Origin of the sequence: Desulfuromonas acetexigens (assembly GCF_900111775.1) — a bacterium.
In the GTDB taxonomy this organism is placed as follows: domain Bacteria; phylum Desulfobacterota; class Desulfuromonadia; order Desulfuromonadales; family Trichloromonadaceae; genus Trichloromonas; species Trichloromonas acetexigens.
Map to the genome: position 1 here is coordinate 1 of NZ_FOJJ01000041.1, position 112883 is coordinate 112883.

The 112883-nt window shown below is 61.2% G+C and carries 111 protein-coding genes and 1 riboswitch (1 of these 112 running past the window's edge); of the genes, 52 read left to right on the forward strand and 59 right to left on the reverse strand.

Features of this window, described 5'->3' with window-relative positions; translation table 11 throughout:
- Nucleotides 1-287: 287 nt before the first annotated feature.
- The 4 genes from BQ4888_RS16475 (at nt 288) to BQ4888_RS16490 (ending at nt 7069) form a co-directional block, all read left to right on the forward strand.
- The gene (locus BQ4888_RS16475) at nt 288-4451 is read left to right on the forward strand and encodes a DEAD/DEAH box helicase (RefSeq protein WP_092058675.1); all 4164 of its coding nucleotides are present in this window, start codon (nt 288-290) and stop codon (nt 4449-4451) included.
- Between the two features lie 62 nt (nt 4452-4513).
- Complete coding sequence (locus tag BQ4888_RS16480; RefSeq protein ID WP_092058677.1) at nt 4514-4924, forward strand: UPF0158 family protein; 411 nt, start codon at nt 4514-4516, stop codon at nt 4922-4924.
- A 203-nt stretch (nt 4925-5127) separates the two neighbouring features.
- A complete protein-coding gene (locus tag BQ4888_RS16485; protein ID WP_092058679.1) occupies nt 5128-6078 on the forward strand; it encodes an ABC transporter ATP-binding protein in 951 nt (316 codons plus the stop codon).
- A 1-nt stretch (nt 6079) separates the two neighbouring features.
- Nucleotides 6080-7069 (forward strand): ABC transporter ATP-binding protein, encoded by a 990-nt coding sequence (locus BQ4888_RS16490; RefSeq protein ID WP_092058681.1) that lies wholly within the window; start codon nt 6080-6082, stop codon nt 7067-7069.
- Nucleotides 7070-7248: 179 nt separating this feature from the next.
- On the opposite strand, the gene BQ4888_RS16495 is transcribed toward BQ4888_RS16490, so the two are convergent.
- Both BQ4888_RS16495 and crcB read right to left on the reverse strand, forming a co-directional pair.
- A complete protein-coding gene (locus BQ4888_RS16495) occupies nt 7249-7596 on the reverse strand; it encodes a DUF190 domain-containing protein (protein ID WP_092058683.1) in 348 nt (115 codons plus the stop codon).
- A gap of 10 nt (nt 7597-7606) precedes the next feature.
- Nucleotides 7607-7984, reverse strand: a complete 378-nt coding sequence (crcB, locus tag BQ4888_RS16500) for a fluoride efflux transporter CrcB (protein WP_092058961.1) — start codon at nt 7982-7984, stop codon at nt 7607-7609.
- A 42-nt stretch (nt 7985-8026) separates the two neighbouring features.
- A riboswitch (Fluoride riboswitch) is annotated at nt 8027-8090 on the reverse strand.
- Nucleotides 8091-8168: 78 nt separating this feature from the next.
- Here crcB and BQ4888_RS16505 point away from each other — a divergent pair.
- Nucleotides 8169-8636 carry a GreA/GreB family elongation factor gene (locus tag BQ4888_RS16505; protein ID WP_092058685.1) on the forward strand — a complete coding sequence of 156 codons (468 nt, stop codon included), beginning with the start codon at nt 8169-8171 and terminating at the stop codon, nt 8634-8636.
- 6 nt (nt 8637-8642) lie between these two features.
- Here the strand turns inward: BQ4888_RS16505 and BQ4888_RS16510 are convergent, their stop codons facing one another.
- Together BQ4888_RS16510 and BQ4888_RS16515 are read right to left on the reverse strand one after the other, a co-directional pair.
- Entirely contained in the window at nt 8643-9437 is a 795-nt protein-coding gene (locus BQ4888_RS16510) for a general secretion pathway protein GspB (RefSeq protein WP_092058687.1), read from the reverse strand.
- Nucleotides 9438-9443: 6 nt separating this feature from the next.
- Nucleotides 9444-11081: an ExeA family protein gene (locus BQ4888_RS16515; protein ID WP_092058689.1), complete on the reverse strand. Its 1638-nt coding sequence runs from the start codon at nt 11079-11081 to the stop codon at nt 9444-9446.
- Between the two features lie 400 nt (nt 11082-11481).
- On the opposite strand from BQ4888_RS16515, the gene BQ4888_RS16520 reads away from it, so the two are divergent.
- Together BQ4888_RS16520 and ptsP are read left to right on the forward strand one after the other, a co-directional pair.
- The gene (locus BQ4888_RS16520; protein WP_092058691.1) at nt 11482-13785 is read left to right on the forward strand and encodes a sigma 54-interacting transcriptional regulator; all 2304 of its coding nucleotides are present in this window, start codon (nt 11482-11484) and stop codon (nt 13783-13785) included.
- Between the two features lie 385 nt (nt 13786-14170).
- A complete protein-coding gene (ptsP, locus tag BQ4888_RS16525) occupies nt 14171-16510 on the forward strand; it encodes a phosphoenolpyruvate--protein phosphotransferase (RefSeq protein WP_092058693.1) in 2340 nt (779 codons plus the stop codon).
- 84 nt (nt 16511-16594) lie between these two features.
- Here the strand turns inward: ptsP and BQ4888_RS16530 are convergent, their stop codons facing one another.
- The 8 genes from BQ4888_RS16530 to BQ4888_RS16565 form a co-directional block, all read right to left on the reverse strand.
- Complete coding sequence (locus BQ4888_RS16530) at nt 16595-18568, reverse strand: (Fe-S)-binding protein (protein ID WP_092058696.1); 1974 nt, start codon at nt 18566-18568, stop codon at nt 16595-16597.
- A gap of 29 nt (nt 18569-18597) precedes the next feature.
- The gene (locus tag BQ4888_RS16535) at nt 18598-19944 is read right to left on the reverse strand and encodes an FAD-binding protein (protein WP_092058698.1); all 1347 of its coding nucleotides are present in this window, start codon (nt 19942-19944) and stop codon (nt 18598-18600) included.
- Between the two features lie 51 nt (nt 19945-19995).
- On the reverse strand, nt 19996-20808 hold the full coding sequence (locus BQ4888_RS16540; RefSeq protein WP_092058700.1) for an electron transfer flavoprotein subunit beta/FixA family protein: 813 nt from the start codon (nt 20806-20808) through the stop codon (nt 19996-19998).
- Between the two features lie 339 nt (nt 20809-21147).
- On the reverse strand, nt 21148-23805 hold the full coding sequence (locus tag BQ4888_RS16545; RefSeq protein ID WP_092058702.1) for a valine--tRNA ligase: 2658 nt from the start codon (nt 23803-23805) through the stop codon (nt 21148-21150).
- Between the two features lie 141 nt (nt 23806-23946).
- Complete coding sequence (locus tag BQ4888_RS17665; RefSeq protein ID WP_092058704.1) at nt 23947-25506, reverse strand: response regulator; 1560 nt, start codon at nt 25504-25506, stop codon at nt 23947-23949.
- Nucleotides 25507-25935 (reverse strand): chemotaxis protein CheW, encoded by a 429-nt coding sequence (locus tag BQ4888_RS16555; RefSeq protein WP_170232924.1) that lies wholly within the window; start codon nt 25933-25935, stop codon nt 25507-25509. It lies immediately after the preceding gene.
- An 11-nt stretch (nt 25936-25946) separates the two neighbouring features.
- Nucleotides 25947-26384 carry a chemotaxis protein CheW gene (locus BQ4888_RS16560; RefSeq protein WP_092058708.1) on the reverse strand — a complete coding sequence of 146 codons (438 nt, stop codon included), beginning with the start codon at nt 26382-26384 and terminating at the stop codon, nt 25947-25949.
- Between the two features lie 125 nt (nt 26385-26509).
- Nucleotides 26510-27550 carry a deoxyguanosinetriphosphate triphosphohydrolase gene (locus BQ4888_RS16565; RefSeq protein WP_092058710.1) on the reverse strand — a complete coding sequence of 347 codons (1041 nt, stop codon included), beginning with the start codon at nt 27548-27550 and terminating at the stop codon, nt 26510-26512.
- Nucleotides 27551-27804: 254 nt separating this feature from the next.
- Here BQ4888_RS16565 and BQ4888_RS16570 point away from each other — a divergent pair, with 254 nt between their 5' ends.
- Nucleotides 27805-28242: a Ros/MucR family transcriptional regulator gene (locus BQ4888_RS16570; protein ID WP_092058712.1), complete on the forward strand. Its 438-nt coding sequence runs from the start codon at nt 27805-27807 to the stop codon at nt 28240-28242.
- Nucleotides 28243-28304: 62 nt separating this feature from the next.
- On the opposite strand, the gene BQ4888_RS16575 is transcribed toward BQ4888_RS16570, so the two are convergent.
- Entirely contained in the window at nt 28305-28682 is a 378-nt protein-coding gene (locus BQ4888_RS16575) for a DUF2914 domain-containing protein (RefSeq protein ID WP_092058714.1), read from the reverse strand.
- Nucleotides 28683-28799: 117 nt separating this feature from the next.
- Here BQ4888_RS16575 and BQ4888_RS16580 point away from each other — a divergent pair, with 117 nt between their 5' ends.
- Nucleotides 28800-29537 carry a PilZ domain-containing protein gene (locus BQ4888_RS16580; protein WP_170232925.1) on the forward strand — a complete coding sequence of 246 codons (738 nt, stop codon included), beginning with the start codon at nt 28800-28802 and terminating at the stop codon, nt 29535-29537.
- Between the two features lie 12 nt (nt 29538-29549).
- Here the strand turns inward: BQ4888_RS16580 and BQ4888_RS16585 are convergent, their stop codons facing one another.
- The 8 genes from BQ4888_RS16585 to BQ4888_RS16620 form a co-directional block, all read right to left on the reverse strand.
- Nucleotides 29550-30707: a phosphopentomutase gene (locus BQ4888_RS16585; protein ID WP_240746373.1), complete on the reverse strand. Its 1158-nt coding sequence runs from the start codon at nt 30705-30707 to the stop codon at nt 29550-29552.
- A gap of 20 nt (nt 30708-30727) precedes the next feature.
- Nucleotides 30728-31399 (reverse strand): deoxyribose-phosphate aldolase, encoded by a 672-nt coding sequence (deoC, locus tag BQ4888_RS16590; RefSeq protein WP_092058721.1) that lies wholly within the window; start codon nt 31397-31399, stop codon nt 30728-30730.
- 69 nt (nt 31400-31468) lie between these two features.
- Nucleotides 31469-32668, reverse strand: coding sequence for a bifunctional glutamate N-acetyltransferase/amino-acid acetyltransferase ArgJ (gene argJ, locus BQ4888_RS16595; RefSeq protein WP_092058723.1), 1200 nt, complete (start codon nt 32666-32668; stop codon nt 31469-31471).
- A 41-nt stretch (nt 32669-32709) separates the two neighbouring features.
- Nucleotides 32710-35397 (reverse strand): preprotein translocase subunit SecA, encoded by a 2688-nt coding sequence (secA, locus tag BQ4888_RS16600; protein WP_092058725.1) that lies wholly within the window; start codon nt 35395-35397, stop codon nt 32710-32712.
- 186 nt (nt 35398-35583) lie between these two features.
- Nucleotides 35584-36453 (reverse strand): M23 family metallopeptidase, encoded by an 870-nt coding sequence (locus BQ4888_RS16605; protein ID WP_092058728.1) that lies wholly within the window; start codon nt 36451-36453, stop codon nt 35584-35586.
- 112 nt (nt 36454-36565) lie between these two features.
- On the reverse strand, nt 36566-37033 hold the full coding sequence (locus tag BQ4888_RS16610) for an N-acetyltransferase (protein WP_092058730.1): 468 nt from the start codon (nt 37031-37033) through the stop codon (nt 36566-36568).
- A gap of 27 nt (nt 37034-37060) precedes the next feature.
- Entirely contained in the window at nt 37061-38728 is a 1668-nt protein-coding gene (recN, locus tag BQ4888_RS16615; protein ID WP_092058732.1) for a DNA repair protein RecN, read from the reverse strand.
- 10 nt (nt 38729-38738) lie between these two features.
- Nucleotides 38739-39593, reverse strand: coding sequence for an NAD(+)/NADH kinase (locus BQ4888_RS16620; protein ID WP_092058734.1), 855 nt, complete (start codon nt 39591-39593; stop codon nt 38739-38741).
- Between the two features lie 164 nt (nt 39594-39757).
- Here BQ4888_RS16620 and BQ4888_RS16625 point away from each other — a divergent pair, with 164 nt between their 5' ends.
- From BQ4888_RS16625 to BQ4888_RS16645, 5 genes are all read left to right on the forward strand, one after another.
- The gene (locus tag BQ4888_RS16625; protein WP_092058736.1) at nt 39758-41155 is read left to right on the forward strand and encodes a replication-associated recombination protein A; all 1398 of its coding nucleotides are present in this window, start codon (nt 39758-39760) and stop codon (nt 41153-41155) included.
- 90 nt (nt 41156-41245) lie between these two features.
- A complete protein-coding gene (locus BQ4888_RS16630) occupies nt 41246-43447 on the forward strand; it encodes a DUF1156 domain-containing protein (RefSeq protein ID WP_092058738.1) in 2202 nt (733 codons plus the stop codon).
- Nucleotides 43448-43461: 14 nt separating this feature from the next.
- Complete coding sequence (locus BQ4888_RS16635) at nt 43462-44514, forward strand: hypothetical protein (RefSeq protein ID WP_092058740.1); 1053 nt, start codon at nt 43462-43464, stop codon at nt 44512-44514.
- 75 nt (nt 44515-44589) lie between these two features.
- Entirely contained in the window at nt 44590-45645 is a 1056-nt protein-coding gene (locus BQ4888_RS16640) for a DUF2157 domain-containing protein (protein WP_092058742.1), read from the forward strand.
- On the forward strand, nt 45642-46481 hold the full coding sequence (locus BQ4888_RS16645) for a DUF4824 family protein (RefSeq protein WP_092058744.1): 840 nt from the start codon (nt 45642-45644) through the stop codon (nt 46479-46481). Before BQ4888_RS16640 ends, BQ4888_RS16645 begins: the two co-directional genes overlap by 4 nt.
- Nucleotides 46482-46490: 9 nt before the next feature.
- Here BQ4888_RS16645 and BQ4888_RS16650 read toward each other — a convergent pair whose 3' ends face one another.
- The 5 genes from BQ4888_RS16650 to BQ4888_RS16670 all read right to left on the reverse strand — a co-directional run bounded on the left by BQ4888_RS16650 (nt 46491) and on the right by BQ4888_RS16670 (nt 53645).
- Entirely contained in the window at nt 46491-47882 is a 1392-nt protein-coding gene (locus tag BQ4888_RS16650; RefSeq protein WP_092058746.1) for a formylglycine-generating enzyme family protein, read from the reverse strand.
- 66 nt (nt 47883-47948) lie between these two features.
- Nucleotides 47949-48980, reverse strand: a complete 1032-nt coding sequence (locus BQ4888_RS16655; protein WP_092058748.1) for an ABC transporter substrate-binding protein — start codon at nt 48978-48980, stop codon at nt 47949-47951.
- Nucleotides 48977-50824, reverse strand: coding sequence for an SLC13 family permease (locus tag BQ4888_RS16660; protein WP_092058750.1), 1848 nt, complete (start codon nt 50822-50824; stop codon nt 48977-48979). The genes BQ4888_RS16655 and BQ4888_RS16660 overlap by 4 nt, the downstream gene beginning before the upstream one ends.
- Before the next feature lie 429 nt (nt 50825-51253).
- Entirely contained in the window at nt 51254-52483 is a 1230-nt protein-coding gene (locus BQ4888_RS16665) for an EAL and HDOD domain-containing protein (RefSeq protein ID WP_092058752.1), read from the reverse strand.
- Nucleotides 52484-52664: 181 nt separating this feature from the next.
- A complete protein-coding gene (locus BQ4888_RS16670; RefSeq protein ID WP_092058754.1) occupies nt 52665-53645 on the reverse strand; it encodes a class II fructose-bisphosphate aldolase in 981 nt (326 codons plus the stop codon).
- Between the two features lie 430 nt (nt 53646-54075).
- On the opposite strand from BQ4888_RS16670, the gene BQ4888_RS16675 reads away from it, so the two are divergent.
- Nucleotides 54076-55521 carry a glyceraldehyde-3-phosphate dehydrogenase gene (locus BQ4888_RS16675; RefSeq protein ID WP_092058756.1) on the forward strand — a complete coding sequence of 482 codons (1446 nt, stop codon included), beginning with the start codon at nt 54076-54078 and terminating at the stop codon, nt 55519-55521.
- 76 nt (nt 55522-55597) lie between these two features.
- Here BQ4888_RS16675 and rpsU read toward each other — a convergent pair whose 3' ends face one another.
- Nucleotides 55598-55792, reverse strand: coding sequence for a 30S ribosomal protein S21 (gene rpsU, locus BQ4888_RS16680; protein ID WP_092058758.1), 195 nt, complete (start codon nt 55790-55792; stop codon nt 55598-55600).
- A 110-nt stretch (nt 55793-55902) separates the two neighbouring features.
- Nucleotides 55903-57015, reverse strand: coding sequence for a THUMP domain-containing class I SAM-dependent RNA methyltransferase (locus BQ4888_RS16685; protein ID WP_205748038.1), 1113 nt, complete (start codon nt 57013-57015; stop codon nt 55903-55905).
- Between the two features lie 138 nt (nt 57016-57153).
- Here BQ4888_RS16685 and BQ4888_RS16690 point away from each other — a divergent pair, with 138 nt between their 5' ends.
- The 3 genes from BQ4888_RS16690 (at nt 57154) to BQ4888_RS16700 (ending at nt 59254) form a co-directional block, all read left to right on the forward strand.
- Entirely contained in the window at nt 57154-58083 is a 930-nt protein-coding gene (locus tag BQ4888_RS16690; RefSeq protein WP_092058762.1) for an ATP-binding protein, read from the forward strand.
- A 67-nt stretch (nt 58084-58150) separates the two neighbouring features.
- Nucleotides 58151-58465 carry a cytochrome c3 family protein gene (locus BQ4888_RS16695; RefSeq protein ID WP_092058764.1) on the forward strand — a complete coding sequence of 105 codons (315 nt, stop codon included), beginning with the start codon at nt 58151-58153 and terminating at the stop codon, nt 58463-58465.
- 60 nt (nt 58466-58525) lie between these two features.
- Nucleotides 58526-59254, forward strand: a complete 729-nt coding sequence (locus BQ4888_RS16700; RefSeq protein ID WP_092058766.1) for a PilZ domain-containing protein — start codon at nt 58526-58528, stop codon at nt 59252-59254.
- Here BQ4888_RS16700 and aat read toward each other — a convergent pair.
- The 5 genes from aat to BQ4888_RS16725 form a co-directional block, all read right to left on the reverse strand.
- On the reverse strand, nt 59251-59967 hold the full coding sequence (aat, locus tag BQ4888_RS16705) for a leucyl/phenylalanyl-tRNA--protein transferase (protein ID WP_092058768.1): 717 nt from the start codon (nt 59965-59967) through the stop codon (nt 59251-59253). The two genes, BQ4888_RS16700 and aat, sit on opposite strands and share 4 nt — an antisense overlap.
- 49 nt (nt 59968-60016) lie before the next feature.
- Nucleotides 60017-62272 (reverse strand): ATP-dependent Clp protease ATP-binding subunit ClpA, encoded by a 2256-nt coding sequence (gene clpA, locus BQ4888_RS16710; protein WP_092058770.1) that lies wholly within the window; start codon nt 62270-62272, stop codon nt 60017-60019.
- Between the two features lie 61 nt (nt 62273-62333).
- Nucleotides 62334-62648 carry an ATP-dependent Clp protease adaptor ClpS gene (locus BQ4888_RS16715; RefSeq protein WP_240746374.1) on the reverse strand — a complete coding sequence of 105 codons (315 nt, stop codon included), beginning with the start codon at nt 62646-62648 and terminating at the stop codon, nt 62334-62336.
- A gap of 102 nt (nt 62649-62750) precedes the next feature.
- Nucleotides 62751-63548, reverse strand: coding sequence for an alpha/beta fold hydrolase (locus BQ4888_RS16720; protein WP_092058772.1), 798 nt, complete (start codon nt 63546-63548; stop codon nt 62751-62753).
- 54 nt (nt 63549-63602) lie between these two features.
- Entirely contained in the window at nt 63603-64304 is a 702-nt protein-coding gene (locus tag BQ4888_RS16725) for a YkgJ family cysteine cluster protein (protein ID WP_092058774.1), read from the reverse strand.
- Between the two features lie 217 nt (nt 64305-64521).
- On the opposite strand from BQ4888_RS16725, the gene BQ4888_RS17670 reads away from it, so the two are divergent.
- From BQ4888_RS17670 to dinB, 4 genes are read left to right on the forward strand one after another with little or no spacing between them, the layout of a single operon-like run.
- Nucleotides 64522-64698 carry a hypothetical protein gene (locus tag BQ4888_RS17670; RefSeq protein WP_170232926.1) on the forward strand — a complete coding sequence of 59 codons (177 nt, stop codon included), beginning with the start codon at nt 64522-64524 and terminating at the stop codon, nt 64696-64698.
- A complete protein-coding gene (locus BQ4888_RS16735; RefSeq protein ID WP_092058778.1) occupies nt 64679-65884 on the forward strand; it encodes a glycoside hydrolase family 3 N-terminal domain-containing protein in 1206 nt (401 codons plus the stop codon). The genes BQ4888_RS17670 and BQ4888_RS16735 overlap by 20 nt, the downstream gene beginning before the upstream one ends.
- Nucleotides 65885-65939: 55 nt before the next feature.
- Nucleotides 65940-66446 carry a shikimate kinase gene (locus BQ4888_RS16740; protein ID WP_092058780.1) on the forward strand — a complete coding sequence of 169 codons (507 nt, stop codon included), beginning with the start codon at nt 65940-65942 and terminating at the stop codon, nt 66444-66446.
- A gap of 6 nt (nt 66447-66452) precedes the next feature.
- Entirely contained in the window at nt 66453-67616 is a 1164-nt protein-coding gene (dinB, locus tag BQ4888_RS16745; RefSeq protein WP_092058782.1) for a DNA polymerase IV, read from the forward strand.
- 102 nt (nt 67617-67718) lie between these two features.
- Here the strand turns inward: dinB and BQ4888_RS16750 are convergent, their stop codons facing one another.
- Together BQ4888_RS16750 and BQ4888_RS16755 are read right to left on the reverse strand one after the other, a co-directional pair.
- Nucleotides 67719-68096 (reverse strand): type II toxin-antitoxin system VapC family toxin, encoded by a 378-nt coding sequence (locus BQ4888_RS16750; RefSeq protein WP_092058783.1) that lies wholly within the window; start codon nt 68094-68096, stop codon nt 67719-67721.
- Nucleotides 68093-68335: a type II toxin-antitoxin system Phd/YefM family antitoxin gene (locus BQ4888_RS16755; RefSeq protein WP_092058785.1), complete on the reverse strand. Its 243-nt coding sequence runs from the start codon at nt 68333-68335 to the stop codon at nt 68093-68095. Before BQ4888_RS16755 ends, BQ4888_RS16750 begins: the two co-directional genes overlap by 4 nt.
- Before the next feature lie 300 nt (nt 68336-68635).
- Between BQ4888_RS16755 and BQ4888_RS17450 the strand changes: the two genes are divergently transcribed.
- The 6 genes from BQ4888_RS17450 to BQ4888_RS16780 all read left to right on the forward strand — a co-directional run bounded on the left by BQ4888_RS17450 (nt 68636) and on the right by BQ4888_RS16780 (nt 72725).
- On the forward strand, nt 68636-69028 hold the full coding sequence (locus tag BQ4888_RS17450; RefSeq protein WP_140396695.1) for a DUF6680 family protein: 393 nt from the start codon (nt 68636-68638) through the stop codon (nt 69026-69028).
- Nucleotides 69029-69242: 214 nt separating this feature from the next.
- Complete coding sequence (locus BQ4888_RS16760) at nt 69243-71006, forward strand: tetratricopeptide repeat-containing serine protease family protein (RefSeq protein ID WP_092058787.1); 1764 nt, start codon at nt 69243-69245, stop codon at nt 71004-71006.
- Between the two features lie 236 nt (nt 71007-71242).
- Nucleotides 71243-71524: a toxin-antitoxin system TumE family protein gene (locus tag BQ4888_RS16765; protein ID WP_170232927.1), complete on the forward strand. Its 282-nt coding sequence runs from the start codon at nt 71243-71245 to the stop codon at nt 71522-71524.
- Between the two features lies 1 nt (nt 71525).
- Nucleotides 71526-71867, forward strand: a complete 342-nt coding sequence (locus BQ4888_RS16770; protein ID WP_092058791.1) for an HVO_A0114 family putative DNA-binding protein — start codon at nt 71526-71528, stop codon at nt 71865-71867.
- Between the two features lie 167 nt (nt 71868-72034).
- On the forward strand, nt 72035-72520 hold the full coding sequence (locus tag BQ4888_RS16775) for a DUF4112 domain-containing protein (RefSeq protein WP_092058793.1): 486 nt from the start codon (nt 72035-72037) through the stop codon (nt 72518-72520).
- 46 nt (nt 72521-72566) lie between these two features.
- Entirely contained in the window at nt 72567-72725 is a 159-nt protein-coding gene (locus BQ4888_RS16780) for a YqaE/Pmp3 family membrane protein (protein ID WP_092058795.1), read from the forward strand.
- A gap of 140 nt (nt 72726-72865) precedes the next feature.
- Here BQ4888_RS16780 and BQ4888_RS16785 read toward each other — a convergent pair whose 3' ends face one another.
- Nucleotides 72866-73234 carry a molybdenum cofactor biosynthesis protein MoaE gene (locus BQ4888_RS16785; protein WP_092058797.1) on the reverse strand — a complete coding sequence of 123 codons (369 nt, stop codon included), beginning with the start codon at nt 73232-73234 and terminating at the stop codon, nt 72866-72868.
- Between the two features lie 64 nt (nt 73235-73298).
- A complete protein-coding gene (locus BQ4888_RS16790; RefSeq protein WP_092058799.1) occupies nt 73299-74381 on the reverse strand; it encodes a CsgG/HfaB family protein in 1083 nt (360 codons plus the stop codon).
- Nucleotides 74382-74455: 74 nt separating this feature from the next.
- Between BQ4888_RS16790 and BQ4888_RS16795 the strand changes: the two genes are divergently transcribed.
- Nucleotides 74456-74677 carry a DUF1232 domain-containing protein gene (locus tag BQ4888_RS16795; RefSeq protein WP_092058801.1) on the forward strand — a complete coding sequence of 74 codons (222 nt, stop codon included), beginning with the start codon at nt 74456-74458 and terminating at the stop codon, nt 74675-74677.
- A gap of 15 nt (nt 74678-74692) precedes the next feature.
- Here the strand turns inward: BQ4888_RS16795 and BQ4888_RS16800 are convergent, their stop codons facing one another.
- On the reverse strand, nt 74693-75613 hold the full coding sequence (locus tag BQ4888_RS16800) for an MBL fold metallo-hydrolase (protein ID WP_092058802.1): 921 nt from the start codon (nt 75611-75613) through the stop codon (nt 74693-74695).
- A 96-nt stretch (nt 75614-75709) separates the two neighbouring features.
- Here BQ4888_RS16800 and BQ4888_RS17675 point away from each other — a divergent pair, with 96 nt between their 5' ends.
- Nucleotides 75710-75874, forward strand: coding sequence for a hypothetical protein (locus BQ4888_RS17675; protein WP_170232928.1), 165 nt, complete (start codon nt 75710-75712; stop codon nt 75872-75874).
- A gap of 158 nt (nt 75875-76032) precedes the next feature.
- Here the strand turns inward: BQ4888_RS17675 and BQ4888_RS16805 are convergent, their stop codons facing one another.
- Nucleotides 76033-76638 (reverse strand): YajG family lipoprotein, encoded by a 606-nt coding sequence (locus BQ4888_RS16805; protein ID WP_092058804.1) that lies wholly within the window; start codon nt 76636-76638, stop codon nt 76033-76035.
- 59 nt (nt 76639-76697) lie between these two features.
- The gene (locus tag BQ4888_RS16810) at nt 76698-77393 is read right to left on the reverse strand and encodes a hypothetical protein (RefSeq protein WP_092058806.1); all 696 of its coding nucleotides are present in this window, start codon (nt 77391-77393) and stop codon (nt 76698-76700) included.
- Between the two features lie 208 nt (nt 77394-77601).
- On the opposite strand from BQ4888_RS16810, the gene BQ4888_RS16815 reads away from it, so the two are divergent.
- Nucleotides 77602-79272 (forward strand): P-loop NTPase fold protein, encoded by a 1671-nt coding sequence (locus BQ4888_RS16815; RefSeq protein ID WP_092058808.1) that lies wholly within the window; start codon nt 77602-77604, stop codon nt 79270-79272.
- A gap of 3 nt (nt 79273-79275) precedes the next feature.
- On the opposite strand, the gene BQ4888_RS16820 is transcribed toward BQ4888_RS16815, so the two are convergent.
- The 4 genes from BQ4888_RS16820 to BQ4888_RS16835 are packed head-to-tail and all read right to left on the reverse strand — an operon-like array spanning nt 79276 to nt 82919.
- The gene (locus BQ4888_RS16820) at nt 79276-80553 is read right to left on the reverse strand and encodes a TRAP transporter large permease (protein ID WP_092058810.1); all 1278 of its coding nucleotides are present in this window, start codon (nt 80551-80553) and stop codon (nt 79276-79278) included.
- The gene (locus BQ4888_RS16825; protein WP_092058812.1) at nt 80544-81047 is read right to left on the reverse strand and encodes a TRAP transporter small permease; all 504 of its coding nucleotides are present in this window, start codon (nt 81045-81047) and stop codon (nt 80544-80546) included. Before BQ4888_RS16825 ends, BQ4888_RS16820 begins: the two co-directional genes overlap by 10 nt.
- Complete coding sequence (locus BQ4888_RS16830; RefSeq protein ID WP_092058814.1) at nt 81044-82039, reverse strand: TRAP transporter substrate-binding protein; 996 nt, start codon at nt 82037-82039, stop codon at nt 81044-81046. Before BQ4888_RS16830 ends, BQ4888_RS16825 begins: the two co-directional genes overlap by 4 nt.
- A 43-nt stretch (nt 82040-82082) precedes the next feature.
- Entirely contained in the window at nt 82083-82919 is an 837-nt protein-coding gene (locus tag BQ4888_RS16835) for a TRAP transporter TatT component family protein (protein ID WP_170232929.1), read from the reverse strand.
- A gap of 221 nt (nt 82920-83140) precedes the next feature.
- On the opposite strand from BQ4888_RS16835, the gene BQ4888_RS16840 reads away from it, so the two are divergent.
- From BQ4888_RS16840 to BQ4888_RS16880, 9 genes are all read left to right on the forward strand, one after another.
- Nucleotides 83141-84280 carry an exonuclease SbcCD subunit D gene (locus tag BQ4888_RS16840; protein ID WP_092058817.1) on the forward strand — a complete coding sequence of 380 codons (1140 nt, stop codon included), beginning with the start codon at nt 83141-83143 and terminating at the stop codon, nt 84278-84280.
- A gap of 1 nt (nt 84281) precedes the next feature.
- Nucleotides 84282-87185, forward strand: coding sequence for an SbcC/MukB-like Walker B domain-containing protein (locus tag BQ4888_RS16845; RefSeq protein ID WP_092058818.1), 2904 nt, complete (start codon nt 84282-84284; stop codon nt 87183-87185).
- Nucleotides 87186-87315: 130 nt separating this feature from the next.
- The gene (gene aqpZ, locus BQ4888_RS16850) at nt 87316-88005 is read left to right on the forward strand and encodes an aquaporin Z (protein WP_092058820.1); all 690 of its coding nucleotides are present in this window, start codon (nt 87316-87318) and stop codon (nt 88003-88005) included.
- Between the two features lie 31 nt (nt 88006-88036).
- Nucleotides 88037-88867 carry a tellurite resistance TerB family protein gene (locus tag BQ4888_RS17890; RefSeq protein ID WP_092058822.1) on the forward strand — a complete coding sequence of 277 codons (831 nt, stop codon included), beginning with the start codon at nt 88037-88039 and terminating at the stop codon, nt 88865-88867.
- Nucleotides 88868-89062: 195 nt separating this feature from the next.
- Complete coding sequence (locus BQ4888_RS16860; RefSeq protein ID WP_092058824.1) at nt 89063-89653, forward strand: LemA family protein; 591 nt, start codon at nt 89063-89065, stop codon at nt 89651-89653.
- A 3-nt stretch (nt 89654-89656) separates the two neighbouring features.
- The gene (locus BQ4888_RS16865) at nt 89657-90373 is read left to right on the forward strand and encodes a TPM domain-containing protein (RefSeq protein WP_092058826.1); all 717 of its coding nucleotides are present in this window, start codon (nt 89657-89659) and stop codon (nt 90371-90373) included.
- 97 nt (nt 90374-90470) lie between these two features.
- Complete coding sequence (locus BQ4888_RS16870; protein WP_240746376.1) at nt 90471-91106, forward strand: TPM domain-containing protein; 636 nt, start codon at nt 90471-90473, stop codon at nt 91104-91106.
- An 18-nt stretch (nt 91107-91124) separates the two neighbouring features.
- A complete protein-coding gene (gene msrB, locus BQ4888_RS16875) occupies nt 91125-91622 on the forward strand; it encodes a peptide-methionine (R)-S-oxide reductase MsrB (RefSeq protein WP_240746377.1) in 498 nt (165 codons plus the stop codon).
- Between the two features lie 79 nt (nt 91623-91701).
- Entirely contained in the window at nt 91702-93072 is a 1371-nt protein-coding gene (locus BQ4888_RS16880) for an MFS transporter (RefSeq protein ID WP_092058827.1), read from the forward strand.
- 64 nt (nt 93073-93136) lie between these two features.
- On the opposite strand, the gene BQ4888_RS16885 is transcribed toward BQ4888_RS16880, so the two are convergent.
- The 10 genes from BQ4888_RS16885 to serB all read right to left on the reverse strand — a co-directional run bounded on the left by BQ4888_RS16885 (nt 93137) and on the right by serB (nt 100745).
- Nucleotides 93137-93487, reverse strand: a complete 351-nt coding sequence (locus BQ4888_RS16885) for an MliC family protein (RefSeq protein WP_092058829.1) — start codon at nt 93485-93487, stop codon at nt 93137-93139.
- A gap of 26 nt (nt 93488-93513) precedes the next feature.
- Entirely contained in the window at nt 93514-93981 is a 468-nt protein-coding gene (locus BQ4888_RS16890) for a Crp/Fnr family transcriptional regulator (RefSeq protein ID WP_092058831.1), read from the reverse strand.
- Nucleotides 93978-94601 carry an MlaC/ttg2D family ABC transporter substrate-binding protein gene (locus BQ4888_RS16895; RefSeq protein ID WP_170232930.1) on the reverse strand — a complete coding sequence of 208 codons (624 nt, stop codon included), beginning with the start codon at nt 94599-94601 and terminating at the stop codon, nt 93978-93980. The genes BQ4888_RS16890 and BQ4888_RS16895 overlap by 4 nt, the downstream gene beginning before the upstream one ends.
- Nucleotides 94602-94630: 29 nt before the next feature.
- Nucleotides 94631-95344 (reverse strand): MlaA family lipoprotein, encoded by a 714-nt coding sequence (locus BQ4888_RS16900; protein WP_092058835.1) that lies wholly within the window; start codon nt 95342-95344, stop codon nt 94631-94633.
- Nucleotides 95345-95352: 8 nt separating this feature from the next.
- Nucleotides 95353-95799, reverse strand: coding sequence for an outer membrane lipid asymmetry maintenance protein MlaD (mlaD, locus tag BQ4888_RS16905; RefSeq protein ID WP_092058837.1), 447 nt, complete (start codon nt 95797-95799; stop codon nt 95353-95355).
- The gene (locus BQ4888_RS16910) at nt 95786-96586 is read right to left on the reverse strand and encodes an ABC transporter ATP-binding protein (protein ID WP_092058838.1); all 801 of its coding nucleotides are present in this window, start codon (nt 96584-96586) and stop codon (nt 95786-95788) included. The genes mlaD and BQ4888_RS16910 overlap by 14 nt, the downstream gene beginning before the upstream one ends.
- Nucleotides 96587-96595: 9 nt before the next feature.
- Nucleotides 96596-97321, reverse strand: coding sequence for an MlaE family ABC transporter permease (locus BQ4888_RS16915; protein WP_092058969.1), 726 nt, complete (start codon nt 97319-97321; stop codon nt 96596-96598).
- A 226-nt stretch (nt 97322-97547) separates the two neighbouring features.
- Nucleotides 97548-98783 (reverse strand): nucleotidyltransferase, encoded by a 1236-nt coding sequence (locus BQ4888_RS16920; RefSeq protein WP_092058840.1) that lies wholly within the window; start codon nt 98781-98783, stop codon nt 97548-97550.
- Nucleotides 98784-98829: 46 nt separating this feature from the next.
- The gene (sfsA, locus tag BQ4888_RS16925; protein WP_092058842.1) at nt 98830-99552 is read right to left on the reverse strand and encodes a DNA/RNA nuclease SfsA; all 723 of its coding nucleotides are present in this window, start codon (nt 99550-99552) and stop codon (nt 98830-98832) included.
- Entirely contained in the window at nt 99549-100745 is a 1197-nt protein-coding gene (gene serB, locus BQ4888_RS16930; RefSeq protein WP_092058844.1) for a phosphoserine phosphatase SerB, read from the reverse strand. Before serB ends, sfsA begins: the two co-directional genes overlap by 4 nt.
- Before the next feature lie 169 nt (nt 100746-100914).
- Between serB and ppnP the strand changes: the two genes are divergently transcribed.
- Together ppnP and BQ4888_RS16940 are read left to right on the forward strand one after the other, a co-directional pair.
- Complete coding sequence (gene ppnP, locus BQ4888_RS16935) at nt 100915-101244, forward strand: pyrimidine/purine nucleoside phosphorylase (protein ID WP_092058846.1); 330 nt, start codon at nt 100915-100917, stop codon at nt 101242-101244.
- A gap of 20 nt (nt 101245-101264) precedes the next feature.
- Nucleotides 101265-102089: a CvfB family protein gene (locus BQ4888_RS16940; protein ID WP_092058848.1), complete on the forward strand. Its 825-nt coding sequence runs from the start codon at nt 101265-101267 to the stop codon at nt 102087-102089.
- Nucleotides 102090-102167: 78 nt separating this feature from the next.
- Here the strand turns inward: BQ4888_RS16940 and BQ4888_RS16945 are convergent, their stop codons facing one another.
- The 3 genes from BQ4888_RS16945 to BQ4888_RS16955 all read right to left on the reverse strand — a co-directional run bounded on the left by BQ4888_RS16945 (nt 102168) and on the right by BQ4888_RS16955 (nt 104466).
- Nucleotides 102168-102518, reverse strand: coding sequence for a cytochrome c3 family protein (locus BQ4888_RS16945; RefSeq protein ID WP_092058850.1), 351 nt, complete (start codon nt 102516-102518; stop codon nt 102168-102170).
- 125 nt (nt 102519-102643) lie between these two features.
- A complete protein-coding gene (gene pgi / locus BQ4888_RS16950; RefSeq protein WP_092058852.1) occupies nt 102644-104290 on the reverse strand; it encodes a glucose-6-phosphate isomerase in 1647 nt (548 codons plus the stop codon).
- On the reverse strand, nt 104287-104466 hold the full coding sequence (locus tag BQ4888_RS16955) for an SAP domain-containing protein (RefSeq protein ID WP_092058853.1): 180 nt from the start codon (nt 104464-104466) through the stop codon (nt 104287-104289). Before BQ4888_RS16955 ends, pgi begins: the two co-directional genes overlap by 4 nt.
- 287 nt (nt 104467-104753) lie before the next feature.
- Here BQ4888_RS16955 and BQ4888_RS16960 point away from each other — a divergent pair, with 287 nt between their 5' ends.
- The 5 genes from BQ4888_RS16960 to BQ4888_RS16980 are packed head-to-tail and all read left to right on the forward strand — an operon-like array spanning nt 104754 to nt 108745.
- Nucleotides 104754-105023, forward strand: a complete 270-nt coding sequence (locus BQ4888_RS16960; protein WP_092058855.1) for a FeoA family protein — start codon at nt 104754-104756, stop codon at nt 105021-105023.
- Nucleotides 105020-105247 carry a FeoA family protein gene (locus BQ4888_RS16965; protein WP_092058857.1) on the forward strand — a complete coding sequence of 76 codons (228 nt, stop codon included), beginning with the start codon at nt 105020-105022 and terminating at the stop codon, nt 105245-105247. Before BQ4888_RS16960 ends, BQ4888_RS16965 begins: the two co-directional genes overlap by 4 nt.
- Nucleotides 105244-107451, forward strand: a complete 2208-nt coding sequence (gene feoB, locus BQ4888_RS16970) for a ferrous iron transport protein B (protein WP_092058859.1) — start codon at nt 105244-105246, stop codon at nt 107449-107451. Before BQ4888_RS16965 ends, feoB begins: the two co-directional genes overlap by 4 nt.
- A gap of 1 nt (nt 107452) precedes the next feature.
- The gene (locus tag BQ4888_RS16975; protein ID WP_092058861.1) at nt 107453-107578 is read left to right on the forward strand and encodes a FeoB-associated Cys-rich membrane protein; all 126 of its coding nucleotides are present in this window, start codon (nt 107453-107455) and stop codon (nt 107576-107578) included.
- A 42-nt stretch (nt 107579-107620) separates the two neighbouring features.
- A complete protein-coding gene (locus tag BQ4888_RS16980) occupies nt 107621-108745 on the forward strand; it encodes an LbtU family siderophore porin (RefSeq protein ID WP_092058863.1) in 1125 nt (374 codons plus the stop codon).
- Nucleotides 108746-108807: 62 nt separating this feature from the next.
- On the opposite strand, the gene BQ4888_RS16985 is transcribed toward BQ4888_RS16980, so the two are convergent.
- Complete coding sequence (locus tag BQ4888_RS16985; protein WP_092058865.1) at nt 108808-109011, reverse strand: GSU3473 family protein; 204 nt, start codon at nt 109009-109011, stop codon at nt 108808-108810.
- A gap of 163 nt (nt 109012-109174) precedes the next feature.
- On the opposite strand from BQ4888_RS16985, the gene corA reads away from it, so the two are divergent.
- The 5 genes from corA to BQ4888_RS17010 all read left to right on the forward strand — a co-directional run bounded on the left by corA (nt 109175) and on the right by BQ4888_RS17010 (nt 112324).
- A complete protein-coding gene (gene corA / locus BQ4888_RS16990; RefSeq protein WP_092058867.1) occupies nt 109175-110242 on the forward strand; it encodes a magnesium/cobalt transporter CorA in 1068 nt (355 codons plus the stop codon).
- A 97-nt stretch (nt 110243-110339) separates the two neighbouring features.
- The gene (locus BQ4888_RS16995) at nt 110340-110573 is read left to right on the forward strand and encodes a type II toxin-antitoxin system ParD family antitoxin (protein ID WP_092058869.1); all 234 of its coding nucleotides are present in this window, start codon (nt 110340-110342) and stop codon (nt 110571-110573) included.
- Nucleotides 110570-110860, forward strand: a complete 291-nt coding sequence (locus BQ4888_RS17000) for a type II toxin-antitoxin system RelE/ParE family toxin (protein ID WP_092058871.1) — start codon at nt 110570-110572, stop codon at nt 110858-110860. The genes BQ4888_RS16995 and BQ4888_RS17000 overlap by 4 nt, the downstream gene beginning before the upstream one ends.
- A 153-nt stretch (nt 110861-111013) precedes the next feature.
- Nucleotides 111014-111649 carry a cytochrome b/b6 domain-containing protein gene (locus BQ4888_RS17005; protein ID WP_092058873.1) on the forward strand — a complete coding sequence of 212 codons (636 nt, stop codon included), beginning with the start codon at nt 111014-111016 and terminating at the stop codon, nt 111647-111649.
- Between the two features lie 42 nt (nt 111650-111691).
- Nucleotides 111692-112324, forward strand: coding sequence for a cytochrome b/b6 domain-containing protein (locus tag BQ4888_RS17010; protein WP_092058875.1), 633 nt, complete (start codon nt 111692-111694; stop codon nt 112322-112324).
- Here the strand turns inward: BQ4888_RS17010 and BQ4888_RS17015 are convergent.
- A protein-coding gene (locus BQ4888_RS17015; RefSeq protein ID WP_092058877.1) for a glycosyltransferase crosses the window boundary here: on the reverse strand, nt 112321-112883 show its 3' portion. Its footprint extends 442 nt past the window's final position; the window shows 563 of its 1005 coding nt (coding positions 443-1005); its start codon lies beyond the right edge, outside the window — the gene reads right to left on this strand; it ends in the stop codon at nt 112321-112323. The two genes, BQ4888_RS17010 and BQ4888_RS17015, sit on opposite strands and share 4 nt — an antisense overlap.

The window sequence follows — 112883 nt, forward strand, 5'->3', positions numbered from 1 at the left end:
TGGGAACTTACGACCCCTGATTACTCAGACGCCGCTCCCTTGAACTACCGGGGTGAACGGACAACTCCCCGGACGGGACTTTAACCCGTTTGATCCACAGTTGTTACTGCGTACGGTCGCGTCTTGCGCCGCGACAAACACACACTCATTTCATCGGGTATCCCCCGCTCTCGCCTCCCCTTCGCATAATCCCCCGAAGCGCCGCCGCGCCATCAAGACCGTCGACACCTCTTCCCGCGGGTGCTATCATCCTTGGCCGATTCGATTTCCTCCCGGAGGTCCGCCCCGTGTCCAACATCGATCCCGCCACCGAAAAACTTCTGTCATCCTTCCGCAAGCGCCCCCCCGCGGAACAGCAGCTCGCGCAGATGCTGGCCTTTTTCCTGGCGCCGGTAGCCCGTAGCAACCTCGCCGCATGCCTGACCCGGGCCGGGGTTCGGCACGACACGGGGCGCGCCATTTATGGTCCCAGCCTTCTGCCGCTCTTGCAAAACCTGAAAAAAGCCTGGCTGGTTACTGAGGTTCAGGGGGGATTTCTGCTGCGCCAGGAATTGCGGCATCCCCTGCTGCGCGAACTGGACCGGCAAGGGAAGCTCCCCGCCTTCGCCGAGGCGGTCAAGTTAAGCATCCGCAACATTTACTACAACAGCCTGGAGCATTGCCTTCAGGATCTGCAACGGGCGATCTATCTGCGCGATCTGTCGGAAGTTTCGCGGATTCTGGATTTTTACCACTCGCGCTTCGACGGTTCTCCCTATGGTCTGCTCTTCGACCGGGCGATGGACGGTGACTGGTTCAAGTCCCTCCCCCCCAACCTCTGGGCCACCATTCTGGTCGACCTGACCATGCGGGATTTCCTGCGACTGGCTCCGTCGGACGCGTTTAACATCCTCGACGCCTGTGTCGGCGACAATCCGGAAGCGCCGCTCGACGCGAAATACCATGTGGTTTTCTATAGGATCATGCGCGGCCGACTGAAAGAGGCGGAAGCGACCATCGCGCAACTGCGCTTAGAGCCCTTTACCGAACTGGCCGGGATCATCGCCCTGGCGCGGGGGCAGGTCGAGGAAGCGGTTCGCCTTTTCGAACAGGGCCTAGCGCACATCAAAAAGGAAACGGGCAAGCGCAAGGTCTTTTTCCACGGAATGCTCGGCATCTTTCACCAACTGGCGCTGCTTCGCGCCGGTCTCCCGGAGCATCTGAAGAATGCCGTCCAGTTGGCCGCCCTCGGCCTGAAACAGGATAAGGGAAACGTGCGCTTTCTCCTCGACCTGTTGAGCCACTTAGCGGAGGCGAAACAGGGGAGCAATCGCTGTGCGACGGTACTGAAGGATTTTCTGCGCCGGGAGGACAAGCTAAAACCCTTCGAACATCTCATCCGCTGCCTGGTCGCCTTTGAACTCAAGGCCGACCTGATTCCCCCTCATTGCAAGGCGCTGGCCCAGGTCGCGGAAGCCGCCCATGCCTCGGGATTTCTCTGGCTGGGGGGCGAAGCGCTGCGGCTGCTCGAAGCCTTCGAGCCGAAAGCGAAGGTTCGACCCGAGTGGGCGACGAAACTTTTCGCCGAGGAAGGGATCGCCGGTCTGACCGGAGGCGGGACGGGCGAACAGAACTGGCAGCGCTCCCTCAAGGCGCTGTTGGCTCTGGGCTCCGGCGCGACCGCCGCCGGGACATCCCCGACCGTCGCCGCCAAGACCTCGCGGCTGATCTGGCTGCTCCAGGGGAACAACCGCCAGATCGCCATCCAGCCCATCGAGCAGAAACTGGGGGCGCGGGGCTGGAGTAAGGGGCGCAACGTCGCCCTGAAACGACTGGCGGAAGAGAGCGCGAGTCTCGACTTTCTGACCCCCCAGGACCACAAGGCCATCGCCTGCATCCGCAAGGAACGAGCCTATAACTACGGCTATTATGCCCAGATGGTCTACGAGTTCGACGTTGCCAAGACCCTGCGCGCCCTGATCGATCACCCGCTGGTTTTCAACGCCGGCCACGAAGATGAGCCGCTGACCCTGGCCAAAGGGGAGTTCACCCTGGAAGTGCTGCGCGTCAAGGGAAAACTGAATGTGCGCCTGACGCCCCTGCCCGAGCCTTCGGTCAATTTCTTCTGGTACTGGGAGGGTTCGACCCGCTTGCTGCTCTTCGAGCCGACGGCGGAACAGCGCCGCATCGCCGCCATTCTCGGCGAGAAGCTGACCGTGCCCGAAGCGGGGGAAAAGGAGCTGCTCGCCGCCATCACCGCCGTTTCACCCCATGTGCTGGTCCACTCCGATCTGGCCGGGGAGAATCTCGCCGCGGAAAGCGTGGCTGCCGATGGCCGCCTGCATCTGCTGCTGCGCCCGTCGGGGGCGGGGATCAGCGTCGAGGCGCGGATTTTCCCCTTCGGCGAGCACGGCCCCCGCTTTCTCCCCGGCCAGGGGGGCGCCGTGGTGATCGCCGAAATCGAGGGGAAAAAGCGGCAATGCCGGCGGGATCAGATTCTGGAACGGCGGCGCCAAGAAACGCTGCTGCAAAGTTGGAGCGGCTTCGAGTTCCATGAAAACCACGACGGATTCTGGCGGCTGGAAGAGCCGCAAGAGGCGCTGGAACTGCTCGAAGCGCTGCACGAGATCCTGCGCGTCGAACCCGAGGTCTATGTCCTGCGCTGGCCGGAAGGGGAAAAGCTCAGGCTGCGCGGCACGGCTTCGTGGGAACGGCTGAAGCTGGCGGTGCGCTCGGGCAAGGACTGGTTCTCGCTGGAGGGGGAAGTCACCCTCGACGCGGATCAGGTGCTGTCGCTGCAACGGTTGCTGGAACTGGCAGAGCAGGAAAAAGGCCGCTTCATCCAACTGGCCGACGGCGAATTCGTCGCCCTCACCGAGGAGTTCCGCCGCCGGCTGGACGAACTGCGGCGGGTGGTGGACCGGCACGGCAAGGAGCCCCGTTTCCATCCCTTGGCGGCAACCCTGGTGAACGAGACGCTGGGCGGCGCCGGCGGCATCAAAGGGGATAAATCCTGGAAAGCGGCGCTGAAACGGTTCCGCGCGGCCGAAGCCTTGCAACCGGCGGTGCCCGCCACCTTGCGCGCCGAGCTGCGCGACTACCAGCAGGAAGGCTTCGAATGGCTCAGCCGCCTGGCCCATTGGGGGGTCGGCGCCTGTCTCGCCGACGACATGGGCCTGGGCAAGACCGTGCAGGCGCTGGCGCTGCTCATCGACCGCGCCCCAGCGGGACCGGCGCTGGTGCTGGCCCCGACCTCGGTCTGTCTCAACTGGGAAAGCGAGGCCCGCCGGTTCGCGCCGACCTTGCGGCCGCGCCTGTTCGGCGGCGGCGACCGGCAAGCTTTCGTCGAATCGCTGCAACCTTTCGATCTGGCGATTTGCAGCTACACCCTGTTTCAGCAGGAAGCCGAACGGCTAACCGGCGTCCGCTGGGAAACGGTGGTACTCGACGAAGCCCAGGCGATCAAGAATATGACCACCAAGCGCTCCCAGGCGGCGATGCAGCTCAACGCCGGGTTCCGCATCGCCACCACCGGCACCCCGGTGGAAAACCGCCTGGACGAACTCTGGAATCTCTTCCGCTTTCTCAATCCCGGCCTGCTCGGCTCGCACCAATCCTTCACCACCCGCTTCGCCAACCCCATCGAACGGGAACGGGACAAGGGGGCCCGGACCCTGCTGAAAAAACTCATCCGCCCCTTCATCCTGCGGCGCACCAAGAGCCAGGTGCTGGAGGAGTTGCCTCCGCGCACCGAAATTGTCCAGCGGGTGGAACTTTCCTCGGAAGAAGCGGCCTTTTACGAAGCGCTGCGGCGCAAGGCCCTAGAGAGCCTGGGCGAGGCTGGAGAGCAGGCCCCCGGCGAACGGCAGATCCGCATTCTCGCCGAAATCATGCGCCTGCGCCGGGCCTGCTGTCATCCGCGCTTGGTGCTGCCGGAGAGCACCCTGTCCAGCGCCAAACTCGCGGCCTTCCGGGAGATTGTCGACGAACTGCGGGCCAACGGCCACCGGGCGCTGGTCTTCAGCCAGTTTGTCTCTCATCTCGATCTGTTGCGCGAGGAACTGGATAAGGACGGCATCGTCTACCAGTATCTCGACGGCTCCACCCCGGCCAAGGAACGCCAAGCCCAGGTCGCCGCCTTTCAGGCCGGCCGGGGCGAGCTCTTTCTCATCAGCCTCAAAGCCGGTGGCGTCGGCCTCAACCTCACCGCCGCCGACTACGTCATCCACATGGACCCCTGGTGGAACCCGGCGGTGGAAGATCAGGCCTCCGACCGCGCCCACCGCATCGGCCAGCTCCGCCCGGTCACGGTCTATCGCCTGGTCGCGGCCAACACCATCGAAGAAAAGATCGTCGCCCTCCACGGCCAAAAACGCGAACTGGCCGACTCCCTGCTCGAAGGAACGGAAACGGCCCTGCGCGTTTCGGCGGAGGATCTGCTGGAGTTGTTGCGGGAGGGGGTAGAAAAATAGAGATCGCATCAGCGACCGGTTGGAACCGGTCACCGCACGCATAGAAGAGGAGATTTCTCGCTATGACCTACGAAACCCTTGAAGAGGCCTTCCTTTTTGTCAGCGCGGCACCGCACAGCGAAAACAGCGCGGTGATCAACCGTAAAACGGGGGAATTGTTCTTTGCTTCGGAGGAGATGACAGATCTTGACGAACTGCCTGAGGATGCGGACGAGAACGATGACTACATCTACATCCCCCACCAGAATGACCTCGATTTGGGCAAGCCGGTGGTGATGGACTTCGTTCGCAACCGCTGCCCGAATCTGATCGACAGGGTGCAGGCGATCTTCCGGCGTAAAGGGGCTTACGGCCGGTTCAGGGATCTGCTGATGGAGAAGAATCTGCTGGACGATTGGTACACATTCGAGCAGCAGCGAATCCGCGAGGCGTTGCTCCAATGGTGCGAAGAAAACAAAATCGTGCTCGATTGACGGTGAAAGGCAACCAGAAGTCGGGTCGGACAGATGGGGGGTTCGCGCCTTAGCTCCCCTCTCCACCATATCCAACCTCCTTGCCATGCCGGATGGCGACGATGCGGCTCACGCCTTGATACCTTGACCTCCCTCGCCGATCCATGTAGAGTTTCCGCCGTTCGGTTGTTTTTCATCCCTCTCGATTTCAATCCCGGATGCCCATGCCGCCACTGCTCGACGTTCGCAATCTGATGACTTATTTCTTCACCGCCGGCGGTTTGGTCAAGGCCGTGCGCGGGGTCGATTTCACCATCGAGACCGGGGAGACCTTGGCGCTGGTGGGGGAGTCGGGATGCGGCAAGTCGATGACCGCCCTGTCGTTACTGCGACTGGTGCCGGAGCCGGGGCGGATTGTGGAGGGGCAGATTTTCTTCGCCGGCAACGATCTGCTGCACGTCCCCGACGAGGAGATGCGCCGGGTGCGCGGCAATCAGATCGCCATGATCTTTCAGGAGCCGATGACCTCGCTCAACCCGGTGCTGCGCATCGGCGAGCAGATCGCCGAGGTGCTTCGTCTGCATAAGGGGCAATCCCCCGCCGAGGCGCTGGAGACCGCCGCCGACCTGCTGCATCAGGTGGGCATCCCTTCACCGAAACAGCGCCTCCGCGAATATCCCCATCAGCTTTCCGGCGGCATGCGCCAGCGGGTGGTGATCGCCATGGCGCTGGCATGCGACCCGCGCCTGCTCATCGCCGACGAGCCAACCACCGCCCTCGACGTCACCATCCAAGCGCAAATCATGGATCTGCTGCGACAGCTCAAGAGCGAACGGGAGATGGCGACCCTGCTCATCACCCACGATCTCGGGGTGGTGGCGGAAAACGCCGACCGGGTGGCGATCATGTACAACGGGCTGATTCTCGAATACGCCCCGGTGCGGGCCATCTTCAACGATCCCCACCATCCCTACACCAGCGGCCTGCTCGCCTGCATCCCCAAGCTCGGCGAGAAGCGCCGCCGGCTGACCACCGTCAACAATCAGGGCGGCGGCGGCAACGGCGCCCTTTCTTTTCTCGACCGCTGCCCGCCGGAGTATGCGCCGCGCCAGGGGCATCTGCCCCGGTTGCGGGAAACGTCGCCGGGGCACCTGGTCCGCTGCTGGGAGGACTGACATGGAACCTCTGCTCGAAGTCCGCAATCTCAGCAAGGCTTTTCGTTCAGGCGGCGGGCTGCCCGGCGCGCCGTCACGCCGATTGCAGGCGGTCGACCGGGTTTCCTTTACCCTGTTCAAGGGGGAGACATTGGGATTGGTGGGGGAATCGGGCTGCGGCAAGTCGACCGCCGGGCGGCTGATTCTGCGCCTGCTGGAGGCCGATGAAGGACAGGTGCTCTTTCGCGGGCAGGATCTGCTGAAGCTCTCCCCCGGCCGGATGCGCCCCCTGCGCCGGGATTTGCAGATGATCTTCCAGGACCCCTACTCTTCCCTGAATCCGCGCATGAAGGTCGGCGACATCGTCGGCGAGCCGCTACGTATTCACGGTCTGGCCAAGGGCCGCAAACTGCGGGAAGACGTGACCGCCCTGCTCGAGCGGGTCGGGCTGGGGGCCGAGCATTACGACCGTTACCCCCACGAGTTTTCCGGCGGTCAGCGCCAGCGCGTCGGCATCGCCCGCGCCCTGGCCGTGCGCCCGAGCCTGATCATCGCCGACGAGCCGGTGTCGGCCCTCGATCTGTCGATTCAGGCCCAGGTGGTCAACCTGCTGCAGGACCTGCAACAGGAGTTCGGTCTGACCTACCTCTTTATTGCCCACGACCTCTCGGTCATCGAGCACATCAGCGACCGGGTGGCGGTCATGTATCTCGGCCGCATCGTCGAACTCGCCCCGGCCGAGGCCCTCTATCACGCCCCCCGACATCCCTACAGCGAGGCGCTGCTCAACGCCGTGCCGGTCCCCGATCCCGACCGTCCGCGCAACCGCCCCTTCGTCAAAGGGGAAGTCCCCTCGGCCTTCGACCCGCCCCCCGGCTGCCACTTCCACCCCCGCTGTCCCTACGCCCAGGAGATCTGCGGCCGCGAGCGCCCGGCCTTCGTCGACCAGGGCAACGGCCATTTCGCCGCCTGCCATTTCAGCGATCAGGTCGGCAAATTCCGGACGTTCTGAGATCCGATTAGAACAAATCTCGGGCGCAACGCAATGATGCGGTTCCTTTCGTCACCGCATCCTACGGGCTGATCAAAAATGCCCGGATGCAAGGCGCGCGAAATTAGAGGAGCGAGTCGTACCCATAGGTACGTCGCAACGACGAGGATGAGGGAAAACGCCGCGGACGGGCGTTTTCATCAGCCCTGCTCATGTTTATGGGTGTAGCGGATGACATGGACCTTTTCCAGGGTAATCATGCCGCTACCGACCATCTCGTCGATTTTGGGCATGACGGCGTCGATCTTTTCCTGGGAATCGACGACTTCGATCACCAGCGGGAGATCGGCGGAGAGGTCGAGGAATTTCTGGGTGTGGAAGACCCGATGAGCACCGAAGCCGCAGACGCCGCGCAGCACCGTCGCCCCGGCGAAGCCCTCTTTCAAAAAGAGGTCCGTGAGCGCCTCGTACAAGGGCCGATGGCCGTGGCGCTTGGCTTCGCCGATGAAGATGCGCATCAGAACTTTTTCGCCGACAAACTTGGACATGGGAGCCTCCCTAGGATAGTTGCCGGGCCAGGGCGATACCGAGCCAGGTGCAGATCAGACAGACCGTCACGCTCGCCAGGATATTGCCGAAGGCGGTGAAAAACTGGCCGTCTTCCAGCAACTTGAAGGTCTCGAAGCTGAAGGTCGAAAAGGTGGTCAATCCGCCCATGAAACCGATGGTCAGCCCGACCCGCAGCGCCTGCGGCAAGAGGGTGCTTTTCAGGCTGAACTCCATCAACAGACCGATGAGAAAAGCGCCGATGACGTTGACCACGAAGGTGCCGTAGGGAAAGCCCCGGCCCAGCAGGTTGTAGACCCAGCCCGACAGATAGTAGCGGGCGAGACAGCCCAGCGCCCCGCACCCCGCGATGAAAAAGGCGGTGGTCATGGAAATGCCTCCTTTGGTGATAAAAAAACTCCGGCCTTCGGGATGAAAACAGGAGTCATCAGCTTGTCGCCAAACGCTTTCGGCGAACGCCATCGCCTGCGAACGTGTTTTTCACTTACTCCCGAACCGGCGTGATGTCAAGGCTTTATCAGCTCACCCGCGCCCCGTACCCAGGCCGACGCCCATGAACAAAACCGCGCTGCTGCAACAGATCATCGCCCGCCTTGCCCACGACCTGGAACTGCTGCTCGCCGCCGCCAAGTCCGCTCACGCCGCCGCGACCCACGCGGAGAATATTCCCGACAACAAGTACGCCACCCTCGCCCTGGAAGCCTCTTACCTCGCCCAGGGGCAGGCCAACCGAGCAAGCGAAATCCGTCGAGCGCTGGATGCGTTCAAGCAGCTCAACGGCCGACCGAGCGCGGACGGAACCGTTCGCCTCGGCGCACTGGTGGTGTTGGAGGACGAGGAAGGCGCGACCAAAGTCTTTTTCATCGGGCCCGTGGAGGGAGGCCTGAAAATCACCCACGAGGAGCGGGAGGTGCTGGTCATCACCCCGGCCTCCCCCTTGGGCCGAGAGCTACTCGGCAAAACCATCGGCGAGGGGGTGAAGTCGGGGAGCTCGGAGTATGAAATCCTCAGGATTGTTTGAAGGCTCCTACATCTCCTTCGGTACCCGGAAGCGGAAACCTTCGAAGGTGAAGATCAGCTCGCGCGGGGCGATCTCTTCGAGGCGCAGGCCGACGTCGAGATAGCTCCCTTCGCGGAGGATGCGGTTGTTGATCCGCACCAGACGGGAAGCCGGGACGGCGGAGTAGGCGTAAACGGAAATCGTCATCTCCGGCACACGGGTGCGAACATCTCCAGGGAGATCCTCCAATTCCAGCACCGGCGGCGGGCCGACCTCGATGGGTTGCGGCGGCGAAACCGGTTCCGGAACCGGCGCGACCACCGGAGCTTCCGGACGGCTCTCCACGGGGGGGGGAGGAGGTACCACGACCTGGGCGACCTCGGCTTCCCGCACCGGCACCGTCGCGGGTTCGGGACGCGGAGGCGGAACGGGGGCGGGCGGCGGCGCGACTTCGCGAACAACGGTCGCGGGAGTCGGAGCGGGAACAGGCTCAGGAGCCGGTTGCGGTGAGGCGACCACCGGTTCCGGCGCGACCACAGCCGGAGGCGCGGGAGGCGCGGGGGCAAGCGGCGCGGACTCGGCAATCAGCGCCGGTGCCGCCTCGGTCACGACGGCGGCGACCTGGGGTTCTTCCCGGAAGAAGACATACCAGAGCAGCACCCCGGCGTTGAGCAGCAGCACCGCGATCAGCAGATAGGGCCAGAGAGGCCGGCGTTTTCGGGGGGGCGGCGGACCCTCGCCGTGCACCGTATGCAGATTGGGCACCTCGGCCGTTTCCCGTTTTTTTTCCGATTTTTTCAAGGCATCGAGAATAAAGGACATGCCGCATTACCCCTTCGGTGTTGCGCTGAGCCGGGGCTGGGCGCCGCCGGTGCGGTTGTTGAGACGGATCAGGGTGAGCGGCCCGACCAGCCCGTCGGCATCCAAGCCCTCGCCAGCCTGAAATTCGCGGACCTCGCGATACAGGGCCTCGTCGTAGACCCGCCCGGCGACAGGACGATCCGGCCGCTGATGGAGCAGGTCGAGGCGCCGCGCCAGCCATTCCACCGTCACCCCCCGGTCGCCGGGAATCAGCGCCCGCCGGTAACCGGGCGGGGGCTGCCAGAGCAACTCGTACTCGCCGAACCAGTGACGCACCAATTCCTCCACCGGCACCGGGTAGTCCTCGGCGCCGGAGCTTAACATAGCGGTCTGCTCGTCGAGGGCAGTCAGCGTCGCGTGGAAGGATTCTCCGCGCGGACCCGTCAACTTGAGCAGCACCGGGCGGTCCAAGGCCCGCAGATCGTTGATACTCCCCCGCAATGACAAATAGGACAGACCCTCATCCCGAGCCAGGACAGCCGGATCGGCCGTTTCATCGGCCGGATAATCCAGCGTCCAGGCCGCGAACAGGGCGTGCAGGGCGGCAGCCTTGCCGGCTTCCAACGCCAGGACATCCAACCAGTTTTCGCGCTCGGCTTCGACAACCGGGGCGGCCGTCTCGGCCGGCTCGGTTGCCGGGGAAGCCTCCGTCTCCACCACCGGCGCGGTTTCCGGGACGACGGGGGGGGCTTGGCGGAAGAGTCCCGCGCCCAGCACTACGCCGCCGCCAACCAGGGCCAGGGCGAGCAGCAGCTTGAGCGGCAGGGCGAAACGGGAACGGCCACCGCCGCCGGAATCGCCCGACAGGACTTCTTCGGCTGCCTGCTCCAGCAGCGCCGGGCGCACCCGGTTTTCTCCCTTGACGTAAGCGCCGAGCAGGGCACGGCTACAGAGCACGTTGATCAGGCGCGGTACGCCGCCAGTCAGACGGTAGATGCGACGCAGACTCGCCGGGGGGAAAATCGGCCGGTCGACTCCGGCGACCGCCATACGGTGACGGATATAATCCCCGACCTCGGGCTGGGACAGCGGCGCCAGATGATAGCGGGCGGTGATGCGTTGCGACAGCTGACGCAATTCGGGGCGTTCGAGCATCTCTTTCAGTTCGGGCTGGCCGAGCATGATGATCTGCAAGAGCTTGTAGGTGTTGGTTTCCAGATTGGTCAGCAGCCGAATCTGCTCCAGCACCTCGACATCGAGATTCTGTGCCTCATCGATGATCACCACGGTGCGCCGCCCCTGGGCATGGACAGCGAGGAGGAAGCCATTGATGGCATCGACCAGCAGCTTGATGCTCGTCGTCCCCGGAGGATAGGGAATGCGCAGTTCGTCGCAGATATTGGCCAGCAGTTCGGCGGCGGTCAGCTTGGGGTTGAGGAGCAGGGCGACTTCCGAGTCTTCCGGCAACTGTTCGAGCAGACAGCGGCAGATGGTGGTCTTGCCGGTGCCGATATCCCCGGTCAGAAGGACAAAGCCCCCTTCGCTCTTCATCCCGTAGAGCAGATGGGCCAGGGCCTCCCGGTGCCGCTCGCTCATGAAAAGAAAACGAGGGTCGGGACTTATGGAAAAGGGTTCACTTTTGAAGCCGAAATACTCCAGGTACATAACCAGGCTCCCCGGTGTCCGATCGGATAATGGCACAGTTTGACGGCCGGCGCCGTCTGCGTTGAAAAATCGCTGTTTAATATGATGCTTTCGCAAAAAGCATCTTAGCTGGATGGCTAAGCAAAAAGCGCCAAATGCAAGGCGCGGAATCGGCGAGCAATGAGGCGTACTTACGTACGTCGAAGCAGCGAGCCGGTTGCAGCAACGCAGCAGTTGGTGAGTTTTTGCTTAGCCATCATCATATTAAAAGCCCGGCGAATTGCCCAGGCTTTTTTGCTCCACGCCCGGCCCATTTGGTGACAACGGCCCGGAAGTCTTTGCCGTTGACAGAAACGTGCCACCAATGGCACAATTGGCCCAGTTTTGCCCGCCTATTTAATTTCGCGCCGGAGTTTGCCCCATGGGTCCCATCCAAACCGTCGAAGAACGCTGCCGCAAGTGTTATTCCTGCGTGCGCAACTGCCCCGTGAAGGCGATCAAGGTCAAGGAGAACTGGGCCGAGGTCATCCACGAACGCTGCATCGGCTGCGGTAAGTGCGTGAAGGTCTGCGCCCAGCAGGCGAAGATCGTCACCGAAAGCACCGGCAAAATCCTGCGCATGCTCGACGGCGAACAGCCGGTGGTGGCGGTACTCGGCTGCTCCTTCCCCGCCTTTTTCCACGATATCCGCCCCGGGCAACTGGTTTCCGGCCTCAAGCGCCTCGGTTTCGAGGAGGTGCACGAAGGCTCTTTTGGCGTGGAACTGCTGGTCGATACCTATCGCCGACTGATCGACACCCCGGCGGATTTTCCCCGCATCACCACCCATTGCCCGACCATCGTCGATCTCATCGAGCGCCACTATCCCCACCTGCTGAAAAACCTCATGCCAGTGGTCTCGCCGATGGTCGCCATCGGTCGTTTCATCAAGGAGCGCAAGGGGGCGAAGACCAAGGTCGTCTATCTCAGCTCGTGCATCGCCGGCAAGTTCGAAATCGAAGCAGAGCCGGTAGCCGACGCCGTCGATATGGTGCTGACCTACCAGGAACTGGCCAAGCTATTCCGCGCCGGCTCCATCGACCTCCCCCGCCTGCCGGAAACCCCTTTCGATGGCGTTCCCCCTGAGCGGGGACGGCTCTTCGCCGTGACCGGTGGGCCTTTCCAGGCCTTCGGCATCGAGGCCGACTTCTTCAATCCCGACTTCCTCGCCACCGAGGGGCAAGAAAATGTCCTGGAAATCATCCGTGACCTGGCGGCGGGACGCATCACCCCGCGCATGGTCGATCTGCGCTTCTGCACCGGCGGCTGCGTCGGTGGACCGGGCAAGAGCAACCGCCTGACCCCCTTTTCCAAGCGCAACCTGATCCACAAGTACTACCAGAACCCGCAGGCCCCCTACGCCACCGCCGCCTATTATCAGGCCCCCGGTCCGATTCCGCGTCTCGACCGCCGCTTCAGCAACAAGTATCACCGTCTGGACACGCCGAGCGGCCAGAGCATCCGCCAGATTCTCCAGTCGACCAACAAGTTCGTCGAGCAGGACGAACTGAACTGCGGCGCCTGCGGCTACGACACCTGCCGGGAGCACGCGGTGGCGGTCTACCAGGGGCTGGCGGAGAACGACATGTGCCTCCCCTACTCCCTCAAACGGCTGGAGGAGGACCACGTCAAGCTGGCGCAGAAATACGAACTGGCCCAACGCGCCCTGCAGCAGGAGTACGGTGATACGGCGATCATCGGCCGCGACGGCAGCACCCTGGAGGTGCTCAATCTCATCACCCAGGTCGGCCCGACCCCAACCACCGTCCTCATTCGCGGCGAGAGCGGCACCGGCAAGGAGCTCACCGCCCGCGCCATCCACCAGAAGAGTCAACGATCCGACAAGCCGCTGGTCTCCGTCAATTGCACGACACTGACCGACAGCCTGCTCGAAAGCGAGCTCTTCGGCCATAAAAAGGGCGCCTTCACCGGCGCCGTCGGGGACAAAAAGGGGCTGTTCGAGGCGGCCAACGGCGGCACCATCTTCCTCGATGAAATCGGCGACATCACCCCCAAGTTGCAGGCGGAACTGCTGCGGGTGCTCGACATCGGTGAAATCAAGCCGGTGGGCGGAACGACACCAATCAAGGTCGACGTGCGCCTGATCGCCGCCACCAACAAGAACCTGGAAGAAGGCGTAAAGGAAGGCTGGTTTCGCGAAGATCTCTTTTACCGCCTCAACGTCTTCACCATCACCATGCCGCCCTTGCGCAACCGCATGGAATCCTTGCGGGAACTGGTGCATGTCTTTCTCGATCGGGCGAGCAAGCGGGTCAACAAGACCCTGGTCGGGATCGACGAGCGGGCCATCGCCTCCATGCTCCGCTACCCCTGGCCGGGGAACATCCGCGAGTTGCAGAACATCATCGAGCGGGCCGCGGTCCTCACCCAGGACAGCATCATCCGCCTGGAAAATCTGCCGGTAGTCTTCAGTCAGCTCATGCCCGAATCGGCCGATGGAACAAGCACCCCCGCCGACAACGGTTTCCGCTCCCAGCGGGAGAAACATCTCAACCAGGTGGAGAAGAACCTGATCAAACGCTACCTGGAGGAAACCGGCGGCAATGTCTCGCTGGCAGCGCGCAAGGCCGGCATTCCCCGCCGCACCTTCTACCGGATGCTTACGCGCTATGACCTGCAGGGCGCGGAATTTCGCGGCAAAAAACCGACACATCCCACCCCGTGAGTCAAAATTGACACAAAGACTGTCAAGCTGAGCCACATCTGGCGCACTATTTTAAGATATCCGCTATTTTTCACCATAAACTATTTTAAGAGCCCTCAAATATTGAAGTTTTTTTGTTCAGAAATCCGCGCCAAAAGGGATTAAACCGCTGAAAAACAGGAACAAACCACAGAGAGAGAAAAAATGGCACGCGCTTTGCTTATTCATAAAGTCATTGACGGGGATACAGATCCTTCACATAAGGAAAACTGCCCACCCCTTTGCGCCGACCGGGACCTCTCTCCCCCGTTCGGCGCTTTTTTATTCCCCCTTCCATGAAAATTTCGTTATTATTTTCCCATCGTCAATCCCACCTCACAATTTTTACCCTTAAAGGTTGAAGACCATGGGCACAGGCAACGACCGACTGGGCGTCACCATCTTGGAAGATATCAGCACCCTGATCCTCCAGTCCCACGATCTCGATGAAACCTTGCGTAATATCGTTACCCTGGTGGCTCGCCGCATGGGGACGGAGGTCTGCTCCATCTACCTGCTCGACGAGGATCGGGAAACCCTGCGCCTCTGTGCCAGTATCGGCCTCTCCCCCGAGGCGGTGGGCAAGGTCAGCCTGAAAATCGGCGAGGGGCTCACCGGCCTCGCCGCCGAAGAGGGGCAAGTGGTAGCGATCCTGGAGCCGAAGACCCACCCCCGCTACCGTTACTTCAAAGAGACGGGCGAGGAACGCTATCATTCCTTTCTCGGCATCCCCCTCTTCGACCGCAAAATCCCCATCGGGGTGCTGACGATCCAGACCGTTGCCCCCCGCCAGTTCAGCGCCGACGATATCAGCACCCTCTCGACCATCGCTTTCCAGGTTTCTTCCATCGTCATCAACGCCCGCCTGCTCGACTCCATCCGCAAGAAGGAAGAGGAAAAGAGCGCCTTTGCCCGAGAGCTGGAAAAGACCCGTCAGAGCCTGATTGACAAGGAGCGACCTGCGGCCGGACAGACCAACGGCGCCCTGCGTGGCACGGTGGCCTGCCCCGGCCTGGCCTCGGGCGTAGCCTATGTGCTCGACGACAACCTGGGCTTTCCCGAAACGCTGGAAGATGAACCGGTCGAGGTCGCCTCAGAGTTGCAACAACTCGAACTGACCCTGGAAAAGACCCGCATCCAGACGCTCTTCCTGGAGAAACGGGTGACCGAACGGCTTTCCCAGAGCGACGCGGCGATCTTTCACACCCATTTGATGTTTCTCGAGGATCGCAGCTTTCTCGAAAAACTCCGTCGGGAAATCCACGCCGGGCACAGCGTCGCCTTCGCCCTGAAAAAGGTCGTCGGTGAATACCTCGAAGCCTTCGAACGCATGGAAGACCCCTACCTGCGGGAACGGGCGGCCGACATCAAGGACATCGGCCGCCGCCTGCTGGCCAACCTCGGCGACACTCTGCACAATCCCCTGCAGCTCAAGCATCCCGGCATTCTCGTCGCCCGCGAGATCCTCCCCTCGGACATGGCCACCCTCGACCACGAGCACATCCGCGGGATCGTCACCGAAACCGGGGAACGCAACTCTCACGCGGTGATCATGGCCAAGGCCCTAGGCATCCCCGCCCTCGTCGGAGTCAAGGCGGCGGTGCGCTCGACCCCGCCGGAAACCCAGGTCATCCTCGACGCCAATTCCGGCTGCTTCTACGTCAACCCGGCGCCCCACGTCACCGAGGAATACCGGCGACTGCAGGCGGACGCCAGTCGCGAACTGCACCGGCTGGAAGAGTTCCGCGATCTGCCGGCGGCCACCCGGGACGGGGAAAAGGTCATCCTGCGTGCCAACATCGGGTTGATCAGCGACGTCAACATCGCCCTGCGCAACGGCGCCGAGGGGGTCGGCCTCTACCGCACCGAATTCCCCTACATGACCCGGGGGAGCTTTCCCGATCGCGACGATCAGTACCAGCTCTACCGCAAGGTGGTGGAGAACTTCCCCGACTATCCCGTTACCATCCGCACTCTCGATATCGGTGGCGACAAGGGCCTCCCCTACTTCAGCCCCCCCCGGGAGGACAACCCCTTCATGGGCTGGCGCTCGGTGCGGGTCTCCCTGGACAACCGCGACATTTTCCGCACCCAGATCGAAGCGATCCTCATGGCCGGCGCGCACGGCCCGGTGAAGTTGCTCTTCCCGATGATCTCGGGGATGGAGGAAGTCCATGCCTGCCGGGAGGTGATCGAAGAGGCGCGGGCCAACCTGCGCCGGGAAGGAACGCCCTTCGCCTCCCATGTCCCCACCGGGATCATGATCGAAGTGCCTTCCGCCGTGCAGATGGCCGAACAACTGGCGCGGGAGGTTGACTTCTTCGCCCTGGGGACCAACGACCTGATTCAGTACATGCTCGCCGCCGACCGCAACAACCCCCTGGTCAACAAATATTACGACCCGCTCCATCCGGCCGTGCTGCACGCACTCGCCCAGGTGACCGACGTCGCCCGGCGACAGGGTATAGGCCTGTGCCTGTGTGGCGAAATGGCCTCCGATCCAATGAACTTCCTCGTCCTCTACGGCCTGGGCATGCGCGAGTTCTCCATGCCCGCCCCCTTCATCCCGCGCATCAAGGCCTTCCTCCGCGACCTCGATTCCGCCGTCGCGATCAAGGCTGCCCGCGATGTCCTGACCCTGAGCGAAAGCGCCAAAATCCGCGCCTATCTGATCGAAGTGCTGAAGGAGATCGAACAGCTGGACTGATTCCGAAAAGAACCGGAAACACACAAAAAGGGCAGCCTCTGACGGCTGCCCTTTTTGTGTGTTTGTTGCAATGGAGGGAATCGGTTATCCCTGTTCGAGAACCTCGGCCACCAGTTCGGCCACATCCTTCACCTGGACATTCTCGGCCTTCTCATCCTTGAGGCCGTCAACGAGCATGGTCATGCAGTAAGGGCAGCTGACACAGAGGGTATCGGGGGCGACGGTCAGCGCTTCCTTGACCCGCTCGCGATTGATGCGTTCGCCGGTGTGTTCCTCCATCCACATGCGTCCGCCGCCGGCGCCACAGCAGAAAGAGTTTTCCCGCTTGCGCTCGAATTCCGCCGGGGGGAAGCCGGTAGCCGCTTCGATGAGTTGCCGGGGAGCCTGATAGGTGTCGTTGTGCCGGCCCAGGTAGCAGGAATCATGGAAGATGGTACGGCCAAAGTTCATCGGTTTGGGCAGCTTGAGACGACCGTCGGCGATCAGCTGGGCGATCAGCTGGCTGTGGTGGACAACTTCGAGTTCGAGACCGAACTGGCGGTAGTCATTCTTCAGGGCGCTGAAGCAGTGAGGACACTGGGTGATGACTTTTTTCACCCCCCGGGCTTGCAGCAGCTCGACGTTTTTCAGGGCCATGCGCTCGAAGACAAACTCGTTGCCGAGGCGGCGGACGCTGTCGCCGCAGCAAAGTTCATCCTTGCCGAGAATACCCCAGGAGACCCCAGCGGCGTTGAGGATGGTCGCCACCGCCACGGTCACATGCTTGTTACGGGTATCGAAGGCGCCGGCGCATCCGACAAAAAAGAGGTATTCGGTCTTGTCCGCCGCGAACTCCTGGGGATCGAGCAGCGCGGCCCACTTGCCACGCTCGGCCGGGGCCATGCCCCAGGGGTTGCTGCGCTGTTCCATGTTCTCGAAGAGATTGAGAAGCTCGTCGGGGAATTTGGCCTCCATCTGCACCAGATGGCGGCGCATCTTCACCAGCTTCTGGGGGTGCTCGATGAAGACCGGGCAGGCCTCCAGGCAGGCGCCGCAGGTGGTGCAATCCCAGATCGCCTCTTCGCTGCAACTCCCCTCCCCGACCTCGCCGATCAGCGGCAGGCGCGGTTCGCCGCCGCCCTTAAGGGCCGGGCCGTTCTCCAGCAGGTTGACCTTGAGATCGTGCACCACCTGGCGGGGATTGAGTTTTTTACCGGTGTTATGGGCCGGGCAGACATCCTCGCAGCGGCCGCACTCGGTGCAGGCGAAGCCGTCGAAAAGATCCTTCCAGGTCATCCGTGTGGGCCGATCGGCGCCTAGGGGAAGATCAAGGGCGAAGGTTTCGCGGGGCTGGGTGTTGGGCTTTTCCAGGCTGCGGAAGAAACAGTTACCGATGGCGGTGAAAACGTGCAGATGTTTGCTGTAGGGGATCAGATAGTTGAAGAGGATCAGCAGGGCAAGGGCGTGAACCAGCCAGAAAAAGCCGTGGATGCGTTCCAGACCGACTTCGCCGAAACCGGAAAAGGCCTGGGCGAAGGCCGCCGACACCGGCATCCACCCCGCCGCCCGCTCATGGCCGAGGGCCACTTCGGCGCCGCTGATGCCGAAATAGGCGAGCATGTGCACGGCGATGACGGCGACGATGAAATAGCCTTCGAAATTGCGCGCCTCGGGATAGAGGGGGAAGAAAGTGCGATGGATGAGGGCGGCCAACACCGCGCAAAGAGTCAGCAGGCTAAACACGTCGGAGACGAAACGGATGGGGAAGTAGAAGAGCCCCGGCAGTACCGACAGGCGCGCCCCGGGAAAGATGCCGCCGAGCACGAACTCGACATTGACCGCCACCAGCAGCACGCAGGCCCAGAAGAAGATGGCGTGGTTGATGCCGAAGGGGCGGGCCAGCACCCGCTTCTGCCCAAAAACATAGGTGAGAACGCTGCGCAGTCGCTCGTCGACGCGATCGAAGCGGTTCTCGTCACGACCGAGTCGCACCAGTCCGAGTCGCTGATAGAGGCTCCACAGAAAAAAGCCGCCGGAGGCGCCAAAGAGCAGAAGAACGATGAATCCACTGAAGGTCATAGGATTTCCCCGCGATGCGAAAAAGTAGGCTAGGAGGCGGCCCGCTCGGGGCGGCCGGCGGTTTTGCGCAACTCACGCAGGCGCCGGGTCAGCGCCGGCACGATCTGGAAGAGATCGCCGACGATACCGTAGGTGGCGATCTGAAAGATCGGCGCGTCCTTGTCGCGATTGATGGCGATGATAATGTCCGAATCCTGCATGCCGACCATGTGCTGAATCGCGCCGCTGATGCCGCAGGCGATGTAGACCTTGGGCCTTACCGTCTTGCCGGTTTGGCCGACCTGACGATCATGGGGCATCCAGCCGGCATCGACCGCGCTGCGCGAAGCGCCGACCACAGCGCCGATTTCATTGGCGAACTGTTGCAAGAGAACGAAGTTCTCGCGGTTGACCATGCCGCGGCCGCCGGAAACGATGAACTCGGCGCCGGCGATATCGACATGATCCTGCCCGTCCCGGTCACTGATGACTTCGAGCACCTTGGTCAGTATGCTCTCCTCAACGGGGGCGAAATCTTCCCGCACGACCGTTCCGGTGCGGCCTTCGACAAAGTCGGGCATGGCCATGACATGGGGGCGCACTGTGGCCATCTGCGGCCGGAACTTGTCGCACATGATGGTGGCCATGATGTTGCCGCCGAAGGCCGGCCGGGTCTGCATGAGATTGCGTTTGTCATCGATGCTCAGCCCCGTGCAGTCGGCGGTCAGACCCGTCTTGATCACCGTCGCCACAGCCCCGGCAAGATCCCGGCCGAGACCGGTGGCGCCCATGAGAATGACTTCGGGCTTATGTTTGGCGATGAGATGACAGATCGCCTCGTTGTAAGGCTGGGTGCGGTAATGGCGATAAACGGGAGCGTCGAGCAGATAGACCTTGTCGGCGCCGTAAGCGAAGGCCTCGCCGCAGAGCGGTTCGACCCCGCTGCCGATGACCAGAGCACAGAGTTCGACTTTCAGCTGCTTAGCCAACTCGGCGCCAGTGCCGAGGAGCTCCCAGGATACCTTGGCCGCCTCGCCGTCGGTCTGCTCGATAAAGACCCAGACGCCGCGATAGGCGGAGAGCATCTTCTGCAGGCGGGCGGTCTCCTCGTCCACCTCTTCTTCAGCGGCCGAGTCCCCCTTCTGCTTGGCCAACTCGTCGAGAATTTTCTGCTCCTCGGGGGTGAAGTACATTTCCAGGGCGCTGGCCGGGCAGATCTTCACGCACTTGACGCAGCCAATGCACTTGGGAGCATCGATGATCGGCGCCCCCTGCTCGTCCATGACGATGGCGTCGACCGGACAGACGCTCATGCAGCGCTCGCCGCAGGCGATACAGCGTCCTTCGATGAGGCGAGCAACGCCGCGCGGCTTCTTGACTTTCGCTTTTTTTTCCATTGCGGAATCCCCAGGATGAACATCCGCCGAAAACCGGCGGAAATGAGTGATTTACAGAACCAGAAGATCCTTGCTCAGGAGCTTGTCGATGAGCTCATTGGCGGTGCCGACGGGATCGTTCAGGCCGTCGCCGATGATTTCTCCCTTGGCCCGTTCCGGGGAGAAAATCTTGCTGACCCAGGTCGGCGACCCCTTCAGCCCGACGGTCTTTTCATCCAACTGCAAGACCTGATTGTTCCACAGGGTGATCTCCGCTTCGGCTGCCGCCAGACGCATGGGGACGGTGGGATAGCGCGGCCGGTTGAGTTCCCGCACCACCGTGATCATCGCCGGCAAGGGCGCCTCGACGATTTCGTGCCGCCCTTCGAGCTTGCGTCGTACCCGGACCCGGCGGTTCTCGAGATCGAGATGTTCGATGCGGTCGACCAGGGTCAACTGGGTGAACCCGAGGCGGGTGGCGATGCCGGGGCCGGTCTGGGCGGTATCGCCGTCGATCGTCTGCTTGCCGCAGAAGACCAGGGCCACCTCCTCCGTTTGCCTAAGGCGCTCGATGGCCGCCGCCAGCACCCGACTCGTCGCCAGGGTGTCGGCGCCGCCGAAGCAGCGGTCGCTGAGCAGGATCGCTTCATCCACCCCCAGGGCGCGGGCTTTGCGCAAGGTGGCTTCGGCATTGGGCGGGCCCATGGAGAGGGCGGCGACGCGCACACCGAAACGATCCTTGAGCCGCAGGCATTCCTCCAGCGCATGGGTATCGTAAGGGTTGACGATAAAGGGGATCCCTTCGCGCACCAGGGTGTTGGTGACCGGATCGATCTGCACCTGGGTGGTGTCAGGGACCTGCTTGATACAGGCGACGACAAGCATGGGGGTTCCTTTGGCGTGGGGGACAAGAAGACTTCTGGATAAAACAAACAAAACAAGAGACAAAAATCCAGGGGATCAGGGACCCCCATGGATGTTGCCGACCGCCGAAGAGGGGGCCGATCCAAACCATTCCTCCAGAGAATGGATTGGGATTATAAAGGATAAGCCGGCGAGGGTCCAGACTTAACAGCCGGGCATCCTCGGATAATCGTCATTTTATCGCATGGTTGCCGATCACTTGCACACTCCGGGGACAAGACGGCCCAAAAGACCGAAGATCCTTTGGGCCGTCTTTTTAAGCACCGAGGTGCGAAAAAATCCACCGCACCCGCTACGGGGTCAGCGCAACGCCTGAATCTTTTTCAGGCTCTCCTGCAAAATGGTGCGTTTTTCCTCGGCTTCGGCAAGCTTGGCCCGGTCCTTTTCGAGGACGTGGCGGGGGGCGTTGGCGACAAAATTCTCGTTGGCCAGCTTTTTGGCGAAGAGCTCCACATCCTTCTCGACCTTGGCGATCTCCTTGAGCAGGCGTTTTCCCTCCTCCTCAACATTGATCAAGCCGGCCAGGGGGAGCAGAATCTCCACATCCCCGGCGACCTGGGTCGCTGCCTGGGCGGGACGCTCGACACCGACGCCGAAGGTCAGTTCGCCGACCCGAGCCAGGGTCTTGATGTAACCGGCGCCGTCGCGCAGCACCGTCGCCGAAGCTTCGCTCTTGCAGTCAAGCACCGCCTGGATCTGCTTGCTCGGCGCCACATCCATCTCGCCGCGAATGTTGCGGATGCCCCTGATCACTTCCATGATCAGCTCCATCCCGGCCACGCTCCGCTCCGCGTAGGGCAGACCCTCGCCATCCGGATAGGGGGACTCGACCAGGAAGGTCGTAGGGCGCTGGCCCGGTAGCGCCTGCCAGATTTCCTCGGTGATGAAGGGCATCAGCGGATGAAGCAGGCGCAGCAGACTTTCCAGCACCAGAAAGAGCACGCTCTGAGCGCGGCGCTTCACCGCCGGATCATCACCATAGAGATCATCCTTGACCAGTTCGATATACCAGTCGCAGAAGCTGTTCCAGGTAAAGGCGTAAAGGACACTGGCGGCATCGTTGAACTTGTAGTCGGCCAAAGCCTGATTGGTCTCGCGGGCGGCCTCAGCCAAGCGACAGAGAATCCAGGTGTCGGCCGGCGACAGGTCGAGCCGGTCGGGATCGATCCCCTCGGGCTCGAAGCCCTCCAGATTCATCAGGGTAAAGCGGCTGGCGTTCCACAATTTGTTGGCGAAGTTGCGGTAGCCGGCGATGCGCTCGGTCGAAAGTTTGATATCGCGACCCATGGCGGCGAAGGCGGCGAGGGTGAAGCGGAAGGCGTCGGTGCCGTACTCGTCGATGACGCTCAAAGGGTCGATGACGTTCCCCTTGGACTTGCTCATCTTCTGTCCCTGGGCATCGCGCACCAGGGCATGGATGTAGACTTCCTTGAAGGGGACCTCGCCCATGAACTTGAGGCCCATCATCATCATCCGCGCCACCCAGAAGAAGAGTATGTCGAAGCCGGTGACCAGGCAGGAGGTCGGATAGAACTTCTTCAGCGTTTCGGTATTTTCCGGCCAGCCCATGGTCGAGAAGGGCCAGAGGGCTGAAGAGAACCAGGTATCGAGAACGTCCGTCTCCTGGCGCAGCCGGCTGCCGCCGCAGTGGGCGCAGACGGTCGCGTCCTCGCGGGCGACGGTGATCCCCTCGCAGTCGTCGCAGTACCAGGCGGGGATGCGGTGCCCCCACCAGATCTGCCGACTGATGCACCAGTCCTTGATGTTGTACATCCACTCGTAGTAGGTCTTTTCCCACTGCTCGGGGACGATGCGGGTACGACCGTCCTTGACCGCCTCGATGGCCTTCTCGGCCAGCGGCCCGACATTGACGTACCACTGCTTGCTCATGTACGGCTCGATGACCGTCCGGCAGCGGTAGCACTCCCCCACGGCGTTGCCGTGCTCCTCGATCTTCTCCAGCAGCCCTTGCGCTTCGAGATCGGCCACCACCTGCTTGCGTGCAGCGTAGCGTTCCATCCCGTTGTAGGGGCCGCCGTTCTCGTTGACGTTGCCCGAGGTATCAAAGATGTTGATAAATTCAAGGTTGTGGCGCTTACCGACCTCGAAGTCGTTGAAGTCGTGAGCCGGAGTGATCTTCACCGCGCCGCTGCCGAATTCGCGGTCGACGTAATCGTCAGCGATGATCGGGATCTCACGGTTCACCAGGGGCAGCAAGACGGTCTTGCCAATCAGGTCGGCATAACGCTCGTCCTCGGGATTGACCGCCACCGCCGTATCGCCGAGCATCGTCTCCGGACGGGTGGTGGCCACGACCAGGACGCGGTCGCTCCCCACCACCGGATAGCGCAGATGCCAGAGATTGCCTTTTTTATCCTCGTGTTCCACTTCCAGGTCGGAAAGGGCGGTGTGACAACGGGGACACCAGTTGATCAGGCGGTTGTCCCGATAGATCAGGCCATCCTCGTAAAGGCTGACGAAGACCTCGCGCACGGCCCGGGAAAGTCCCTCGTCCATGGTGAAGCGTTCCCGCTCCCAGTCGCAGGAGGCACCGAGACGCTTGAGCTGATTGATGATCTGTCCGCCGGACTCGGAGCGCCATTGCCAGACCCGCTCGACAAAGGCCTCGCGCCCCAGTTCGTGACGGTCCTTCCCTTCGGCGGCGAGCTGTTTTTCCACCACGTTCTGGGTGGCGATACCGGCGTGGTCGGTGCCGGGCATCCACAGCGTTTCATGGCCGCTCATACGCTTCCAGCGCACCAGAATGTCTTGCAGGGTGTTGTTCAGGGCATGCCCCATGTGCAGCACCCCGGTGACGTTGGGCGGGGGGATGACGATGGAGTAATGAGGCTTGGGGGAGTGTTCGTCGGCGCGGAAGCAGCCCTGGCTTTCCCAGGCTTGATACCATTTCTTCTCGACGTCGCGGGGTTCGTATCCTTTGGGCAGATGGGTTTCCATGGACGCTGCGTCCTTCCTGCGTATTAAATTTTTATCCGACCTGTGGGGCGGAGTTGCGAGTAAAAAAAGGAATGGGGATTTTAACCATCCCCATTCCATCCGTCAACCGGCGATCGCCGTCACTGCGTCAAGCGATGTATTTCAGCCCGATTGCTCCGCCTCGGCCTTGATCTGACGCAGTTCATCCTTGATCAGACTTTCGGCCAGGTCGGGCACGATTTCCCAGGCGATCTTTTCGAGAATGGTACCGGCCAGTCGCTCGATCACCGTACCGGCGACGCGCTCGACAATGCGCTCCAGTTCGGCTTCGCTCAACTCCCGCACCCGCTCTTCGACGGCTTCCGCCGCCACGGGAGCGACAACCGGCGCAGGCGCTTCGATTGCGGACGGCTCCGCGACCGGTTCCTCAGGCAATTCGCCAGCAGTGGCGAAAAAGGGTTCCGTCGCGATCGGAGTCTCTTCGGCAAACTCAACGGCCGGCATGTCCGGCTCCAGACTCAGGGCGTCGTCCTCCTGGACGCTTTCGGTCTCAGCCAAACCCTCAGCCTCGAACTCGGGCTCTTCGGTGGAAAAGACAAAGTCATCCTCTTCCGCCACCGAGGCTTCACCAATGATCGCCGTCTCCAAAGCGGACTCTGTCACGTCCTCGGACTCAGGCGCAGCGGCAAGGGAAACGGGCTCATCCTCGAAAGCAAAAATGTCCTCGGCCAAGGGCGGAAGATCTTCGTCGGCAGCCAGGTCTGACGCCTCCTCCGGAACGAAGACGAAATCATCCTCGGCGGCCGGGGCTTCGACGACCGTCTCACCCTCCAGGATATCACCCTCGTCGAGAGCCAGAATATCCTCCTCGGCCAGCTCCATCACCTCGTCTTCTTCGCTCAGGCCGACCACCTCTTCTGCAGCCCCCCCCTCGTCGATGGCGGGAGCGGCGGGCGCGTCCATCTCCGCCCAGACATCCTCCGAAAGCTCGCTGGCGGCGGGTTCGTCGGACGCCGGGGCCAGATCTTCTTCGACCAAGGAGACGTCACTCCAGATATCCTCAGCCGCCTCAGCCTCCGGCGGAGCGGCAGACGCCTCGGTTTCGTCGGTGAAAATAGCGCCGAAATCGACCTCTTGGGAAGCTGCGGCGGCAGCAGGCTCCGCCGCCGGTGCGGCCTCGGAATCCTCCAGTTCGGTCCAGATATCCGCTTCCACCTCGGGTTCGGAAGCGGAAATGGGCGCTGCCTCTGGCATGGCTGCGGGAGCCGCTGCCGACTCAGGCGCGGCCTCGGCCACCGGCGCGACGGGCTCGTCCGGTGCGGTAGGGGCTTTAGGCTCGGCCGGTGCAGCCCAGGCCTTGTCGAGCAGCTCCTTGACGCGGCTGATCAGGGTCTGGGATTCGAAAGGCTTGGCAATCCAGCCATCGGCGCCGCAGGCTTGGGCCTTGGCTTCATCGAAAGGTTCGAAGGTGCCGGTGAGCAAAAGGACCGGAACCCCAGCCAGGGAGGGGTCGGCCTTGACCGCCGCGCAAAGCTCGTAACCGTTCTTCCCGGGCATGAAGACGTCGGCGAGAATCAGGTCGGGACGATCGCTTCTGGCCTTTTCCAAAGCGGCATCCCCGTTGTCGGCGACGGCGAGGTTGTAATCTTCGTTGACGAAGGTGATGCCAATGACCTTCTGAATCGTAACACTGTCGTCGGCCAGTAACAGTTTCCTGCTCATTCAAACCTCCTGATTCCCCGGTGGGGAAGGTTGCCGGAAATCCCAGCGGGACAGCTCCGCGACAATCCGTTCGATATCCAAAAGAAGATAGGGGACCTGGTCATAAAGCACCTGCCGTCCCTCGTTTTTACCGGCGTCGGAAAGGCCGGGCGTTGCAAACCGCTCCGGAGCCGGGACGCGGGGGACGGCATCGGCCGACAGGGCCACCCGCCCCCAGGAAACGGCACAGATAAGGGCAAAGGCGGAGACCGTCGCGGGCGAATCTTTCGCGGCGAGGCGCAACAGGGGAAGGGCCTCACCGTCATGAACCACCATTCCCGCCACGTGCGGCGGCAACAGGGGTAAAAAACGAACCTTCGGCAGAGGAATTACCGCCAGAACATCCGCCAGAGGGAGGGCGAAAGCACCGTCCCGGTTGCGGAAGAACACAAGCCGATTGCTCAGATCCCGCGCCGACATTGTTCCAACCAAAGAGCGTCGCAACGAACCAGCAGCTCGTCCCGCCAGAGCTCCACATCGCCATAGGGTCGGGGGCCGGGAAGGCGGGACAAGAGCGGCGCCGAACAGCGCGTGAAGGCCGAAACCGGATAAACCCCCAGCACAGAGTCGATGGGAGCGGCCCAGTTGCCCCGTTCCCCCGCCAGCACCAGATATTTCACCGATGCCTCACGACGGGGGTTGTCGGGCAACCGAAAAAGTCGCCTCAGGTTGACCACGGGGATCTCGCCGTCGCGAAACGGGAGCATGGCCGGCGGCACATCGGCGGCGAAAAGTTCCCGGGAATCTTCCTCGCGGATTTCCAGCAGATCCTCCGCGGCCAGGGAGAAGCCGACCTCTCCCAGGCGGAAAACCAGGGACATGGCGGTGGAACTGGACATGCTCACCTCCCCGCGCTCAGACCTGCGACGGCTTCTGCAAAAGCCGCCAAATTAGCTGAAACGCTACCATAGGGGCTCCCGGAGTGTCAAGAGGAGCAACTGGAAAATTCAATAGGTTAGGCGATTTAGAAGAGTTTCCAGGGCTGCGGCAGAAAGAGCCGATGATAAAGATTAATGGCATAGCGATCGGTCATGCCGGCGAGAAAATCCGCTACCGAAACTTCACGACAGTCCCCCGGCAATCGACGGCCGCCATGAGCCGTCAGCGCCTCTTCGTTTTCCATGAAAAAGAGAAAAAGTTCGCGCAGAATGCGTGCGGCCTTGGCGAAATCCTCGTGTACGCTCGGTGCCTGGTAGACGTGGTCATAGAGCCAGTCCCGCAGATCGGTGACGGCTTCGGCCAGAGGATCGGAGAGGCGGATCTCCCCCCCGTCCGCGGCCAGGGAATGTTGGATGATGTCGTTGACCATGGTCCGAATCCGCCGGGAGTGGGTCTCCCCCAATACGGCGATGATCCGCCCGGGGATCTGACCGCTCTTCACCAGTCCCGCGCGCAGGGCGTCATCCAGGTCGTGATTGACATAAGCGATGATATCGGCCAGGCGGACGATGCGCCCTTCGAGAGTGACGGCCCGCACCGCCGGATCGGCCCCCTGAATCGGCCCCTGTCCCTTGGAATGTTTGAGGATGCCGTCGCGCACCTCGAAGGTCAGGTTCAATCCCGCCCCGTCTTTTTCCAGCACGTCGACCACCCGCAGGCTCTGCCGCACATGGTGAAAACCGCCCGGCACGAGCTCGTTGAGTACCCGCTCGCCGGCATGCCCAAAGGGGGTGTGACCGAGGTCGTGTCCCAGCGCGATGGCCTCTGTCAGATCTTCGTTGAGAGCCAGGGCGCGGGCAACGGTCCGGGCGATCTGGGAAACCTCCAGAGTGTGGGTCAGCCGGGTCCGATAATGATCCCCTTCCGGCGCGAGAAAGACCTGGGTTTTGTGTTTCAGGCGCCGAAAAGATTTACAGTGCAGTATACGGTCCCGATCATGCTGAAAGGCGGTTCTGATTGTACAGGATTCTTCCGGACGGGAACGCCCAACACTTTCTTTACTGCGGCAGGCGTGCCCGGACAAAAATCGATCTTCCCGCTCCTCAAGCAAACAACGTATATTCATGACCGCCCTCTTCCCATTCAAACTATGTTTGTGAAAATAGCCGTCCAACCAACCTTAAACCGTGAAAAATTTTCGCCTCAACCATAGCGATCCGGATCATCAGGAGAAGGTTCGGGAACACGGAAAAAGCATTCTTATCGGCAACCGCTCGTGTTTACGAGAAAATCTTCTTGCTTTTATCATTGAATATTGTATTAGTAACATAATTTATTTTTGACAAACACCACAATAACCGATTGCCCAGGAGGAAAGACATGGCGACATTGCTGGAAATGGCGGCTGAAATCGTAGCTGCCCATGCCTCGACAACGACGATGACTAAAGAAGAACTGATGACCGAACTGGTTGAACTGCACAAGACCCTCGGTGCCCTGGAAAAAGGCGAAACGCCGGCTGTCGAAGGGGCCGTGGCCGATGCGGAAGCCGCCGCACCTGTCATTTCTTTAAAAAAAGCCTTTGGCAAAGACAAAGTCACCTGCATGATCTGCGGCAAGGAAATGAAAACCCTGGCCCGTCATCTCAAGACCGCCCACGACCTCAAACCCACGGAATACCGTAAGCAGTTCGGCATCCCCAGCAAGCAGCCCCTGGCGGCCCGTAACTACTCGGAAAGCCGTCGGGCAATGGCCGTGGAACGCGGCCTCGGCGACAACCTCGCCAAGGCCCGCGCCGCCCGCGGCAAAAAGAAGTAGCCAACGCTAAAAGAACTGTTTTTCACGAAAAAAGCGCCCGAATGGGCGCTTTTTTCGTTTCATCAAAAGAGAACAAAAGGAATGCTGCGCAACAGCCGACCCGCAGCATCGACGACCTCGACCCGCCAATCCCCCGTCCATCCCGCCTCCAGCGTCTTGACCGACCAGGTATTCCAGGGGGAATTGCGCACCCGCAACTCGACGCGCGCGACCTCCTGGTCTCCCCGATACCAGACATGGAAGATCGGGGTCGGCTCTTCTGCGCCAACGATCCGCGTGAAACAGTAAAGCGGACCGGCCGCGGCTGACCAGCGCTGCACCCGGTCGACCGGCCGATGGTCCTCGACCTGTGTGGTGATCACCCCCTCGACAATCTCAAGGGCTCCGGCCGCACCGCTCCCCGACACCAGCAACAAGAGAAAGACAAAGATGGTCTTCATGACGGACACGCCTCCTTTTTGTTCCTTGTACAAATGGTCGGGATCGGGTATTTAGAATCCAACAGATGTCACGGCCCGAAAACCCGCCCCCCCCTCTTCCGCCAAGGATACCCCGCAATGAAACGTCTGCTGCTCGGCGACACCCGTCAGCCGCTGCTGGAAACCATCGAAGGCATGCTCAAGCACTGGGGCTACCGGGTACTGGTCTCGTCGCGCCCCGAGCAGATCAAAGTGCTGCTGCGGGAAACCTCCCCCGACCTGCTCATTCTCGGTGCCGAGTTCCTGGCCAACAGCGAAAACTCCCTGCGCAAACGGGTCGAGAAGCTGGTGACTGCGGGCAACTGTCCGCTGCTGGTCCTGAATGAGGAAGGCATCGAAAACAACCTGACGATCCCCCATGACCCGATCGCCGTCCCCATCGACCTTTTCAGCTTCTTTGCCCAAGTGCAGCGCCACACGGAACGCTTCCCCCGCAAAAATTTGCGTCTCACCGTCAAGCTCCCGGGGATGTTCTCCCGGGGAGCCCAGACTTGCCTGGCGGAAGTTCTCAGCCTGAGCATCCAGGGGCTGATGATCAAGACCAGCCTGCGCATGGAACCGGGCGACACCCTGACCGTCTGTGTTCCCCTGGTCGGCATGAGCAAGGAACTGGAACTGACGGGGCGGGTTCTCTACGGCGTTCAGCCCAACGCCGACAACAACTACCTGCAGGGGGTGGGTGTGGAGTTTATCGACCTGAGCGAGTCGGATCGCGAAGCCCTCGGCGACTTTATCCGCAAACGCTTCTTCGGCGACGTCTCCACCGAGGAACATGCCCCCCAGGTCTCGCCGGACCAGTTCGAGCAACCGCGCTGACCAGTGCCCGCCCTAGCCCGTCAACTCTCCCAAGAAACCCTTCCCCGCCCCCACCGGTAAGCCGTAAGCCTCGGCGAGGGTCGCCGCGACATCGGCGAAGGAGGTGCGCACGCCAAGCGCCGTTCCTTGCGCCATGGCCGGCGACCAGACCAGCAGCGGCACATATTCCCGGGTATGATCGCTCCCCGGCGTGGTCGGATCGCAGCCGTGATCAGCGGTGACGATGAGCAGGTCCTCGGCCTTCAGGGCAGCCCGGCACTCAGGGAGCCAGCGGTCGAACTCCTCCAGCGCCTGGCCGAAGCCCTTCGCATCGAGCCGATGCCCGTAAAGCATATCGAAGTCGACGAGATTGGTGAAGATCAGCCCCCGCTCCATTGCCGCGAGAGCGGTGAGGGTCTTGGCCATACCGTCGCGGTTGTCGCTGCTGTAGACGTAGTCGCCGATCCCGCAGCCGGCGAAGATGTCGCGAATCTTGCCGACACCGAAAACCGGAATGCCGGCGGCGGTCATTCCATCGAGGATCGTCGGGGCAGTGGGCGACAGGGAAAAGTCGTGGCGGTTCGCGGTGCGCCGGTAGTTTTCTGGGGCGTCGCCGACAAAGGGGCGGGCGATGACCCGGCCGATACGGTAGGGATCGAGGATGCGCCGGGCGGCGCGGCAGATCTCGTAGAGCCGCTCCACCGGGATGATCCCTTCGTGGGCGGCGACCTGGAAGACCGAGTCGGCGCTGGTGTAGACGATGGGCCGACCGCTGCGCAGATGCTCGTCGCCGAGTTCTTTCAGGATTTCCGTCCCACTGGCGGCGATATTGCCCAAAAAGTCGAGACCCGTCTCCCGCCTCAGGGCGGCGATGATCTCTTCGGGAAAGCCGGTGGGATAGGTCGGCAGGGGATTGGGCTCAATGATGCCGGCGATTTCCCAGTGGCCGGTGGTGGTATCCTTACCGGCCGAAGCCTCGGCCATCCGCCCCCAGCCCCCTTGCGGCGCGGCGACCGTCGGCACCCCGGGCAATTGCAGAATGTTGCCCAACCCCAGCGCCTGCAGATGAGGCAGATCCAGCCCGCCGCAGGCCTCGGCGACATGGCCCAGGGTATTGGCCCCGACGTCGCCGTAGCGCGCGGCATCGGGCAGCTCGCCGATACCGCAGCCGTCGAGAGTGATCAGCAGCACTCGTTTTACCCCGCCCCCCCTCACAGCCCGCTCTCCCGCCGCCACTGATCGACAATGGCCACGCCGCCGCTGCTGCCGATGCGGGTCGCCCCTGCGGCCAGCAGCGCCCGGCAGGTGGTCCAGTCGCGGATGCCGCCGGCCGCCTTGACGCCGATGCGGCCGTCCGCAATCCGTGCCAGCAGTTCGACATCGGCGATGGTCGCCCCGCCTGGACCGAAACCGGTGGAGGTCTTGACATAGGCCGCGCCGGCCCGTACCACTGCCTCGGTCAAAGCGATCTTGCGGGCCGTATCGAGAAAGCAGCATTCGAGGATCACCTTGACCCGGGCCGTCCCGGCGGCGCGCACGACCTGACGGATTTCCTCTTCCACACCGGCAAGTTCGCCATCGAGGGCGTTACCGACAGGGATCACCATGTCGATCTCCGCCGCCCCGACAGCGACGGTCTCGGCGGTTTCGCAGACCTTGACGGCGGGAAGCGTATAGCCGAGGGGAAAACCGATGACCGTGCCGACGGCGACCTCCGAACCGTAGAGCAGATCGGCGGCCAAAGGAACAAAGATCGGGGGGAGGCAGACCGAGGCAAAGCCGTATTCCACCGCCTCCTCGCAGAGGCGGCGCACCTGATCGGCGCGGGTGTCGGGTTTGAGCAGGGTATGATCGATGAGAGGCGCGGGATTGGGGTGGGTCATGGGAATCGCAAAATCGGCGGGGGCGGTTCGTAAACCGCCCCCGCTTTGTCAAAAGGGATGAAAATTGACCTAGCTGCGGTAATCGGCGTTGATTTTCACATAATCGTAGGTCAGATCGGAGGTGTAGTAATAGGCCCGCCCGCTGCCCTGCTTGAGATCGATGAAGACGGTGAATTCCGGGGTCTTCAACACCTCGGTCGCCTTGGCTTCCAGCTCCTTGCCGGTGCCGAGGCCATCCTTGACCACCGGCACCTCGCCGAAGCGGATGTCGACTTTCTCGGGATCGACCTGGGCGCCGCTGTAACCGACGGCGGCGATGATCCGCCCCCAGTTGGCATCCTGACCGAAGAAGGCGGTCTTGACCAGGCTGGAGGTAGCGACGCTGCACGCCGCCTGGCGCGCTTCGGCATCACTTGCCGCACCCGTCACCTCGATGCGTACCAGTTTGGTCGCCCCTTCGCCGTCGCGCACGATCATCTTCGCCAGTTCCAGCAGCACTTCGTCGAGCAGGGACTGAAATTCCCCCGCCGCTTTTGATCCGGCGGCGATCGGCGCGTTCCCCGCCGCGCCGCTGGCCAGAAGCAGCACCATATCGTTGGTCGAGGTGTCGCGGTCGACAGTGATGCAGTTGAAGGAACCGTCCACCGACTGACGCAGGGCAGTGTCGACGAAGCCGCCCTCCAGTTCCGCATCGGTCAAAATAAAGGCGAGCATGGTCGCCATGTTCGGGTGGATCATCCCCGCCCCTTTGGCGACACCAAGAATGCGGTAGGGGCGGCCGTCGACCTCGCCGGTCACGGCATAGCGCTTGGCAAAGGAATCGGTCGTCATGATCGCCGCCGCCACTTCGTCGGCATGATCCTCCCGCAGTTGCGCCGCCAGTTTCGGCACCGCCTCCTCGAACTTGGCCATGGGCAGGGGCGCGCCGATGACGCCGGTGGAAGAGACCGCCACCAACTCCTCGTCGATGCCGAGGGCGGCCGCAGCGATAGCGCCGCAGCGCAGGGCATCCTGGCGCCCCTGCTCGCCGGTGCAGGCGTTGGCGTTGCCGCTGTTGACCAGAATCGCCTGACAACGACCCTGGCGAATGCGCGGTGCGCAGATCTGCACCGGCGCCGCCACCACCTTGTTGGTGGTGAAGACTCCGGCGCAAAGAGCCGGTTTATCCGCCACGATCAGCGCCAGGTCAAGGCGCCCCGATTTTTTCAAGCCGGCGGCGCCGGCCGCGAAGCGGAATCCGGCCACACCATGAAGATCCACCCTGTTCATTCCGCTCGTCCTCCTCTATGAATCGCTGAAACAGACCTTTCTTACTTGCCGCAGCACTTCTTGTATTTCTTGCCACTGCCGCAGGGGCAGGGATCGTTGCGCCCGATCCGCTCCTCGTCCCGCGTCGTCGGCTGCTTGGGCTGGTCGTCGGCGCCGACCCGGTTGAGGATCAGGCGCTGACGGCGCTGCTGTTCTTCCATCCGCTCCACATCCTCCTCGCGGCGCAACTGCACCCGGAAGAGTTTGTTGACCATCTCCTGGCGAATGCGCCCCATCATCTCCATGAAGAGGCGATAGGCCTCCCGCTTGTATTCCTCTTTGGGATTACGCTGGGCGTAGCCGCGCAGGCCGATCCCCTCCTTGAGGTGGTCGATAGAGAGGAGATGATCCTTCCACTGCTGGTCGATGGTCTGCAAAAGCAGCACCTTCATCAGGTGCTCCATGACCGGCGTGGTGAACTCCTCCTCCTTTTCCGCCAGCCGCGTCATGACCTGTTCCTTGAGGGTCTCCTCCAGTTCCTTGCGGGTCAGGCCCTTCTCGATGGCCGGAAGCTGCGGCTCAATCATGAACTGGTCGAACATGTCGAGTGCCAGGCTATCCAAGTTCCACTCGGCTGCGGGGGTCTTTTCCGGGCAGAAGGTGGCGACCACGTCCTCGACCATCTCCAGAACGATCGACTCCACCGTCTCGCGCACGCCCTCACCGCCGAGAACCTCGCGGCGCTGGGTGTAGATGACCTCGCGCTGCTTGTTCATGACGTCGTCGTATTCGATGAGGTGCTTGCGGATTTCGAAGTTGTGCCCTTCGACCTTCTTCTGGGCGTTTTCCACCGCCCGGCTGATCATGCCGTGCTCGATCGGCTCCCCCTCGGGGAGCTTGAGCTTATCCATGACAAAGGCCACCCGGTGCGAACCGAAGATGCGCAGCAGGTCGTCTTCGAGACTCATATAGAAGCGGCTCTTGCCCGGATCCCCCTGACGGCCGCTACGGCCGCGCAGCTGGTTGTCGATGCGCCGCGATTCGTGGCGCTCGGTACCGCAGATATAGAGGCCACCGGCTTCCAGCACCTGCTCTTTTTCGCCGGCGCACAACGCCTGGTATTTTTCCAGCAAGGCGGGAAAGGCCGCCTCGGGCTCCTCTTGTCCCTGGGCTTCGCGCCGGGCGAGCATTTCCGGATTGCCGCCGAGGATAATGTCGGTCCCGCGACCGGCCATGTTGGTGGCGATGGTCACCGCCCCCTTGCGCCCGGCCTGGGCGACGATCTCGGCCTCGCGCTCGTGCTGCTTGGCGTTGAGAACGTTGTGCGGCACGCCGCGCTTACGCAGCATCTCGGAGAGCAGTTCCGACTTTTCGATGGAGATGGTGCCGACCAGCACCGGCTGACCGGTGGCATGGCTCTGCTCGACATCCTCCACCACCGCCTTGAACTTCTCCATTTCGGTCTTGTAGATGACGTCGGCCATGTCCTGACGTTGCATCGGCCGATTGGTCGGGATTACCACCACGTCAAGTTTGTAGATCTGGTGAAATTCCGTCGCCTCGGTGTCGGCGGTACCGGTCATCCCCGAAAGCTTTTCGTACATGCGGAAGTAGTTCTGGAAGGTGATGGTCGCCAGGGTCTGGTTCTCGTTCTCGATCTTGACCCCTTCCTTGGCCTCCACCGCCTGGTGCAGGCCGTCGCTCCAGCGCCGTCCCGGCATGAGCCGACCGGTGAACTCGTCGACGATCATCACCTCGCCGTCTTTCACCACATAATCGACATCGCGTTTGAACAGGGCGTGGGCCTTAAGCGACTGATTGACGTGATGCAGAATCTCGATGTGCTGGGGATCATAGAGGTTATCCACGTTCATCAGCTTCTCGACCCGCAACACCCCCTGCTCGGTGAGGGTGGCCGATTTGGCCTTCTCGTCGATGGTGTAGTCGCCCGTATATTCCTTGACCTTACGCCCGAGCTTCTCGTCGCGATGCTCGATCACCTCCCCCTTTTTCAGCATGGGGATGATGCGGTTCACCGTGTAGTAGAGCTCGCTGGAGACCTCGCTCGGCCCGGAGATGATCAGCGGCGTACGCGCCTCGTCGATGAGGATCGAGTCGACCTCGTCGACGATGGCGAAATGATGTTCCCGCTGCACGTAGTCGTTGAGCGAGAACTTCATATTGTCACGCAGATAGTCGAAGCCGAATTCGTTGTTGGTGCCGTAGGTGATATCGCAGGCGTAGGCGGCTTTGCGCTGGGCGTCGGTCAGACCGTGGACGATGACCCCGACAGAGAGGCCGAGAAAACGATGGATGCCCCCCATCCATTCGGAGTCACGGCGAGCCAGGTAGTCGTTGACGGTGATAACATGCACGCCGCGCCCGGTCAGGGCATTGAGATAGGACGGCAGGGTCGCGACCAGGGTCTTGCCCTCGCCGGTCTTCATCTCGGCGATCTTGCCGGAATGCAGCACCATGCCGCCGAGCAACTGCATGTCGAAGTGGCGCATGCCGAGCACCCGCTTGCCCGCCTCACGCACCACGGCGAAGGCTTCGGGGAGCAGCTGGTCGAGGGTCTCACCAGCGGCCAGCCGTTCACGGAACTCCAGGGTCTTGCCGCGCAACTGCTCGTCGGAGAGCGCGGCGATTCCCTCCTCCAGGGCATTGATCCGCGCGATTACGGCGCCCATGCGCTTGAGTTCGCGGTCGTTCTTGCTGCCGAAGAGTTTTTTGATCAAACCACCCATCATCAGAAAGTCTCCAAATGCGATCCCCGTGAAAGTGAAAACCGGGACCGGAATAAATAGATGCGAAGGTTGTGAGAAAAGACTGGGGATAATAACACAAAAAAAATCCCCCTACCAAGTACAAAGCCGCCATAACGACGAACGCCCCGGGCAACCGGGGCGTTCACAAAACGCAGAAAAAAGAAGCGACTAAATATATTTTTTGGGATTGAGGGGAAGATTGTTGCGGCGGACTTCGTAGTGAACGTGGGAGCCGGTGGAAGCCCCGGTGTTGCCGACGGCGGCGATCTTCTCGCCGCGCTTGACCCGCTGCCCGACCTTGACATGGTTCTGAGAATTATGCGCATAGAAGGTCTGGAAGCCGTAGCCGTGATCAATGACGACCAGCTTGCCATATCCGGCTACCGTCTCCGACCGGCTGACGATGCCGTCCGCCGTGGCATAGACCGGCGTCCCGGTGCGCGCCGCGATGTCGATCCCCTCATGCATGGTGGGTCGCCCCGAGAAGGGGGAACGCCGCATGCCGAAACCCGAGGTCACCATCCCCCGCGTCGGCCAACCGCGCGGCTTGGAGCCGAGCAGGGAGCGCTCGTCGCTGAGTAGCCCATGGACCTCTTCCTGGCTGGCCCGATGCAGGTCGATGGCGCGCATGATCTCGTCGATTCGACGCTGCACCTCGGAAAAATCCTCGGCCGGATCGTCCTCCAGCGGGCCGCCGATGCCGGTCAGGGCGTCGGCCTTGGGCTTGGCCAGTTTGGCCATGACCCGCACCTTGGCGTCATTCTGCGCCAGCACCACAAGCTCCTGGCGCAAGACCTCCAGGTGCTCGGTCAGCCGTTGCATATCCCCTAGGCGCTCCTGGTTTTCCGCCCGCAAGCGGGTCAGTTCACCATGATCGACACGAATGCGGGCATAATCGTAAAGGAGCAGGGCCGCGCCGAGCACAAGCGCCACCACCAAAGCGGAGGCGATCCCCAGCCAACGGCGCCTGAGCGCAAAACGGCGGACCTGGTGGGACCCTTCGGGAATAACGAGTACGGTATATTTTTTCGCGGACAAACCTAGACCTCCCCCGTGACGCCGGAACGACCGGCGTCTGCGACGTGGTTTTGGGCCATGTGGATTAATACCGCGAAAACCCTATGGATGTCAAATTCATAGCACAAAAGGATCAGTCTGCGGCGGGGTCCCGGAACTCGATACTCATAGCGATTTCATCACATTCCGGGAACTTGGGGCACTTGATACAGTCGCTCCAGATTTTGTGGGGGAGTTCGGATTTTTCGATTTCATGAAAACCGAGCTTGCCGAAAAAAACCGGCTTGTAGGTGAGGGCGAAGACCCGCTGAAGGCCCAGGCCTCGGGCTTCGTCGAGGCAGGCGTCGACCAGTTTCCGGCCGACCCCCCGCCCTTCCTGCGCGGCATCGACCGCCAGGGAACGGACCTCGGCGAGATCGGACCAGCAGATATGCAGGCAGACAGTGCCGACCACCTGCTCGTCCACTTCGAAGACATAGAAATCGCGAATGCCCTCGTAGATGTCGGCCAGGGAACGGGAGAGCATCAGCCCCTGCTGGGCGTAGGAGAGCAGCAACTTGTGAATTGCTTTGGCATCGGCCATACGGGCTTTACGGATCATGGCGAATCTCCCATGAAAGCGGCTGGGTCAGGCGCCTCGCGACGCCCCGATCAGTTCGCGGGCGTGGTCGAGGGTGCGTTCGGTAATCTTGGCGCCGCTGAGCATGCGGGCCATTTCGTGGGTCCGTTCCTCGTCGTCGAGGCGGACCAGAACGGTATGGGTGCGGCCGTCCCGCTCCTGCTTCTCAACCCGGTAATGGGCCTCGGCAAAGGCGGCGACCTGGGGCAGATGGGTGATGCACAACACCTGGCGCCCCCGGGCCACGGCGCGTAGTTTCTCGCCGACGGCGGTAGCAGCCTCGCCACCGATCCCGGCGTCAACCTCGTCGAAGATCTGGGTCGGGATGGCGTCCGCCTCGGGCGCGGCGTTTTTCAGCGCCAGCATGATCCGTGACAGCTCCCCCCCCGAGGCGATGCGAGCCAGAGGTTTGGCCTCCTCGCCCGGGTTGGGGGCAAGGAAGAATTCCCCCTTTTCCAGGCCGCGCGCGCCCGGCTCCACCAGGGGCGTCAGACGCATTTCGAAGCGCGCCCGGGCCATGGCCAGCCCGGCCAGCTCTGTCTCGACCTTGCGCCGCAAGAGCTCGGCTCCCTGCCGCCGCCGTTCGGAAAGGGCCGCGCCGGAACGGGTCAGTTGCTCACGCGCCTTGGCCAAGCGGCGTTCCAGTCCGTCACGGGTGCCGTCGATATCCTCCAACTCGGCCAACTCGGCCTCGATCCGTTCGCGCAGGGCGAGCATCTCGCCGATGGTCGGCGCGTACTTGCGCTTGAGCGTGGCAAGCAGCGCCAATCGTTCCTCGACCTCGTTCTGCCGGGTCGGCTCAAACTGAATTTTCTGCTCTTGGGCACGCAACTGCAAGGCCACATCCTCCAGGGCGAAAACGGAAGATCGCAGGGTCTCAGCCAGCGGCCCCAAGGCGGGATCGACGCTGACCAGCTGTTCGAGGCCGGAGGCCAAAGTTTGCAGTCGCTCGCAGACCGCGCCGTCTTCGCCGTAGAGGGTTTCGTAACCGCCGGCGGTGGCTGCCAGCAGCTTTTCACCGTGCAGCAGCAGCAACCGTTCCGCCTCCAGCTCCTCGTCCTCGCCGAGGCGCAGGTTGGCCTCGGCCAGTTCGCGGTTCTGGTAGCCGAGCAGATCCAGGCGCTGCCGACGCTCCCGCTGCGCCTCGTCGAGGCGGCGCAGATGTTCCTCCAGGCTGCGGACCTCGCTGTAAATCCCCCGGTATTCTTCCAGCAAGGCTGCGGCGTCAGCCAGCGCATCGAGCATTTCCAGGTGCAGATCGGGACGCTGCAAACCCTGCTGAGCATGCTGGCCATGAATGACCATCAGCCCGGCGGTCAATTCCTGCAACTGCCCGAGGGTCGCCAGGGCCCCGTTGATGAAGACCTTGTTCTTACCAGAACGGGAAACGGTACGCCGCACCAGTAATTCGTCGCCGTTCTCGAAACCGGCCTCGGCCAGTTGCCGGCGGAATTCCGGCGCGGCGGCCAGATCGAAAATCGCCTCCACCGTCGCCTCTTCCTCGCCGGTGCGGATCAGTTCGGGACGGGCGCGCTCGCCCAGGAGCAGACCGACGGCGTCGATGACGATGGACTTGCCCGCCCCGGTCTCGCCGGTGAGCACGTTGAAGCCGGGTCCGAAAGCCACCTGCAGGCCCTCGATGATGGCGAAGTTGCGGATGATCAGGTCGGTCAGCATGGCCGGATACTCAGCGCGCCCCCCAGTGCAGTTTGGTGCGCAGCACCTCGAAGAAATCCTTGGACGGGCTCTTGATCAGCAGGGTGCTGCTGCGGGATTTGCGGATCTCGACGACATCGCCGCCGTGCAGGGGCATCCCCACCTGGCCGTCGGCGGTGAAGACCACGTCTTCATCCTGAAATTTGACCTCGACGCGAATGGTCGACTCGTCGGAAACGATGATTGGTCGGTTGGTGAGCATGTGCGGACAGATGGGGGAGATGACCAGGCAGTGCAGCCCGGGATAGATGATGGGACCGCCGGCCGCCAAGTTGTAGGCGGTGGAACCGGTGGGGGTGGAGATAATCAGGCCGTCGGCCTTGAAGGTGGTCAGGTAATCGCCGTCGACCGTGACCTCCATGTCGATGATGCGGGCGATGGCCCCTTTGTTGATGACTACGTCGTTGAGCACCCGGTAGCGCCCGACTTCCTGACCGTCCCGCCGGACCACGGCTTCAAGCATCAGCCGGTTGGTCACCTCGAATTCCCCTTCGATGACCTTTTCCAGCACCGGATAGAGCTCGGCGAGGGGGATCTCGGTGAGAAAACCAAGACTGCCGAGGTTGACGCCGAGGATCGGAGTGCGCAGATCGCCGACCTTGCGGGCGACGGAAATCAGCGTACCGTCGCCGCCCAGGACAACAATGAGATGAACCATGGCCGGGATCGACCCGGCGGGATAGCCCTGGTAATCCCCCATGTCGGCAGCCAGGCGCTCGTCGAGAAAGACCTCGACCCCTCTGCCCTGCAACCAGGCGGTCACTTCCCGAGCCACCACGATGGCGGCGGGATTGCTGCGTTTGGCGTAGAGTCCGACCCGCTTCATAGGCACCCCCTTGTCAAGAGAACCGGAAGATAGCACAGGGGCGGGTCAAAGTCCATGCTCGCGGGCGCCCCCGGCACGGGGAAATGGCGCAAGGAATTTCGTCTTCGCCGACGCCTGTGCTAAAGTTGTCGCGGCAAACGAACCTTTTTTACGGATAGGAAGCCATGGACCTTTTCGAACACGGCGCCCAACGGGGCATCGACGCCCCCCTGGCCGAACGCCTGCGCCCCCGCTCCCTGGATGAGATGGTCGGCCAACCGCACCTGCTCGGCGAAGGCAAGGTGTTGCGCCGACTGATCGAAGCCGACCAGGTCGCTTCGGTGATCTTCTGGGGGCCGCCCGGCACCGGCAAGACCACCCTCGCCCAGGTCATCGCCAACTCGACCCAAAGCCGCTTCGTCTTCTTCTCGGCGGTCTTGCAAGGGGTCAAGGAGGTGCGCGAAATCGTCGCCCAGGCGCGGGAGGAGAAGGCCTATCACGGCCGCAAGACGCTCCTCTTCGTCGACGAGATTCACCGCTTCAACAAGGCCCAGCAGGACGCCTTTCTCCCCTACGTCGAGCGCGGCGACATCATCCTCATCGGCGCCACCACCGAAAACCCCTCTTTCGAGGTCAACTCGGCGCTCCTCTCCCGCTCCCGGGTCTTCGTCCTCCATCCCCTGGAACCGGCCGACATCCGCCTTCTCCTGCAACGGGCCCTCGACGACCCGCGCGGCCTCGGCGGTCGCAACCTGGAACTGGCCGAGGACGCCGCCGACTTTCTCGCCGAGCAGGCGGACGGCGACGCCCGCGTCGGCCTCAATACACTGGAGGTCGCCGCCGCCGGCGTCACCGGAACGATCAGCCTGGAAGCGGTGCAGGAGGCGTTGCAGAAGAAAGCCCTGCTCTACGACAAGGGGGCCGAGGAGCACTACAACGTCATCTCCGCCTTCATCAAGAGCCTGCGTGGTTCCGACCCCGATGGCGCCCTCTACTGGCTGGCGCGGATGCTGGAGGCGGGGGAAGATCCGCTCTTCATCGTCCGGCGCATGGTCATCTTCGCCTCCGAGGACGTCGGCAACGCCGATCCCCGCGCCCTGCAGATCGCCCTCGCCGTCCAGCAGGCGGTACACTTCGTCGGCCTGCCCGAAGCCCGCATCAACCTCGCCCAAGGGGTCACCTACCTGGCCACCGCGCCCAAGAGCAACGCCAGCTATCTCGGCATCGACCAGGCCCTGGCCGAGGTCCGCAAGAGCGGAGCCCTTCCCGTCCCCCTGCATATCCGCAACGCCCCGACCAAACTGATGAAGGAACTCGGCTATCACCAGGGCTACCAGTACGCCCACGACTTCGCAGGCGGCGTCGCCGACCAGCAGCATCTCCCCGACCGGCTGCGCGGCAAAGTCTTCTACCGCCCCACCGACCGCGGCTACGAAAAAACCATCGGCGAGCGGATGGCCTACTACCGGGAACTGCGCAAGGGGACGAAACGCCAGGGGAAAGAGGTCGCACGGGAGGTCGAAGGGGAAGAACGGGAGCCCAAGGAGGAAACCCCGCCCCCGGCGGGAGAGGGGCAAAAGTGAGAATCGCCCCAAGGGGCAACACCAACTCAGCTTTCGGCTGGGCTATTGTCTCCTTGACTCCCCGTAGCGAATCTCCTACCCTCAGCTGCCATGAGCATAGAAAAAAACTTCGACATCCCCTTCATCGCCGCCCTCGCCTTGAGGGAGAAACAGATTCAGCAGAACTATCGCCCGATCATTGCCGTGCATAAGTGGTTCGCCCGCCGCCCCGGCACCTTGTTCCGGGGCCTGATTCTTTCCGAATTCAGTTCCTCCCCTCTGCGTGAAGCATTCTACTCCGCCAACAATTTAAGCGGCATCGCCATCGCCGATCCCTTCATGGGCGGCGGCACACCACTCATCGAAGCCAACCGCCTCGGCTGCGATGTGCTCGGCTACGACATCAACCCGATGGCCTGGTGGATCGTCAACCGGGAAATCGAACATCTCGATCTGGCGCGATACCGTCAATCGGCCACCGGACTGATGACGGCGCTCGAAAACGAAGCCGGTTCGTTTTACCGCACCCGCTGTCTGAAATGCGGCTCCGGCGAAGCCCACGTAAAATATTTTCTCTGGGTCAAGGAGCAAACCTGTCACCAGTGCGGGAACGAGTTCGATCTTTTTCCCGGCTACCTGCTGGCCGAGGACAAACGCCACCCGGAAAACATCTTCATTTGCCCGGCCTGCGGCGATCTGAACGGCGTTCGCGACCGTAAAAATCCAGGCCGGTGCGATTCCTGCGACCGCCCGTTGACCCTGGGAGGACCGGCCAGGCGAAATAAATGCGCCTGTCCGCGCTGCGGCGCGATTAATACCTATCCCACCCCAACCGCCGGGCCGCCCCGACACCGGATGTTCGCCATCGAATACCATTGCCGTCACTGCAAACCGACCCACCAGGGGCGTTTTTTCAAAAAGCCCGAGGACAGTGATCTGGCGGCCTATGCCGGGGCATCGGCACGGTTGCGGCAAACCACGGCCCGTTTCGTTCCGGACGATGACATTCCGCCAGGGGACGAGACCACGCGACTACTCCGCTGGGGCTATCGTCGTTATTCGGAAATGTTCAACAACCGGCAGTTGCTCGGCCTGGAATTGAGCGGCCGGCTCATCGCCGCCGAACAGGATGACCGGGTCAAAAACGCCCTCGTCACCAACCTCTCGGATCTCCTCCGCTACCAGAACATGCTTTGCCGTTATGACACCATGGCCCTGAAATCCCTCGATATTTTTTCGGTGCATGGATTTCCGGTCGGGCTCGTCCAATGCGAATCGAACCTGCTCGGCATCGCCAATGGCGGAGGAGTGAGCGTGGGGAGCGGCGGCTGGTCGAACATCTTGGAGAAGTACCTGAAAGCAAAAACCTATTGCGATTTCCCCTTCGAGACCCGCATCGAAGGAAGCCGAAAGGTTCAGGTGCCGATTGCCGGCGAGTGGATCGGCGACCGGAATAACGGTAAACCGGGCGAAAAACAGCGCGCGGTCCGCCTCCATTGCGGCAGCGCCACCCTCGCTGAACTGCCCCCGGCGAGTCTGGATGGGGTTTTTACCGACCCCCCCTATTTCGGCAACGTCCAATACGCCGAATTGATGGACTTCTGCTACGCCTGGGTGCGACGACTCGTCGGGGAAGGCATCCCGGAACTCGCCTCTCATACAACCCGCAACCGAGACGAGCTGACCGGAAATGTCACCATGGAACGGGGGCTTGACCACTTCGCCGAAGGACTTTCCCAAGTCTTCCGCAACATGACAAAAGCGCTGAAACCCGGACGGCCGCTGGCGTTCACTTATCACCATAACCGTCTGGAAGCATACTTGCCCATCGCCATGGCGATCCTCGACGCCGGTCTCGCCTGCACCGTCGCCCTCCCCTGCCCGGCAGAAATGGGTGCGTCCATTCACATCAGCGGTACCGGCTCGTCCGTCGTCGACACGGTTTTCGTCTGCCGGTCGACAGGTGCCATTTCCCGCCGAACCTTGGCAAGAACCACGGAGGATTTGGCCGGGCTCATTGCCGAGGATCTCGAAAAACTCCGCGAGGGGAATCTGAAACCAACACCTGGCGATATCCGTTGTCTCAGCCACGGGCATCTGATTCGCATCGCCATCTGGAACTTGAGACCGAACTGGGACGGAAACCTTCCCGCCCGCGAAAAACTGGGCCGGTTAACCCGACATTTGGCATCGCTGCCGCAAGTGGCCGAGATCGAAGCCGTCATCGCTACCGGGAGCCCCGAGCCGCTTCGTCTTGCCGTCAACGAAGCATCGGCAACCTACGGAACGAAATCCGAATATTTGCACTTTTAATGCAAGGAGGGACCATGTCCGGCAATCGCCCCTTTGAGTTGTCGCGAGAAGAACTGGAACAACGGATCGAAGCGATGGTAACCGTCACCATGGCCGATCTGTCCTCGGAATTCCTGCTTATGCCAACCGGCGGCGACTTCGTCAAATATCGCGAATTTCAGATGGCTTACGAGGTCTTGAAGCGAACCACCGAGTGCTTCGGGAACCTTTCCCTGGCTACCGTTCAGTCCGCGTTGCAGGAAAACAGCTTGGCCCTGGGAGCACTGCGCTCCATTTTGGGGATGACCGCTCCGGAATGGGCGGAACTGGCCCGGATGGAACTACGCAGCGACATCACCCAGGGTGCGGCGCGAAACATCGATAAGGATTGTCGAACAGCCGACTATTACAGCAAGTTATGCGAACGCAAATTAGCCAAAAAAACGCTGGAGCGGATCGATGCCCTCGTCGAGGTCGCCATCCAATACCTCAAAAAAGGCGCACCCACCGAACAGGAAGGTTTCATCCATCGCCTCGCCAAATTCGATACGGCGCATGGCGCGGACTCCCTCACCCACGCCGCCAGAGAAAACGCCCCCTATGCCGTGCTTCTCTATGAACGCTACCTTGGCCGCCCGTTCGCCGCTCATCGCGATGCCGTTTCCGAACTGGTCGGAGAAGTCATGGAAAACGCCATCGAACGACATCTGCGCGATGCCGGAGTTTCCTACCGTAAAACCGGCCGGGCCGAAAGAATTCCCGGATTCGGCCAAGCCCCCGACTTCTGCATACCGGATGAAATCAATCCGGCGGTAATCATCGAGGCCAAGGTAACGAGCGACGACGGTACGGCCAGGGATAAGGTAACGCGGATCAAGGAACTGGAAACCCAGAGGAACAGGCATGTGACGGAAGGGAAGCCTTGGTATGAGGTCATTGCCTGTATCGATGGGCGCGGTTTCAGGCAGCGCCGTTCGGATATGCGCGATCTCATCCTGCGCTTAGATGGCAAAGTGTTCACTGCGGCGACCATCGATCAACTCATAGACCACAGCGCCATCAAAAAGTTCTCCGGCAAACGACCGTAAATCAATTTAGGTCTGTGGAATTGAGAATCCGTGAGCCAAACATTTATATGCAACCCCGCCCAACAAAGAGCATCCATGAATAAAGAAGAAGCGCAACGGCGCGTTGATCGGATGCTGGCGTTTCGGGAGGAGTTGGCACAGCTTGAATCGGAAGGGCTGCTGTCGCTGACGGAAGAGGAACGCCGCCGACTCGACACCTACCACCGGGGATTGCAGAGCGAACTGTCGCGGCTTTTCGATATCGACGTGACCGGGACGGAAAAACAGCTTTCCTGGGGGATGCGCATTGTCTCCCTGCTGGGCGCGCTGGCTATCTCGGCAGCGATTTTCTTTTTTTTCTACCGCTTCTGGGGACTGCTCGCGACCTCGGCGCAAGTGGCCATCCTGATCGCCGCGCCGCTGCTCGCCACGATCGCCGCCGACTTCGCCGCCCGCCGGGAACGCTCCGGCTATTTCACCGGCATCCTCGCCCTGGTCGCCCTGACCTGTTTTATCCTCGACCTCTCCGTGATCGGCCGGATCTTCAACATCATCCCGAGCCAGAATGCCTTTCTCGCTTGGAGCGCTTTCGCCCTGCTGCTCGCCTACGGCTACGGCCTGCGGTTGATGCTGGTCGCCGGCATGGTTTGCCTGCTAGCCTTTCTCGCCGCCACCGTCGGCACCTGGAGCGGCTGCTACTGGCTCTCCTTCGGCGAGCGGCCGGAAAACTTCATCGTCGCCGGCGCCTTGCTGACCCTGGTTCCCTTGATCCCCCATCGCCGTCATCCCCGGTTCGCCAACAGCTACCGGATTTTCGGCCTGTTGACCATTTTCATCGCCATCCTCATCCTCGCCAACTGGGGCCACGGCAGTTATCTCCCCTGGACCACCAAAGCCATCGAATATGGATACCAGACCGCCGGATTTGTCCTTGCCGCCGGGGTGATCGCCCTGGGCATCCGCCGCCGCTGGGCCGGAGTGACCAATCTCGGCGCGACCTTTTTCGTGCTTTACCTGTACACCAAGTTCTTCGACTGGTGGTGGGACTGGCTGCCCAAATACCAGTTCTTTCTGCTGCTCGGCCTGGTCGCCATCGGTCTGCTGCTGGTACTGCAACGCTTGCGCGGCGCACGCCGGGAGGTACACCCATGAAACGCCTGCATCTTTGGCCGGCCCTGGCCCTGGTCCTCGCGGTCAACGCCTTCGCCTTGACCGGCGTGGTGCGCAATCGCGCCGGTGAACCCGAGGCGGCGATGACCCTCAGCGAACGGGAACTCTGGCTGCTCGGCGGCTCCGGGCACGAGGAGAACAGCGGGGTTGCGTTGCGGTTGCAATGGGACCGACACGCCTCCACCCAAGACTGGTTCAACGCTGAGAAGATGGCTGAACTCGGAATAAAGAAACCGGAAAAACCCGAAGGTTCCGAGACGATCCGCTGGCCCCAGGCGAAAAAAATCTTTGTCGTGTTCGAATATGAGGGCGAGTCTTGGCGGAGGTTCAAGGAGGAAAAAGAACGGAAAATAGCGGAACTGAATGAAGCCCTGGCGCGCGGGGAAGAACGTGAACCGTCCCGAATGTCAATCGACGGGGAGATTCGATCCCTGAAAAAAGATCTCTCTTTTGAATCCCGGCTGATTCCCGTCGACGCCGGCCTAGATCCCGGTTCATTGCGGGACCGCTACCCGGACAACCGTCGGTATCTGATCGTTTCGGCCCTGGCGCGGGCGGCCACCAGCTACGTCGACGGAGGGGAGGCCGTCAAGGTCCGTACCGGGGAAATCGATGCCCTGCTCGTTTCCGAGCTGCACGTTCCCCTGAAACTGACCGCGCCCTTGCATGGCCTCGCCCCATCGGGAAGCCTCCTCAATTATCGCCACGATCAGCCGGACGCGCCGCCCGAGCCGCGCTACGCGGTCGATGTTCGCTGGGGGCGGCGGTTCGAGCCCTGGGTGACGGCGGTGCGGCGGATCGACAAGGAAGCGGAATAGTCCGCCCCCCTATTCCATCACCAACCGGAACCCGACCTGGTTGCTCTCCCGGTCGGGGGAGCGTTTGCCGCGATTGCCGCAGCGGACGCTGCCGGGGGAATCGGCCCAGCTGCCGCCGCGGCGGACCTTGGTTTCGCCTTCGGTGTGCAGCGGGTTGCTGCGGGCATGACTCTTGTACGCGTCGGGACTGTAGCCGTCCACCGTCCATTCCCAGACGTTGCCGAGCATGTCGTAAAGCCCGAAGGGGTTGGGGAAATAGTTGCCGACCGGGGCGGTGGCGACGAACTCGTCGTCGCAGTCATGTTTCTGCCAGGGGCAGGGATCGCTCTTTTGCGCCACCCGGTCGTAGACATTGGCGAATTTGCAGGACTGATCCGACTCGTCCCCCCAGAAGCGCTCCCAACTGGTGCCGGCGCGGCAGGCGAATTCCCATTCGGCTTCGGTGGGCAATCGAAACTTGCGTTCCCCCCCCTGTTGCTGCGTCAGCCAGTCGGCGTAGTCCCGTGCCTGCTGCCAGCTGACGTTGACCACCGGCAGGGCGGCGCCGTTCATGGACAGACCTTTATAGCTGCCGCTGTCGTGATCCGTTTTGAAGTTCTTGAACTGGGCGTTGGTGACCTCGAAACGCCCCATCCAGAAACCGTCCACGCAGACCTTGTGCGGCGGCGCCTCGTCGGCGTAGTTCTTCCGATACAGCGCCTCCCCCTCCTCGCGGATGACCCGCGCCTTTTCTTGCTCGGACTGGCCCATGGTAAAACAGCCGCCTTCGATCCAAACGAATTCATGGCCACGGGTCTCGTCCTTCCAGACCTGCCCCATTTGAGCCTGCTTCGGCACCTCGCCGGTAACGACATCCCCCGTCGCCACCGGCGAGGCGGCGACGGGCTCGGGCGCCGACGGGGGCTTCACCGATTCCTCCTCGATCACCAGCGCCCGGGCCAGTTCGTCCATGCGTCCGGGGATCTGATCGGGATTTTCCACCTTGATGTCGGAAGTGCGCAGAATCGTGCCGGTGGTGGTATCGATGAGTCGGGCGGTAACGGACAGGGTCTTGCCCCAGCGCAGCACGCCGCCGCTGACCACGCCGGAGACGCCGTAAATCTTGCCGATCTCGGCGGCGGCTTGGTCGTCGAGCAGGCCGCTGGCGGCAAGCTGCTGCTCTTCCAGCACCTTTTTCAGCAGCACCCGTTCCTTGAGATCGAAGGCGCGGGTACGCCCCAAGGCGCTGATCATCCATTCGGCAATGATCGCCCCGGCATCGGGAATGCCGAGCTCGCCCATGACGTCGAACTCGACCACCGCCACCGGCATCTTGGCATCGCAATCTCCCGCGGTCGTCACCGGCGGCTGTACCAACAAGCCGAGCAGCAAGATTCCCAGATAGACAAATCGTTTCAGCATGGTTTCATCCCGTCGGAAAGGTGTAAGTCCCCCTTTGAAAAAGAGGGGTTTGGGGAATTTTCCGCCTCAGTCAAAATAATTATTGGTCGCCCGGGCAAAGGCCTCGAAAATCCGCGGCACTTCGAGGCCACGTCGCTCTAGGGCCGATTTGCGCAGGGCGATGACATACTGGTTGGAGAGCCGCACCGGCAACTCAAAGGCGGCCTGCCCGGTTTCGAGAAGGGTCAGCGCCAGTTCCGAGGCGACCTCCCCCTGCTCGAAGGGGGAAACGCCGATGGCGAGCATCGCCCCGTCCTCGGCGTTGAAGACGTTCATGCCGACCACCGGCATGGCGGCGTGGGTTTCCGTCCAAGTCATGACCTCCGTAGCCGGAACCATTTTTCCATAATCGTCGGCGCTGCTCAACTGGCGATAGCCGCCGACCAGCAGGTAGTCGACCTGTCCGGTCAGCTCCGCCACCGCCGCCTGCCATTCGGCGAAGCTGTCGACGTGCCGCGCGCCGCGATAGTCGAGCCCTTCCCAAGCACAGCCGGCAAGATATTCGGCATCGGAAACCGCCGAGGAGGAGGTGTCGCAGAGCAACATGACCCGCGCCGTCCGGTTCCGGTCGCGGTCGAGAAAGCGTAGGCATTCGGCGATGGCCTCGGCGGGTTTGCGCTCGAGGATGCCGGTCACGTTTTGCGCGCTGGGATAGCCGTACTCCTCGACGCCGCCGTTGACCCCGGCGAAGACGATGCGCAGACGGGGATGATCGACGTAGTGGCGGGCGACCAGTTCCTGGGCGGGATCATCCACGGCGATGAGCACGTCGGGGGCCGCCGCGTCGATGGCGCGCCGCGCCGCCAGCCCGGCACGGCGCAGATAGTCCTTGTCCTTGGTCCCCTTGGTCTTCATGTAGTAGGGGTTGATCCGCACCCAGCTCTGGGCTTTGAGAACCCGGGCGAATCCGGCGTCGACCTCGCGGGTCCAGGCATAATCCTTGTCGTAGCTGTGCAGCACGAAAATGGTGGGGCGCTGCCAGCCGACGTAGAAAACCACCCCGAAACAGGCGAAAAAAAAGGCCGCCATAGCCAGACGGATGGACAGGCGCAGGCTCATAGAATCCCCAGATAGTGCCAGAAGGGAAAGGAGGCATAGATGGCAAGCAGCTTGGCCGGCCACAGCAGGGCATGGAAGAGGATCAGGCGCGGGCTGTCCATGGGCATGGTTGCCTCGGTCATGGAAGCGAATTGCAGATAATAGGAGGATTGGAAGGGCCAGATGAAACTTTCACCCAGCAGCAGGATGACAAAACCGACCAGCCAGGGGTTGACGCCGACCGCCACCGCCGAAGGCATGAGGAAGGTGGCGAAGACCACCACCGTGGCATTGATCGGCAAGGCCAGGCGTACCAGGAAGATAGCAAGGGCCAGCAGCAGGATAAAGATGCTGAAGTCCTCGCGCATGTAGGCGGTCAGCCAGCTGAACTGGCTGGTAAACCAGGCATCGGCGTCGACGTAGCGGATCGCCTCGACCAGACTGATGAGGGCGCCGAGATAGACGAGAAAGCTCCAGTCGATACTCTTGCGAAATTCGCGGACATCGAGAAAGCCGAACATCAAGAGCACGTACATGATGGCGAAGGTGATCCAGGGCACCTCCACGCCATGCAGGGAGACGGTCAGCACCGCCGCCAGCATCAACAGCAGACCAAGGAACGACGCCCATTCGCTGCTCTTCATCTTGCCGAGGATACGCAGCTGGTCGGCGATCAGTTCGCGGGACATGGTCGGGCGGCTGGGATTGCGGAAAATCAGCCAGGCCAAGAGCAGATAAAGCAGGGTCAGCACGATCCCGCAGACAGAGGCGGCGAAGAACCAGTAGACCCACTGGAACTGGGCCTGATCCTGCAAGGGGAGGAAGCCGAAGATAACGAAATTGATCGACTTGGCGCTCATGAAGACTGAAGACAGCAGGCTGATGCCGGACAGGACACTGACCGCCAGCCGCTGCTTCTCGTTGGCGCAGGAATCCTTGCCCAGAGTCCCCGCCAGGTCGTTAAAGAAGGGGGCGACGATCGCCACCCGGCCATTGGCGGTCGGGACGATGGGGGTGAGGATGACCCCGGCGATAAAGAGGCTGAGGTTGTACCAGATTTTGTTGGGCGGACCGAGGCGCAGCAGCCAGAGGAGTACCCGGTAGCTGAAGCCGGAGGTGGTAGTGACGACGCTCAGGGCGAAGATGCTCAGAGCCATGAAGAAGGTGTCGGAGGAGAAACCGGACAGGGCCACTTCCGGCGGCGTCAGATTGAGCAGGACGATGCCGAGGACGGCGAAGAGGGCGGGGACGAAATCGGGGAGCAGGCGGAAGACCCACATGACCACCGCCGAGGAGACGACCGCGAGCAGGTAGGCGGTCTGAACGCCGGCGATATCCGGGGCATTCCGCAGCAGAAAGAAGACGGCGAAGGGGACTGCCGTGGCAAGGAGCCAGCCACTCAGAACCCGCGCCCCGCCCTTGTCTTTAACGGCTGCGGCGACGGCCCCGACCCGCTCCCGCGAACGCCCTTCCTGGCCGCGCTCAGACAGGGATTCGAGCAACGCCGTCAGCACCGACTTGGTTTCTTCGGCGAGCTTGCGCAGCGAGGGACCGGGGATGGCCAACACCCGCGCCGGACCGAGGGCGGTGGCGGTCGCCTGATAGTCGGCCAGACCGATCCCCGCCTCCTCGCCGAGAAAGCCGCCGGCAATGCGCGCCTTGCGCCCGCACCCGAGATCGAGCTCGAATTCCCCTTCCAGAATCAGAAAAGTCGCCTCGGCCGTGGCGCCGAAGGACTGCAAGGATTCGGCGGGGGCAAGAAGTCGCTCGGTCACGTGCGGCAAGAGGCGGGCCAGCCCCTGCCGCGAACAGTCGCGAAAGAGGGGGATGGATAAGAGGGTTTCCGCCGCATCCAGGGAACTCATGCATCCTCCCGAAAGCCCGGTTCGAGTCTTGCGTCGAGCAGATCACACTTTCACGCCCCCCCCCCCTTTTCTTCAAGAAAAAAAGAGGCGCCACCGCCATAACGCGAAGATTCCGTCAAAACCCCGGGGACAAAGATCCGCGAATCCAAAAAACTGACACCCCCTAAGAGGCGTTATCTGGGATAAAAGCCGCTTCAACGAGGAATTTCGGCCCCGCAAGAACGATTCGGGAAGGTCGGAATTACGAACAGTTACGCAGAGCAAATCCCGTGCCGTTCAAGGGCTTGGTCAATCTGTCGTGCGCGAGGAGAAGGGGGGGCCGGGGGGAAAAAGCCGCCTCGGGTAAATGACCCGCAGGCGGCTGTGGAGCAGCAAAAGGCGTGGTTTGGACGGGACCGGGAAACGCGAACGCCCCCCAGCGGAAAGATTTCAACCCATCCCCGACTTCCACATATAGGACTTGCATTGGGCGTCGAGGACCTGGTCGGGGGTAAAGCCGAGGGCTTCGAGTTGCGGCCAGGCACCTTTGAAATCCATCTGCTCCATGGCTTCGACGCAGAGGAGCATCTTCCCCAAGATTCCGTTACGCTGGAGCAGGGCCTCGGCGACTTCGTCGGAAAGGTTCAAATCCTTGACCACGGTCTCCATGGAAACGGCATAGATCCACTCCAGCAGGGAGAGAATCCCGGCCATGAAGGCCTGATCGGCGATCTCGGGAATTTTTCGGGTCTGGGGATGAATCCGGGCCAACTGCTCCATCATCCCGCCGCGCACCGCTGCCATGTCGACCATGGGGTTCTCCAACCCGCGCTCATCGGCAGAAGCGAAGAGCGCCAGTTGAACCCAACGCTTGAGCTGACGCCGACCGATCAGGTTCATGGCGTGGCGCACGCTGGTGATCTTCTTGCGCGTCCCCATGCCGACCGAGTTGACCAGCAAGAGCAGGGAATAGGTCATGCCGGGGCAATGCTTGAGGCAGTCTTCCAGTTCTTCGATTTCGGCGTCTTCCATGAGCAGATTGAGCATTTTCAGCAGAGCGGTCGCCGAGCCGTCAATCCGCTGTTTTTCCATGATCGAGGGTTTGGCGAAATAGTAGCCCTGGAACAGATCGAAGCCCATGTCGAAACATTGCTTGAACTCGTCGCGGGTTTCGACCTTTTCGGCGAGGAGCTTAAAGGGATAGGCGCGCAGCTGGCGCACCATCGGCGCCAGTTGCGCGACGGGGGTGAGAAAGAGATCGACCTTGACCAGATCGATGAGGGGATAGAGCGGAGTGAAGCGGGGCTCGAATTGATGATCGTCGAGAATCAGGTAAAACCCTTTTTCCTTGAGATAGCGGCAACGTTCCACCAGTTCGGGGGTGACGTGCAGGTCTTCCAGCAGTTCGATGCCGACCGCATCGCGGGGCAGGAGCTCAAGGGATTCGCTCATCAGCAGATCCTGCTCGACATTGATGAACCCGCGCTGGCCGCCAAGAATTTCCTGAACCCCGAAACCGCTCAGGGTATTGAGAATCACCCGTGCCGTCGCCCGGGAATGGTCGTCGATGCGGGCGGTCAAGGCGCCCGGCGAACGAAAGAGCAGCTCGTAGGCACAGACCTGCTCACGGCGATCGAGAATCGGCTGGCGCCCGATCAGGCATTTGTCGAAATCTTCCAAAGCACCCTCCCCTCCACCGGCGGCGGAGATTTAACAAATAAATGATAAACTTTACTAACAATAGCACCGATCATCGACTCAAGGCAACGACCAGAACTCCGGAAAGAGATCCTAAAAATGCAGAAGCGGGACCGCCCAGCTTCGGACGGCCCCGCCAACCAGTTGGAATTTTAATCTTTTATCAGGCTTTACCGGCGCTGCCGAGGACGACCTGGTTCTTGTGCTTGATCAGGGTGATCAGTTCCTTGCGGGCGGCGCCGAGGTACTTGCGGGGGTCGAACTCGCCGGGGTTCTTGGCGAGGAATTCGCGGACCTTGGCGGTGACGGCCAGGCGGCCGTCCGAGTCGATGTTGATCTTGCACACGGCGCTGGCGGCGGCCTTGCGCAGCTGCCCCTCGGGAACGCCGACGGCGCCGTCCATCTTGCCGCCGTACTGGTTGATCAGCTGGACATATTCCTGGACCACGCTCGACGCCCCGTGCAGAACGATGGGGAAACCGGGGATGCGCCGCTCGACTTCTTCAAGGATGTCAAAGCGCAAGGGGGGCACTTCCTCCCCGTCCTTGAGCTTGAACTTGTAGGCGCCGTGGCTGGTGCCGATGGAGATAGCGAGGGAATCGACGCCGGTCTTCTTGACGAAATCCTCCACTTCCTCGGGTTTGGTGTAGGTCGAATGATCGGCCTGAACTTCGTCCTCGATGCCGGCCAGCACCCCCAACTCCCCCTCGACGCTGACGTCGTACTTGTGGGCGTATTCAACCACCTGCCGGGTCAGGGCAACGTTCTCCTCGTAGGCGAGGTGGGAGCCGTCGATCATGACCGAGGAAAAACCCGAATCGACGCAGGATTTGCACAGCTCGAAGGAGTCGCCGTGGTCGAGATGCAGGCAAATGGGGATGTTCGAGCCGAGCTCGCGGGCCATCTGCACCGCGCCCAGGGCCATGTAGCGCAGCATCGTCTGGTTGGCGTAATCGCGGGCGCCTTTGCTGACCTGGACGATAACCGGCGAGGAGGTTTCCGCGCAGGCCAGGACGATCGCCTGTAACTGCTCAAGGTTGTTGAAGTTATAGGCCGGGATGGCGTAACCGCCTTTGACCGCTTTCTGAAACAGCTCCCGGGTGTTGACCAGGCCAAGCTCGCTGAAATGCACCGTATTGCCCATGACTATCGACCTCCTCGCGCCGTCGCGACCAGTAAGAATTTGAAGGGAACACGCCGGTGGCCGTCCGTATCGGGACGGCCACCGCAAAAGGCCAAACAGTGTTATTAATACCAGCCGACCCTGGACAAGTCCAGCCGAAATTGCCTTGACAAAGGCCCCGCTGTCGGATTAATCCCTAGAGACAAAGAAATCGTCCACCAAATTATGATGCTTTCGCAAAAAGCATCTCGTTGGATGGCTAAGCAAAAAGCGCCAAATGCAAGGCGCGCAATTGGCGAGCAATGAGGCGTACTTTCGTACGTCGAAGCCGCGAGCCGGTTGCAGCAACGCAGCAGTTGGTGAGTTTTTGCGACGCCAGCAAATTATGCATCGCCGTTTTTCCGGAGCCCGCCCGGACTCCGGCCCCATATTTCCCCAGAAGGGAGTTCCCATGCCGATGGAAAAACAGGAAGCCTATTTCAAGGATTGGAAAAGCCGCGAAGAGATCGCCGAAGCGATGGTCCCCCTGGTCGGCCGCCTCTACCGTAACCATGGAGTGATCACGACCGTTTACGGCCGCTCGCTGGTGCACGGGTCGACCATCGACATCCTCAAGGCGCACCGTTTCGCCCGGCAGATTCTCGATACCGAGCTTTGGGTACGGGACACCGCGCCCCTTCTCGAGGCGATGACCCGGCTCGATCTTGCCCCGGCACGCATCGACATCGGCAAGTTGACCGTTCGTTACCAGGCCCAGGCAGCGGGGACGGCTGTCGACGATTTCGTGCGCCGGGAACTGGCCACGGTCAACACCGGCAAAAAAGCCCTGCTCAGCGAGCCGCGGGACGTGGTCCTTTACGGATTCGGTCGCATCGGTCGCCTCTTGGCACGCATTCTCATCGAACAGACCGGTGGCGGCGACAAGCTGCGCCTGCGCGCCGCCGTGGTGCGCAAGGGCGGTCCCGACGATCTCATCAAGCGCGCCAGCCTGCTGCGCCGCGATTCGGTGCATGGCTACTTCCACGGCACCATCCGCATCGACGAGGCAGAAAACGCCATCATCGCCAACGGCAACATGATCCGCATCATCTACGCCGACACCCCGGAGAGCATCGACTATACCCAGTACGGCATCCACAATGCCCTGCTGGTGGACAACACCGGCAAGTGGCGGGACCGCGCCGGCCTGAGCCGCCATCTGCAAGCCCCGGGCGTCGACAAGGTCATTCTCACCGCTCCCGGCAAGGGGGATCTGCCCAATGTCGTCTACGGCATCAACAACGAGCTGCTCACCGCCGAGGAGCGGATCTACACGGCGGCCAGCTGCACCACCAACGCCATCGTCCCGGCCCTCAAGGCGGTGCACGATCAGTACGGCATCGTCCACGGCCATGTGGAAACCTGCCATTCCTACACCAACGACCAGAACCTGATCGACAACTACCACGAGAGTTCCCGGCGGGGGCGTAGCGCCCCGCTCAACATGGTCATCACCGAAACGGGCGCCGCCAAAGCGGTGGCCAAGGCGCTCCCCGAACTGGCCGGGAAACTGACCGGCAACGCCATCCGCGTACCGACTCCGAACGTGTCGCTGGCGATCCTCAACCTGACTCTGGAAAAAGCGACCACCGTCGCCGAACTGAATAAATATCTGCGGGATGTCTCCCTCGATTCCCCCTTGCAGAATCAAATCGACTACACCAACTCACCGGAAGTCGTCTCCAGCGACTTCGTCGGCAGCCGTTATGCCGGGGTGGTCGATTCACTGGCGACCATCGTCGACGGCAATCGCGTCGTCCTTTACGTCTGGTACGACAACGAATTCGGTTACAGCTGCCAGGTGGTGCGCCTGCTCGACAAGGTCGCCGGCCTGGAACTCCCGACGCTCCCCAACTGAGACACCTTGTACCCAAAAAGAACGGCCGGTCCCTTGCGGGATCGGCCGTTTTTTCGTTACGTCTATGGCGACGAGGCTAGTCGCGCTTCATCAGGCGCATTTTCTTGCGCAGACGACGCTGGGCCTCCTTTTCCTTGCGCTTGCGCTTGACGCTGGGCTTTTCGTAAAACTTGCGCTGCTTCATTTCACGAAAGAGTCCCTCTTGCTGCAACTTGCGCTTGAGCACTCGGATGGCCTTTTCGACGTTGTTGTCGACGACCTGGATTTCCACTGACAATCACCTCGCTTTCTGAACCGTATCGTCCGATCCTCTCGAATCGAGACAAGGCGAAAATTTAACCTAATTTTTTCTTGAAAGCAACAAAATAATCCCGCTCCGTCTCAACCCTCAAAACCCCACAGGGTGATGGGAATGCCGCCGTTGCGCAGCCGGGCCAGCCGTTTCAGCGGCAGTTCGGTGGCCGCCGCCAGAGCATCATCCGGGCAGAGAAAAGCGAGACGCCAGCCAGGGAATCGTTCACGACCAACTCGACCGAGGGTGCGATAGAGCGGGCGCAAATCCTCTTCGGCCCCGACCCGCTTGCCATAGGGGGGATTACAGAGGAGCAACCCGGAATCAGCGGGTGCCACGGCATCGGCCAGCTCTTCCTGACGCAGTTCGAGCAGCTCCGCGACCCCGGCGCGGGCGGCGTTGCGCCGTGCCGCCTCAAGACTGGCCGCATCCCGCTCGCCGCCGCGCAAAATCGGGGTCGCCGGCAGCTCGGCCCGTCGCGCTTCGCCGGTCAAGACCTCCCAGAGCCCCGGCCGGAAGCCGGGCCAATCCATGAAGGCGAAGCGCCTTTCCAGGCCCGGTGCCCGCCGCCGGGCGAGCCAGACACCTTCAACCAGAAAGGTTCCCGAGCCACACAGGGGATCAACCAGCGGCGTCGTGCCGTTCCAGCCCAGCAGCAGCAGAATACCGGCGGCGAGGTTCTCCCGCAAGGGGGCCTGGGCGGTCTCGCCGCGATAGCCCCGGCGATGCAGCAACTCCCCGGACGAATCGATGGAGAGCTGGCAGATGTCCTCCTCGAAGCGGGCCAAAACCAGCTGTTCCACGCCGCCCCGCGGCCCCGCTTCCCGACCGAGGGCGCGATCGGCGGCTTCGCCGAGGGCGGCGGCAATGCGCTCGCTGTGATTGAGCCGCGAATGGTGGCAGGTGACCCGCGTCTGCAGGCCGGCATCCGGACGGAGAAAACGCCCCCAGGGGAGACGCGAGGCCTTGCGATAGAGGTCGGGAAAATCCCGCGCCTTGAAGCTGGCCAGGCGCACCAACACCCGACTGGCGACACGGGAATGGAGATTGGCCAGATAGATTTCCCGCAGGCCGCCGGCAAACTCCACCCCTCCCGCCACCGCTCGGGCGTCGCTGAGGCCGAGGGCGAGCAATTCGGCGGCGCAGGCTTCTTCCAGCCCCGGCGGGGTGACCGCAAAAAGTTCTTCTTTGGTATTTTTCAAAAGGATCTCCTTAAACAGCCGTTTTCAGCCATCCCCCGGATTGTGGGTTAAGAAACGCGGGAGAATCTGCTACCATGATCCGACGGTTCAAGACCAAGGCCGTCAGATCCTATCCCAACCGAAGAGGAAATCGCCACCATGAATTTCAATTCCAATTCCATCGATATCGATTGGAGCTACCTGCTCGACCGCGTGGAACACCTGATGGACCTCGGCGAGGAATTTCTGACCCGCAAGCTGGCGGAATACCAGTTCGACCCGGCCCTGCTCGAAAGCATCATCGCCTGGCGCTGGCAGCAGGAGAACCAGAGCGGCTACCTGCATCCCATCGTCCACCCCGATCTCCCCGACCATGCCGATCTGCTCGGCATCGACCCGGTCTTGATCCGCCTGCGCCAGAACACCCGCCAGTTCGTCCACCGCCTGCCGGCCAACAACGTGCTCCTCTGGGGCGCCCGGGGCACCGGCAAATCGTCGGCGGTCAAGGGGTTGCTCGGCGAATTCGCCGGCGCCGGCCTGCGCCTGGTCGAGGTGCGCAAGGAAGACCTCTTTCAACTGTCGGCCATCACCGAACTGCTGCGCCCCCACCCTTACCGCTTCATTCTCTTCTGTGACGATCTTTCCTTCGACGAATCGGAAGTCGACTACCGCGAACTCAAAGCTTTGCTCGAAGGGGGGATCGAGGCGCGGCCGGAGAATCTGCTGATTTACGCCACCAGCAACCGCCGCCATCTGATGCCGGAACGCCTGAGCGACAATACCGGCGGCGAGGAAATCCATCCCGAAGAGGCGATCGCCGAGAAGATCTCCCTTTCCGACCGCTTCGGCATCACCCTCGGGTTCTATCCGACCACCCAGGAGAACTACTTGGAGATCGTCCGCCATCTGGCCCACGGACGGAAGTTGCCCATCGGTGAAGCCGAACTTGCCGCCGAGGCCCTGGAATGGGCCATGCTGCGCGGCGCCCGCTCGGGGCGGGTGGCCCGCCAGTTCATCGACGATCTGACCGGACGCCTGCTGCTGCCGGAAAAACCTAAAAAACCCCGAAGAAAACTGAAATCCCGGTAAATTAATGTTTGGCCTGGGGTAATAATCCCCCTATAATTCACAGTTAATCAATTCCTTCGGAGGTCCGATGAAAGTTCTCCGGTTATTGGCGCTGGTTCTTCTGCTGCTGGCTCCCTGCACCCTGCAAGCCCGTTGGATCAAGGACAAAGTCCTCTATACCGTCGCTGATGCCAGCAATGTGGAGTTCAGCCATTACCGGCACCTGGAGATTTTGGGCAACAACTGCCCGAGCTGCCACAACGACATCTTTCACATCGTCACCGCCAAAAATCCCGAAACGACCATGAAGGCCATGGAAGAGGGCAAGTCCTGCGGCGTCTGTCACAACGGCACCAAGGCCTTCACCGTCGCCGACAACTGCGACGCCTGTCATGCCCAATAAACTCGAACCGGCGAGACCTTTCAGGATCCCCCCGGCGCCGTGCCTACCGGAACGAAACCCATGTCCTACTTAAAATATTTCAAAACGGGGCAGAAGATTCTGCTCGCCGCCCCCCCCGGCGACGGCGCCATCAGCCGCACCGAAACCCTGACCACCTACCTGCAGGAGATGGGCAAGGGGCATTTCGATCTGCTGCTCCCCTATGGCGGCCACGAAGAAGAGAGCTATCCCTTCGCCGCCGAAATGCCCCTCAGCCTCACCTCGGAAGCCTTCGGCCTCGGACTTAAACTGAGCTGCCATTTCTCCGGGCACCGCGACAAGGACGTTATCCGCGTTCAGCTCGGCGACGACCTGCAGGTTTTCCAGCGCCGGGGATCCCCCCGTGTCGACCTCCAAGCCGGGGTCCGTTACACCAAGGGGCGCGGGACCCTGCGCACCTTTCGCGACCAGTGGGAAAAGAACATCCGCATCCTCCACAGCGGCGGCGACCTGAGCAAGCTCGGCACCTTTCCGCGCCGGGCGATCAATCTCGGCAGCGGCGGCGTCCGCTTCGACCTGAAGGCTCCGGTAGAAGTCGCCGATCTCTGCTTGGTGCTGATCGACTACGGCCAGTCTCCGCCCATCTGCTCCCTGGCCGAAGTCGTCTGGACCAAGCCGACGGAAAGCCCGGAGCGCTTCAGCACCGGCATGCGCTTTGTCTCGCTCCTTGACGCCGACCTGAAACGCCTGGAAAACCTCATCCGCGAACAGCAGAAAAATCCTTTGGCCAAAGAAGAGCTGGAAGTCTAACCCCCCTTCCCAATCTCCGGCACCCATCTTCCCGGCGGAAAACCGGCGGGCGGAACCAGTCCCGGCAAGACCCCGCCCCGCTCCAACCAGTGGTGAAACTCGGCGCGGGGGATCTCCACCGCCCCCAACGACAAGAGGTGGGGATTGGGCAACTGGCAGTCGATCAGCGGCCAGCCCGCTTTCGCCAGGCAACGGGCCAAGACCGCCAGGGCCACCTTGGAGGCATCCGGCGCCCGGTGAAACATCGACTCGCCGAAGAAGCAGCGCCCCAGCACCACTCCGTACAGCCCCCCCACCAGTTCATCCCCCCGCCAACATTCCAGCGAATGGGCGTAACCCAGGCGATGCAGACGCAGATAGGCTTGGCGCATTTCGTCGGTGATCCAGGTCCCTGGTTGCCCCTGTCGACTCTCCGCACAACCGTCCACGACCGCCGCGAAAGCCTCGTCGCAGGAGACGCGAAAACGTCCCTGGCGCAGGCACTTGGCGAGGCTGCGGGAAATGCGGATCTGTTCAGGGAAGATGACGCAACGGGGATCAGGGGACCACCAGAGGGGCGGCTCGTCGTCACTGAACCAGGGGAAGATGCCCAGGGAGTAGGCTAGGAGCAGGCGCCGGGGGGTGAGATCGCCGCCAACGGCGAGCAACCCGCTCGGCTCGGCCAACTTCGGCGCAGGGAAGAGCAGCTGATCGGAAAGACGGTAAACCGGCACGGTCAGCGCTCCCGCACTGGAAGCGCCGACCGGCCGACGGCTAAAAACATCAGGAGGGACCGTAGGCGAAGGTCAGCTCGCCGGCACGCAGACCGATACGCACCTCGCCGCCGTCGCTGAGACGACCGAAGAGCAGCTCGCCGGCGAGAACGTCGCTGATCGCCGTCTGGATCAGCCGCGCCAGGGGGCGCGCGCCATAGACCGGGTCATAACCCCGGCGCGCCAGGTCGGCCCGGGCGGCGGCGGAAACCTTCAACGTCACGGCGGAGTCGGCCAGGCGGGTGCGCAGCTCGTCGAGGAACTTGTCGACAATGCGGAGAATGATCGCCTCATCCAGCGACTGGAAGGGGATGACGGCATCGAGGCGGTTGCGGAATTCCGGCGAAAAAGCCTTCTCCACCGCCTGCTTGTAGCCGCTGCGGCCGAGATTGCCGAAGCCGATGGGGTTGGCGCTCATCTCCCGCGCCCCGGCGTTGCTGGTCATGATCAGCACGACATTGCGGAAGTCGGCCTTCTTGCCGTTGTTGTCGGTGAGGGTGCCGTGATCCATGACCTGCAAGAGGATGCTGAAGAGATCGGGATGGGCCTTTTCGATCTCGTCGAGAAGGAGCACCGCATAGGGGGTCTTCACCACCGCGTCGGTCAATAGCCCGCCCTGGTCGAAGCCGACGTAGCCGGGGGGCGCGCCGATGAGCCGCGCCACCGAATGTTTTTCCATGTATTCGCTCATGTCGAAGCGGATAAATTCCACCCCCAGCTGCGCCGCCAGCTGGCGGGCGACCTCGGTCTTGCCGACCCCGGTGGGGCCGGTGAAGAGGAAGGAGCCGACCGGCTTCTCGGGATGGCCGAGTCCGGCCCGGGAACGGAGAATCGCCTGGCAGAGGGCATCGACCGCCGGATTCTGACCGAAAACCTGGCGCTTGAGATCCCGGGCCAGATGGCGCAGGCGCTTGCGGTCGGAACTGGAGACGCTGCGCGCCGGAATGCGCGCCATCGACGCCACCACCGTTTCGATGTCGGCGACCTCGACGGTGGCGCCGGTGCGTTGGTTGATGCGAAAGACCGCCCCGACCTCATCGATGACATCGATGGCCTTGTCCGGCAGCTGGCGGAAATTGATGTGCCGGGCCGAGAGTTCGGCCGCCGCCCGCAGCGCTTCCTCGCTGTAGACGACGCCGTGATGCTCTTCGTAGTAGCTCTTCAGGCCGCGCAGAATGGCAACCGTATCCTCGACGCTCGGCTCGACGATATCGATCTTCTGAAAACGCCGGGAGAGGGCGCGATCCTTGTCGAAGAGATTCTTGTATTCCTCGAAGGTGGTCGAGCCGATGCAGCGCAGCTCGCCGGTGGCCAGCACCGGTTTGAGGATGTTGGAGGCATCGAGGGAGCCGCCGCTGGTCGCTCCGGCACCGACGATGGTGTGGATTTCGTCGATAAAGAGAATCGCCTCGGGCTTCTTGCGCAGGGCGGCCATGACCGCCTTGAGCCGCTCCTCGAAATCCCCCCGGAACTTGGTGCCGGCCAAGAGCGCCCCGAGATCGAGGGTGTAGATTTCGTTTCCCTTGAGCAGATCGGGCACCTCCCCCCGTTCCAGCAGCAGGGCCAGCCCTTCGGCGATGGCGGTCTTGCCGACCCCGGGATCGCCGACGTAGAGAGGATTGTTCTTGCGCCGCCGGCAGAGCACCTGGATGGTACGGGTCAGCTCCCGGTCGCGGCCGATGAGGGGATCGATCTTCCCTTCCCGTGCGCGCTGCACCAGGTTGACGGTGTAGAGCTCCAGGGGATCGCGGGAAGGCGCCCCCTTGGAAGGACTCGGCGCGCCCTCTTTGGTTTTGCCGGGGGCGGCGCCGTCCGAACTCGCCGTCTCCCGGGGCACCTTGGAAACCCCGTGGGCGATGAAGTTGAGGACGTCGAGACGGCGGATGCCCTGGGCTTCGAGGAAGTGGGCGGCGTGGGAATTTTTTTCTTCCAGAATCGCCGCCAGCAGATCGCCGAGCCCGACGTCCTTCTTGCCCGCCGCGTGCATGTGCACCACGGTCCGCTGCAAGACCCGCTGCAGACCGACGGTCTGCTCGGGGACGAAATCGTCGCTGACGGGAACCGCCTCCAGCTGCTTGTCGAAAAATTCCTCAAGAACGCTTCGCAGCCCCTGGATATCGCCGCCGCAGCTGACCAGCACCTCCTGCCCCCGGTCCTCGAAGAGGATGGCGTAGAGCACATGCTCGGTCGTCAGATATTCGTGGCGACGGCGTTGGGCTTCCCGTACCGCCAGGGAAAAAGCGATCTGTACATCCTGATTGAACATGCGTGACATCCTTTTTGCCGTCCCGCCCGCGGGCGGCGAACTACGAAAAGCACAAAAACGATCAGGCCGGCTCCATGCTGCAGCGCAGCGGAAAACCCTCGCTTCGCGCCCGGGCATGCACCCGGTCGATCTTGGTTTCGGCGATCTCCGCCGGAAAGATGCCGCAGATACCCATCCCTTTGAAATGGATGTTGAGCATGATCCGGTTGGCCTCGGTCGGCGGTTTGTGAAAGATTTTCTCCAGCATCTCCACGACGAACTCCATGCTGGTGAAATCGTCGTTATGCATGATCACCCGAAAGAGCGGGGGAGAACCCGTCTTGGCGCGGCTTTCCTCCGCCGCCCGGGTTCCCCCCGCTGGTGCTTGCTCGGTCACAGATAAAAGCTCCGTTCTTCAAATCGCGTTGAACTGATTTCGATCCTAGCACAAGTGCCGCGTCGCCGCCAACGTCCGACTGCGGCGGCGACGCGGTTCACCTCAAGGGGCGATGCCGGCGAGGAAATCGAGGAGCGCGCCGTTGAAGGCCGCCGCTTCCTCCAGATTGACCATGTGCCCGGCCCCGCCGATCAGGCGCAGAGCGGCCCCGGGAACACCTTCGGCCAACGCCGCCGACTTATCCGGGGGGATGGCCTTGTCTTCGAGGGCGCCGATAACGAGGGCGGGGAGTTTCAGCCGCGGCAGCAGCGCCATGGAATCGTCGCGGTCGCGGATCGCCTGCAGGCCGAGAATCAGCCCGGCAGGAGCGGTCGCCTCGATCCAGGCACGCACCTCCGCAAGCAGTTCCGGCCGGCCCTGCGCCGTCTCCGGCGCGAAGAGAAGCGGGATGAAGGCGCTCGGCACAGCGCCGGGATTGCCCTTTTCGATCTCCGCGATGAGATGGTTGCGTTTGCCCCGGGCCGTCTCGTCGTCGGCATCGGCACGGGTGACGATGAAGCAGGCGCCGGACAGGCGCCGGGAGTGGCGGGCGAGGAGATTGAGCAGCACGTAGCCGCCCATGGACATCCCCCCGACCACGGCCCGCTCAATGCCAAGATGATCGAGGAGCGCCGCCAGATCGTCGGCCAAAAGATCCGTCGACCCGGACGCCGTTCCCGCTTCGCTTTCGCCGAAGCCGCGCAGGTCGGGGAGGATCACCCGGTAACCGGCAGCGACCAGAGCCTCGGCCTGGGGGCGCCACATCTTGCGGAAGAGGGGAAAGCCGTGAATGAGCATGACCGGCAACCCTTGCCCCAGGTCATCATAAGCCAGGCGAATGCCGTTGATTTGTGCGTGCATGATGATCTCCTTGGTGGATGCCGGAACGGGCAATTTCTTTGGTTCCGGCAAAATTCAAAAAAAGCCCCCCCCGGGGATCTCGTCCCATACCGGCCTTTTGGCCAGAAAACGTTCCTTGAGTCGGGGATTTTCCAGCAACTGCTGCACGCCGACGGTCAACTGGCCGCTGCGGGTGTCAAAACCCGCGTCCTCCAGAGCATCCCCCAGGCCGATGAAGGTCGCCTCCATCAGGTTTTTCTGCAGCAGATGCATGAGCACCGGGCGGGCTGCGCCGGGCCAGGGTTCGTCAAGCGATTCCCGGCAGCGCTCCGCGTCTGTCGAGGTCACCGAGCGGCAGATCAGGGGACGCACCGGATAGATGGCACAGGCCCCCTGCTCATCGAGAAAGGCGCAATGCTCCCGCAGCGACAGGCGCGCTTCATCGTCAAGCCCGGCGACCTGGCGGCTGAGCTGGTCGACCCGCCGGATCAGCGCTCGCTGCCGTTCGGGCGGCCAGGATTCTAACACATAATCGACGATGGCGACCACCTCGGGAAAAAGCACCGCCACATTGAGCATGCAGCAGCTTCCACATCCGGCCTGGCAGGCAATCTCCTCGTGGTCGGTGAGATGTTCATCCAGTTCCGCCTCGGCCGTCGCGACGACCTGCCCCATCAATCCCTTGAGATCGATCTCTTCGGCCGGAACAGAAAGCTGTTCCATAACCATGGTATGAATTTTTTCCTGATACTGCCGGACATCGAAATCTGTCGTCATATTGCCTCCCGGAAAGCACACGCAAAACAACCATTGTTTTAATAATCATAGCGGCCCGCTTCCGGGAGGCAACCTTGCCGCCGCGCCTTTTTCCTTTTACACTCCGGGGATTTCGCGCGAAATAATACATTCAGATTATGCTTGCCAAACGTAAACAGGTCTGGCAGTATCTTAAGCCTCGCTAATCCCCCTACCCTCCTTCCCCTGAGGTGGCTCCATGGAACTCACAATTGATTACGAGTGTCCCCAGTGCAAATCCAGCTCCCACCAGCGTCTTTCTGACATCTCTCCCGGCAAGATCCGCAAATGTGCCCGCTGCGGCAGCCCTCTGGTGCTGACCATCGAGGGGTTGCGTGGCTTCGAGCGAGCGTTGCATGCTTATTGCCATCCCTGACCCCAAGCCTTATCCACTGATTCGACGTATTCGGGCCTGCCTCGGGCAGGCCCGTCGTTTTTTCCCCTTTGTTCTCCTGACGTTTCTCGCCTTTTCGTTGCCGGCGACGGCGGCGTCACCCCGCTCCGACCAACCCTCCCTTGACGAACGTCTCGGCCAGATGCTCATGGTCGGCTTTCGCGGCACGAACGTCGCCGACGATCATTTCATCCTCCGTGACATCCGCAACCATCACCTTGGCGGCGTCATCCTCTTCGACTACGATCTGAAAAGCCGCAAATATGGCCGCAATATCGCTTCGCCGGAGCAGTTGCGCGCGCTGACCGACCGCCTGCGTCGGGAAGCGCAAAAGCCCCTGCTCATCGCCATCGACCAGGAAGGCGGACGGGTCAACCGTCTCGCCCCCCGCTACGGCTTTCCCGCGACCCTCTCCCACGAGGAACTGGGGCGGCTTGACGATCCGGCGGAGACGACCCGCCGCGCCGCCGCCCAGGCCCGCACCCTGAGGGAGGCCGGAATCAATTTCAATCTGGCGCCGGTGGTCGACCTGCGGGTCAATCCCGACAACCCGGTGATCGCCCGCTACGGCCGCGCCTTCGCCGCCGATCCCGGCAAGGTCACGGCCCAGGCTCGGGCCTATATCGCCGGGCACCGACAAGAGGGTGTGCTGACCTGCCTCAAGCACTTCCCCGGTCACGGCAGCTCCACCGCCGACTCCCACCTCGGCTTCACCGACGTCAGCGGCAGCTGGCGCGAAGAGGAACTCATTCCCTACCGGGAACTCGTCGCCGCCGGCCTGGCCGACGCGGTGATGACAGCCCACGTCTTCAACGCCCAACTCGACAAGGAGCTCCCCGCCACCCTCTCCCCCGCCGTGATCGACGGCCTGCTGCGCAAGGAACTCGGCTTTTCCGGGCCGGTCCTCTCCGACGACCTGCAGATGGCTGCCATCAGTGCCCGCCACAACCTGCCCGAGGCGGTCGAAAAAGCGGTGCTGGCCGGGGTCGATATCCTCGTTTTCGGCAACAACCTCGCCTACGACGAAGAGATCGTCCCCCGCGTCCTCGCCATCCTCCGCGATCTGCTCCGGCGTGGGATAATCGACGAGGCCCGTATCGACGCCTCCTGGCGCCGCATCCAAAAGCTCAAAGATTCTCTCCCCGCCGTCGAGCGCAATCATCCTTGACAAGCCCACTCCCCCTGGGAAAGGATGGATTTCATCCCCTTTTCCAGGAGCCTCCATGCGCCCCAACCTGACCCTCATCGGCATGCCCGGCGCCGGCAAGAGCACCGTCGGCGTCATCCTCGCCAAGGACCTCGCCTTCGGCTTCGTCGACACCGACATCCTCATCCAGATCAACCGACAAAAACCCCTGCAACGGATTCTCGATGAAAGCGGCCATCTCGAACTGCGGCGCATCGAGGAAGAAGAAATCCTCAAGCTCAACGTCGAACACCAGGTCATCGCCACCGGCGGCAGCGCCGTCTACAGCGACCGGGCCATGGACCATCTGCGGCAGATTTCGCGCATCGTCTTTATCGACGTGGAATTCGAGGAAATCAGTCGCCGGATCAGGAACTTCGCCAGCCGGGGGATCGCCAAGGCACCAAACCAGAGCTTTCACGAACTCTATCTCGAACGCCAGGCCCTCTACCGGCGCCATGCCGACCTGCGCGTCGACGGCAACCGCCTTTCCCAGGAGGAACTGGCCGCGCACATCGCCGATCTCTACCGGCAAGGGGCCTGACCACCCATGGCCAACGCCATTATCCATCTCGACATGGACGCCTTCTACGCCTCGGTGGAACAGCACGACCAGCCCGAGTTGCGCGGTCGCCCGGTCATCGTCGGCGGGAGCCGCGAGCGCGGCGTGGTCGCGGCCTGTTCCTACGAAGCCCGCCCCTTCGGCGTGCGCAGCGCCCTGCCGATGAGCCGAGCCCTGCGCCTCTGCCCCGAGGCGGTCGTACTGCCGGTGCGCATGGCCCGCTACCAGGAGGTGTCGCGGCAGGTTTTCGCCATCTTCGGGCGCTACACCGACCGCATCGAACCGCTCTCGGTCGATGAAGCCTTTCTCGACGTGACCGGCTGCGAACGGCTCTTCGGCACACCCCAGGAGATCGCCCAACGGATACGCCGGGAGGTGCGGGAGGAACTGGGTTTGGCGATCAGCGCCGGGGTCGCGCCCAACAAGTTCCTCGCCAAGCTCGCCTCGGAAAGCGCCAAGCCCGACGGCCTGCTGGAAATCGCGCCGGAGCGGGTGGACGAGTTCCTATTGCCGCTGCCGGTGGAACGGATCTGGGGAGTCGGGAACAAGGCGGCGCAGCAACTGCACCTCCAGGGCTGCCGCACGGTCGCCGATCTGCGCCGGCTCTCCGTGGCGCAACTGACGCGCCTCTTCGGCGTCTGGGGGGAACGGCTTTACCATCTGGCGCGGGGGGAGGACGAACGGGCGGTGGAAGTCGATACCCCGGCCAAATCCTACGGCGCCGAGGAAACCTTCGCCGTCGATTTGACCCACAAGGAGGATCTGCATCGCGAACTGCTGGCGCAGGCGGAAAAGGTCGCAGCCCGCCTGCGTCGTCACGGGCAGAGCGGCCGGGTACTGACCCTCAAGGTGCGCTACGCCGACTTCGAAACCCTCACCCGTCGCCTCACCCTGCCCGAACCGACCGCCCACGGCAAAACCCTTTACCGCGCCGCCCTCGATCTGCTGCAACGCACCGAAGCCGGAGAACGCCCAGTGCGCCTCCTCGGCCTCAGCGTCGCCGGCCTCGAAGACCCCGCCGCCCGCCAACCGACCCTCTTTCCCGACCCCGACGAACAACGGCAAACCGCCCTCGACACCGCCCTCGACCGCCTCAACCGTCGCTTCGGCCAGGGGCAGGTACGGCGGGGGGATTTGTTAAACGAGGAATGAGGAATGAGGAATGAGGAATGAGGAATGAGGAATGAGGAATGAGGAATGAGGAATGAGGAATGAGGGGTGAGGGGTGAGGGGTGAGGGGTGAGGGGTGAGGAGTTAAATCAGCGTCACCAGTTCGGAATAGCGGGCGAGGGCGCGGTCGCAGGTCAGCAGACGCAGGGGCTCGGCGAGGGCTTGGGCGATGAGCATGCGATCGAAGGGATCGCGATGGAAGTCGGGGAGTTGCCGCACGGCCGCGGCGTGGTCCCAGGAGATGTCAAGGGGCGTGAAACCGGATTCGCGCAACCCCTCCAGGAATCCGTCCTGATCGATCTTGAGTTTGCCGAGGGCGGCCTTGATGCTCACCTCCCAGACCGAAACCGCGCTGACGTAGACCGTCTCGGCCCGACCGATCAGCGCGCGGCTTTCCGACGACAAGGCCGGATCGTCGGCGAGGACCCAGAGCAGCACATGGGTATCGAGCAGCAGTCTCATGCTTCCCCCTCGAAGGCCCGTTGCAGTTCGTCCGGCAGCGGCGCGTCAAAATCCTCGGCGATTTCAATCTCTCCCTTCATCACCCCGAAGCGGATGCCAGGCGCCGGAGCGGCATCCAGCGGAACCAGCCGGACGGCGGGTTTACCGGCCTTGGCGATGACGATCTCCTCCCCCGCCATCGCCGCGTCGACCAGCCGGGAAAAGTGGGTTTTGGCTTCATGGATATTGACTCTCGGCATACCGGCCTCCGTTGTAAAGTAATGGACTAAGCTTAGTCCATGCCGGAGCGTTGTGCAACGTCGAATCCGGACAGGCCGAAAAACCCGAAAAACCCTTGACGCAACGGTCGACCCGCATTACCATCCCGGCATTAATTTTTTTTCGTGTTGATGGGATGGGGAGGGACGGATGAACGAGATTACCGAGGATTGATAGAAACGCCGCCTGCGGATTGACCGTGGGCGGCGTTTGTGTACTTGACAAAGACAGGTGGATTTAAGGCAAAAATAAATATGCCCCTTTTCTGTTAATGAGTGATTATGACAAACGAACAGATACTGTTAACTATTGTCTCTTCTTTGTTGTCCGGGATAATTGGCGTTTTCATTTCTTCTTTGTTTTATTCACGACTCGAAAAAAGGAAAATGAAAATTGAAACAGCACGAAAAATGTTTGGCGCTCGACACAATATTGCAGGTACAGATTTCAAAAGTGCAATGAATGAAATAATGATTGTTTTTTCAGATAGTCAAAAAGTCATAAATGCAATGGAAAATATGTTTTCAGTTGTAGAAACTCCACCCTCAGCGAGATCTGAAAAGGCGGCAGATGAAGCACTTATTAAACTTATGAAGGAAATGTGTACCGATATTGGAGTTAATTACAAAAATCTTCCAGAATCTTATTATTTAAAATTTTTTACAATGCCATAAGACATTCGATGAATTTTAATTAAAGTTACTACAGGGTGCCAAAAATGAGTTGTGCAATGTTGCACCGCTAAAATCAACGCGCCCCCCCCTAACCCGTAACTGCCAGCCAAGGCCATTTTGGGGCAGTGAAGGGCACGGGGTCGCAACAAAGGTTGAATCGGGGTAGAAAAAATTACTTATTTAATCTTAGATTACATTATCACAAGGAGGTATAATGGCCACCTTCTGCATTAATTTTATTTCATTGTTTTTCTTCTTTAGCTTGCTATCAACAGCAAGCATTGCTGAAACAGACCAAACTACGTCATTCCATGGATATGATGAAAATGATAAAAGAGAATACAATAGATCAATAACCGAACAGAGTTTCAATAGCAATTTAGGATTAATCATTGAACTTGCTAAAAGTGGTGACATAACTGCTCAAAAAGATCTTGGTAAAAAATATTTATACGGTGAAAATTTCCTTCAAGACTACAATAAGGCAATCTACTGGTATAGAAAAGCAGCAGATACAGGTGATTTGGATGCTCAATTTAATTTAGGAATTTGCTACTATCAGCGACTTGACCAACCAGAAGATTTGACAGAAATGTTTTACTGGCTGGAAAAAGCCGCGTCTAAAGATCATTTAGAAGCGCAACAAATGTTAGATGTTGCATATGCTCAAATTCTTGAAATTGGTAGCAAAGCATTCAATGAAGGTAATTACGAAATTGCATTCAAATTTCTCAAAATTGCTGCAGAAAAAGGCTATTCTGACGCACAATTGAAAATCGGGCAAATGTATGCACGCGGTAATTACGTTGATCAAGATGACAAGATGGCAGTTAAATGGTTTACAATGGCATCTAATCAGAACCATGGTTTAAGTACTGCGTTGTTGGGAAACATGTACATGAACGGTAGAGGTGTTGAAAAAGATCTCAACATAGGCCTAACATTAATATACTATGCGGCTGCCCTTGGGAATGAACAAGCTAAATCTATTATAGAAATGACACGGCCTGATCATTTTTTAGCCATATCATCGATTGATGAAAATCGATCAAAAGCAGTTTTATCTTTTATAGATAAAAACATTACAGAAAAAAGCGAAAAAAAATATTTCTGGCAAGAAACAATTTTTTTATCAAGGTCTGAAGAAAACATTAACGCCATTGACAGCAAATTATTAACATCATACAGGGTTGAAGATTGTCGAAGAAATGAATATGGCTTTAAGCAGTTGGAAGATATTGTCATACCTGACCATAAAATCGAAATGGTTCCAGCAAAGCCTGGATCTTTAATTCATAAATACGTATGTGAAAATTTAATACAGAATTATAATGATTCAGAAAATGAAATATTGTCTAGTGGTACTGGCTGGTTAATGCCGAGTGGATACATTGCTACAAATCATCACGTTGTGGACGGCCATACCTTAATATCTTTAATTGATGCTGACGGAAAACTTCATAGAGCTTCCATTGTTAAAATGGACAAAATCAATGATTTGGCACTATTGAAAATCGATGAACACCCGCCTAATCTACTGCCATTACCCTTGTCTAACAGCCATTGTCTCGCTGGACAAGAGGTATTTACTATTGGGTATCCACACCCTGACTTACTTGGCCGCGAAGCGAAGGTAACAAACGGTATTGTAAGCTCATCTAAGGGCTTCAATGATGATCCGAGAATGCTTCAAATTAGCGTCCCAGTGCAAGCTGGCAATAGTGGTGGCCCCTTAATAAATCCGGCTGGTGAAGTGGTTGGCATTGTTACTGAAAAACTAGAACCAATGGGGGTTTTCAATAAAACTGGCGATTTTCCCCAGAATGTCAATTACGCAATCAAAATAAACTATCTTGATGCTCTATCAGAAGGGTTAAAAAAACTACCGACGAGAAAAAGTAAGCCAATTAATAAAGTAACAATTTCTGACTTTGTAAAAACCTATAAAAATTCAGTGTTTTTAGTCATTGCAAATTAACGACCAATCTCAGGCGGCCATAAACACTGCAGGGGAAAACCAATCGGGGTCGCGTGGCAACCAACGGGGTCGTGGCAACCAATCGCGGTCGTGTCTTTTGCGTCCACATCACTTACCCCCCTCCTCAATTCACCTCATCCACCCCTACTCCGAGGAGCCCGAAAACCTCCGAAGAATTCCCACAAATCATGTTGTAAACATTGACAACACCACCTCCTGTTGTTAATCTTTCCAACATGGACGCCGAACTCTTGTTGAACGAACGCCACATCGTCAGCGAAAACGCATTTGCCGAGATGGTGGTCTGGCGGGTTCCCGCGCCGCTTTGCGGAAGCGCTCATGTCTTCAAATATCGTCTCGCGTTTGTCGTCGATGGGCAATGCGTGATTCGTTATGACAATGAGTCCGGCAAGGGCGACCACAAACACATCGGCGAACAAGAGCTTCCCTATTCTTTCACGACTCCACAGGCTCTGCTGAACGACTTCTGGAACGACGTGGACAACCGGAGGTGCTGATATGCGTACCGTAACCTTGGGAATCGCGTCCCGCGAAACGATCAATCGCCGCCTGCTGCGGGCCCTCGATAACGAAGCGCAGGGAACATTCATCAGTTTCGAGTCGCCGGAACTGCTGTTCAAGGTCATTTCCGGCAAACGCTGGGAGCTGCTGAAACTCATGATGGGCGCCGAGCCCATGACAATTCGCGAGGCGGCGCGGCGCATGGAACGGGATGTGAAAGCGGTTCACACCGATGTGCAGGCGCTGCTCAAGGCGGGAATTCTGCAAAAAACCGACAAGGGCTTGATCGTCTTCCCCTTTGACGCCATGCGAGTGGATTTTCTGCTCAAGGCGGCCTGAAGAAAAGGAGTCAAAAACGGCAAAAAAAACTTCTAGCCACGGACGTTTTTACGTCACGCATCACCCCTGGTCATGATCGCGATTTCTGTTAAAATTCAACCTTAGGAAATCTTCGGGCCAACGTTTTTAGGCGGTTGCCGTTTTACTTATCCACACCGAGGGCGGAAATGAAAAAAGACGGGAACAAAGCCACGCAAGGAACCTCCCGAAAGCGGTTGGAGAAGCTGGCCTGGTATATGGACAGCTCCATCAAGATTCCGGGGTTCAATGCCCGCCTGGGTCTTGACGGATTGCTTGGTCTTATCCCCGGTGCGGGCGATACGATCGGTGCCCTGATTTCCAGCATCGTCATTTCGGAAGCGGTGCGCATGGGTGTGCCGAAATCCGTGCTGCTGAAGATGGCCTTCAACATCGCGCTCGATGTTGTCGTGGGGGCGGTTCCGGTCCTTGGCGACCTTTTTGATTTTGTCTGGAAGGCCAATCAACGCAACGTGGTCCTGCTGAATGACTATCTGGAAAACCCCCGGGAGACATTGGCGACCAGTCGCCTTTTCGCCTGGGGACTAGGCGCGGTGCTGGTCATTTTTGCGATTCTGGTCGGTACGCTGGGGTTTGCCCTGGTTCGGGCGCTGCTCAATGCCGGCGGCGTCTGATCTTTTTGACGGATTTTTCGAAAGAAAAAAACTTAAGGAGGAAAACATGGATCTGGTGCGCATTCTGATCGCCATTCTTCTGCCGCCCCTGGGCGTCTTTCTACAGGTGGGTTTCGGCGGAGCGTTCTGGCTGAACATTCTTTTGACGCTGCTCGGCTATATCCCCGGCATCATTCATGCCGTCTGGATTATCGCTAAGCGCTGATGCATTCAACGAGTCGACAGGGCTCGACCTGGGCTAAAAGACAGGCCGTTTTACTAAAAGTGAAACGGCCTGACTATTTTTGACCTTGCCCCGAGAACGCGCGGACGGAGAAAACGTGTCCCCTATTCCCGTCGCCCTCCTCAATCGATACTGAAACTTTCGCACTTCTCGATGGCTTCGGCCTTGATCCGGTCAAGGAGCAGGGCCAGGGCCGGTTTGACGTTTTCGCGGATGTCGCCGGCGACGATGAGAAAGAGCAGATCGTCGCCGGGGCGCAGCGTCCCCGAGCGGGCCTCAACCAGCACCCGGTAAATCCCTTCACTCCCTTCGATCTCCCGCCGAATCGCCTCGACCTTGGCCTGATCCACCCGGACCTCGACCCGGTTGACCGGACTGTGATCCCCCCGCGACCAGGCGCGGACGATGCCGTTGTGCACCAGCACCATGCCGACGTTCTCGGCGAAGGCCGGATCTTCTTTCAGGGTGGCGATGGTTTTTGAAATATCCATGTTCGTGCCCTTCTCATCACTGTGGCGATGGATTAAAAAATTTCGTGGTATCGATTCGGCTCCGTTACAACCCCTTGACCAGCTCCCGCGCCAGATCCTCCATCCCTTCCAGCAACCGGTCTTCCTTCCCCTGCGCCGCCCGCGCCGAGGCGAGGGCGGCGGTTTTTTGCGATTCGACTTCGATGCGTTTGGCCGTAAGCACCGCGCTTTCCCCCAGGGCGCCGAGATGCCCGGCGACGATCTGCCCGGCGGCGAGGGCCTTGCCGACCTCCACCGCCCGACTTTCGTCGTTCAAACCCAGTTGGCCGACGGCCAACTCCTGCAAGACCTGATTGAGATTCTCGCGATTGACCAGCAGCACCTTGCCGTGGCGCAGCAACTCCTCGCGCAGGGCGTCGGCGAGGATGACGGCGGCGGTGCGTAAGGGCTCGACGGCGGCGAAATCGTAGACCGCCAGGGTCGGAAGATTGGCGGCGGCGACGGGTAGCGCCAACGCTTCAGGCTCAGGCTCGGCGCTTTCGACGACATGCACCGGCGCCCCGGCCGTTGTCGGCAGCCGCCCCGCGCCCTTGTCCAGCGCCGCCCGCAGCAGATCCTTGCGCGCCATGCGGTAGAGTTTTTTCCAGGTGGCGACGGCGTTTTTCCGGAAAAAATTCTCGACCTGAACAGCGGGTAGCGCCAGCGACGAGACCTCGAAGACGGCACCGGTATGCACATTGATCAGCAGGTAGCGTACCGCTGTGAAGGAACCGAGATGCCGTTCCATGAGGATGCCGTAGTCGGCGTGCAACGCCCGCCCGACCTCGCGGGCCAGGCGCCGGTCGTCCCGCAGCCAGTAGTTGGCAGCCTCGGGCTGGCCGCCGGCGACCGTCGCCAGATCGGCGCCGTCGACCAGCTCGCAGACCTTGGAGCTATCGAGAACACGGGCGATAATCGGGGCCAGCTTGGTCTCGGCCTGGGCTTCGGTCTGCTTCCAGCCGAAGCGGGGATCGCCGCTGGAGATCACCTTGAAGTAGACCCGCAGGCGCCCGCTTTCGGGGGGCGCGGGAATGCTTCCGAGCCGCTCCGTCGGCCGGGCGCAGCCGGTGATAACCAGCGCCGGCAAAAGCAGGGAGCAAAGTAGGGTCGCGAGTCTTTTCCGTTTCATGACGACTGCCCTCATTGATCGCGAATCGGCTATACTATGCGACAGTGTTTTCCATCCCCCAAAACGAGGACTTTATGAAAAAAATCGTCGTTATCGCCACGGGCCTGCTCGCCCTGCTCTATCTGCTCAACCCCGGCGCGGGCATTTTCGAGTTGATCCCCGACAACATCCCCTACATCGGCAACCTCGACGAAGCCGGCGCCGTCGCCTTGCTGCTCGCCTGCCTGCGCTACTTCGGTTTCGACCTGACCAACTTTTTCCGGCGCGATTCGAATCCAAATACCCCCAAGCGCTGAGGACGCCGCCCTCCCCTATTCCTCCGCCAGCTTTCGCCGCTCGTCTTCGGGCAGGCTTTCGACATATTCGAGCATACCGCGCCAGGTATTGCCGAAGAACATCCGCTCGCGGGGGAGGATGTCGGCGGGGAGTTGCTCGATGCGGCGGAAATGCTCGTCCGTTTCGAGCAGCCATTGGTAGCAGGCCTCTTCCCGCCAGCTTTCCTTGAGATGGGCGGTCTTCGCCACGGCGCGCACCCACAATTTGAGCTGGCTGCGGGCGATGTGCAGATGTTCCAGAGCATTATCGACCATCCCGTAATGGCCGAAGACCATCGTGCGGGGCTTGAGGGCGATCATCCGTTCGATGGAGTCGAGGGCCGTGTCGAGCAGAAACTTGGGCGGGGTCGCCGGGCGCATGCAGATCCCCTCCGGAACCGCGCTCCGCACCCCCGCCACTTCCCCGGCGAAAAGCAGGTCGTCAAGCAGATAGCAGAGATGGTGCTGGGCGTGACCGGGGGTGAGAAAAGCGCGCACACCGGTGGCACCGACCGTCTCCTGGAAGCCGATGCTGTCCGCCGGCACCGCCGTGATCTCGCCGTAGGCCTCGGCGGTCTTGCCCAGCACCTTGAGAGAGCCCTGCCAGAGCTTCTCCGGCGCGACCAGATGGCGCACCCCCTCGGGATGACAGATCACGGTCGCCTCGGGGAAAGCCTTGAGCAACTCGCCGGTGCCGCCGGCATGGTCGATGTGGATGTGGGTCAGCAGGATGTAGTCGACCCGTTCGACCCCGTGACGGCGCAGTTCCGTCACCAGATGGGGGATGGTCGAGAGCGGACCGGGATCGACCACCAGGGTGAAACCATCTCCCCGGTAACACCAGGAGCTGATGAACTGGCGAAAGCCGGGCAAGGTCGGCTGATCGAGATCGATGCAAAAAAGGTCGGCAAGGTTCATGAAAAATCCTTCGATCGGGATGGACGGTGGCACGAAACTGGCCGATTGTCGGCCATCCGGTCTGCACTTGTCAACGTCCCTTGTCGACGAAGAAAGATGGAGATCTCCGAAATTTCCCCCTGCAATTTCTCTCTCGTCGTCAAACCCGAACAGGCCACCACCGTTGCCCCGTTGAGCGTCTGCAGGCGTTACTTCGGCATCGACCTGCTGGACATCTTCCGCTACGTCGGAACCGACGATCAGAACATCACAACCCGCTGAAAACCTGAGTTCTATTTATATTAAAAAAACCGAGGAGGGCGCGAAAACCTTTTCGCGGCCCTCTTCGGTTAGCCTTGCGATGGAAACGCAATCTGAACGCCCCCCCGTGTCACGCCAATACGCCAACCCGCTCCCCTACTACCTGCAACACAGGACCGTCATCTCTTGAGAGCGGTCACCGCAGCCGGAGTATCCCTCACCATCTTCCCAATAATCACCCGGTAAATATTGGGCATCTCCCGCTCGAAGGCATATTTGGCTCCGACCCAGAAACTTCCCTTGATGACCACCGTCTCCTTCAGTTGATGCTCGGCCAGCGTTCGCCCGCTCCGATCCAGCACCCAAACCCGGCAATCGTACCAGAATTTCCCATTAATGTAGGTATCGAAATTCCAGTCGGCTATCTCAACCCGGACCCGTTTTTCAACCATTTCCGCATCCCCCAGAGTGAAACCCAGAGAGTGCAGGTCGGCTTCGAGATCTTTCCGAATCAAAGTTGCCAGCGGTTCCTTGTTCTGGGTCGTGACATCCCAGGTGTTGCCTAATCCGGCCCGGTAATGACCAATGTACGAATGGGCCTTGTCACCGGAAGTTATGAAAGGACGTTTATCGTTGACCTCGACCGCCACGACGATGTTCAAGGGAGACGACGGTTGTGCCATTGGTTCATAGGCCAAGCGGATGTTTTGGCCAGCCACACAGCCCGAGAGGATAAGAAGACCGCCCAACAGTGAAAAACAGCGAAAAAATACGTTGACGTTCATGGATTTATCCTTTTCCGGCAGTAAAATTGGAACGGAGCGTGGGAAATTCGCCGAAGCCTCTATTTCTTAAGGACCTTATCCGCTTCGATCTGGCGGAAGATGTCATGGAGCGATTCAGCGTAAATCTCTTCGCGCTTCCCCTCCAAGGGGTAAAAGGGATAAACAAAAATCAGCACCGCCTGCACCCAGTTATTCAGAGATGCACGACGCTGATAGGTGCGGACCAGATTATTGTGCTGATCGAAGAGACTGGCGGTAATCGTATAATTCCAAGTGTAAGGCATCGGAATCAAGGTCAGACTCAAAGTACTGACGGTTGCGCTCAGACACTGCTGCTTGAATGAAGATTCCTCGAAGAAATCCACCTGCAGGGTATATTCGTGTCCAGCCCGGAAGCTGTCCAATTCCTGACGTCGCTTGGGATTGTTGACGTCGTCAGGTGATTCGGTAAAGGTGACGTACTGGGAAATGTTACTGATCTCGCCGAGCGCATCGCGGAATAGGTTGTCAAAATCTTTTACCCCATGCCCTTGCAGCTTGGGGATGGCATCGAAACCGTGTTCTTGCGTCAAATGCCGGATCAAGAAAAAGATGCTCACCTTTTGGGCGCCGGAATTCTTTTCGGCGGGTCGCCCGTAAGCCCCCGACATCGGCGAACGGGAGGCGGCACAGCCAACCAACATCCCAACCATCAAAACCACCGTTACCAGTCCCAACCAATATTGGACCGCCTTGCACCAATGCTTTCGCTGCATAGTGACCCTCCTACCTATGGGTTGTACCAGCTTATTCCACGCTCTTTGTGCACAGTATAAACGGCGTCCGAGTTCCGGCAATGAGCGCGCATGATTCTACGTCAGCGGTTATTTTTGAGATCGGCGATCGGACCGGCGCAGGTTTACCATGGCGACCGTTGGCCGTACATCGACAGGGTCCTTGACCACGCTACGACAAAGGAGAGTTATGTCGATTACTCTGATCAAACAGCAGATCAACCGCTTTCTGTCGAGCCAGACGCCGGAAGTTATTTCCATCAAAGGGGCCTGGGGGGTGGGCAAGACCTACGCCTGGAATACCTACCTGGTCGAGGCGAAAAACCGCAATCGGCTCGCTCCGGAAAAGTACGCCTATGTGTCGCTCTTCGGCATCAATTCCCTGGCCGAGCTGAAATTCGCCATCTTCGAAAACCTTATCGACCGCAAGACGATCGGACGCAAGCCCTCCCTCGCCACTTTTCAGCGGAACCTGAACGAACTCTCCCGCCTGCTCGGCGGCCGGCGCCTGCTGCCGGGTTCCCGGGTCAACCTGGAGCGTTTCGGCTTCATGATCGAGGCCCTGGCCTTTCTCTCCCTGGATAAAACCCTGATCTGCATCGACGATTTCGAACGCAAGGGAAACGATGTCGAAACCCGCGACATTCTCGGCCTTATCACCCAGCTGAAAGAACAGAAGAAATGCAAGATTGTCCTGATCCTCAATGACGAAAATCTCGACGACGAGGCCTCCATCGATTATGTCAAACTGCGGGAAAAGGTGATCGACACCGAACTGCGCTTCGCCCCGACGGCGGAAGACTGCGTGGAAATCGCCCTCGGCACCGGCAAGGTCGCCGCTCTGCTGCGCGAGCCCATCGTCCGCCTGGGCATCAACAACATCCGCGTCATCAAAAAGATCGAAAGCCTGGCGGCGCTCCTCGCCCTCGCGCTGAAAAATTACGATGACGCCGTCCTCAAGCAGGCGATGAAAACCCTGACCCTGCTGACCTGGTGTTTTTACAGCCAGTCGAGCGACGCGCCCAACTACAATTTCGTGGTCAGCCGCACCAGCAGTTTCGATGATCTCAACGAAGAACTCCTCTCCACCCAACAGCTGCACTGGTGCGCGATTCTACGGCAGTATGACAACTTTTCCATGGATGAGTTCGACCGCCGAATCGCCCGTCTCGTCGAAAACGGCTACCTGAATGAAGCCGACATCCAGGCGCAAGCGGCGATCGTTCAGCAGAAAATCGACGCCGCCGGGTCGGAACATTCCTTTCAGGAAGCCTGGCGCCGCTTTTACGAATCCTTCGACGACGACAGCCAGGAAGTCATCAAATGCCTCTCGGACAGCTTCAAGGATAACGCCCGCCATATCAGCCCAGCGAACCTGGACGGCACCGTGCGCCTGCTCCGGCACCTGGGCAGAAACTCCGTCGCCGGCAAGCTCATCGATCTCTACATTGACATGCGTCGGGACGAGGCCGCCCTCTTCTCGCAGAGCCTGGCCGCGGTTCCGGCCGAGATCAGGGACGCCGAGGTGATCGAAAAGTTCACCCAGCAACTGCGGGAGATGCGGGCGGGCCAGCCGCTCAGGGAGATTTGTGCCAAGCTGGCGGATGGTGGCGGAAGTGACGAGGAAGAAGAGCGGATGAGCAAGGCCGAGGTGGCGGAATACGTGCGCCTGTTCAAGGAGCTGAAAGGCCCGGAACTCACCCATTATGTCGATTTCTGCCTGTCCTTCGGTCGCCGCGGAACAGGCACGGCCAGCCAGCGGAACATTTCCGAAAAAGCGACGGAAGCGCTGAAAATCATCGGCCGGGAAAGTCGCCTGAACGCCAGCCGCGTCAGCCGCTTCGGCATCCGGGTGGGGTGAGACTTATCCCCCCACCAGCCCCAGACTAAGCCAGGGCCAGTAGGTGATGAGCAGGACGCAGAAGAGCAGCAGCAGCAGGAACGGCAACGTGGCGCGGTAGAGGGTGAGGATCGGCTGGTCGAAGCGGTAACTGGCGATAAAGAGGTTGAGGCCGACGGGCGGGGTGAGGTAGCCAATCTGCATGTTGGCGAGGAAGATGATCCCCAGGTGCAGGGGATCGACATTGAAACCGACCGCCACCGGCAGGATCAGCGGCACCACCAGCACTAAGGCCGAGAAGATGTCGAGCAGGCAGCCGAGCAGCAGCAGAAAAAGGTTGAGCCAAAGGAGGAAGGTCAGGCGGCTGGAAACGTGGGCCTGCACCCAATCGAAGAGCCGCTCCGGCACCCCGGCGTCGATGAGAACGTTGGTCGAGGCGAGGGAGACGCCGAGGATGATGAGAATGCCGCCGACCATGACCATCGCCTGACGAACGATACCCGGCAACTGCAGCAATGTGATCTCGCGCAGAATAACGACCTCGACGACCAGCACGTAAAGAGCGGTGACGGCCGCCGCCTCGGAGACGGCAAAGTAGCCGCTGTAGATCCCCCCCAGCACGATAAAAGGGAGCGGCAGCTCCCATGCCGCATCAACCAGCGCCCGCCCCGGCCCGACGGCGGCCGTCTTCCTCTCCCGGGGCAAACGGCGGCTGTGCCAGAAGGCGTAGCCGAGGAGCAGGACCAGCATCAGCAGGCCGGGCAGAAGACCGGCGACAAAGAGCTGGTCGATGCCGACCCCCCGCCCGACCTCGGTCTGCTGGGCGACAATGCCGTAGAGGATGAGGGGAAGCGAGGGCGCAAAGAGCAGGCCGAGACTGCCCGAGGTGGTGATCAGGCCGAGATTGAAATGTTCGTCGTAGCCGGCCTGTTGCAAGGCCGGATAGAGGAGCGCGCCGAGGGCGACGATGGTCACTCCGGAAGCACCGGTGAAAGCAGTGAAGAAGGCGCAGGCGACCAAGGCGACGGCGGCGAGACTGCCGGGGAGCCAACCGAAGAGGGCCTGGGTCAGATTGACCAGACGGCGCGGCGCGCCGCTCTCGCCAAGCAGATAACCGGCCAGGGTAAAGAGGGGGATGGCGAGGAGCACCGGCATCTCGGCGAGACGGAAGACCTCGACGGCGAGGGCGGCAAGGTCGATTTCGGCCCGCTGGTAGCCGAGCAGGGCGCCGGCGGCGATGATGGCAAAGAGCGGCGCGCCGAGCAGGGCGAGGAGAAACAGGCCGAGAGCGATCAGGAGCATGGCGGCTCCTTGGCGATCAGTTCGAACAGGCGACGTCCGGCGGCCGCCAAGTAGCGCACGGCGATCAGGCCGAAGGCCAGGGGGATGGCGGCCTGGAAGATCCAGGCCGGAAGGTTGCCGAGCAGGGTCGAGCCGAAGTCCCTTTCCATCAGCACGAACCGCCCGGCATGCCAGGCACAGAGGACGCAGACGGCGGCGGTAAAGAGGGCGGTGACAAGCTCCGAAAGCGCCGTGAAGCGTTCCGGCAAAAAACGGGACAAAACGTCGATCTTGATCTGCTTCCCCTCGCCACTTGCGACCACCGCCCCGGCTAGTCCCAACCAAAGAAGCAGCAGTTTCAGGAACTCATCGGCCCAGAGAAAACCGCCGTCAAAGAAGTTGCGGGCGATGATCTGCCAGACCGCCAGCGCCACCATCACCAGCAAGAGCGCGCACAGCAGCAGGTTTTCCAATCCCCGTCCCAGCCGTTCGAGTCCCGCGAAAAACCGGGTCATGGTTTGCTTCCGCTCCGGCGCTCGCGCAGCAGATCAACGATCCGCCGGTAGAGTTCCGGCGAATAAGCCCCCTGGGCGCTGAGCCGCTCCATGGCCCCTTGGGCCCGCTCGCGCATGCGCGCCACCTCACCGGATTGCGGCGTCACGAAATTCAATCCCTGCTTGCGCAAGGCCGCCAGCGCCGCCGCCTCATCCAGCCGATTCTGTCGATCAAACCCCTGATAGACCCGCTCCATCACCTCGCGCACGATCAAGCGATCAGCCTCATCGATCTTGTCGAAGGCCTTCCGGTCGATGACCAGGACCGCGCAGAGATAGGCCATGGGCGCTTCGGTGACGTACTTGACCTTGGTGTGCCACTGGAAAGCCAGGGCGCCGATGGGGGAGACCCCGACGATATGCACCAGACCGGTCTGCAAACCGGTGAGCACATCACTGATCGGCAGGGAAATGGGGGAAAGCCCGAGTTCCTCCATGACCGCCGAGGTCACCGTATCCCCTTCCGGTACCCAGAGTTTCTGCCCTTTCATGTCGTCGAGACGGACGATGGGGCGATTCCCCATGAGCAGGGCGAAGCCCCCTTCGGCGAAACCGAAACTGACGAAACCGTGCTCTTCCAACCCCGCCCGCAGCAGAGGATCGAAATCGGCGCGCACCGCGTCGATTTCTTCCAGGGAATCGAACAGCAGGGGCAGGCCGTACAGGCTCAGGTCGGGATAGACATCCGCCAGGCCGCCGCCGGTGAAGGCGCCCCCTTGCAGCTGGCCGATGCGGATCTTGCGCAGCATGCTCTTCTCGTTGCCCATCACCCCGCCGCCATAGAGTTTGATCTCCACCCGCCCGGCAGTCCGCTCCTTGATCTCCGTCGCCCCCCGGCGCATCTCGTTCATCCACGCCGCCCCTTCCGGCGCTAGGGTGCCGAGCTTGAGGGTCACGGCCGCCGCGGGCGCGGCCAGAAGCAGAATCAGAGATGTAATCAGAAGAGAACGCATGGTGAACTCCAGGTCCGGTGATTGTTGTGTAAGCTACCGACAATCAAAAATAATCGTCCGCCGACGCCAGCAGGGCGCGGGCTTCCTCCTGCGCCGTTACGTTGAACAGGGTCAGCCCCTCGGCCGTGGGATCGGCGGCGAGCACTTCATTGAGCAGCCGGTCGTGCAGTTCGCGGTCGTAGAGCATGCGCGCATAGCGCCGGGCCAGCTCGACCTTGGCCGTCAGGTTGCGTCCGCCGGAAAGCTCCAACGCCCGCTCCAGATGGGCGCGCCCCTGCTCGGGCACGCCGCCCAAAGCCGGTGGCCGCAACAGCCGCAGAACGCCGAGATAGAGTTGCGGAGCGCCCTGTTGGTAACCCTCATCCAGTTCCACCAGCCGCGCGAAGAGCGCCTCGACCTTGGGCAGATCGGCCAGCGCCGCCGGATCCTCTTCATTGGCCTGTAAGCGGGCCAGCCAGGCGACGCCAAAGGCGTACAGCCGGGGAACATCCCGCTTCCCGAAGCGGGCGAGAGCCGCGGCGAAATCGTCCGCCGACCGTTCCGACAAAGGCTCGGCGCCTCGGGACTCAATCAACCGACGGCCGTAAAGCCAGGTCCGTTCCGCCTGCCTTCGCCGCTGAACAGGGTCGGCCGCCGCTAGGGAACTGTTCAGCGCATAGAGGGAAGCGGCGGAAGCGAGCAGCTTTTTATCCGTCGGGTCATCGAGCAGCAGGCTGTCAAGCAGCAGCAGATAGGCGGGAATCCCCTGGCGCACGGTCTGGGGGTCGGGATGGTCGAGTACCGCCCGGGAGAGGTCGTCGCTCATGCGACCGATACAGCCGCCCAGCAGCAACAGGATGGCGAGTAAGGCGCTGGGAAGAGCAAGGCATCGGCATGTCATAAAAACAACTCCGAGGTTCAATGAAACGCCCTGCATCGACAGGCAATCCAGTGGGCGCGAAGAGAAAGAATCCTCATGAATTTATACCATCCCCGGCCACTCATGCAAGGAGCGGTCGGCCGCCGGACCTGACCGAACCGCTCCACGGGAAACGTGGCTTTTCCTTTACCCCTCCCACTCCCCCTGCTATTCTCCGGCTCGACTCTTTTCAAGGACTATCCATGCGCATCCTGCACACCTCCGACTGGCACCTCGGTCGCCAGTTTCATAACGTTTCGCTGCTCGACGACCAGCGCCACATTCTCGACCAGATCGTCGCCGTCGTCCGTGACCGGAAGGCCGACGTGGTGCTGGTCGCCGGCGACGTCTACGACCGTTCGGTGCCGCCGGCGGCGGCGGTGGAGTTGCTCGACGAGACCGTTCACCGTATCTGCGCCGAACTCAAGGTGCCGATGATCCTCCTCGCCGGCAACCATGACGGTCCCCGACGGCTCGGCTTCGCCGCCCGCCAACTGGCCGGCGCCGGGCTGTATGTGGCCGGGCCGCTGTGGAGCGTGCCGTGTCCGATCCTGCTCAAGGGCACCTCCGGCGAGTTGGCCTTCTACCCCATCCCCTACGCCGATCCGGCGACAGTGCGGGAGGTTCACGGCGTCGAGGTCGCCGATCATGATAGCGCCCTGGCCTATCTGCTCGGCCGGGTGCGCCAGGACAACGGCCCCACCCGTCCCTGCGTGGTTCTCGCCCACTGTTTTCTCGCCGGCGGCGAGCCTTCCGAGTCGGAGCGCCCCCTCTCCATTGGCGGCGCCGAACAGGTCAACCCGGAGCATTTCCGCCCCTTCGCCTATGCCGCCCTCGGTCACCTGCACGGCCCGCAATGGCGGGGGGCCGAACACATCCGCTATTCCGGTTCGCCCCTCAAATACTCTTTTTCCGAGGAACGGCAGCGCAAATCTCTGACCCTGGTCGAGCTCGACGGAAGCGGAAAAGCCGCCATCGAACTCATCCCCTTGAAACCTCGTCACGACATGCGTTCCCTCGAAGGCAACCTTGTCGATCTGCTCGCGGCGGGGAAGAACGATCCCCAACGGGAGGATTACCTGCTGGTGCGCCTCACCGACCGCCACGCCATTCTCGACCCCATGGGCAAGCTGCGCGAGGTCTACCCCAACGTGCTCCATCTGGAACGTCCCGGTCTGATGGCGGGAGCAGAACGGGTGCAGGTCGGCCGCGACCGCCTGAAGCAGGGGGAGTTGGCGATGTTCGAGGATTTCTTCGAGCAGGTGACGGGAGACCAACCAAGCGCTGAGCAACGCCGGGTCGTCGCCGACGCGCTCGACCGTCTGCACCGGGAGGAGTTCTGAGATGCGCCCGCTGACCCTGACCCTGAGCGCCTTCGGTCCCTTCCCCGGCACGGAAACGATCCGCTTTTCCGACCTCGGGGAAAATCCCCTTTTTCTCATCAACGGCCCGACCGGGGCGGGCAAGACCACCCTCCTCGACGCCATCTGCTTCGCCCTTTACGGCAAGACCACCGGCGACGAGCGGGAGGGGGCGCAGATGCGCTGCGACCTTTCCCCCCCCGACATCCTCACCGAAGTGACTTTCGCCTTCGAATTGGGCGGCCGCCGTTTCCGCATTCGCCGAGTGCCGGAGCAGCAGCGTCCCAAGGCCAAGGGGGAAGGGACCACTACCCAGAATCCCGAGGCGCAACTGGTAGAGCTTTTGCCCGACGACAGCGAACGGCTCATCGTCGCCGCCAAGGTCAGCGAGGCGACCCGGGAAATCGAGGGACTGACCGGGCTCTCCGTCGACCAGTTCCGCCAGGTCATGGTGCTCCCCCAGGGGCAGTTCCGGCAACTGCTGCTGGCCGATTCCAGCGAGCGGGAGAAGATTTTCGGTCAACTCTTCCAGACCCGTATCTACAAGCAACTGGAAGAACATCTCAAGATTCGGGCCACCGAAATCCGCCGGGAACGGGAACGGCAACAGCAGTTGCACCAGGGGATTCTGAATGGAGCCGAGGTGGAGAGCAGCGAACAGCTCGAAACGGAGTTGACCTCCTGCGAACCGGCTTGTACGACGGCCCGGAAAGAGCGGGAGGCCAAAGAGACGGCACATTCCGCGGCAGAGAAAGCGCTGACCCAGGGGCAGGCGCTCGAACAAAATTTTGTCCGGTGGGATAAGACGGCAGCGGATCTCAGGCAGTGCGAAGAAGATCGACCCCGGATCGATGCCATCCGCGCCCAGATCGCCAACGCCGAACGGGCCGCCAAACTCGCCCCCCTCTTTGCCGACCGCAGCCGCTGCGAAAAGGATCTGGCACAGGCACAAAGAGAAGCCGATGAAGCGACCAAACGCCTTGCCGCCGCCCGGAAAGCGCTGGAAGAGGCAACCGTAAACCGCAAGGCGACCGCTCAGCTGCAGATCGAACTGAAACAGGCGAACGAGGAACTGACCCGCCTGAAGGGGTATCACGAGCGGGTCGAAGGACTGGCAAACGCCCGCACCAAAAAGGAGAGAGCCGACCGAACGGCGAAACAGACCGAGCTGGTGCTGCAGTTCAAAGAGCTCGCCGACCGCTACCTGGCCCTCCACAACCTCGAAAAGAAAAAACTGGAAGTCGAACAGCAGCAGGGAATCCTCGCCAAGGCGAAGGAGCAGGAAGAGACCCGGCGTCGTGAACAGCAGGAGCGAGAAGAGCGCGCCAAACGCCTTGAACTCGCCTGGCACCAGGGGCAGGCCGCGATCCTCGCCCGCGAGCTGCAGGAGGGCGCCCCCTGCCCCGTCTGCGGCAGCATCGAACATCCGACCCCGGCCCATGCCGACCGGGAGCTTCCCAATCAACAGCAGGTGGAACAGGCTCGCAATGCGCTACGGCTGGCGACGGAAGCCCTTGAAGAAGCCAGGCAGCAGACGACAAAAAAACAGGAGCGTTTGCGCGACCTCGAACGTGAGGCGAAAAGCCTGCAGGAGCTCGTCACTACCGACGCCCCCCTCGACCGGTTAAAGGAAGAGATTCGCGCCCTGCAGGAAGAGACCAAGAACCTGGCCTTCTCTCTCCCCGACCGCGAAGGGATTCAACACCTCGACCCGGAAGCGCTGCGTGCCGAGCGGGAATCGGCGCGGAGCTCCGCAGCGGCGGCGCAGGCCCAGGTGGAGAGTGCCGAACAGGAACTCCCGGAGGCCTATCGCGAACGGGGAGCCCTCGACGGTGCCATCGCCAAGACCTCGGCAACCGTCACTCAGATCGAGAAGGACATCGAACGGCTTGAAACCTGTTTTCAGCAGGCGACCAATGCCCTGACCGCCGCCAGGACGGCCGGTGATGCCGCTGCGGCGCAACGACAAAAAGCCGAAACCGCTCTCACCGAGGCGCGGCAATGTGCCGCCAACGCCCTGGCGTCGAGTTCCTTCGCCGATGAAACAGCCTACCGATCCGCCCTCCTCGATGACGAGAAGCTGCAACAACGTAAAGTGGAAGAGAAAGCCTTCGAGAAGAAATTGGAGCAGTTGACCGGTGCCCACCAGCAGCTGAGCGAACAGCTTCAGGGGACAGCACGCCCTGATCTCGTCACGCTCGTGGCCACAACGGCCGCTGCGAAAGAGGCGAAGGATAGGGCCACCGAAACATGGAGCAGCCTCGACAAGCGCCTGAGTCTGCTCCTCGACACTCGGAAAAAACTGGAGAGCACCGCCGTCGAACAAAAGAAACTGGACGACGAGTACGCCGTGGTCGGCACCTTGAGCGACGTCGCCAACGGCCAGACCGGCAACAAAATCAGCCTGCAACGCTTCGTCCTCAGCGTGCTGCTCGACGACGTGCTGCTTGAAGCCGGGCACCGTCTCCAGCTCATGAGCAAGGGGCGTTACCGGCTGCTGCGCAAGGAAGACCGGGCCAAGGGGAACAAGGCCTCGGGGCTGGAACTGGAAGTGGAAGACGCCTACACCGGCAAGACCCGGGCCGTGGCGACCCTCTCCGGCGGCGAGAGCTTCATGGCCGCCCTCTCCCTGGCTCTCGGGCTTTCGGACGTGGTCCAGGCCTACGCCGGCGGCATCCGCCTCGACACCCTCTTCATCGATGAGGGCTTCGGCAGCCTCGACGCCGAATCCCTCGATCTGGCGATCCGCGCCCTGGTCGATTTGCAAGCCACCGGCCGCATGATCGGCATCATCTCTCATGTCGCCGAACTCAAGGAACAGATGCCCCTGCGCCTCGACGTCATCGCCGACCGCGGCGGCAGCCGGGTGCGGCTGGTCAAGCCCTGACGGGTCGCTCCGGAAGTTTCTCTCCCCACCGACTTGCAATCCGCCAATTTGGGACCATAATCGTGGTGTTTCGAGCGGCATTTCGCCGCGATTATTATTGGTGATTTTGAACAGCGAAATGGAGGAAAGCATGAAAGCGTATGGTGCGGAATTTTTCGGTACCTTCTGGCTGGTCCTGGGCGGCTGCGGCAGCGCGGTTCTCGCCGCCGCCTTTCCCGAGGTCGGCATCGGCCTGCTTGGCGTCTCCCTGGCCTTCGGTCTTACGGTTCTGACCATGGCCTACGCCATCGGCCATATTTCCGGCTGTCATCTCAATCCGGCCGTCTCCGTCGGCCTCTGGGCTGGAGGCCGCTTCCCGGCGAACCAGCTGTTGCCCTACATCGTCGCCCAGGTTCTGGGAGCAATCGTCGCCGGTGGCATTCTCTACCTCATCGCCAGCGGCAAGGTCGGCTTCGACGTGACGGCAGGCTTCGCCTCCAACGGCTACGGCGAGCACTCCCCCGGCGGCTATTCCCTGCTGGCGGCGCTGGTTACGGAAGTGGTCATGACCATGATGTTCCTGCTCATCATCCTCGGCGCCACGGATGAACGCGCCCCACAAGGCTTCGCGCCGCTCGCCATCGGCCTCGGCCTGACCCTAATCCACCTGATCAGCATCCCCGTCACCAACACCTCGGTCAACCCGGCGCGCAGCACCGGCGTCGCGCTCTTTGTCGGCGATTGGGCGCTGGCGCAATTGTGGCTTTTCTGGATCGCACCCATCGTTGGGGCGATCCTGGGCGCGCTCATCTATCAATTCATCGGCAAACCGGGACGCTAGGCGTTTCCCCCTCTTTGCGAAAGGACAAAATATGAATATCACAGATCTGTTAGGCGGCATGATGCAGGCCGGCATGGCCCCCTCGACCAACCGGCGCCTGAAAAACGCCATGGGCGGCCAAGGCGGCGGCCTCCTCGAGAGCCTCGGCGGCATGCTCGGCGGCCAGGGCGGTCAAGGCAGCGCGGGCGGAGGACTCGGGGATCTGCTTTCTGGCGCTCTGGGCGGCAAGGGGGCGGGAGGGCTCGGCGGCATGCTCGGCGATGTCTTGGGTCAGGCCGGCCAGAGGACGGGAGGCAAACAGAATCTGGCCCTCGGCGGCCTCGGGGCCTTGGCCGGCGCCCTTCTCGGCGGCGGCGGCCGCTCCATGCGCGGCGCCCTCGGTGGCGGGGTCATGGCCCTGCTCGGGGCAATGGCTTTCAAAGCGCTACAGGGCACCGGTCAGGAAAGCGGCAAGGTGCCCCTGGGATTGACGGAGCCACAAACCGAATCCGACCAGCGCGCCCTGGAACAACAGGCGGGACTGGTGTTGCAGGCGATGATCAACGCGGCGAAATCGGACGGCCAGATCGACCGCGAGGAAATCCAGCGGATCGTCGGCAAACTGCAGGAGATGGGGGCGGACGAGGAGGCCCTCAACTACGTGCGGACGGAGATGCAGGCCCCCATGCGCACCGACCATCTGATCGCGGCGGTCGGGGGACAACCGGAAATCGCCGCCGAGATTTATGCCGCCTCGCTCATGGCGATCGAGGTGGATACCCCGGCGGAGAAGATGTATTTGAATCAACTGGCTTCGGGGCTGCGCCTCGATCCGCAGATCACTCGGCGCATCGAAGAGATGATCGGCCTGCAACCGGTCTGACCGGCCGTTCTCCAGATAAGGACAAGGATAAGCCAAAACTAGAGAAGGCCGCCTCGAAGTCAGATCACGCAGGCGGCCTTCTCGTCAGCCCCGGGTCGGAAAAAGTCCGCGCCCTTTACAATCCAGAGATCGATGACTATAGTGCAACCGTTGCTATTTCCATCAGTTGCCCCCTATCGATAAGGAGTCCCTCCCATGTTCAAACGTTTCCTTCCGCTGCTGCTCGCCACCCTCCTCGCCCTGCCTGCCCTCTCCAGCTGTGGCTATAACGAGATCCAGAAGAACGAGGAAGCAGTCTTCGCCGCCTGGGGCGACGTCGAGGCCACCTATCAGCGCCGCGCCGACCTGATTCCCAATCTGGTCGAGGTGGTCAAGGCCTACGCCGCCCACGAAAAAGAGACCCTGCAAGCGATCACCGAGGCCCGGGCCAAGGTCGGGCAAGTGAACCTTTCCGCCAAGGATCTGGCCGATCCGGCCGCCGTGCAAAACTTCCAGGCTGCCCAGGGGGAACTCTCCGGCGCCCTCTCGCGGCTGCTGGTGGTGGCCGAGCGCTATCCCGACCTGAAGGCCAATCAGAATTTCCTCGACCTGCAGCATCAGCTTGAAGGGACGGAAAACCGCATCAACGTCGCCCGTCAGCGCTTCAACGAGACGGTGCAGGTCTTCAACACCTCGATCCGCACCTTCCCCAACAGCCTGACCAACAACTGGATTCTCAAGCTGGAGCGCAAAGAGCCTTTCAAAGCGGATGCCGGCGCCGCGACCGCCCCCAAGGTGCAGTTCTAGCCGATGGCCTGGTTGTTTAAAATACTGCCGGCAGTGGTGCTTCTGCTGTTGCTCCCCCTGTCGGCGGTTTCCCTCGACGTGCCGCCGGCGACCGGATATGTGGTCGACCGCGCCGGGCTCCTTTCCCCCGGCACCCGGCTCAAACTCGAACAGTTCCTCGAAAACTTCGAGAAGAGCGATTCGACTCAGCTCGCCGTGCTGACCATCCCCTCCCTCGAAGGCGAGGCCCTGGAAGGCTACGCCATCAAGGTAGCGGAAAGCTGGGGTATCGGTCAGAAGGGCAAGGATAACGGTGCCTTGCTGCTGGTAGCCAAGACCGAGCGCAAGGTGCGCATCGAGGTCGGCTACGGCCTGGAAGGACGGCTCACCGACCTGCTGGCCGGGCGCATCATCGATTATGAAATCACCCCGCGTTTCAAGCAGGGGGATTTCGACGGCGGGGTGATCGCCGGGGTCGCCTCCATGGCTGAGGCGGTACGGGGCGAATATCAAGGAACCGGCAGCACCGGCCGGAAAAAGAAGGATAATCCCTGGGGGATTCTCGCCCTGCTCTTCTTTCTCGGCCCCGGCCTGATGCTGCTCGGCGGCCCATCGAATCACCGGCGCCGGGGCGGCTTCTGGATCGGCGGCCCGCCCTTCGGCGGCGGGGGCAGTGGTGGAGGTTTCGGCGGCTTCGGCGGCGGCGGTTTCGGTGGCGGCGGCTCGTCGGGCAGCTGGTGATACAATCAACGTCGGACTCTCGCCCGTTCGCTGCGCTCACTAGAGCTCAAGTAAGCGCAGCGAACGGGCGAGAGCCGCTTTTAAAAAAGGTTTTTTCATGCCCAGACTGACCGCCCAAACGATTTTCAGCGACGCCGAAAAAGAGCGTATCGAAGCGGCCGTGCGCGATGCCGAGAGCCGCACCAGCGGCGAGATCGTGCCGCTGGTGGTGGACGAATCGTACGATTACCCTCAGGCCGAGATCGTCGGCGCCGGCTTCTTCTCTTTGGCCACGGCGACCACCCTCAGTTGGGCCTTCGCCGGTTCGTCGCTGTGGGTATTTCTCCCCCTCTTCCTGCTGCTGTTCTTTCCCTTTCGATGCCTGCTCCGCCGCCTCCCCGAGCTCAAGCGGCGGCTGATCCATCCTGGAGAAATCGCCGCCGAGGTGGAAGAAAAGGCCCTGGTCTCTTTCATCGAGCAGGGGTTGCATCACACCCGGGACGAAACCGGCATTCTCATCCTCGTCTCCCTTTTCGAACACCGAGTCTTCGTTCTCGCCGACCGAGGGATCAACAAGCAGGTACCGAAGGAAACCTGGGACGAAATCGTCCATATCGTCACCGAAGGTATCCGCTCTAGCCGCACCTGCGAGGCCCTGTGCGCTGCAATAACCCGTTGTGGCGAGCTGCTCGAAGCACATTTCCCGAAAAAAACGGACGATACCGACGAACTGCCCAATCTGATTCTCGGCTGAGAGTCAAAGGGAGGTCTCATGCCTCACATTCTCTGGCTTTTTCTGCTGCTGGCGGGAGCGCTCCCGGCGGCGGCTCAATCAATCGAAATCTTTTCAGCGACCGAGGGAACCTACGTCATGACGGAAAAAATCAGCAAATCCGACGCTGAATGGCGTGAGCAACTGACCCCGTTGCAGTATCACGTCACCCGCGAAGCCGGGACGGAAAAGGCCTTCTCCGGACACCTGTGGAACAACCACGAAACGGGCCTCTACACCTGCGTCTGCTGCGGTCTCGACCTCTTCCGTTCCGAGGACAAGTTCGATTCGGGGACCGGCTGGCCGAGCTTCACCGCCCCCATCTCCGAGAAAAATATCTCCACCGCCCCGGACAACTACTTTTTAATGCGCCGGACCGAAGTCCTCTGCGCCCGCTGTGACGCCCACCTCGGCCATGTCTTCGACGACGGTCCGAAGCCGACGGGCAAGCGCTACTGCATCAACTCTGCGGCCCTGGAATTCGTTCCGGAAAAATAGATCAGCCCGATTCTTCTTCCTTTATTTCCCGCCGAATCCGTCAACCGGGCGGGCTTTTTTCCTCCCCGAGCGGATTTTCATGACCTCCCCGATTTCCCGCCGTGCCACGCTTTTCGTTGTCTGCACGGCCCACTTCCTCATGCCTTTCATGATGTCGGCGGTTGGCATCGCCCTGCCCGTCATCGGCCTGGAGTTCGCCGCCAGCGCCCGGCAGCTGGGGCTGATCGAGACCGCTTACGTCCTTTCGGCGTCGATCTTCCTGCTCGCCATGGGCCGTCTGGGGGATATTCACGGGCGCAAGCGCATCTTCGAAATCGGCATTGTCGTCTTCACCCTGGCCGGCGGCCTCCTCTCTCAGGCCTGGTCGGTGGAGGCGATGATCGGTCTGCGCCTACTGCAAGGGATGGGCGGAGCAATGGTCATGGCCACCACCAACGCCATCGTCGTCTCGGTCTTTCCCGCCCAGGAACGGGGCAAAGCCCTGGGTATTTCCGTAGCCAGCGTCTATGCCGGCATCTCCTGCGGACCCTTCATCGGCGGCTATCTCGTCACCCATTTCGGCTGGCGCTGGCTCTTCTACATCTGCGTCCCTCTGGGTCTGATCACCTTTCTCGTTTCCCGTCGCAAGCTGCGCGGCGACTGGGCCGACGCGGCCGGGGAACCCTTCGACCTGCGCGGCAGCCTGGTCTACGCGGCGGCGATTCTGCTGCTTATCGCCGGTGCCTCGCAACTCGACCAGGGGCGCTGGGCCTGGGGCCTGGCCGCTGCCGGCGTGCTCGGACTCCTGCACTTTCTCCACCTGGAAAGCCGCACCGCCCACCCCCTGCTGAACGTGAGCCTGCTCCGCGAGAACCGGATCTTCGCCCTCTCCAACCTGGCGGCGCTGCTCAATTACGCGGCGACCTTCGGCCTCACCTTCTTCATGAGCCTCTATCTGCAATACGTCAAGGGGATGAACGCCCATCAGGCCGGGACCGTCCTCATCATCCAGCCGATCGTGCAGACGCTCTTCTCCCCGTTGTGCGGCAAGCTCGCCGACCGCTACCCCGCCTCCCAGGTGGCGACGTTGGGGATGGGGTTGTGTGCCGTGGGCCTGGGCATCGCCGCGACCCTCGACGCCGTGAGTCCCTTGGCGCTGATCATGGCCATGCTCGGCCTGCTCGGCCTCGGCTTCGCCCTCTTCTCTTCCCCCAACACCAGTGTCATCATGGGAAGCGTGGCACCCCGCCATCTCGGTGTCGCCTCGGGACTCAGCGCCACCATGCGCACCCTGGGGATGATGACGAGCATGACCATCATCACCGTGATCTTCTCCGTACTTATGGCCGGAGAGCCGGTCACCGCCGCCACCCAGGACGCCTTTCTGCGCAGTATGACCTGGGCCCTGCTGACCTTCTGCGCCCTCTGCCTGCTCGGCATCCTCTGTTCCCTGGGGCGCATCCGGAAATAAAAAAGGCGGCCTCGCGGCCGCCTTCGATGGGCATTTCGTTTCTCTGTGCTCGCCGGCAGAAAGGTCATTCCAGCGAGGTGCGTTTGGGGTTGAGAATGCAGGTTCGGCGGGCTTCATGGCCGACTTCCAGCATCGCTTCATCCTTCCACAGGGAAAGGGCGACATCGCCGCGGGCGTATTTCACCCCCGAAGCCATCTGTTGCTGGGGGAGGAGCAGGGTCCGGTCGGGCAGGACGAGCTGGGCGCGATCCCCTTCGACCCGGACAAGAAAGGCATAATCGTCCCGGCACTCGTAGACCCGGGCACCATCCCCACTTTCGACGGACAAGGGAGCTTCACCATAGGGGAGCGTGCAGGCCGAAAGAAGCGCGACCAGAGACAGGCCGAAAATTCGCTGCCATTTCAGTAAGGCCATAGGAAAATCCCCCCGGCAATTGACGGTTAAAAGATAGCGACCATCCGCTCGAAAGATTTACGCAGGCGGATGGAGAGGGTCAAAAGCACCCCCTTGAGCAGCCGGATACCGAGCTCGGGATGCTCCACCAGCAACCGCTCCAGATGTTCCCGGGGGAGCAGCAAGAGCTGGGCATCCTCCAGGCAGACAGCGGTTACCGCCCGGGGAAGGTTATCGATCAGGCTGAACTCGCCGATCACCGTCCCTTCGCTGTAGACGCCGATCACCATCTGCCGCCCTTCGAATTCGGTATTTTTCTTTTCTTCGATGCGCCCGGACATGACAAAGGCGGCGAACTGCGCTTCATCCCCTTCGCTCCAGAGCACTTCGCCGGCCGTGACCTGGCGACACTTGAAGTAGGGAGCGAGGATTTCCGTATCGGCATCGGAAAGAAACTTGAAGCAGCGCAGATCGTTCTTCATCCGCGCGCAGACGTCGGGAGCCGTTCTATTCATGGCTGGCTGGAATCCCCTCCCTGCTCCAGTTGCGCCAGCTTTTCCGTCATCCGTGCCAGCAGCCCGTCGAATCCCTCTTTCTTCAGAATTTCGCCGTAGCTGTTGCGGTAGTTATTGACGAAGCTCACCGACTCGATCACCACGTCATAGACCATCCATTCGCTCCCCTGCTGCACCATCCGGTAAGAAATGGGGATTTCCGCGCTCTTGGTGACGATGACGGTATCGACAGCGGCCCGGTTTCCCTGCACGCGCTCCTTGAGGAAATCGATTTTTTCGTCGGTGTAGGACTCGATGCGGCCGATGTAGTTACGCTCCAACAAATCGGAAAAGATCCGAATGAAGCTGTCGCGCTGCGCTTCGCTGGCGTTCTTCCAGTTGGTCGCAAGAATTCGCTGGGACATCTCGGTGAAGTCGAAGCGGGCGCGGATGGTGGTGGAGAGCTTTTCCCGCCGCGCCTCTTTTTCCAGGTTCGATTCCCTGAGAATCGCCATCACCGCATCGACGGTGGTTTGGGCCTGCTCCAGCGGCCCCGGCGTCGCCAGCGCCACGCCCGCCACCAGGAGAAAGCCGCCAACCAGAAAGAATAAACGATATTTGGTCATCCAATGTAAACCCATGGTTACCTCCTTGAATTGCATGAAACCTGTCACTTCCTGACCTTGCCCGCCCGCATCTGGGTGTAGGCGTCACGGACGAAAAGATAAGGGTCGAGTTCGTTTTCACGGATACCTTCGTAGGTATCCTTGTCGAGAGAGATGGCGTTTTCGGCATCGAGGGCGCGTAATCCGGCCAGTTCCTCGGATTTGAGCGCCGGCGGCAGGGGATCGACGAAATGGTCGCCGATGCGCCCGATGCCGTCCCGCAGACTGGTCGAGCCGAGAACCGGCAGCACCAGATAGAAGCCCTGGCCGATACCGTAATGGCCTAGGGTCTGGCCGAGATCCTCGTCTTTTTTCTCCAGCCCCCACTTCGCCGCCGGGTCGAACAATCCGGCCAGACCGAAGGTGCTGTTGGTCAGAAAGCGGGCCAGTTCGCTCGCGGTGTTGGTGAACTTGAGCTGTAACAGGTTATTCACCGCCCGCGCCGGCGTTCCCAGGTTGGAAAAGAAGTTGGAAGCCGAAACCCGCGCCGGTTCGGGAATCACCCGCAGCCCCTTGGCCACCGGCTTGAGCAGATAGACATAGAGTTTGTCGTTGACCCAAAACATCCCCCGGTTCAGCGGTTCCAAGGGATCGGCGATTTGTTCCGCTTCGGGTTCGGCGAAGGGATCCTCTTCCAGATAGAAGTCTTCCTCCTCGGCAAAAACCGGAACGCTGAAAAAGAGCAGCAAAAACAGAAGCAGCGGCGCGATCCGAGTCATGAATCCCCCTATTTTTTCTCGAAAACGTACTTGCTGATCAACTCTTCGAGGTTGATGGCCGATTCCGTCTCGAAAATGACCCCGCCCGGTTCAACGAGCAGATCGCTGCCGCCGGGGGAAATGCTCACGTAGCGGTCGCCGATGATCCCGGCGGTGCGGATCGAAGCGATACTGTCATCCTGCAGCTTGACATCCTTGTCCACCAGCATTTCCACCTCGGCTTCGTAGTTTTCCCCGTTGAGGCGAATGCGCGAGACCTTACCGATTTTGACCCCGGCAATTTCCACCGGCGCCCCTTCCTTGAGCCCGGAAACGGAGAAAAACCGGGCGCTGACCGGATATTCGCTCCCTCGAAAAAAATCAACATGTCCGAGTTTGACGGAAAGCCAGACAAAGCAGAGAAATCCCGCCACCATAAACAGGCCGACGGCGACCTCGATATTAAGCCGATTCATATAATGCAGCCTCCTCCTTGGCACTGGAATAAATGGGCCCCATGGTTTCTTCCACATAGCGGCGGATCAGGGGATGATCCGAAAGCTGGAAGGACTCGGGGGACATGACCCCCTGGATTTTCCCGTCGGCGAGCAGGGCCACGTAATCGGCCAGCTTGAAGATCTTCGGCACATCGTGACTGACGATCACCGCCGTGTAGCCGAGCTGGCGTTGGGTCTTGTGAAAGAGCCGGTAGATTTCGTTGCTGCGGCTCACGTCGAGTCCGGTGGTCGGCTCGTCGAAGAAGACTACCTTGGGATCGAGCATCAGCGCCCGCGCCAACCCGACCCGTTTCTTCATGCCGCCGGAAAGTTGCGCCGGGAACTTGTCATCGGCGTCGACCAGATCCATCAGGTCGAGTTTTTCCCGCACCTTGGCGCGAATTACCGTTTCCGACAGCTTGGTCCTCTCCCGCAAGGGGAGCGCCACGTTGTCGAAGACGCTCATCGAATCGAAGAGGGCGACATTCTGGAAGAGAACACCGAACTCCATGCGGATGCGGTTCAGCTCTTTTTTGCGCGCCTTGGCCAGATTGCTGCCGAAGACCCGCACTTCCCCCCGCTCCGGGCGAACCAGGCCGAGCATGTGCTTGATGATGACGCTCTTGCCCTCGCCGCTGGCGCCGACAATGACCGTGGTCTTGCCGGAGGCGACGGAGAGGTTGACGTCGCGCAGCACCGTCTGCCGACCGAAGCGCTTTTCGATGCCGACCAGTTCAATCGCGGCGGCCGGTTGTTCCTTGGACATAGCCCCCCCCTATAACATAATTGCGCTGATCAGATAGTCCCACACCAGAACCGACACGGACGACAGCACCACCGCATCGGTAGTGACCCGGCTGACCCCTTCAGCGCCGAAGCCCCCCGAGCGTTCCTTGTGCAGGAAAAAGCCTTTAGCCGAGGCGATCCAAACGATCAACAGCCCGAAAATCAGCGACTTGACCAGCCCCATCTTGACGTCCTGCCATTCGACGCTGGCGTACATCCCCTGAAAATAGGTGCCACCGTTGACATCGAGCAGCACCACCCCGATCAGATAACCGCCAAGGATGCCGATCACGTCGAAGATCGCGGTCAAAAGGGGCAAGGTGAGGATCCCGGCGATATATTTGGGCGCCAGCAGATACTTGTAGGGATCGATAGCCATACATTCGAGGGCGTCGATCTGCTCCGAGTTGCGCATGATACCGATTTCCGCGCAGATCGCCGAACCGGCCCGGCCCACCACCATCAGCGCGGTCAGCACCGGCCCCAGTTCGCGGATCAGGCTCAAGGCCACCGCCGAGCCGAGCAGCCCTTCGGAGCCGAATTTGGTCAGAGTATAGTAGCCCTGCAAGCCCAGGATCATACCGGTGAAGGCACCAGTGAAGATGATGACGAAGAGCGACCGCACCCCGATGAAATGAGCCTGGCGGATGACCGGAAAGATGGGATAAGGCGGCTTGACCAGATTGAGCAAGCAGGCGAAGAGGAAAATTCCCATGCGCCCCCCCTGCTCCAGAAAAGCGAGACAGCCATCCCCGATTTTTTCAAAAGGTTTTGCCAGATTCAAAGCGTCGGATCTCCCCTAAAAAACATGCCAAGGCTTGCCGCAGGAGAGCGTCCTGTCGCAAGCCGGGCGATTGTACCAAGAACTCGCGTAAATTACCAATGGAGAACGATTATTCATCCAGGGAGACAAAAACGGCAGGACGATTTTCGCACCCTCGTCAGCAGAGCATGTCGTAGAAATAATCCCGGGCGCTCGGCCCGCCGTGCCGGCGCCGCATCAGCAGGGTGTAATTGGCCGTGGCCCGCGTCTCCAGGGACAACATTCCCGCAGCCAGGGCAAAGGCGCGACTAGGCGCGCCATAGCGTTTCTTGAGCAGGGGGACAATGCGGGAATAGTTGCCGATCAGCGGCAGGGTGCGCGTCTTGCGCCTGGCGGCGAGCCAGGCCCGCCCCTTTTCCGTAGCGCCGAGCAGGTGCAGATAGAGCGGGCCGGAATCCAGCCAGGCGGTCATCTCCTCGGCCGTCACCTCGTTCAGCACATAGGCGAGCAGGCGCTGCACACGGGTGCGGGTCAGGTGGCGGGATTTGACGGCGGCGACCAGTTCGGCATAGCCATCGCTGACGCAAGCGGCCCCGTACAGACGCTCGGCGATCCCCGCTTCCACCTGATAGAGCCCCCGCAACGACTCGGCCCTCCGCAGAAGTCGCGCCAGCAGCAAGCGATAAAGATGCTCGACATCGAGAACATGACCGGCCGCCAAGGCGGTAGCGAAAGGCGCACGGGCCGGGAGCGGGATGAAGTCCGCCACCTCTTCCCCCTGCGCCAGCCGGTGCCGGATGCCGGTGGCACTGGCAATGTCGCCGACGGCGCGCTCTTCGTGAAAACCGGCGCCAATGCGGGGGATGGTATGGGGAACGATGGCGGCGCCGATCTGGCGCAGGGCTTTGAGATACTCGATGCCGAGGATGTTGTTGGGCGAGGCAAGCAACTCGCCGTCGGCGACGCCCAACTCGGCCAGACAACGCGCTCGAGCCGTGGGATAGTTGATCCCGCGACGCAACAGGTGAGCGGTCCGCTCGGTGATCCGGGCGTCCTCGGTGAGCAGCAGTTCGGCGCAGCGCTGAAGCGGCGCCAGTTCACCCGCTTCGCTGCCGAAGCAGAGGGCATCGACCCCCAGGCTTTGTAACACCCGCACCGCCCCCAGAGCGAACTGGGGCGCGCTGTTGCAGGCCCAGGGGAAAGGCAGCTCCACCACCACATCGACCCCGGAGCGCAGAGCCATTTCCGCCCGCACCCACTTATCCACCAGCGCCGGCTCCCCCCGCTGCAAAAAATGCCCGCTCATCACCGCCACCGCCACCTCGGCCCCGGTAACCCGCAGACTTTCGCGCAAGTGGTGCAGATGGCCGTTGTGAAAGGGGTTGTATTCGGTGATCAGGCCGACGGATTTCATAAGAGCCAGGATAAAGGATCGAGGATAAAGGCGAAAGGAAGATCCTTTATCCTCGATCCTTTCTCCTTTCTCCTCCTGTAAGGAGTATCGGTATCCGCGCCCCGACCCGGTTTTCTTCGGAGGTCACGATGCTTTTGTAGGCCAGGGCTTCGACCCCGGCGGCGGTAACTTCGCGGAGCAGACGGCCGTATTCGGGATCGATGGCGTCGGCGGGGGTGAAGGCGGTCGCTTCGCCGCGCTGGACGAGAAAGAAAATCACCGCCCGATAGCCCTCCTGCCGGGCCCGTAACAGTTCCCGCAGATGCTTTTGGCCGCGCGTGGTCACGGCGTCGGGAAAGCAGGCGACTTGCGGATCGCAGCAGAGGGTGACGTTTTTAACCTCGACCAGCACCTTTTCCCCAGGCTTTTCCAGCAAAAAGTCGATACGGCTGTCATGATAGCGGAATTCGGGCCGGACTTCGAACCCGGCGAGTCCGTCGATCCAGCCCTGGCGCAAGCCCTCTTCCACCACCCGGTTGGTGCGGTGGGTGTGGGTATCGACCCAGTGCCCCTCGACCTCGATCAGTTCCAGGGTGTAGCGCAGCTTGCGCGCCGGGTTGTCGGCGGCGGAGATCAGTACCCGATGCCCGGGGACGGCGCACTGCTTCATGCTGCCGGTGTTGGGGGTGTGGGCGGTAACGACGGTGCCGTCGGCCAGTTCGACGTCGGTGAGAAAGCGCTGGTAGCGGCGCAGCAGACGCCCTGCGATGAGGGGCGCGGGGAGCTTCACCCGGCGATCTCCGCCATCTCCCGTTCGGAGAGTCCAATCAGGTAAAGGATGGAATCGAGATTCTGTTGATTGATGTGAAAATCGGCCTGTTCCCGCACCCGCGCCTTGGCGTTGAAGGCGATCCCCAGCCCGGCTCGCCCCAACATCGGCAGATCGTTGGCGCCGTCACCGATGGCGATGGCCTGGTCGAGGGTAATCCCTTCTTTCCCGGCGATCTCTTCGAGCAGTTGCGCCTTGCGCGCGCCGTCGACGATGGTCCCGGCAACCTCGCCGGTGACGATGCCGTCGACGATTTCCAAACCGTTGGCGTAGGCGTAGTCGAGACCGAGGTCAGACTTGAGCCGGTCGGTGAAGAACTGGAAGCCGCCGGAGATGACGGCGGTCTTGAAGCCGAGACGTTTGAGGATGGTGACCAGATTGCGGGCGCCGGGGGTCAGGGGAATATTGCGGTAGACCTGCTCCAGCGCCTCGGCTTTGAGCCCCTTGAGCAGGGCGACCCGCTCGCGCAGCGCGCCGGAGAAATCGAGTTCGCCGTTCATCGCCCGCTCGGTGATTTCCGCCACCTGCTCGCCAACCCCGGCGACCCGGGCCAGCTCGTCGATGACCTCGACCTGAATCAGGGTCGAATCCATATCCATCACCACCAGGCGCTTGGCCCGGCGATAGAGGCTCTCCTTCTGCACGGCGATATCGACCCCGACACTCGCGCCGGTGTGGAGCAGTTTGCGGGTCATGACCTTGACGTCCAGGTCCGGCGTGGTGGTGATGAGAAACTCGACGCAGCGCAGCTGCCCCTGGGTGAGCTTGGAGATGCGTTCGATGTTAACCGCGTGCTCGGCGAGAATACGCGAAACCCGGGCGAGGGCCAGGGCGTTCACTTCACCGCCGAGGATCGTCACGACATAGGCGTTGCGGGTCGTCTTGCGCCGGTATTCGGCCTCGCTGAGCACTTGAAAATCGAGGTCGAGACCGAGCTCCTTGGCGAGAAAGAGCAACTCCTTGACCAGCGGTTTCTGATCGCTTTCGCCGGTGGGAAAGTCGATGAGCACCGACAGGGAGAGCAGGGTGTGGGTGACGCTCTGTTCGATGTCGCGAATGCGGGCACCGGCCTCGGCGATGTGGCCGGTGACGGCGGCGATGATGCCGGTGCGGTCCGGGCCGGTCAGGGTCAGAAGAACCATCTTGTTGTCCATGGGCAATGCCTCTCGCAGCGGGGAAGTTGGGGCATTCTACCCGCAACGCCTGGCCCCCGCAAGTTCCGATGCCGGCAGTGTTGATGCCGGCGGTAAATATTTCTTGCAGGGGCGGTATCGGCATGCTACACAGCCGAGCGTAACCACCCATCCCCATCAGGAGCCTGTCATGAGCTACCAAGCCCCCGAAGCGTTCGCCAACGTCACCGCCGCCTGCAAGGCCAATATCTATTTCGACGGCAAGGTGGTCAGCCATACCCTGACCCTGGCCGACGGCAGCCGCAAGACCCTCGGCCTGATCTATCCCGGCCTTTATAAATTCAACACCGGCGCCCCCGAAAAGATGGAAATCATCGCCGGCGCTTGCCGCGCGCGCATTGCCGGTAACGTCGACTGGATCGGCTTTACCGCCGGGACCTGGTTCGACGTGCCGGGCAACTCCTTCTTTGAGATCGAAGTGACTGACGGCGTCGCCGAATACGTCTGTTCCTTCTGCTAAACCTGCCGGAAAGGTCCGCCATGCCGGAAATCGGCCGCTTCAATACCCTGGAAATCGCCGCCCTCGACACCGACGGCGCCCACTTCCAGACCTCCGCCGGGGAGATTCTCCTCCCCGCCCGGGAAGTCCCCGCCGCTGCCCAGGTCGGCGAACACCTGCGGGTCTTCGTCTACCACGACGGCGCCCGGTTGCTCGCCACGATGCGCGCCCCCCTGGCCCAGGTCGGCGAATTCGCCCTGTTCAAAGTGGCGCAAGTCACCCCGGTCGGCGCCTTTCTCGACTGGGGGCTGCCCAAGGAACTGCTCGTCCCCTTTTCCGAACAGCCCCGGCGCATGCAGGCCGGACGCAAATATCTGGTCAAGATCTGCCTCGACAATCGCGGCCGCATCGTCGCCACCGGCCGTCTCGACCCCTGCCTGGAACCGGGATCCGGGGATCTCAAGGACGGCGACGAGGTCGCGTTGATGATCCGGGAATTCACCGATCTCGGTGCCAAGGTCATCGTCAACGAACTCTACGACGGCCTGCTCTATCGGGATGAGCTGCGCGCCGGGCTGCACCGGGGGACGCGCCTGCGGGGCTTCGTCAAGCATGTACGGGAGGATGGGAAAATCGACGTCACCCTGCGCCGGGTCGGGGCCGAAGGAATCGTTGAGGCGCGGGAACGGATTCTGGCGGAACTTGCCCGCTCGGGGGAACTGCCCCTGCACGACGACAGCCCGCCGGAACTGATCCGCGAGCGCCTGGGGATGAGCAAGAAGACCTTCAAACGCGCCGTCGGTGGTCTTTACAAGGAAGGACTGATCGAACCGCCGGAAGGGGGCATCCGGCTGCGACGCCCGTAAAAATATGCTTCCCACACAAAAAAAGCCACGGCCGAAAAGATCGCGCCGTGGCTTTTTTTGTGGAAACAGGTTGCCGGATCAGGTTCCCGGCTTGTGGCAGAACTCGCAGGAGTTGTCGATCTTTTTGTGCTTGTGGCAGCCCTTGCAGAGCAGGTGATAGGCATCCTGGCTGTTTGGAACCTTCGGATCCTTGCCGTCATGGCAGTTGGAACACTTGCCGTCTTCGGTGCCAGTGTGATGGCACAGGATGCAGGAAACTCCCTCTTCTCGGTGAATTCTCGGCGAAAAAGCAACCGAGCCGAGCTTGCCCTTGCCGGGGAAAACCACCTGTTCGGGACAGCTCGCCCCTGCCTTTTCCTCCGCCATGACGGGAACCGTCACCAACAGCGCCGCCATCATCCCCGCAAGCACAATTATCCATCTCTTCATAACTCACCCCCAAATTTGATTAGACAAGCTAAATCTTTTTTATTTCAACATATTAGCTTGTCTCGCCGAGGCAAGTCAAGGAGCCGGAGAAAAATCCCGCCGAGCCCGGGTTGACGGGGATGGGATCAGCCTTCGGTCATCGCCCGGCAGTATTCAATCAATCTCTGGGTCGAGCTGTCGTGCCCAGTCGGCTCTTTCTCCCCTTCCAATTCGGGGAGAATCGTTTTCGCCAGTTGCTTGCCGAGTTCCACCCCCCACTGATCGAAGGAATTAACGTTCCAGATCACCCCTTGCACGAAAATCTTATGCTCGTAAAAGGCGATCAGCGACCCCAGGGTGCGCGGAGTCAGGCGCCGGTAGAGCAGAGAGTTCGTCGGCCGGTTGCCGGGAAAGATCTTGTGCGGCAGCAGTTTTTCGACCTCGTCCGGGGTTAGCCCCGAAGCCTCCAGTTCGGCGCGGGCCTCGGCTTCGTTCTTGCCTTTCATCAGCGCTTCGGTCTGGGCCAGGAAGTTGGAGAGGAGAATGGGCTGATGTCGCCCGAGGGGATTGTGGCTGTTGACTCCGGCGATGAAATCGCAGGGAATGAGCCGGGTGCCCTGATGGATCAGTTGGTAGAAGGCGTGCTGGCCGTTGGTCCCCGGTTCCCCCCAGATGATCGGCCCGGTGGCGTAATCGACCACCGCGCCGTCGAGGGTCACGCGCTTGCCGTTACTCTCCATATCCCCCTGTTGCAGGTAGGCGGGGAAGCGGGAAAGATACTGCTCATAAGGTAGGACCGCGTGCGATTCGGCGCCGAAGAAGTTGACGTACCAGACACCGAGCAGGGCCATGATGATTGGGATATTTTCCTCCATGGGGGCCATGCGAAAATGCTCGTCGACGGCATGAGCGCCATCGAGCAGTTCCTCGAAGCGGTCCATCCCCACCGCCAGCGCGATGGAGAGGCCGATGGCCGACCACAGGGAATAGCGCCCGCCGACCCAGTCCCAGAACTCGAACATATTGTCGGGATCGATGCCGAAAGCGCTCACCGCCTCGCCGTTGGTAGAAAGGGCAACGAAATGTCGACCGACGGCCGCCTCGTCCCCAAGTTTCGCCACCAGCCAGTCACGAGCCGACCAGGCGTTGGTCAGGGTTTCCTGGGTGGTGAAGGTTTTCGAGGCGACGATGAAGAGGGTCGTGGCCGGATCGAGGGACTTGAGGGTTTCCGCCAGATGGGTGGCATCGACGTTGGAAACGAAATGCACCCGCAAACCGGGTTGGGCGTAGTGCTTGAGCGCTTCGCAGACCATCAGCGGCCCGAGATCGGAACCGCCGATACCGATATTGACCACGTCGGTGATCGGTTTTCCGGTAAAGCCGAGCCAACTTCCGGAGCGTACCGCGTCACTGAACGTCCGCATTTTATCGAGCACCGCCCGGACCTTGGGCATGACGTCGACGCCGTCCACCGGTATCGGCCGACAGCCGCGATGGCGCAAGGCAACATGCAGCACCGCGCGATCCTCGGTCGTATTGATGCGCTGGCCGCGGAACATCGCTTCGATGCGCGCCCCCAGGCCAACCTGCCGGGCAAGATCGAAAAGCAGGGGGAGGGTCTCTTCGGTGATGCGGTTTTTTGAATAATCAAAAAGAAACTCGTCCCAGCGTAGGGAGAATTTTTCGAAACGCCCGGGATCGGCGGCGAAAAGTTCGCGCATCGACAGCGCGGCAACCTCCCGGTGATGGGCCTTCAGGGCCTTCCAGGCGGGCAGCTCGGTGAGGCGGATCATTTGCAGTCCTCGCGCCAGAGGCAGCCGAGCTCGCCGCAACGCTCGATCTGCTCGGTACCGAAGCACTGGGGATTGCCTTCCGCCGCCTGAATCGCCCGAATCAATTCGACCTTTTTCAGTTTGCCGGGCTTGACTCCACGGTCCTTGGCGACTTCCTTGATCTGTTCCATATTCATGAGAGATCCTCCTGGTTGAGTATTGGGATAGATGCTTAAAATAGCACCCACCCCGGCTTTTGCAACCGGAATTCCCCTGCTACGGAACGTCCCCCGCCGCCACCGACGACCCTTTTGCACCGCTTAACTTCCAACACAAACCACAACTGCCTGAAACCATTTGACCGCACGCTCGTGCTTTTTGAAAAGGATTATCATTTTCTCGTTGACAGCGGGGGTCGACTTCCCCTATAAACTGAAAACCGTTTTCAATATCAATTCAACCACCGACCCAAGGAGCCGATATCATGATGCCCCTCGCCCTTTTGAGCCCCGGAGAATCCGGTGAAATCGTCAGCGTTAATGTCCCTCTGGAAAAGCGATCCGGCTGCTGCGGCCAATGTAACGGCGAACGTCACCACAAGGCACAGCGCGGTGAAGAGATGGGCCTGCGCGCGGGCAAAGTGGTGGAGATGCTCCACAACGGCGCCGGTCCCCTGCTGCTGCGTATCGATGATGCGCGTATCGCCCTCAGCCGCGGCATGGCCATGAAAATTTCCGTCAGGAGGATCCAATGAATCTCGCCAAGCTCAAACCCGGCCAGTCGGCCCAGATTACCGCTATCGGCAACCTCGGCCCCATTCGTCGGCGGCTCATGGATATGGGCGTCATCGTCGGAGAAACGGTCAAAGTGGTGAAGGTCGCGCCCCTGGGCGACCCCATCGAAGTGACGGTGAAAAGTTATCAACTCTCCCTGCGCAAGCAGGAAGCTGAAGCGATTGCGGTGGAGGTGAAGTCATGAGTTATCAGGGAACGGCGGTACCGAGCCAAACCGCCCAGAAAGTCATCACCGTCGCCGTCGCCGGCAACCCCAATGCCGGCAAATCGACCCTGATCAACGCCATCGCCGGCAGCCGCCTGCACGTCGGCAACTGGCCGGGGGTAACGGTGGAGAAGAAGGAAGCCCGTTTCGAGTTCGCGGGCCGCGGCATCCGTCTGATCGACCTGCCGGGCACCTATTCCCTCTCCCCCTACACCCAGGAGGAGATCATCGCCCGCGACTATCTACTGCGGGAAAAACCCGATCTGATCATCAACGTGGTCGACGCCACCAACCTGGAGCGCAATCTCTACCTGACTGTGCAACTGCTGGAGTTGGAAATCCCCACAGTGATGGCTCTCAACATCTTCGACGAAGCCCAGGCCAAGGGTTTCAAGATCGATGTCGACGGCATCGCCGAGATGCTCGGCATCACCGTCATCCCCACCGCCGCCGTCAAAAACCAGGGACTGCAAGAACTGCTGGCGGCGGTTCTGGCCACCGCCGAGCGTCAGGAAAACCGCCGGCCCCGTCAACTCAGCTATGGCGAAGATATCGACCGGGCCATCGCTGAAATCGGTCAAAACCTGACGGACAAACACCCGCAGCTGGCCGAGCGTTATCCCCTGCGCTGGCTGGCCTGCAAGCTGCTGGAAGCAGACCCCGAGGTGACCAAGGAGGCCAATCTCGTCCCCGGTGAGGTTGCCGGCGAAGCAGTGGATCACCTGCGTCGGGCCCACGGCGAGGACATCGAATCGCTGATGGCCGACGCCCGCTACGGGCTGGCCAACGGCCTGACCCGGGAAGTGCTGCAACGGCCGGAGATCCGCAAGGAGGAGTTGACCGAGAAGATCGACCGCATCGTTCTCAATCGTTTCTTGGGCATTCCCATCTTCCTGGCGGCCATGTGGCTGATGTTCAAACTCACCTTTGACCTCTCCGCCCCTTTCGGCGACTGGCTCGACGGCATGATCGCCGGCCCCTTCATGCGCTGGATGGCGGCCGGATTGGGAGCGGTCGGCGCGCCGGACTGGACGGTGTCGCTGGCGGTGGACGGGGTTATGGCGGGGGTCGGCTTCGTCCTGGTCTTCGTGCCGGTGATCTTCGCCATGATGTTCTTCATCACCTTCCTCGAAGGGAGCGGCTACATGGCCCGCGCCGCCTTCGTCATGGACCGGGCGATGCACGCCATCGGCCTGCACGGCAAGTCCTTCATCCCCATGCTCCTGGGCTTCGGCTGCAACGTCCCCGGCATCTACGCCACCCGCACCCTGGAAAATCCCCGGGACAAGGCGCTCACCGCCCTGCTCGTCCCGCTCATGTCCTGCGGCGCCCGACTGCCGGTCTACGTCCTCTTCGCCGGGGTCTTCTTCGGCGCGGCGGCCGGCACGGTAATCTGGTCTCTGTACCTGCTCGGCATCGCCCTGGCGATTGTCATGGGGATGATCTTCAAGCGCACCCTCTTTCGTGGGGAAACGCCGATGTTCATCATGGAACTCCCCCCTTACCGGTTGCCTTCCTTCCGCAGCCTCTGCCTGCACACCTGGGAGAAGGGGAAACACTTCCTGATCAAAGCGGGAACCTATATCCTGGCCGTCTCGGTCTTCGTCTGGTTCGCCCTCAACCTCCCCTGGGGGGTGGAGAGCAAACGCGATTCCTACCTCGGCCAGGCCGGTGCCGCCATCGCCCCGGTTTTCGAACCTCTCGGCTTCGGCACCTGGGAGGCAGCCTCGTCGCTCCTCACCGGCGTCGTCGCCAAGGAAATCGTGGTCGGCACCATGGGCGAGATCTACGCCCCCGGGGCACTGGAAGAAAGCACGAATGAAACCGTCCCGACCCTGGGCGAGGACCTGCGCGAGATCGTCGTCTCCTTCGGCGGCGCCCTCAAGGAGGCAGGAAGCAATGTCGTCTCGACCTTCGGCGTTTCCAGCCTCGCGATTGAGGAAGAGGCCAGCGACTCGCCCCTCAAGGAAGCGGTGCGCGGCTCTTTCACCCCTCTCTCGGCCTACGCCTTCATGGCTTTCGTCCTGCTCTACATGCCCTGCGTGGTCGTGGCCATCGCCATGCGCCAAGAGTTCGGCACCTGGAAATGGTTCGGCATCGCCTTCGCCTACCAGACCGCCCTGGCCTGGAGCGTCGCCCTGATCATCTACCAGGGGGGCCGTTTCCTCGGCCTGGGAGGCTGAGATGGGCTGGACGGATATTCTCTGGATGACGGCGATCCTGAGCGGCGCGAGTTGGCTTCTCTACCGCTCGGTGATCACTAAAAAAGGGCACTGCCCGGGCTGCTCTCAGGACAGCGACCGCAAATAAAAGACAATTAGATACAGTAACTTGAAAAGGAGATATTGAGCGATGACCTTGCGTCACCTTTTGTTAACCGGCCTGATTATGTTCGTCGGCATCCTTCCGGCCTGGGCCGACGCTCCCGATGCGCGGGGCGAGATCGAAAACCTCAAACGCCGCATCGCCGCCCTGGAAGGGCGCGAGGCCGAAGCGGACCAACCCTTTACCCTGGAAACTTTCGGCAAATATCTGCGCCTGCATGGCCTGCTGGAATTAGAGGGAATCTGGGAGAAACCGGAAGGAGGAGATGAAACGAGCGACCTGACTCTGGCCACCGCCCAGGTGCAGCTCGAAGTCGAGATCAACGAGAATATCGGCGGACACATGGTCTTTCTCTACGAGGAAGTCGAGGGTGAGGACGATACGGTCGAAATCGACGAGGCCCTCATTCACCTGACCCATCCTTTTGACGTTCTCGGCGGCCGGATCGGTATCTACGGCGGCAAGATGTACGTCCCCTTCGGCATGTTCAACAGCCACTTCGTCTCCGATCCCCTGACGTTGGAGCTGGGGGAAACGAACGACACCGCCCTCTATCTCGACTATCTCTGGCGGGATCTGGTGGAATTCAAAACCGGCTTTTTCAACGGCGAAGTTGACACCGTCGGCGACAACAACAGCATCGATTCCTTCGTCGCGGCCGTCGAGGTCACCCCCGCCGAGGGGTTGAGCTTCGGCGTATCGTATATCAGCGACCTGGCCGAGAGCGACGGCGAACTGGTCACGGATGAAAGCCTCTACCGTTCCAGCGTCGCCGGCGGCGCGGCCTATCTCTCCGCGAGCTACGGCATTTTCACCTTTGAGGCGGAATATCTCGCCGCCCTGGAGGATTTCGACCGGGATCTGGTCGCAGCCAATCTCGATCTCGGAGATGACGCCAGTGGCCTCAGCGGCCGGCGCCCCCGCACCTGGAACCTGGAGCTGGCGCTGACCCCGGCGGAAGGCTGGGAAGTGGCGGTGAAGGCGGAACAATCCCGGGATTTCATGGATGACGCCCGGCGGCACGGCATCGTCGTCGCCCACGGCCTTTTCCGCAACACCTCGCTGGCGCTGGAATACCTGCACAGCGACGGGAAGGGAGAAGAGAATGATCCCGTTCACACCACCACCGCACAGCTCGCCTTTTCGTTCTGAGCCAGAAAAAAAGCCGGGGTAGCCACCCCGGCTTTTTTACGTTTGTATTGTTGAATGCTCGACTACTGCCCCTGCCCACGAGGACGGCGCCGCCGCTCCGGCCCCTGATAGGAAGGGGAAAAATGGGTGCGTACCTGATCCTCCGCAGCGTCGACCCAACCCGAGGAACGGCGGAAGTGGGTGATCTCCCCGGACGCGATCATCTTGCCGAGCAGATCGACGGGAACCTTGCGGAAAGTACCATCCTCGAAACGCACCAGAATCATCCCCAACCTCCTATCGGATTTTTTTGGTCTCTTGAATTCTAGTCAACAAGCCCTTAAGCCGCAAGGGGGACGTCGAATTTCTTCTCAAGATGGACCACTCGGAGAAGAAGCGCTATGCTTTCGGAAGGTTCCACGATCACGACAGCCCGCCGGGAGAAACCGCATGCGCAAAAAAGTCCTCCGTACACACCACAAAAAGATCGGCGCCTCGCCCGGAACCCTGGTGCACGTCGGTGAACGCAAGGTCGAAACGGTAAAAATTTCCGTCTTCGAATACGACGCCGAGCACCTGACGGAAAAAACCCCGCGCCGGGTGGAGGACTGCGCCTCCTGCCCCGTCGGCCCACGGGTCTGCTGGGTCGATATCGCCGGCATCCATCAGGTGGACATTCTGGAAAAATGCGGCGGGATCTTCGGTTTGCACCCGCTGGTTCTGGAAGATATCCTCAATACCGGCCATCGCCCCAAGTTCGAGGAGCACGACGACTTTCTCTTTCTGGTCCTGAAGATGCTCTCCCTCCCCGAAACCGGGACGGAAATCCGCGTCGAGCAGATCAGCCTGATTGTCGGGCGCAACCACCTCGTGACTTTTCAGGAGCAGGAGGGGGACCTCTTCAATGGGGTGCGCGAACGCCTGCGCGGCAACCGGGGAAAGATCCGCAAGCGCGGCGCCGACTACCTGGCCTACGCCCTGATCGACGCCGTCGTCGACGGCCACTTTCTCATTCTGGAGAAGTTCGGCGACGAAATCGAACGACTCGAAGACGAGCTCCTCGGCAACCCCTCGCCGGAAACCCTCCAGCGCATCCACCAGCTCAAGCGCGAGATGATTTTGCTGCGCAAGTCGGTCTGGCCCCTGCGCGAACTCATCGGCGGCTTGCAACGCTGCGAATCCCCCCTCATCGCCGAGGGGACCGGCATCTTCCTGCGGGACGTCTACGATCACACCATCCAGATCATCGACACCGTGGAAACCTTCCGCGACATGCTCGCGGGGATGCTCGACCTGTACCTGTCGAGCGTCAGCAATCGCATGAATGAAATCATGAAGGTGCTCACCGTCATCGCCACCATCTTCATCCCCCTCACCTTTCTCGCCGGGGTCTACGGCATGAACTTCGAGTACCTGCCCGAATTGCGCTGGCGCTGGGGCTACGCCACCTTCTGGGTTTTGAGCATCCTCTGCGCACTGGGGATGCTGAAGTTTTTCCGGGGAAAGAAGTGGCTGTGAGGATGAGAAACCCTTGCGGATCCCCCGTGGATTGACTTATGGCAAAGATTGCCATAATCTTCTCTTCATATCCCCCATTTCACCCAAGGAGCGACTCATGGCAACGATGAACATTTCCCTTCCCGATCAGATGAAGGAGTGGATCGAGGAATGCGTCCAATCGGGACGCTACGCCAATGCCTCCGATTACGTCCGCGACCTCATCCGACGGGACCACATAAAACTGGCGGAGTTGCGGCAGGCGTTGATCGAAGGGGAAAATTCCGGGCCGTCCACGGCGCTGGATGTCGACGCCTTCATCGCGGCGAAAAAAACCGGCCTCAGGCTATGAACAGACTGGTTCTCTCGCCCCGGGCCAAAGCCGATCTGGGGGAGATCTGGGACTATACTTCGAATCGCTGGGGCGTCGATCAGGCGGAAAAGTATCTGCGCGAACTCTGGCGCGAACTGGAAAGACTGGCCAAAAATCCGGCGGCGGCCGTGGATATCGGGGACGTGCGAGCCGGATACCGCAAATTCCGGATCGGTTCCCATGTCGCCTTCTTCAGGACAACCGCCACCGGCATTGATGTCGTCCGCATCCTGCACCAAAGAATGGATTTCGAGCGGCATCTTTGATGGCATCGAATATCTGGATCACCAAGCTCCGACAACTCCGCTTGGCGACAGGAAGAAACCGGACCACCCCTTGCCGAGCGGCTCTTTCCATGTAAGCTTGATCTAAGAGTCCCGCAAGTTTCCGACTTCTCAAATGTGCAAGAGGTGACGGCCATGACGACACACAAAATCTATCTGAATCCGACCCCGGTACGCATCTGGCATTGGCTCCACGCTTTGGGCATCGTAACCCTGATTCTGAGCGGGTTGCAGATCCGCTTTCCCGAGTACGTCAACCTCTTCGGCACCTACAAGTCGGCGATTCGCCTGCACAATACTGCCGGCATCGTGGTCGCCCTCTCCTTCGTCCTCTGGTTCGGCTACTACGCCCTGATCGCCGGTTCCCTGGCCAAGCTCTACATCCCCGGCAAGCATGACATCCAGCGCGGCCTCTGGCTGCAGGGGGTTTACTACTTCTTCAACTTCTTCCGCGGCCGCCCCAACCCCCATCACGCCACGCCGGAAAACAAATTCAACGCCTTGCAAAAATCGGCCTACATGGTCATCATGCTGATGCTCGTCCCGCTGGTGACCCTCACCGGGCTGGCGCTCCTCTATATCGCCCCAGCCTGGAGCTTGGTGAACATGGTCGGCGGCCTGAAGATTCTGGTCAATCTGCACTTCCTTTGCGCCTGCGCCCTGTGCGCCTTCGTCTTCACCCATGTCTATCTGGCCACCCTGGGCGTCACTCCCTGGGCGCATTTCAAGCCGATGTGGGACGGCTGGGAAGAGATCGAGGAGAAACACTAACCGTGTAACCTACCGGCCCCGGGCCGGTCCGAGGATCGCCCCATGGCCGTCGCCAGGAAAGACTACATCCACCCCCTCTTTTTACGCCTTTGGCATGCCTTCCACGGTAGCTGCGTGCTGGTTCTGATCGGAACCGGCGCGCAGTTGCGTTTTCCCGGGCAGATTCATGTCGTTCCCAACTTCCGCATCGCCATCGAAGTCCACAACACCACCGGGTTGCTCGTCACCTTCAGCTTCTTCGTCTGGTTCTTCTATCACGCCATTCTCGCCGGTAGTCTCGGCACCCTTTATCTGCCGCGCAGGGGGGAGTTGAGCAGCAAACTGCGCGCCCAGTTGCGCTACTATTTCGGCGGCTACTTTCATGGCGAGCCCAACCCGCACCAGCCGACCTCGGACAACAAGTTCAACCCCATCGAAAAACCCCTTTATCTGCTGGTCATGCTCGGCCTCTTCCCGGTGCAGATGGTCACCGGCATGGCCCTGAAATCCCTCTCTCCCCCCTGGAAAATCATCGACATGTTCGGCAGCATCAAGGCCCTCATCGCCATCCACTGGATCGTCGGCTGCGCGATCCTGGCCTTTCTCCTCCTGCACGTCTATCTCTCGACCCTCGGCGTCACCTTCTGGTCCCGCTTCCGCACCATCCTCCACGGCTGGACCGAGGTAAAACGCTAGGCCTCCCCCAGCATCCCTTCACACAACCGACGAAGCTCGGCCGCCTCCCGTTCGGGACGATAGCCTTCCAGATCAGGGAGGGAAAGCAACTCGCGCAGAGCGCCGTCGTCGAGCAAACGCGAGGCGCACGCCAGAAACTCCGACCCATCCCCATAAAGCAGACCATTTTCCCCCGGCCGCACCACCGCCGCGTTGCCGGGGATGTCGCGAGCGAGAATCGGCCGCCCGACGACCGTCGCTTCGAGCAGGGCGTTGGGCAGACCCTCGGCGACGGAATTGTTGAGGATGACGTCCACTTCCGCCATGGCGGCGGGCATGGCCTCGGCGGGAATGATCCCGAAATACCTGGCCCAGGGGCGCTCGTTCAGGGCGGCATGGAAGCGGCGGGCATAGTCCGCATCCAGTTCCGGGCCACAGAAAGCGACGATGAAATCCTGCCGTTGCCGGACCAGAGGGTCGAAAAGTTCAAGCAACTCCAGCACCCCTTTAACCGGCCGCAGGCTCGCTGGACAGAAGAAGAGAAAAACCCCCGGCGGGATCCCATGCAGTCGGCGCAAAG

Coding starts and splice junctions, on each gene's coding strand:
- BQ4888_RS16480 (WP_092058677.1), top strand. CDS start 4,514: ATGACCTACGAAACCCTTGAAGAGGCCTTCCTTTTTGTCAGCGCGGCA.
- BQ4888_RS16485 (WP_092058679.1), top strand. CDS start 5,128: ATGCCGCCACTGCTCGACGTTCGCAATCTGATGACTTATTTCTTCACC.
- BQ4888_RS16490 (WP_092058681.1), top strand. CDS start 6,080: ATGGAACCTCTGCTCGAAGTCCGCAATCTCAGCAAGGCTTTTCGTTCA.
- BQ4888_RS16495 (WP_092058683.1), bottom strand. CDS start 7,596: ATGTCCAAGTTTGTCGGCGAAAAAGTTCTGATGCGCATCTTCATCGGC.
- crcB (WP_092058961.1), bottom strand. CDS start 7,984: ATGACCACCGCCTTTTTCATCGCGGGGTGCGGGGCGCTGGGCTGTCTC.
- BQ4888_RS16505 (WP_092058685.1), top strand. CDS start 8,169: ATGAACAAAACCGCGCTGCTGCAACAGATCATCGCCCGCCTTGCCCAC.
- BQ4888_RS16510 (WP_092058687.1), bottom strand. CDS start 9,437: ATGTCCTTTATTCTCGATGCCTTGAAAAAATCGGAAAAAAAACGGGAA.
- BQ4888_RS16515 (WP_092058689.1), bottom strand. CDS start 11,081: ATGTACCTGGAGTATTTCGGCTTCAAAAGTGAACCCTTTTCCATAAGT.
- BQ4888_RS16520 (WP_092058691.1), top strand. CDS start 11,482: ATGGGTCCCATCCAAACCGTCGAAGAACGCTGCCGCAAGTGTTATTCC.
- ptsP (WP_092058693.1), top strand. CDS start 14,171: ATGGGCACAGGCAACGACCGACTGGGCGTCACCATCTTGGAAGATATC.
- BQ4888_RS16530 (WP_092058696.1), bottom strand. CDS start 18,568: ATGACCTTCAGTGGATTCATCGTTCTTCTGCTCTTTGGCGCCTCCGGC.
- BQ4888_RS16535 (WP_092058698.1), bottom strand. CDS start 19,944: ATGGAAAAAAAAGCGAAAGTCAAGAAGCCGCGCGGCGTTGCTCGCCTC.
- BQ4888_RS16540 (WP_092058700.1), bottom strand. CDS start 20,808: ATGCTTGTCGTCGCCTGTATCAAGCAGGTCCCTGACACCACCCAGGTG.
- BQ4888_RS16545 (WP_092058702.1), bottom strand. CDS start 23,805: ATGGAAACCCATCTGCCCAAAGGATACGAACCCCGCGACGTCGAGAAG.
- BQ4888_RS17665 (WP_092058704.1), bottom strand. CDS start 25,506: ATGAGCAGGAAACTGTTACTGGCCGACGACAGTGTTACGATTCAGAAG.
- BQ4888_RS16560 (WP_092058708.1), bottom strand. CDS start 26,384: ATGTCCAGTTCCACCGCCATGTCCCTGGTTTTCCGCCTGGGAGAGGTC.
- BQ4888_RS16565 (WP_092058710.1), bottom strand. CDS start 27,550: ATGAATATACGTTGTTTGCTTGAGGAGCGGGAAGATCGATTTTTGTCC.
- BQ4888_RS16570 (WP_092058712.1), top strand. CDS start 27,805: ATGGCGACATTGCTGGAAATGGCGGCTGAAATCGTAGCTGCCCATGCC.
- BQ4888_RS16575 (WP_092058714.1), bottom strand. CDS start 28,682: ATGAAGACCATCTTTGTCTTTCTCTTGTTGCTGGTGTCGGGGAGCGGT.
- BQ4888_RS16580 (WP_170232925.1), top strand. CDS start 28,800: ATGAAACGTCTGCTGCTCGGCGACACCCGTCAGCCGCTGCTGGAAACC.
- deoC (WP_092058721.1), bottom strand. CDS start 31,399: ATGACCCACCCCAATCCCGCGCCTCTCATCGATCATACCCTGCTCAAA.
- argJ (WP_092058723.1), bottom strand. CDS start 32,668: ATGAACAGGGTGGATCTTCATGGTGTGGCCGGATTCCGCTTCGCGGCC.
- secA (WP_092058725.1), bottom strand. CDS start 35,397: ATGATGGGTGGTTTGATCAAAAAACTCTTCGGCAGCAAGAACGACCGC.
- BQ4888_RS16610 (WP_092058730.1), bottom strand. CDS start 37,033: ATGATCCGTAAAGCCCGTATGGCCGATGCCAAAGCAATTCACAAGTTG.
- recN (WP_092058732.1), bottom strand. CDS start 38,728: ATGCTGACCGACCTGATCATCCGCAACTTCGCCATCATCGAGGGCCTG.
- BQ4888_RS16620 (WP_092058734.1), bottom strand. CDS start 39,593: ATGAAGCGGGTCGGACTCTACGCCAAACGCAGCAATCCCGCCGCCATC.
- BQ4888_RS16625 (WP_092058736.1), top strand. CDS start 39,758: ATGGACCTTTTCGAACACGGCGCCCAACGGGGCATCGACGCCCCCCTG.
- BQ4888_RS16630 (WP_092058738.1), top strand. CDS start 41,246: ATGAGCATAGAAAAAAACTTCGACATCCCCTTCATCGCCGCCCTCGCC.
- BQ4888_RS16635 (WP_092058740.1), top strand. CDS start 43,462: ATGTCCGGCAATCGCCCCTTTGAGTTGTCGCGAGAAGAACTGGAACAA.
- BQ4888_RS16640 (WP_092058742.1), top strand. CDS start 44,590: ATGAATAAAGAAGAAGCGCAACGGCGCGTTGATCGGATGCTGGCGTTT.
- BQ4888_RS16645 (WP_092058744.1), top strand. CDS start 45,642: ATGAAACGCCTGCATCTTTGGCCGGCCCTGGCCCTGGTCCTCGCGGTC.
- BQ4888_RS16650 (WP_092058746.1), bottom strand. CDS start 47,882: ATGCTGAAACGATTTGTCTATCTGGGAATCTTGCTGCTCGGCTTGTTG.
- BQ4888_RS16655 (WP_092058748.1), bottom strand. CDS start 48,980: ATGAGCCTGCGCCTGTCCATCCGTCTGGCTATGGCGGCCTTTTTTTTC.
- BQ4888_RS16660 (WP_092058750.1), bottom strand. CDS start 50,824: ATGAGTTCCCTGGATGCGGCGGAAACCCTCTTATCCATCCCCCTCTTT.
- BQ4888_RS16670 (WP_092058754.1), bottom strand. CDS start 53,645: ATGGGCAATACGGTGCATTTCAGCGAGCTTGGCCTGGTCAACACCCGG.
- BQ4888_RS16675 (WP_092058756.1), top strand. CDS start 54,076: ATGCCGATGGAAAAACAGGAAGCCTATTTCAAGGATTGGAAAAGCCGC.
- BQ4888_RS16690 (WP_092058762.1), top strand. CDS start 57,154: ATGAATTTCAATTCCAATTCCATCGATATCGATTGGAGCTACCTGCTC.
- BQ4888_RS16695 (WP_092058764.1), top strand. CDS start 58,151: ATGAAAGTTCTCCGGTTATTGGCGCTGGTTCTTCTGCTGCTGGCTCCC.
- BQ4888_RS16700 (WP_092058766.1), top strand. CDS start 58,526: ATGTCCTACTTAAAATATTTCAAAACGGGGCAGAAGATTCTGCTCGCC.
- clpA (WP_092058770.1), bottom strand. CDS start 62,272: ATGTTCAATCAGGATGTACAGATCGCTTTTTCCCTGGCGGTACGGGAA.
- BQ4888_RS16720 (WP_092058772.1), bottom strand. CDS start 63,548: ATGCACGCACAAATCAACGGCATTCGCCTGGCTTATGATGACCTGGGG.
- BQ4888_RS16725 (WP_092058774.1), bottom strand. CDS start 64,304: ATGACGACAGATTTCGATGTCCGGCAGTATCAGGAAAAAATTCATACC.
- BQ4888_RS17670 (WP_170232926.1), top strand. CDS start 64,522: ATGGAACTCACAATTGATTACGAGTGTCCCCAGTGCAAATCCAGCTCC.
- BQ4888_RS16735 (WP_092058778.1), top strand. CDS start 64,679: ATGCTTATTGCCATCCCTGACCCCAAGCCTTATCCACTGATTCGACGT.
- BQ4888_RS16740 (WP_092058780.1), top strand. CDS start 65,940: ATGCGCCCCAACCTGACCCTCATCGGCATGCCCGGCGCCGGCAAGAGC.
- dinB (WP_092058782.1), top strand. CDS start 66,453: ATGGCCAACGCCATTATCCATCTCGACATGGACGCCTTCTACGCCTCG.
- BQ4888_RS16750 (WP_092058783.1), bottom strand. CDS start 68,096: ATGAGACTGCTGCTCGATACCCATGTGCTGCTCTGGGTCCTCGCCGAC.
- BQ4888_RS16755 (WP_092058785.1), bottom strand. CDS start 68,335: ATGCCGAGAGTCAATATCCATGAAGCCAAAACCCACTTTTCCCGGCTG.
- BQ4888_RS17450 (WP_140396695.1), top strand. CDS start 68,636: ATGACAAACGAACAGATACTGTTAACTATTGTCTCTTCTTTGTTGTCC.
- BQ4888_RS16760 (WP_092058787.1), top strand. CDS start 69,243: ATGGCCACCTTCTGCATTAATTTTATTTCATTGTTTTTCTTCTTTAGC.
- BQ4888_RS16765 (WP_170232927.1), top strand. CDS start 71,243: ATGGACGCCGAACTCTTGTTGAACGAACGCCACATCGTCAGCGAAAAC.
- BQ4888_RS16770 (WP_092058791.1), top strand. CDS start 71,526: ATGCGTACCGTAACCTTGGGAATCGCGTCCCGCGAAACGATCAATCGC.
- BQ4888_RS16775 (WP_092058793.1), top strand. CDS start 72,035: ATGAAAAAAGACGGGAACAAAGCCACGCAAGGAACCTCCCGAAAGCGG.
- BQ4888_RS16780 (WP_092058795.1), top strand. CDS start 72,567: ATGGATCTGGTGCGCATTCTGATCGCCATTCTTCTGCCGCCCCTGGGC.
- BQ4888_RS16785 (WP_092058797.1), bottom strand. CDS start 73,234: ATGGATATTTCAAAAACCATCGCCACCCTGAAAGAAGATCCGGCCTTC.
- BQ4888_RS16790 (WP_092058799.1), bottom strand. CDS start 74,381: ATGAAACGGAAAAGACTCGCGACCCTACTTTGCTCCCTGCTTTTGCCG.
- BQ4888_RS16795 (WP_092058801.1), top strand. CDS start 74,456: ATGAAAAAAATCGTCGTTATCGCCACGGGCCTGCTCGCCCTGCTCTAT.
- BQ4888_RS16800 (WP_092058802.1), bottom strand. CDS start 75,613: ATGAACCTTGCCGACCTTTTTTGCATCGATCTCGATCAGCCGACCTTG.
- BQ4888_RS17675 (WP_170232928.1), top strand. CDS start 75,710: ATGGAGATCTCCGAAATTTCCCCCTGCAATTTCTCTCTCGTCGTCAAA.
- BQ4888_RS16805 (WP_092058804.1), bottom strand. CDS start 76,638: ATGAACGTCAACGTATTTTTTCGCTGTTTTTCACTGTTGGGCGGTCTT.
- BQ4888_RS16810 (WP_092058806.1), bottom strand. CDS start 77,393: ATGCAGCGAAAGCATTGGTGCAAGGCGGTCCAATATTGGTTGGGACTG.
- BQ4888_RS16815 (WP_092058808.1), top strand. CDS start 77,602: ATGTCGATTACTCTGATCAAACAGCAGATCAACCGCTTTCTGTCGAGC.
- BQ4888_RS16820 (WP_092058810.1), bottom strand. CDS start 80,553: ATGCTCCTGATCGCTCTCGGCCTGTTTCTCCTCGCCCTGCTCGGCGCG.
- BQ4888_RS16825 (WP_092058812.1), bottom strand. CDS start 81,047: ATGACCCGGTTTTTCGCGGGACTCGAACGGCTGGGACGGGGATTGGAA.
- BQ4888_RS16830 (WP_092058814.1), bottom strand. CDS start 82,039: ATGCGTTCTCTTCTGATTACATCTCTGATTCTGCTTCTGGCCGCGCCC.
- BQ4888_RS16835 (WP_170232929.1), bottom strand. CDS start 82,919: ATGACATGCCGATGCCTTGCTCTTCCCAGCGCCTTACTCGCCATCCTG.
- BQ4888_RS16840 (WP_092058817.1), top strand. CDS start 83,141: ATGCGCATCCTGCACACCTCCGACTGGCACCTCGGTCGCCAGTTTCAT.
- BQ4888_RS16845 (WP_092058818.1), top strand. CDS start 84,282: ATGCGCCCGCTGACCCTGACCCTGAGCGCCTTCGGTCCCTTCCCCGGC.
- aqpZ (WP_092058820.1), top strand. CDS start 87,316: ATGAAAGCGTATGGTGCGGAATTTTTCGGTACCTTCTGGCTGGTCCTG.
- BQ4888_RS17890 (WP_092058822.1), top strand. CDS start 88,037: ATGAATATCACAGATCTGTTAGGCGGCATGATGCAGGCCGGCATGGCC.
- BQ4888_RS16860 (WP_092058824.1), top strand. CDS start 89,063: ATGTTCAAACGTTTCCTTCCGCTGCTGCTCGCCACCCTCCTCGCCCTG.
- BQ4888_RS16865 (WP_092058826.1), top strand. CDS start 89,657: ATGGCCTGGTTGTTTAAAATACTGCCGGCAGTGGTGCTTCTGCTGTTG.
- BQ4888_RS16870 (WP_240746376.1), top strand. CDS start 90,471: ATGCCCAGACTGACCGCCCAAACGATTTTCAGCGACGCCGAAAAAGAG.
- msrB (WP_240746377.1), top strand. CDS start 91,125: ATGCCTCACATTCTCTGGCTTTTTCTGCTGCTGGCGGGAGCGCTCCCG.
- BQ4888_RS16880 (WP_092058827.1), top strand. CDS start 91,702: ATGACCTCCCCGATTTCCCGCCGTGCCACGCTTTTCGTTGTCTGCACG.
- BQ4888_RS16885 (WP_092058829.1), bottom strand. CDS start 93,487: ATGGCCTTACTGAAATGGCAGCGAATTTTCGGCCTGTCTCTGGTCGCG.
- BQ4888_RS16890 (WP_092058831.1), bottom strand. CDS start 93,981: ATGAATAGAACGGCTCCCGACGTCTGCGCGCGGATGAAGAACGATCTG.
- BQ4888_RS16895 (WP_170232930.1), bottom strand. CDS start 94,601: ATGGGTTTACATTGGATGACCAAATATCGTTTATTCTTTCTGGTTGGC.
- BQ4888_RS16900 (WP_092058835.1), bottom strand. CDS start 95,344: ATGACTCGGATCGCGCCGCTGCTTCTGTTTTTGCTGCTCTTTTTCAGC.
- mlaD (WP_092058837.1), bottom strand. CDS start 95,799: ATGAATCGGCTTAATATCGAGGTCGCCGTCGGCCTGTTTATGGTGGCG.
- BQ4888_RS16910 (WP_092058838.1), bottom strand. CDS start 96,586: ATGTCCAAGGAACAACCGGCCGCCGCGATTGAACTGGTCGGCATCGAA.
- BQ4888_RS16915 (WP_092058969.1), bottom strand. CDS start 97,321: ATGGGAATTTTCCTCTTCGCCTGCTTGCTCAATCTGGTCAAGCCGCCT.
- BQ4888_RS16920 (WP_092058840.1), bottom strand. CDS start 98,783: ATGAAATCCGTCGGCCTGATCACCGAATACAACCCCTTTCACAACGGC.
- serB (WP_092058844.1), bottom strand. CDS start 100,745: ATGGACAACAAGATGGTTCTTCTGACCCTGACCGGCCCGGACCGCACC.
- ppnP (WP_092058846.1), top strand. CDS start 100,915: ATGAGCTACCAAGCCCCCGAAGCGTTCGCCAACGTCACCGCCGCCTGC.
- BQ4888_RS16940 (WP_092058848.1), top strand. CDS start 101,265: ATGCCGGAAATCGGCCGCTTCAATACCCTGGAAATCGCCGCCCTCGAC.
- BQ4888_RS16945 (WP_092058850.1), bottom strand. CDS start 102,518: ATGAAGAGATGGATAATTGTGCTTGCGGGGATGATGGCGGCGCTGTTG.
- pgi (WP_092058852.1), bottom strand. CDS start 104,290: ATGATCCGCCTCACCGAGCTGCCCGCCTGGAAGGCCCTGAAGGCCCAT.
- BQ4888_RS16955 (WP_092058853.1), bottom strand. CDS start 104,466: ATGAATATGGAACAGATCAAGGAAGTCGCCAAGGACCGTGGAGTCAAG.
- BQ4888_RS16960 (WP_092058855.1), top strand. CDS start 104,754: ATGATGCCCCTCGCCCTTTTGAGCCCCGGAGAATCCGGTGAAATCGTC.
- BQ4888_RS16965 (WP_092058857.1), top strand. CDS start 105,020: ATGAATCTCGCCAAGCTCAAACCCGGCCAGTCGGCCCAGATTACCGCT.
- feoB (WP_092058859.1), top strand. CDS start 105,244: ATGAGTTATCAGGGAACGGCGGTACCGAGCCAAACCGCCCAGAAAGTC.
- BQ4888_RS16975 (WP_092058861.1), top strand. CDS start 107,453: ATGGGCTGGACGGATATTCTCTGGATGACGGCGATCCTGAGCGGCGCG.
- BQ4888_RS16980 (WP_092058863.1), top strand. CDS start 107,621: ATGACCTTGCGTCACCTTTTGTTAACCGGCCTGATTATGTTCGTCGGC.
- BQ4888_RS16985 (WP_092058865.1), bottom strand. CDS start 109,011: ATGATTCTGGTGCGTTTCGAGGATGGTACTTTCCGCAAGGTTCCCGTC.
- corA (WP_092058867.1), top strand. CDS start 109,175: ATGCGCAAAAAAGTCCTCCGTACACACCACAAAAAGATCGGCGCCTCG.
- BQ4888_RS16995 (WP_092058869.1), top strand. CDS start 110,340: ATGGCAACGATGAACATTTCCCTTCCCGATCAGATGAAGGAGTGGATC.
- BQ4888_RS17000 (WP_092058871.1), top strand. CDS start 110,570: ATGAACAGACTGGTTCTCTCGCCCCGGGCCAAAGCCGATCTGGGGGAG.
- BQ4888_RS17005 (WP_092058873.1), top strand. CDS start 111,014: ATGACGACACACAAAATCTATCTGAATCCGACCCCGGTACGCATCTGG.
- BQ4888_RS17010 (WP_092058875.1), top strand. CDS start 111,692: ATGGCCGTCGCCAGGAAAGACTACATCCACCCCCTCTTTTTACGCCTT.